The sequence below is a fragment of the Pseudomonas sp. LBUM1661 genome (assembly GCF_059695925.1).
Genome location: NZ_CP166794.1, coordinates 1,315,952 through 1,429,107, shown reverse-complemented (window position 1 = coordinate 1,429,107; position 113,156 = coordinate 1,315,952). Strand labels below are relative to the sequence as shown.

The following is a 113,156-nucleotide window of genomic DNA, read 5'->3' as shown; positions in this document are numbered from 1 at the left end:
CTGCTGATTGGCGCCAGTGAGTTCCCGGCACTGGAAGCCTTCAAACTCGCGCACCCGGACAGCAGCGTTGCTCACGCCACCCCGGGGCCGTTGCCTGCCGAGCTGGCGGCACGACGGTTCGACCTGGCGCTGGTGGTCGATTGCCTGGAACATTTGCCCAAGCGCGATGGCCTGAACCTGTTAGGCGGGATCCGCAACCTCAATGCCAGTCGCATCGCAGTGCTGGCGGACTTGCCGGCCAGCGGCTGGCAGGAGACTGATTTTTTCTCCCTGGCGCTGCAAGCCAGCGAACGCTTCCAGCGTGACGAGCAGGTTCTGACCCTGTTCACCTATGATCTGCTTGACTACAAACAAGTACCCGACTGGCTCAACTCACGCTTCTGGGCCAATCCGGAAAACTTCGGGAAATATTGGTGGTAACGCAATGAGTACTTCTATTTGCCCTTGCGGCAGCGGCACCCTGCTCGATGCCTGCTGCGGTCATTACCATGCCGGGCACCCGGCGCCTTGTGCCGAAGCCTTGATGCGTTCGCGCTACAGCGCTTACGTGCTGGGCCTGATCGACTATCTGGTGGCCACCACCCTGCCCGCGCAACAGGCCGGTCTGGACCGTCAGTCCATCAGCGACTGGAGTGCCAAAAGCACCTGGCTGGGGCTCGAGGTGGAAAGCTCCGAAGTGTTTGGCGGTCAACCGGAGCACGCCTTCGTGACCTTCACCGCGCGCTGGCATGACGGCGCCGGCGAACACAGCCATCGCGAGCGCTCGTCGTTCGTGCAGAACACCGGCCACTGGTACTTCATCGACCCCACCGTGCAACTCAAGGCCGGCCGTAACGATGCATGCCCTTGTGCCAGCGGGCAGAAATTCAAGAAGTGTTGTGCGGGGTATTTCGGCAGTTGAGTTGAGTGACCGGTAGGAACATGACCATGACCATGACCACCCAACGGCGCGTCTTACAGATGCTCACCCTGCTCGTGTTGCTCGGGCTCGGCGGCTGTGCGTCCTGGTTCAGCGACGATGAACCGGAACCGCAGGTACATCTGGTCAAGGTCGAAGTCGTCCAGGCCAAACTCATGCAGCAACGATTCATCCTGCACTTTCGCGTCGACAACCCCAACGACAGTGACCTGACGGTGCGCGGGCTGGAATACCGCATTCATCTGGGGGACCTGTTGCTCACCGAAGGCGAACACGAACATTGGTTCACGGTCAGCCCCAAACGCAGTGCCTATTTCAAGGTGCCGATCCGCACCAACCTGTGGCCCAAGGTCCGGGATGTGGTGAAAATGTTGAAAAAACCCGACCAACCGATTCCCTATCGGCTGGAAGGTGAGCTGGAAACCGGCTTATTCATCGCGCACTACGTGCACCTGGCGCGTAATGGCGTGATAATCCCCGCCGATTTAATTCCGGAGCAAAACCGATGACCCAGCAACCCCATGTCCATGGCCCTGACTGCAACCACGATCATGACCATCACGAGCACCATGATCACGACCATGGCCATGTCCACGGCCCGAACTGCGGCCACGCTCACCAGGAACCGGTGCGCAATGCCCTGAAAGACGTTGGCCGCAACGACCCTTGCCCTTGCGGCAACGGCAAGAAATTCAAGAAGTGCCACGGCGCATGATGTTTCGGGCGAAGAGCTTCTTCGCCTGTTGAATCGCCTTCGCGGGCAAGCCCGCTCCCACAGGGTTTTGCATTGAACACAAACTATGTGAGCACCCGACCAATGTGGGAGCGAGCCTGCTCGCGATGACTGCGGCACATCCACCATCAATGTGTCAGTTCCACCGCTTTCGCGAGCAGGCTCGCTCCCACAGGGATTTCAGCCAGGCTGCAAAATCTGTGTGGTGCTCACGACAGTGGCGTACTCGCCATGCAGATTCCCCAACGACATCGCATGCACCTCTTCGGCGGAATGGGCGTTTCCAAAGTAGTCAGCCTTGTCGAAGGTAAAGCACGCATCCTCCGCCACCCATGCCTCAAACCCCAGATTGCCCGCCGTGCGCGCCGTGGACTCCACCGAATTGTGGGTTGCCACGCCAACGATGATCACCTGATCAATCCCGGCCTCGCGCAATCGCTGCTCCAGCCCCGTCGCACAAAACGCATCCGGCACCTGTTTCTGAATCAGCTGCTCACCGGCCTGCGGCTGGAACCGCTGCTGAAACTCAACCCCCGATTGCTCCGGCCAGAACACTGATTCCGGGGAACGGGACAAGTGCTGCACGTGAATCACCGGCCGCCCGGTTCGGCGCCAATGCGCCAATAACGCCAGCATCCGCTCCTCGGCCTGAGGGTTATTTCGGCGACCGAGCCTGGGCTCCAGGATGCCTTTTTGTTGATCGATGATGATCAGCGCCGCGTTTGTCTTGAGCTCCATGCCGACTTTTCTCCTTCGGGGTCATTGAATTTCACGCACTTCAGCATCACCTCTTCCTACAGGCAAGCTATCGAACGCAAACAGGACAACCTGATGCCGGCGTTTGCTGTGCGCACGTAACGACATCTCTTGATTTGGAGTACTCCATGATCGACCTATATTACTGGACCACCCCCAACGGCCACAAAATCTCGATATTCCTGGAAGAAGCCGGCCTGCCGTACAACGTTTACCCGATCAACATCAGCAAAAACGAACAGTTCCAACCGCACTTTCTGAAAATCTCCCCCAACAACAGGATCCCGGCCATCGTTGATAACGAGCCCGTCGACGGTGGCGAGCCTTTATCAGTGTTCGAATCCGGAGCCATCCTGCTGTACCTGGCGGAGAAAACCGGCAAGTTCCTGCCCAAAGACCTGCGTGGCCGCCAACTGGCGTTGCAATGGTTGTTCTGGCAGATGGGCGGACTGGGACCGATGGCCGGGCAGAATCATCATTTCAGCCAGTTCGCCCCGGAGAAAATCCCCTACGCGATCAAGCGCTACATCGATGAGACCGCGCGCTTGTATGGGGTGCTCGACAAGCAGTTGGCGAACAATGATTTTGTTGCCGGCAGCGAGTACAGCATCGCCGACATGGCGATCTACCCGTGGATCGTTTCCCACAAGTGGCAGAGCCAGAACCTGGAGGACTTCCCTAACGTCTTGCGCTGGTTCAACCACATCCAGAACCGTCCGGCGACGGTGAAGGCGTATGCGTTGGCGGCCAAGGTGAATCCGCCTAAATCCTGATGGAAGATCTTTTGCCTTTGGTAGACAAATCCTGAAATAACCTGATAGCCCGCTTGCGCGGCCACCTCCTGCTCACTAACGTAGCGCCTTTAATGACGCTACCCCCCGCAGGAGCTTTGCCATGGCCTCGCCAGCCCTCACACATTTTCTTCCCCGGTTCGGCGTTGCCGCAGCAGTGGCCGGTGTTTTGAGCCTGACCGGTTGTCAGACCTGGAACACCCAAGACACCCTCCCGCCCACCACCGGCGTGCAGCCGCTCAAAGGTCTGGCACAGAACGTTTCGGTGCGCCGCAATGCCATGGGCATGCCGCTGATCGAAAGCAACAGCTTCCACGATGCACTGTTCGCCCTCGGCTACGTGCATGCCAGCGACCGCATCACGCAAATGGTCACCCTGCGCCTGCTGGCCCAAGGCCGTTTGGCGGAAATGTCCGGCTCGGACCTGCTCGACGCCGACCGCTACATGCGGGCGGTCAACCTGAAGAAAAGTGCCGGTGAGTTGTACAAGGCGTCATCGCCGCGTCTCAAGCGCTTCTTCGAAGTCTATGCGCGCGGGGTCAACGCCTACCTCTTCCGCTTCCGCGACAAGCTTCCGGCCGACCTGATGGCCACCGGGTACAAGCCTGAATACTGGCAGCCGGAAGATTCGGCACTGATTTTCTGCCTGCTGAACTTCAGCCAGTCGGCCAACCTGCCGGAAGAAATTTCCTCGCTGGTGCTGGCCCAGACCGTCAGCAACGACAAGCTGCCCTGGCTGGAACCGTCCGCTCCCGACGAAAAACTGCCGTTGGGTGAAGGCGAAAAACTTCAAGGCATCAAACTCAACGGGCAAATCCCGGGGCTTACCGAAGTCAGCAAAGCCACGCGTCAACTGTCCGATCTGAATCTGCTGGGCGCCACGTCATCGAACAACTGGGCCATCGCCCCGCAACGCAGCCGCAGCGGTAAAAGCTTGCTGGCCAGCGACAGCCACGGGCCGTTGCGCGTGCCATCGCTGTTCAGCTACGTGCAGATTCGCGCGCCGAAATACCAGGCCTCCGGCGTGACCATTGCCGGGTTACCGATGGTTCTGGGCGGTTTCAACGGCAAAGTGGCGTGGAGCATGACCTCGGTCATGGGCGACAACCAGGACGTGTTCCTGGAAAAAATCAAACGCCAGGGCAACGGACTTTCCTACGAGGTCGGCGGCAAATGGCAGTCGGTCATCGTGCGTAACGAAACCTTCTTCGTCAAAGGCCAGCGACCGGTTCGCGAAGCCGTCTACGAAACCCGCCACGGGCCGCTGCTCAACAGCGCCCAGGGCACCGCGCTGGGCAATGGCTTTGGCTTGGCCTTGCAGACGCCGAACTTCACCGACGACAAAACCCTGGACGCGTTTTTCGACCTGTCCCGCGCGCAAACCGTCGAGAAAGCCTCGGACGCCAGCCGTGAAATCCGCGCCATCGCGCTGAACCTGGTGTTTGCCGATGCCAGCAATATCGGCTGGCAAGTGACCGGGCGCTATCCAAACCGTCGCGAAGGCGAAGGCCTGCTGCCATCGCCCGGCTGGGAAGGTCGTTACGATTGGGACGGTTACGCCGACCCGATGCTCCATCCGTATGACCAGGACCCGGCCCAAGGCTGGCTCGGTACCGCCAACCAGCGGGTCATTCCCCATGGCTACGGCATGCAGTTGTCCAATTCCTGGTCGGCACCGGAACGTGGCGAACGCATGGCGGAACTGGCCGGCGCGGGCAAACACGACACGCGCAGCCTGATCGCAATGCAGTACGACCAGACCACCACGTTCGCCGCCAAACTGAAGAAAATGTTCGCCGCACCGGGCATGTCCCAGCCGCTGAAACAGGCTATTGAAGCCTTGCCAGGGGCCGATCGCGACAAGGCTCGCGAAGCTTTCACACGGTTGATGGCCTTCGACGGCAAACTCAGCCCGACCTCCGCCGACGCGGCGATCTACGAGCTGTTCCTGCAACAAAGCACCCAGCAGATCTTCCTCGACGAACTGGGACCGGAAAGCAGCCCGGCGTGGCAAGCCTTTATCGCCAACGGCAAGTTGTCGTACGCGGCCCAGGCCGATCACCTGCTGGGACGCGAGGACAGTCCGTTCTGGGATGATGTGCGCACCGCGCAGAAAGAAGACAAACCGGCGATCCTCGCCCGCAGCCTGGCGGCGGCCATTTCGGCCGGTGACAGCCAGTTGGGCGGCGACCGCAAAGCCTGGCAGTGGGGCAAATTGCACCGCTACGAGTGGAAAAACGCCAGCGGCCAGACCGTGCGCGGGCCACTCGCGGCCGGCGGCGATCACACCACGCTCAACACCGCAGCGTTCGCCTGGGGGCAGGATTTCAACACGACGCTGGCACCGGCCATGCGCTTTATCGTCGACTTCGGCCAGGCCGAACCGCTGATGGGCCAGAACGGCACCGGTCAATCCGGCAACCCGGCCAGCCCGAACTACCTCGACAGCGTCGATCCGTGGCTCAAGGGCCAGTACATGAGCTTGCCGATGCAGCCGCAGAACTTTGACAAGGTGTACGGGAGCAAGCGCCTGACGCTGACACCTGGCAAGTAACCCCTCCCCGGTGGGAGCGAGCCTGCTCGCGATGAGGCCGTGTCATGCACCATTTCCGGTGACTGACACTGCGCTATCGCGAGCAGGCTCGCTCCCACAAGAGGATTTGCAGTGCCGACAAACTTCCATAGAACTTCTCTCCTCGCGCCCACCTCATAGCTAACAAGTCCCCCCATTTTGGTAACAGACATGGACCTTGTTATCGCTCGTCCAGAAGGTTTGTATTGCCCGGTCGGGGATTTCTATATCGACCCGTGGCGCCCCGTCGAGCGGGCGGTCATCACTCACGCCCACGGCGACCATGCCCGCACCGGCAATCAGCACTATCTGGCGGCCGCGCCCGGCGCAGGGATTCTGCGTGCGCGACTCGGCCAGGACATCGACTTGCAAACCCTGGGGTATGGCGAACCACTGCTGCATCAGGGGGTAAAACTGAGTTTTCACCCGGCTGGCCACGTGTTGGGTTCGGCGCAAGTGCGGCTGGAATACGCCGGGGAAGTGTGGGTCGCCTCGGGGGACTACAAGATCGAACCCGACGGCACCTGCGCGCCCTTCGAACCGGTGCGCTGTCACACCTTCATCACCGAATCGACATTTGGCCTGCCGATTTATCGCTGGCAACCTCAGGCGCAGGTCTTTGCCGAGATCAACCAGTGGTGGCAAGCCAATGCCGCCGTCGACACAACCAGCGTGCTGTTTTGTTACTCGTTCGGCAAAGCCCAGCGCATTCTCCACGGGATCGACGCCAGCCTCGGCCCCATTCTGGTGCATGGCGCCGTCGAACCGCTCAACCGGGTGTATCGCGAGGGCGGGGTTTATTTGCCGCCAACGATCCATGCCAGCGAGGTCAAAAAGAGCGACCCGATGATGCGCAAGGCGTTGGTGCTCGCGCCGCCATCCGCGGGTGGCAGCACCTGGATGCGTCGCTTCGGCGATTACAGCGATGGCTTCGCCAGCGGCTGGATGCGCTTGCGCGGCACGCGACGCCGGCGCGGCGTCGACCGCGGTTTCGTGTTGTCCGATCACGCCGACTGGCCGGGTTTGCTCTGGGCCATCGAACAGACCGGGGCCGAACGGGTGATGGTCACTCACGGCTCGGTCGGCGTACTGGTCCGCCATCTGCGTGAGCAAGGGCTCGACGCCCAGAGCTTCAACACCGAGTACGGTGACGATGAGGAAGAACCCCAAAGCGCAGAGCCCGAAAGCGCCGAGGTGCTGACATGAAGGCATTCGCCGAGTTATACGCCGAGCTCGACGCGACGACGTCGAGCAACGCCAAACTGGCGGCGATGCAACACTACTTCGCGCACGCCGCGCCGGAAGATGCAGCGTGGGCGGTGTACTTTCTGTCGGGCGGGCGACCCCGCCAATTGGTGCCTGTGCGCATCCTGCGTGAGCTTGCCGAGACGGTTTCCGGCTTGGCGCCCTGGCTGTTCGAAGAGAGTTATCAGGCGGTGGGCGATCTCGCGGAAACCATCTCGCTGGTGCTGCCCGAAGCGCTGCACAGCTCTACCGACGGACTGGCCGTGTGGATGGAAGAAAAACTGCTGCCGCTGCGCGGTGAAACTCCGCACGTCCTCGCCGAAAAACTGCCCGCCCTGTGGGCACAACTGGACCGCCCGAGCTTGATGGTCTGCATTAAGTTGATCACCGGCAGTTTCCGCGTTGGTGTTTCCAGGTTGCTGGTAACCCGTGCACTGGCGGCCATGGCTCACCTCGACAGCAAGCGCGTGGCCCAACGGCTGGTGGGTTACACCGACCTGTCGAACCGCCCGAGCGCCGCCAGTTACCTGAAGCTGATCGCTGCCGAATCGTCCGACGAGCACGCGCAACGGGGCGGTCAGCCGTATCCGTTTTTCCTCGCTCACGCCTTGTCGCAACCGGTTGACCAGTTCGAAGCCCTGCTCGGCCCGGCCAGTCAGTGGCAAGTGGAATGGAAGTGGGACGGCATCCGCGCGCAGGTGGTCAAGCGCGATGGGCGCCTGTGGATCTGGTCGCGCGGCGAAGAGCTGGTCACCGAGCGCTTTCCCGAACTCGATAGCCTGGTTCACGGCTTGCCCGATGGCACGGTGATCGACGGAGAAATCGTCGTGTGGAAAGCCGCGCAACCGGGTACAGAGGATGCGTTCAACCCGCAATCACCGGCCTCGCCCTCGGTGCAACCGTTCGCGTTGTTGCAACAGCGGATCGGCCGCAAAACCCTGGACAGGAAAATCCTCGAAGCGGTGCCAGTGGTGGTCCTCGCCTATGACTTGCTGGAATGGCAGGGCGAAGACTGGCGCAACCGGCCTCAGGCCCAACGCCGCGCTCAGCTGGAGCAGGTGATTGAAACCTGCGCAAACCCGGTGTTACTGCCCTCGCCGGTGTTGATTGGTGAAGACTGGTTCGACCTCGCCCGCCAGCGCGAAGCGTCCCGCAGCCTAGGGGTCGAAGGCATGATGCTCAAGGCGCGGGAGGCGCTGTATGGCGTCGGTCGGACCAAGGACATGGGCGTGTGGTGGAAGTGGAAAGTCGACCCGTTCAGCGTCGACGCGGTGTTGATCTATGCACAACGTGGCCATGGCCGCCGCGCCAGTCTCTATAGCGATTACACGTTTGCCGTGTGGGATGGCCCGCCGGACGCCAGTGAACGCACGCTGGTGCCGTTTGCCAAGGCGTATTCAGGGCTCACCGACGAAGAAATGCGCCAGGTCGACAGCATCGTGCGCAAGACTACTGTGGAGAAATTCGGGCCGGTGAGCAGTGTCAAACCGAGCCTGGTGTTTGAATTGGGGTTCGAGGGGATCGCCTTGTCCAAGCGTCATAAAAGCGGCATCGCGGTGCGGTTTCCGAGGATGTTGCGCTGGCGGCGGGATAAAACTGTCGAGGAAGCGGATAACCTTGGCACACTGCAGGATTTACTCGGCTAACACCGCCCCCTGTAGGAGCAAGCTTGCTCGCGAAGTAGTGTCAGTCAACTTAAATGTGCCTGATACACCGCCTTCGCGAGCAAGCTCTGCTCCTACAGGAGATTGGTCGACTTGAATCATTTTGGTGCTGCTATTTCCCGGCGCCCGTTTTCGTGCATAAATCTCCCCCGGCCATTTCTTGAATCACCTTTTAAACGCTTGTTCGGCACTCTGGTTCGGAAATTGCTACTTTCATTGAGTCTTACGCTTTCCAGTAACAATAATTCTGCGCCACAAGCGCTCATATTGGTTCTTAGGGATTGAATAATGAAAAAAGCATTGCTGACCCTTTCTGCACTGGCGTTGTGCATGGCAGCCGGTTCCGCGCTGGCCAAGGAATACAAGGAATTGCGTTTCGGCGTTGACCCTTCCTATGCACCGTTCGAGTCGAAAGCGGCTGACGGTAGCCTGGTGGGCTTCGACATCGACCTGGGGAACGCGATCTGCGCCGAGCTGAAGGTCAAGTGCAAATGGGTCGAAAGCGATTTCGACGGCATGATTCCGGGCCTGAAGGCCAATAAATTCGACGGTGTGATCTCTTCGATGACCGTCACCCCAGCCCGCGAAAAAGTCATCGATTTCTCCGACGAACTGTTCTCCGGCCCAACCGCCTACGTGTTCAAGAAAGGTTCCGGTTTGACCGCAGACCCCGCTTCGCTGAAGGGCAAAACTGTCGGTTACGAGCAAGGCACCATTCAGGAAGCCTATGCCAAAGCCGTGCTGGACAAGGCCGGGGTGAAAACCCAGGCGTATCAGAACCAGGATCAGGTGTATTCGGACCTGACTTCCGGTCGCCTCGACGCGGCAATCCAGGACATGCTGCAAGCTGAACTGGGCTTCCTGAAGTCGCCAAAAGGTGAAGGCTACGAAGTCAGCAAGCCGGTCGACAGCGAATTGCTGCCAGCCAAAACAGCGATCGGTATCTCTAAAGGTAACAAAGACCTCAAAGACCTTTTGAATAAAGGTATCAAAGCGTTACACAACGATGGCACCTACGCCACCATCCAGAAGAAACACTTTGGCGATCTGAATCTGTACAGCGGCAAATAATGCCCGGCGCCCATCTTGCGATGGGCGCTTTTTTCATCCGATCAGGTTGCTGATTTATGTTCGAAAACCTATTACAAAATCTGGGGCTCTCAGCCTTCAGCCTCCATGGCTTCGGCCCGTTGCTGATGGAAGGCACCTGGATGACCATCAAATTGTCGGTGTTGTCGCTGTTGTTGGCCGTGTTGCTCGGCCTGCTCGGCGCCAGTGCCAAGCTGTCAAAAGTAAAACTGGTGCGGGTACCGGCGCAGGTCTACACCACGCTGATTCGCGGCGTACCGGACCTGGTGCTGATGCTGCTGATTTTCTACAGCCTGCAAACCTGGTTGACGTCGTTCACCGATTTCATGGAATGGGAATACATCGAGATCAACCCGTTCAGCGCCGGGGTCATCACCCTGGGCTTCATTTATGGCGCGTATTTCACCGAAACTTTCCGTGGCGCGATCCTCGCGGTCCCCCGGGGTCAGGTCGAAGCCGCCACAGCCTATGGCCTCAAGCGCGGCCAGCGGTTCTGGATCGTGGTGTTCCCGCAGATGATGCGCTTTGCCCTGCCAGGCATCGGTAACAACTGGATGGTGATGCTCAAGGCCACCGCCCTGGTATCGATCATCGGCCTCGCCGATCTGGTCAAGGCCGCTCAGGACGCCGGCAAAAGCACTTATCAGCTGTTCTACTTCCTCGTACTGGCGGCCGTGATTTACCTGCTGATCACCAGTGCGTCCAACGTCGTCCTGCGCTGGCTTGAACGCCGTTACGCCGCGGGCTCCCGGGAGGCCGTACGATGATCGAACTCCTGCAGGAATACTGGAAACCCTTCCTTTATAGCGACGGCAACAACATCACCGGCCTGGCCATGACCCTGTGGCTGCTCAGTGCGTCGATCTTCATCGGTTTCCTGGTGTCGATCCCGCTGTCCATCGCTCGGGTTTCGCCGCACTTCTACGTTCGCTGGCCGGTGCAGTTCTACACCTATCTGTTCCGTGGGACGCCGCTGTATATCCAGTTGCTGATCTGCTACACCGGGATTTACAGCCTGGCGGCGGTACGTGCCCAACCAGTGCTGGATGCGTTCTTTCGCGATGCGATGAACTGCACCATCCTGGCCTTCGCCCTGAACACCTGCGCCTACACCACGGAGATTTTCGCCGGGGCGATTCGCAGCATGAACCACGGTGAAGTCGAAGCGGCCAAGGCTTACGGTCTGACAGGCTGGAAGCTGTATGCCTACGTGATCATGCCTTCGGCCCTGCGTCGCTCGTTGCCTTATTACAGCAACGAAGTGATTCTGATGCTGCACTCGACCACCGTGGCGTTCACCGCGACCATTCCGGACATCTTGAAAGTTGCTCGGGACGCCAACTCGGCGACCTTCCTGACCTTCCAGTCGTTCGGCATTGCCGCGCTGATCTACCTGACCGTGACCTTTGCGCTGGTCGGCCTGTTCCGCCTCGCCGAACGCCGATGGCTGGCCTTCCTCGGGCCGACACACTAGGGCCCAAGCTTCCTGGAATAAGACAAATGCGCCACCAGATTCATGACCTGCTGGCCCCGCTGCCGGGGACTGCACGACAGATCCACAGTTTCCATTTCGGCCCCTTGCCGGCCAAAGGCAAGGTCTACATCCAGGCGTCCCTGCACGCCGATGAAATGCCCGGCATGCTGGTCGCCTGGCACCTCAAGCGGCGTTTGGCGGAGCTGGAAGCCGCTGGCCGCCTGCGCAGCGAAATCGTCTTGGTGCCGGTGGCCAATCCGGCCGGCCTGGAACAGGTGCTGATGGACGTGCCGCTGGGCCGCTACGAGCTCGAAAGCGGGCAGAACTTCAATCGCTGGTTCGTCGACCTGAGTGAAGAAGTCGGCAATGCGATCGAAGGCCAGCTCAGCGACGACCCGCAGCGCAACCTCGAACTGATCCGCAGTAACTTGCGCAATGCGCTGGCCAAACAGACCGCCAGCACTCAACTGCAATCCCAGCGCCTGACCCTGCAACGGCTGGCGTGCGATGCGGACATGGTGCTGGACCTGCATTGCGATTTCGAAGCCGTCGCGCACCTTTACACCACGCCGGAGGCCTGGCCGCAGGTCGAGCCGCTGGCCCGTTACATCGGTGCCGAAGCCAGCCTGCTGGCCACCGATTCCGGCGGCCAGTCGTTCGACGAATGCTTCACCCTGCTCTGGTGGCAGTTGAAGGAGCGCTTCGGCGAACACTTCGACATTCCACCGGGCAGTTTCTCGGTCACCGTCGAATTGCGTGGCCAGGGCGACGTCAATCACCCGTTGGCCAGCCTCGACTGCCAGGCGCTGATCGAATACCTGACTCACTTCGGCGCGATTGCCGGCGCACCGGCGCCACTGCCCGAGCTGCCCTACCCGGCCACCCCGCTGGCCGGTGTCGAACCGGTGGCGACTCCCGTCGGTGGCTTGCTGGTATTCACCGCGCTGCCGGGCGAGTACCTGGAAGCCGGGCAATTGATCGCCGAAATCATTGACCCGATCTCTGATCGCGTCACGCCCGTTCATTGCACCGCCGCCGGGTTGATGTACGCCCGCTCGCTGCGTCGCATGGCCACTGCCGGTATGGTGATCGCGCATGTCGCGGGCACCGAGGCCTATCGCAGCGGCTACCTACTTTCGCCTTGAGGATGCATGCCCCATGTACAAACTGACCATCGAAGGCCTGCATAAAAGCTATGGCGATCATCATGTGCTCAAAGGCGTTTCACTCAAGGCCAACACCGGCGACGTCATCAGCCTGATCGGCGCCAGCGGCTCGGGCAAAAGTACTTTTTTGCGTTGCATCAACTTTCTCGAACAACCCAACGAAGGCACCATGAGCCTCGACGGCCAGGACATCCGCATGGCTAAGGATCGCCACGGTATCCACGTGGCCGACCCCGCTGAACTGCAGCGGATTCGCACCCGTCTGGCCATGGTGTTCCAGCACTTCAACCTGTGGAGCCACATGACGGTGCTGGAAAACATCACCATGGCCCCGCGCCGGGTGTTGGGTTGCAGCAAGCAAGAAGCCGAAGACCGCGCCCGACGCTACCTCGACAAAGTGGGTCTGGCCGCACGCGTAGCGGACCAATACCCGGCATTCCTGTCCGGAGGCCAACAGCAACGGGTCGCGATTGCCCGCGCGTTGGCCATGGAACCGGAAGTCATGCTGTTCGACGAACCGACCTCGGCGCTCGACCCGGAACTGGTGGGTGAAGTACTTCGCGTGATCCAGGGCCTGGCCGAAGAAGGCCGGACCATGATCATGGTGACCCACGAAATGAGCTTCGCCCGCAAGGTATCGAGCCAAGTGCTGTTTCTGCACCAGGGGCTGGTCGAGGAAGAAGGCGCGCCGGAAGACGTGCTGGGCAATCCGAAAAGCGAACGATTGAAGCAGTTTCTCAGCGGTAATCTGAAGTAATCGTCGCCTTGCAACGGGAGCCCTTCACCTGGCTCCCGTCAGTCGAAAGTCAAACAGCCGCAGGGTGTTCCAGACTGAAACTGCCATTTTCCACTGCCAGACCATCGGCATCTATCCCGCTGAAGCTGGCGGAAAACTGCGCATCGCCACCCACCGCCAACTCAAGCATGCCGGGATAAAGCTCCGCTTCGGAGTGGCCTGTCACATGGATGATCATGGGGGACTGCTCGCTGAGCCCCAGATTGAAACGGCCACTCTCGATTCCCAGCGGCAGATAGATATAAAACGCCGTCCCCTCACCATTATCCGCCTCGATGCAATGTACGCCCGGCCGCTCGTAATATACGAGCCCTTGCGTCACACGAAACATCAAGGGTTCGCTGGCCGTGATGACATCGGCACTTAATCGGCCCGATCGATTTGTACTCATTTTGAACGTCCTTTTTCACTGTTATTGAGAATTACCCGCCCCAACCCTTCCTGGGTCGCAGGACGCGCGACGTGACGATAAAAACACGGACAACCTACGAATAGGTTTCAACCGCCTACACAGTTATTTCCGGATATTGAAGAGCGATAACGCAGGCGCAGAGGCGCTTGCGAGGACAACGGCACTCTCGATTAAACTTGTCACATTGCGCCGCGGTCACTGAAAGAACACTTCCAGAGCGCACACCGCCGGCATGGGAACCACCACCAACTTCGCCAAACACTGGTTCACCGCTCGCGGCTGGAAGCCATTCGTCTTTCAGAAACAGGTGTGGGCGGCGGTTAAACAAGGTCAGTCCGGGTTGCTGCACGCCAGCACCGGTGCCGGTAAAACCTATGCAGTCTGGTTCGCGGCGCTCAACCGCTTCGCACGCGCCTCCCCTCCTGTTGAAAATCCACGCAAACGCAAACCGGTTGCGCCACCGCTGACGGTGCTGTGGATAACGCCCATGCGCGCATTGGCCGCCGACACGGCGCGCGCGCTCGAAGCGCCGCTGCAGGACTTGCAGATCCCATGGAGCATCGGCCTGCGCACCGGCGACACCCGCAGCAGCGAACGCGCGCGCCAGAGCCGGCGCCTGCCGACCACACTGATCACCACCCCGGAAAGTCTCACGCTGATGCTTGCACGCGCCGATGCGCATACAGCGCTCTCGACCTTGTGCATGGTCGTGGTCGATGAATGGCATGAACTGCTCGGCAACAAACGCGGCGTGCAACTGCAACTGGCCCTCGCCCGTTTGCGCCACTGGCAGCCCGAGCTGATCGTCTGGGGCGTTTCCGCCACGCTGGGTAATCAGGACCACGCCGAGCAGGTATTAATCCCACAGGGCGGCGGCATCAGCGTTCAAGGTCAAAACGGCAAAGAGCTGCGGGTCGACACCTTGTTACCTCCGGCCATCGAACGCTTTCCGTGGGCCGGACACATCGGCCTGAAGATGTTGCCGCAAGTGGTCACCGAGATTGAATCCAGCCCCGGCACCCTGGTGTTCACCAACACCCGCGCGCAATCGGAAATCTGGTATCAGGCCTTACTGGAAGCTCGCCCGGAGTGGGCCGGGTTGATCGCCTTGCATCACAGCTCATTGTCGCGAGACACCCGTGACTGGGTTGAACGCGCACTCAAGGAAGGCCAACTCAAAGCGGTCGTCTGCACGTCCAGCCTGGATCTGGGCGTGGATTTCCTGCCGGTGGAACGCGTGCTGCAAATCGGCTCGGCCAAGGGCGTAGCGCGGCTGATGCAGCGTGCCGGCCGCTCGGGTCACGCGCCGGGGCGGGTGTCGCGAGTCACACTGGTGCCGACGCACAGTCTGGAGTTGATCGAAGCGGTCGCGGCCCGGGATGCCGTGGCACAAAGACGGATCGAGCCCCGCGAATCGCCGCACAAGCCACTGGATGTGCTGGTGCAGCACCTGGTCAGCATGGCGCTGGGCGGCGGGTTTCTGCCCGATGAGTTGTACGAAGAAGTGCGCGGAGCCTGGGCTTATCGTGACCTTAGCCCGGCCGATTGGACGTGGGCGCTGGCTTTCGTACGACACGGCGGTCTTTCTCTGACCGCCTATCCCGATTACCGCCGGGTAGAACCCGATGAACTCGGCGTGTGGCGCGTCCCCGACGCACGATTGGCCCGACGGCATCGCATGAGCATCGGCACCATCGTCAGCGACGCGAGTATTCAGTTGAAATTCTGGAGCAAGGGCGGCGGTGGCAAGCAACTGGGCAGTGTCGAGGAAGGGTTCATCGCGCGACTCAAGCCCGGCGATGGTTTTCTTTTTGCCGGCCGTTTGCTGGAATTGGTCCGGGTCGAAAACATGACTGCTTATGTCAAACGCAGCACGGTGAAGAAAGCCGCGGTGCCGCGCTGGAATGGCGGGCGCATGCCACTGTCCAGCGAGTTGGCCAACGCGGTGGTCGCCCGATTCAGTGCTGCGGCGCAGGGTGAATTCACCGGCCCGGAAATGCAGGCGCTGCGTCCGCTGTTAGCGGTGCAGCAACAGTGGTCAGGCGTGCCAACCGAGCATAGCCTGCTGGCCGAAGCGCTAAAATCCCGCGAGGGTTGGCATCTTTTCCTCTATCCCTTCGCCGGCCGCCAGGTGCATCTGGGCTTGGCGAGCCTGCTGGCGTGGCGGCTCAGTCAACGGCAATCAGTGACGTTCTCCATCGCCGTCAACGATTACGGGCTGGAACTGCTAAGCGCCACCTATGTCGATTGGTCTCACCATTTGAACCCCGAATTGCTGAACTCAGAACATTTGCTGAAGGACGTGCTCGCCAGCCTGAATGCCGGTGAACTGGCGCTGCGTCGCTTCAGGGAAATCGCGCGAATTGCCGGGCTGGTGTTCGCCGGTTATCCAGGTGCACCGAAAAGTACCCGGCAGGTTCAAGCGTCGAGCGGATTGTTTTTCGAAGTGTTCAAACAATACGACGCCGAGAATCTGCTGCTGGCCCAGGCCGGGGAAGAAGTCCTGCGCGAGGAACTGGATATTCATCGCCTCGAACAGACGCTGGACCGGATCAACCGGCTAAAACTGGACCTGCATCACATCAAGCGTCCTACGCCCCTCGGGTTTCCACTGCTGGTGGAACGCATGCGCGAAAGCATGAGCTCGGAGAAACTCGCTGATCGCATCAGGCGTATGGTCAGCGACCTGGAAAAAACCGCCGAAACCGGGAAGCCAACATGAGTACGCCCTATCCTGTGCGGCTGGCGGGTGAAGCGTTGTGGCTATTGCCGGAAAAAGCCATCTATTGGCCGGCCCAGGAAGCGTTGCTGATTGCCGATGTGCATTTCGGCAAAGCCGCCGCCTATCGAAGCCTCGGCCAACCCGTGCCGCAGGGCACCACCGCGCACAATATTGCGGTGCTCGACCGGTTACTCGCCGCCCTGCCCTGCCGTCAGCTGATTTTCCTCGGAGACTTTCTCCACGGTCCCGGCTCCCATGCCATCGCTACGCTGAGCGCCCTGGCTGACTGGCGAGCGCGGCACGGCGATTTGCCGATGACGCTCATTCGTGGCAACCACGACAAGCGCGCCGGTGATCCGCCGGTTTCGCTGAACATTAGAGTGGTACCCGAGCCTTTGCTGCTGGGGCCGTTTGCGCTGCAGCACGAACCTCAACCGCACCCGCAAAGACACGTGCTCGCCGGTCATGTGCATCCGGTTTATCGGCTCAAGGGTCGGGGTCGGCAGAGCCTGCGACTGGCGTGCTACAGGCTCGGCGAAGACGTCAGCCTGCTACCGGCCTTTGGTGCGTTCACCGGTGGGTATCAGGTTGAACGGGACGAGAGCTGTCGGATATTCGTCATCGGCGACAACGAAATATGGCCCGTCAGCTGATCCCCTGTAGGAGCGAAGCTCGCTCGCGAAGGCGGTGTGTCAGGCAACATCATTCTCACCTGACACACCGCCTTCGCGAGCAAGTTCGCTCCTACAAGGTACCCATTTGGCAATCAGGCAACCGGCGCGGGAGGCGGCTCATCCGGCAGGGTGGGCTCACCGGGTTCGGTCGGTTGTTCGTTGGGGGTATCGGGATCAGGTTGACCGGGGATGCCCCCTGCCATGCTGATTGGCGGATGTGCCAACAGGGACCAGGCCAAGACGCCAACCTGATTGGGCTCAAGCCTGGCCAGTTCGGCACTTATTCGCGGATCGATCTTCATAAAGCACTCCTGAGCAATGGCCCTGTCCGCTGTAGGCGAACCGGGCAGTACACCCCAATAGAGTGTCTACCCGCTCAAGAATTCCCGCTAGCTGCCAGATGAATGGATCAAGTGCGTGGCAAGGTGACGCCGAGCTGGCCCTGATACTTGCCGCCACGGTCCTTGTAGGAGACTTCGCACTCTTCGTCGGATTCGAAGAACAGCATCTGTGCGACACCTTCGTTGGCGTAGATCTTGGCCGGCAAGGTAGTGGTATTGGAGAATTCCAGGGTCACGTGGCCTTCCCACTCAGGCTCAAGCGGCGTTACGTTAACGATAATGCCGCAACGGGCGTAGGTGCTTTTACCGAGGCAGATGGTCAGCACATTGCGCGGGATGCGGAAGAACTCCACGGTGCGCGCCAGGGCGAAGGAGTTTGGCGGAATGATGCAGACATCGCTTTTGACGTCGACGAAGCTCTTCTCGTCGAAGTTCTTCGGATCAACGGTCGCCGAATTGATGTTGGTGAACACTTTGAATTCATCGGCGCAACGCACGTCGTAGCCGTAGCTCGACACCCCGTAGGAAATCACTCGCTCGGCGCCTTCACCGCGCACCTGGCGCTCGACGAAAGGTTCGATCATGCCGTGCTCTTGCGCCATGCGGCGAATCCACTTGTCCGATTTGATGCTCATGGCGGGTGTCCTGAATAGCGAGGTGGAAAAATTCTGTCCGGCATCTTACCGGGGCGCGCCGCCCGGTTCAAAGTCCGAGGAGCAATTCTCGGCGATCCCCCGTAATTTCCGGGCCTGCGCCGCAATACGTTGCACCGTCAGTCACGAAAACAGAGAAACCTTCGCAGGAAGCATTGGCACGTTCGGGAAAAAGGGTTAAGGTGGCGCCACTGTGCTGCTTGTGTCACTGAGAATCTCTACACGATATGTTGAATTTCGATCCAACCATCTACAAGAATTTTTCCTGCTCTTTGCACTCAGTCTCGGCCAGGGTTCTTCCTGCGTCGCAGTTATCTTTGTTCAAGGAGTTACACCATGTCTAATCGCCAAACTGGTACCGTTAAGTGGTTCAACGATGAAAAAGGCTTCGGCTTCATCACTCCACAATCCGGTGACGACCTGTTCGTTCACTTCAAAGCTATCCAATCCGACGGCTTCAAAAGCCTGAAAGAAGGCCAACAGGTTTCTTTCATCGCTACCCGCGGTCAGAAAGGCATGCAAGCTGAAGAAGTTCAAGTTATCTAACTTGTACTTGCTTTAGTAAAAAGCCCCGCCCTCAAAAGCGGGGTTTTTTTGTGCCTGTGTGTTTTTGCCAGGCAAAAAAAATCGCAGCCCGCAGGCTGCGATTTTTCTTTATGCCTTACCAGGCCACGCCAAACCCTGCGGTGTATCGGGTCTTGTCCAGATCGGCATCGTCGGTGCCGCTGATGATGTCTCGCTCGGCCTTCAGGTTCAGCGATGCCCACTCGGTGACCTTGTAGCGCAAGCCCGCCTCAGCATCGAGTGCGTAATCCGCCACACCCGACAATGGCTTGCCGACCTCACCATTGGTGAAGAACTCAACCTTCTTGCCGATCAGGTAGCGGTTGTAATCCCACTTCATCGCCACGGAATAGAAGTTTTCCTTGCTGCCGTCGGAGAATTCATAGTCCGTGCGGTTGATCAATGAGCCGAGCGAGAATGCGCCCAACTCGTTGTCCCAGAACTGGTAACCCGGACCGGTACCGACGGTGCGCTGGCGGGAGAGGTCTTCGACCTTGTCACGCTTATAGACCACGCGACCTTGCCAGAACCATTTCTCGGTCAGGAAGCGGTCGAGCGAGTATTCTGCCCGCCAGTTGTCCGTGGTGACCACGTCATCCTGGAATTCGCGGTTGTACTCGCCTTCCGCAATATGTCGCCATCTGCCATGACGCGCAGTGGTCTTGAAATCGATGTCGTAGTCGTCGGTGTCTTTTTCCGCCCGCTGGTAATCCAGCGCCGCGTCGATATTGCCCTTCCACACCAAGTCCTCGACCACCGGCTTGGGCTTGAGGATCTGCTGGATACTCGCCAGCTCGACGGTCTTCGGCGCATCGCCGTTGGCCAGGATCACTTTGCCATCCTCTGCCGCATGCAGCGCCTTGGCTTTTTCGCCGGTGTAGGCATCCTGCTTGACGAGCAACTGCTGATCACTCTCCAGGGTTTTCACCTGTTTCCAGTCGATCGGCACCGCACCGGCGTATTCGGTCTGAATCAACAGCTTGCCGCCGTCGAACAGGGTGATCTTGCCGCTCAACTTGTCACCGTTTTTCAACCAGACGGTATCAGCGAGCAGGGGCGTGGAAGCGCTCAAGACAGCGAGGCACAGCAGGGTTCTGGACACCATAAGCAAATACAGGGCTCAAGATTGCGAAAAAGGTCGGCATTATCCGTAGGAATAAGACCCTAGCAAGGACTGACATGTCTATTTCTATTGAGTTCATTTCTCAATTGGTGATCGAGGAATTACTCTACAGACGGTAAGGCGAATTTCTTCAGGAAGCTCCGGACGTGACCGACTCAAGCACTGACACCGAAAGCCCGGCGCAAATCCGACGCACGGCGCTCTACCTGACACTGGCCCAGGTCCCCGAAGGCAAAGTCGTCAGTTATGGCCAGCTCGCCGAGCTGGCAGGACTGGGTCGCGCCGCGCGTTTCGTCGGACGGACCCTGAGCCAATTGCCGAGCGACAGCACATTACCCTGGCACCGCGTGCTCGGTGCGGGCGGGCGTATCAGCCTGCCCGCGGGCAGCCCTTCGGGCGATGAACAACGGGCGCGTTTGCGCATGGAGGGCATCAGTATCCTGAATAATCGTGTTGATATTCAGCGCCATGGCTGGCGCCCGGTAGAGCACAGCGGTTAGAGTGCGCGCTTTGTTTCCGTAATTCTTGAGGCAGACTCCAGCCCATGCCCCGTAAAACCTGGCGCGCCGCGCTCGCCGCCTATGCCAGCCCCTCAACGCTCGTGCTGTTGCTGCTTGGTTTCGCCGCCGGCCTGCCCTACATGCTGGTGTTTTCGACACTTTCGGTCTGGCTGCGTGAAGCCGGTGTGGCTCGCGAAACCATTGGCTATGCAAGCCTGATCGGTCTGGCCTACGCCTTTAAATGGGTCTGGTCACCGTTACTCGACCAATGGCGCCTGCCATTTCTCGGCAAACTCGGTCGACGACGCTCCTGGCTGGTGCTTTCACAGGCACTGGTCATCCTCGGTCTGGTCGGCATGGGCTTCTGCGACCCTCAAAAGCATTTGTCCTGGCTCATCGCTATTGCCGTGGTCGTTGCCTTCGCCTCTGCGACGCAAGACATCGCAGTCGACGCTTATCGCCTGGAAATCGCCGACGACAGCCGTCAGGCTGCGCTGGCCGCCAGTTATATGTCGGGCTATCGGATCGCCGCACTGCTGGCCACCGCGGGCGCCCTGTTTTTCGCTGAAGGCTTCGGCTCCACCGGCTTCAACTATAAGCATTCGGCGTGGGCCGGCACTTACCTGCTGTTTGGCGCCTTGATGGTCCCGGCACTGCTGACCTCGCTGTTCATGCGCGAACCGGCGGTGCCCCTGCGCACGCAACTTCAGGCCGGTCGCTACAGCTTCGCGCATCAACTGGCCTCGGTGTTCGTACTGATCGTGTTGCTGGTGTCGGTACCGGCAATGTTCACTCAGCTCTACAACACCGACTTCGCCAGCGTACTGTTTGAAGGCGTGAGCCTGCTCGACCTGCTGCTTCAAGACCGCGCGTTCCTTCGGGCGATCCTCTACACCACGCTCACGGCCCTGTGCCTGTCGGCCATTGGCCGCCGTGGCCTGGCGCCCGTGCTGACGCCGGTCAACGACTTCATTCTGCGTTACCGCTGGCAGGCATTGCTGCTGCTTGGCCTGATCGCCACCTATCGGATGTCCGACACGGTGATGGGCGTGATGGCCAACGTGTTTTACATCGACCAGGGCTTCACCAAGGATCAGATTGCCAGCGTCAGCAAGATCTTCGGCCTGATCATGACCCTGGTCGGCGCCGGCATGGGCGGCCTGTTGATCGTGCGCTTCGGTATCCTGCCGATCCTGTTCATCGGCGGCATTACCTCGGCCGGCACCAATTTGCTGTTCCTGATGCTCGCCGGCATGGGCGCCAACCTGAACATGCTGATCCTGACCATTTCCCTGGACAACTTCAGCTCAGGCCTCGCGACCTCGGCGTTCGTCGCTTATTTGTCGAGCCTCACCAACCTCAAGTTCTCGGCCACCCAGTACGCCCTGCTCAGCTCGATCATGCTCTTGCTGCCACGCCTGATTGGCGGCTACTCGGGGGTCATGGTGGAAAAGTTCGGCTATCACAACTTCTTCCTGATCACCGCCCTGCTCGGCGTTCCGACACTGCTGTTGATCGCCCTTCACTGGTATCAGGAGAGCCGCCGCGAAGGCCCGACGCCCACGCCGGAACCGATTCCGACTCAGGTCGCGGAAGAGTCGTAGGCTCTTTACGTAGGAAGCATCCCGGAGGGCGGAACGATTCCCGCCCTTCTGCCATGCAGCCGACCGCACGCCTGTACGCCAGCGGATCTCGCCCGTACAATGCCCCGTCATTTCCGTCATCAGCAACCGACAACGGCCAACCATGCGCACCAGTCAATTTTTGCTCGCCACACAGAAAGAAACGCCTTCCGATGCGGTCGTGATCAGCCATCAGCTGATGCTTCGCGCCGGCATGATCCGCAAACTCGCCTCGGGCCTGTACACCTGGCTGCCGATGGGCTTGCGAGTCATGCGCAAGGTCGAAGCCGTCGTTCGTGAAGAAATGAACGCCGCCGGCTCTCTCGAAGTGTTGATGCCAAGCACCCAACCGGCTGAGCTGTGGCAGGAATCCGGTCGCTGGGAAGAATACGGCCCTGAATTGCTGCGCTTCAAGGATCGCCACGGTCGCGACTTCTGCGCAGGCCCGACCCACGAAGAAGTCATCACCGACCTGATGCGCAACGAGTTGAGCAGCTACAAACAGCTGCCGATCAACCTGTATCAGATCCAGACCAAGTTCCGTGACGAAATCCGTCCACGCTTCGGTTTGATGCGCGGTCGCGAATTCATCATGAAGGACGCCTACTCGTTCCATGCTGACCAGCCGTCGCTGCAGGTCACCTACGACCGCATGCATCAGGCGTACTGCAACGTGTTCACCCGCCTTGGCCTGAAGTTCCGCCCTGTTGAAGCCGACAACGGCTCGATCGGCGGCGCCGGCTCGCACGAGTTCCACGTACTGGCCGAATCCGGCGAAGACGATATCGTCTTCAGCAACGGTTCCGACTACGCCGCGAACATCGAGAAGGCCGAAGCCGTACCGCGCGAAACGTCTCGCCCGGCGCCTGCCGAAGAGCTGCGCCTGGTCGACACGCCGAACGCCAAGACCATTGCGCAACTGGTCGAAGGCTTCAACCTGCCGATCGAAAAAACCATCAAGACCCTGGTGGTTCATGCTGAAGAAGCCGGCAAGCTGATCGCCCTGATCATCCGTGGCGACCACGAGCTGAACGAAATCAAGGCCGGCAACCAGCCAGGCGTTGCCAGCCCGCTGGTGATGGCGTCCGAAAGCGAACTGCGCGACGCCATTGGCGCCGGTGCCGGCTCCCTCGGCCCGCTGAACCTGCCGCTGCCCATCATCATCGACCGTTCCGTCGAGCTGATGAGCGACTTCGGCATTGGTGCCAACATCGACGACAAGCACTACTTCGGCGTGAACTGGGAGCGCGATCTGCCGGTTCCGACCGTTGCCGACCTGCGTAACGTCGTCGCTGGCGACCCAAGCCCTGACGGCAAGGGCACTCTGGAAATCAAGCGCGGCATCGAAGTCGGGCACATCTTCCAGCTGGGCAACAAGTACAGCAAAGCGATGAAGTGCGAAGTACTGGGCGAAAATGGCAAGCCGGTCACCCTGGAAATGGGCTGCTACGGCATTGGCGTTTCCCGCGTAGTGGCTGCGGCCATCGAGCAGAACAACGACGCCAACGGGATTATCTGGAGCGACACCCTGGCGCCTTTCCAGGTTGCCCTGGTGCCACTGCGCTACGAAACCGAACAGGTTCGCGAAGCCACCGACAAGTTGTATGCAGAACTGACTGCAGCCGGCTTCGAAGTGCTGCTGGACGACCGCGACAAGAAAACCAGCCCGGGCATCAAGTTCGCGGACATGGAGCTGATCGGCATTCCTCACCGGATCGTGGTCAGTGACCGCGGCCTCGCCGAAGGCAATCTGGAATACAAGAGCCGCACCGAACCTGAAGCGCAAGCGCTGCCGGTCGCTGACGTGTTGTCTTTCCTCCAGGCCCGAATCCGCCGCTGACACCAGATAGAGAAGTCATGTTCAAGCGAAACACCTTAGGCCTCGGTGGTGCCGCCCTGTGCGGCACCCTGCTGGTCAGCGGCTGTGCCAACCACATGTCGCAACGCAGCGAGCACGAGGAACGTGTCGAGCGTAAATTGCTCGATCACAGCCTGCAGATCGATGTCGGCGAGCCCAAGGTGCTTGAGTTGCCGCAACGGCGGGTAAAAATCCACGAGCAGAAGACCTTCGAAGTCACCGAATTCGAAGTCACGCGCCACTACGATCGCTACACGCCCTATCAACCCTGGCGGGAGGTCTACGAGATCCCGCTGGGCATGGTGGCTATCGTGGCCGGTGTCGGCGCGAACGTGGTCAATGTGTTTGCCCTCGGCAACCTGCCGGACAGCGTGACCAAGGACTGGCTCAGCTATGGTTTCGCCGGGGTCAACCCGTTCATGAACGTACAGTCTCACGGCCGTGCGCAACAGAACCTGGCGGGCATCGACGAGGTCCAGCTCGACAAGCGCACCGAGTACTCGAGCCTGCCCTGGAGCGAGCGTCCGGTGGTGGTCAAGGCCGGCAAGGAAACATTCGATCTGACCACCGACAAAAACGGTGTCCTGCGCATGAACCTGCTGGACAGCCCGTTCGCCGAACATGACATCAATCATCTGAGCCGCTTGTTGATCAGTGTCGCAGATGCCCAGGACGACGTGCACACCGACTCGTCCCTGGCGGTCAGCAGCGGTTTGCGGGGCAAGTTGCTCGAAGCTCACGGACTGATTTACGACGACCTTGAAGACGACGAAGTGAGCCAGTGGGTACACCGGGTCAAACGCCTGTCGGAGCTGGGTCTGGAAGAAGAAGCCAGCGAGCTGGAACAAAGCCTGATCGAACTGACCCGAAACGATCCTGAACTGCAGACCGAATTCCTCAAGTCACTGACCAAGGATGCCGGGCGACTGGTGGCGGATCCGGGACCGAATTAAAAGCCAAAAGCTTCGCGGGCAAGCCTCGCTCCTACAGGTATTGCACAGTCCTTGTAGGAGCGAGGCTTGCCCGCGAAGAGGCCCTCACGCATACCGCAAAAACTACCGCTCAAACAACTCCATCTGCTCAAACCCGCCCCGCAAATCCTCCAGCCTGACCCCAACCCCCAACAACCGCACCGGTTTCCCGCCTCGGTTGAACGCCTGGGTCAGCAGCAATTGATAACTGCCCAAATCCCGCCCTGCCCCGGCCTGTTCCAGCGTGGTCTGGGTGAAGTCATGGAATTTTACTTTGACGAACGGCTTACCCGGCCGATAGCTGCTGTCGATGCGCGCCATGCGGCCCGCCAAGGTTTCCAGCAATTCGGGTAATTTATCCAGGCAACTCACCAGATCCGGCAGATCCACATCGTAGGTGTTTTCGACACTGATCGACTGCCGACGGCTGTCGTTGTGCACCAACCGATCATCGATCCCACGCGCCAGGCTCCAGAGTCGCTCGCCAAAACTGCCAAATTCACGCACCAAGGCCAACTTGTCCCACTCGCGCAGATGCGAGCAATCGACAATGCCGAGCCGGCCCAACTTGTCAGCGGTCACTTTGCCCACACCGTGCAGCTTGCTCACCGGCAAACCGCTGACAAAGTCCTCCACCTGATCCGGCGTGATAACGAACAAACCGTTGGGCTTCTTCCAATCGCTGGCGATCTTCGCGAGAAACTTGTTCGGCGCGACGCCGGCCGAGACCGTGATGTGCAACTGATTGGACACCCGCCGGCGAATATCCTGGGCAATTCGCGTGGCGCTGCCGCCGAAATGCGCACTGTCCGAGACGTCGAGGTAGGCCTCATCCAGGGAAAGCGGCTCGATCAAGTCGGTGTAATCGCGAAAAATCGTGTGAATTTCCTTCGATGCTTCTCTATAGGCATCCATGCGCGGCTTGACGATGGTCAGGTCCGGGCACAGCTTCAAGGCATGCCCGGAAGACATCGCCGAGCGCACGCCGTAGGCCCGCGCTTCGTAATTGCAGGTGGCGATCACGCCGCGCCGATCCGCCGAACCGCCGACCGCCAGGGGTTTACCGGCCAGGCGCGGGTCGTCACGCATCTCGATAGCGGCGTAGAAGCAGTCACAATCGACGTGGATGATTTTTCGCTGCGTCATATAAAAGCGCTGTTCAGGGTGAAGAAACGGCCTGATGGCGAGCCGGATCGGCAGTATCTCACTGACACCTGTATATAGCACCAGTAGTCTGAATGTTCTTTACCGCGCGTAGGAAAAGTCCCGGATGAATTTATTTTCTCAATCGAACAGACCCCATCAATAGAGCTGAAAGCCTTGCCACGCTTGCGTCTCAGGGCGATCAAGCTACCGCTTGAACAGCTAAGCGATTGAACCTGAAGAGTTTTCTCAGGATTTAAGGTTGACACCCCTGCGATCCTCTGTAGAATGCCGACACACAGACGCGGGATGGAGCAGTCTGGTAGCTCGTCGGGCTCATAACCCGAAGGTCGTCGGTTCAAATCCGGCTCCCGCAACCAAACATCAATAAAGGCTACTCGAAAGAGTGGCCTTTTTTGTGCGCGTCTGTTTTGTCAAAACGACGCAGGCACCCTGCCCCACACGGAAATGAGAAATCGTTCTGATTCCGAAACTTAGCGCTCCCCTGCGACTGTTCGCCATTCATTTACGCTTATTTGAATCTATTCAGGATTAACGGTTGACACCCCGGCGTATCTCTATAGAATGCCGCCACACAGACGCGGGATGGAGCAGTCTGGTAGCTCGTCGGGCTCATAACCCGAAGGTCGTCGGTTCAAATCCGGCTCCCGCAACCAAACATCAAAAAAGGCTACTCGAAAGAGTGGCCTTTTTTGTATCTGTTGAAAAAGTCCTTTCGCAACAATGATCTGTCACTGTGTAGCGAGCCGTTCGGGTCTCCAATGCGCTGAGTTCAGACTATGCTCACTCGCAAGCAAAAGCCTCTACGCCTGATGACATGCCGTCGCCGAATGCCGGCGAGAGGCGTTAATATTTGTGATTATTTTTTTCTACAGGGATTGGTAACTTGGCTGGATACCTCCATCCTGTCGCGCACAATCCAAGAGGTGATTGATGCGCGCCAACTCGTCTGATCCACAAGACACCGTCACAGCGACACAACCGATCAAGGCCGAGCGTCTGCGCTTGCTTGATCTGGTCAGCAAATACCGCCAGCCCATCGGCCTGGCAGTCACTTTGTTGCTGTTCGCTATTGCGCTGATTGCCTGTCGCCACCTGCTGAGCGAACTCGATCTGTACGCTCTGCACGACTCGATTCTCGACGTTCCAAAACCGGCATTGCTCGGCGCACTGGGCGCAACCATCGTCGGGTTCATCATTCTGCTGGGTTACGAATGGTCCGCCAGCCGCTATGCCGGCGTCACGCTGGCACCGCGAACCCTGGCGCTGGGCGGCTTCACTGCGTTCGCCATCGGCAATGCCATCGGTCTTTCTATGCTCTCGGGGGGATCGGTTCGCTACCGTCTATATGCACGTCATGGACTGGGAGCCACTGAAGTCGCCCACATGACGCTGTTCGCCAGCCTCTCGCTCGGTTGCGCCCTGCCACCGCTGGCCGCCCTGGCGACCCTCAGCGACCTGCCTGCCGCCTCCGCCGCACTGGGTCTGTCCGAGACGCTGCTCGGCGGGGTTGCAGCAGCGGTATTGTTGCTGTTCTCGGTACTGGCCATCGGCATCTACCGTCGCCGCCTGCCCGAGCAACCTTACCCGGACAACCTGCTGGTCAAGGTCGGGCGCCGCACCTTGCGCCTGCCGGGCCGTCGCCTGACCTTCCTGCAGCTGATCATCACCGCCCTCGACGTGGCCGCCGCCGCGACTGTGCTGTATCTATTGCTGCCCGAAGCACCGCCCTTCGGCGCGTTCCTGCTGGTGTACCTGCTGGCCCTGGCGGCCGGTGTGCTCAGCCACGTCCCCGGCGGTGTCGGGGTGTTTGAAGCGATTCTGCTGGCGGCTTTTTCCGACACACTCGGCGCCGCACCACTGGCCGCCGCCCTGCTGCTCTATCGCCTGATCTACGTGGTGCTGCCGATGCTGGTGGCGTGTTTGCTACTGTTGATCAACGAAGGCCAGCGGGTGTTCCAGACACGTCAGTCGCTGCGCGCCGCATCAGGCTTGGCCGCGCCGATCCTGGCGGTGCTGGTGTTTCTGTCCGGCGTGGTGCTGCTGTTCTCCGGCGTGACGCCGGAAATCGATACGCGCCTGGAACACATCGGCTTCCTGATCCCGCACCGACTGGTCGACGCCTCGCACTTCGGTGCCAGCCTGGTCGGCGTTCTATGCTTGCTGCTCGCGCAAGGCCTGCGTCGCCGACTGTCAGCGGCGTGGATGCTGACCACCATTTTGCTGCTGGTCGGCGCCCTGCTCTCGCTGCTCAAGGGCTTCGACTGGGAAGAAGCCTGCCTGATGACCCTGACGGCGAGCCTGCTGGGCGTGTTCCGACGCTCGTTCTATCGCCCTAGCCGCCTGACTGAATTGCCGTTCTCGCCGTTGTACCTGGTGGCGAGCCTGTGCGTACTCGGTGCCTCGATCTGGCTGCTGCTGTTCGCCTATCAAGACGTCCCGTACAGCCATCAGCTCTGGTGGCAGTTCACCCTCGACGCCGATGCCCCGCGCGGCTTGCGATCGCTGCTTGGCGCCGCGGTGCTGCTGGTGGTGGTGTCCCTGACCTGGCTGCTGCGGACCGCGCGCCCGGTGATCCATCTGCCGACACCCGACGAACTGGACCGCGCGGTAAAGATCCTCATGGCCTCGTCACAACCGGATGGCGGCCTGGCCCTGACCGGTGACAAGGCGTTGCTGTTTCACCCTAACGACGAGGCGTTCCTGATGTACGCCCGCCGTGGCCGCAGCCTGGTGGCCCTGTACGACCCGATCGGCCCGACCCAGCAACGGGCGGAAATGATCTGGCAGTTCCGCGATCTCTGCGACATCCACCACGCCCGCCCGGTGTTCTATCAGGTACGCGCCGAGAACCTGCCGTACTACATGGACATCGGCCTGACCGCGATCAAGCTCGGCGAAGAAGCCCGGGTCGATCTGCGTCGCTTTGATCTCGAAGCCAAGGGCAAAGAGATGAAGGACCTGCGCTACACCTGGAACCGTGGCACCCGCGATGGCTTGTCGCTGGAAATCCACGAACCGGGGCATGCGCCGATGGATGAGCTCAAGGTGATTTCCAATGCCTGGCTGACCGGCAAGAACGTGCGCGAGAAAGGCTTCTCCCTCGGCCGCTTCAGTGACGAGTACCTGAAACATTTCCGCGTGGCGGTGATCCGCTTCGAAGGACGCCCGGTGGCGTTCGCCAACCTGCTCGAGACGTACGGCCATGAACTGGCCAGCCTCGACCTGATGCGCGCGCACCCGGACGCCCCCAAGCTGACCATGGAGTTCATGATGGTCGGCCTGATTCAACATTATAAAAATCATGGATACGCGCGTTTCAGCCTGGGCATGGTGCCGTTGTCGGGGCTACAACCCCGTCGCGGCGCACCGCTGACCCAGCGCCTGGGCTCGATGGTTTTCCGCCGTGGTGAGCAGCTCTACAACTTCCAAGGCTTGCGCCGCTTCAAAGACAAATTCCAGCCTGACTGGGAACCCCGTTATATGGCCGTGCCCGCCGGACTCGATCCGCTGGTAGCCCTGGCCGATACTGCTGCCCTGATTGCGGGCGGCTTGACTGGATTGGTGAAACGCTGATGATTCAACGCTCCTTGCGGTACGTACTGGGCACGCTGGTCGTGCTGGCCCTGATTCTCGGTGGTGGTTACTGGTACCTGAAACGCCCGGCGCCAGAACCGACCCTCGAACGGCTGACCCCGGCCGATGGCGCCGCGATGACCCGTGTCATCCCCGGCAACACACCACGCGCGCAGGTGCTGGTGGCGGTCAATGAAGAGCAGAAGCTCAGCGACAAACAATTGATGACTCTGAGCCGCTCCGGTTCGGCGCAGATCGTCCAGGTGATCCTGCCCAAAGAGTGCCTGCTGCAAAGTCGCGCCCTGCAATCGGCCTTGAGAGAACTCAAGGGCCCGGCGACCCTGGTCAGCGGCATCGGCCCTGGCGCCGTGCTCGCATGGCGCTGGTTGTCCGAGCAGAAGGACGACAAGGCCCAGGCGGTCTCCGTCGACCTGGCCCTGGAAAAACCCGGCTGCACCCACCTGCTGCCGAAAAGCGCCGCTCACGGTCACTGGCTGGTGGCGTGGAACGACAACCCGGACGACACCAGTGCCGGCTTCGTACGCGACCAACCCAACGCCGAAACCAGCATCAGCGACTACGACATCAACCTGCCGCAAGTGCTGAACAACGAACTGCGCAAGCTCCTCGTCGGCGGTGACAAAGCCGCTGGCGGCCTGCAGATTCCGGTGGTCGAAGTGCCGGCTGGCCAGGCCAAGGACACGGTCACCCTGTTCCTGTCCGGTGACGGCGGCTGGCGCGACCTGGACCGCGACGTCGCGGGCGAGATGGCGAAGATCGGCTACCCGGTGGTCGGCATCGACACCCTGCGCTACTACTGGCAGCACAAGAGCCCGGAGCAAAGCGCGCTGGACCTGGCTGAGCTGATGCAACACTACCGCCAGAAGTGGGGCACCAAGCGCTTCATCCTGACCGGCTACTCGTTCGGCGCCGATGTCTTGCCAGCAATCTACAACCGTCTCGAGGCGTCGGAACAGCAGCGCGTCGACGCCATCATCCTGCTGGCCTTCGCCCGCACCGGCAGCTTCGAGATCGAAGTCGAAGGCTGGCTAGGCAACGCCGGCAAAGAAGCCGCCACCGGCCCGGAAATGGCCAAGCTGCCGCCGGAGAAAGTGGTGTGCATCTACGGTGAAGAGGAAGTCGACGAGAGCGGCTGTACCGACAAGACCGCGGTTGGCGAGGCGATAAAATTGCCGGGGGGTCACCACTTCGATGAGAACTACCCTGCCCTGGCCCAGCGGCTGGTGGATGTGATCGAAAAGCGTCAAGCGAAGGAGACGGCGGCTCAGGAATGATCTGATCCCGCCCACTAAAAAGCCCTCGTCACCTTACGGTCGCGGGGGCTTTTTCATTCCAGCGAATACACCCCCCTGTAGGAGCGAGCCCGCTCGCGAAAAACCAGAGCACGCCGCAGGGCACCCGGTTTTACGCGCTACCGTTCACGGCCATCGCGAGCAAGCTTGCTCCTACAGGGATCTTCGCAGGCTCAATCAAGTGCCAGGCAATAAAAAGCCCCCGCTGCAGCAATGCAAGCGGGGGCTTTGTTATTAGAGGCGACGCTCTGCGGCGTCGTATACCTCTTCGTCACGTCGAGCGCCAACGGCGACTATCAATACCTGGATTGCCTTTCCATCCACTCGATAAACAATCCGCGTGTCGCCTGTTCGAATTCGTCGACAACCTGCAAGGCTGGCTCTAAGCGGTTTTCCGCTTTTGTCCGGCTCGCCGTTGATAATCCGCTCTTCGATGACATCAAGAATACGGTTTGCCGCCGCAGCGCCTAGTAGATCCAGATCCTTCTGAACCTCCGGATGATAGATTACCCCCCAAACCATCCACAGCTCCTTTAGTCCTTCTTGGCGTACCGTGCCCGCATATCGTCATGACTGATGGCCTTGGCTTGATCAAAACCGATCAGTCGCTCCCGCGCCACGGCTTCAATCCTGAGATTCTCAAGCTCGTCGAGCATTTCCTGATACGCATCGACATTGATAATGACCGCTGCCGGTTGATTGTCTTTGAAAATAACCAGGCGCTCGGTGGCTCGACTGGAAATCTCCTTGAGCCTCGCACTGAAGCCCCTGACCATTGCAGTAACGGATATCGCTTGGTCAGCACGCTCTAGTAATGCCGTCATACTCACCTCCTCTCACAATCACATGCAAATGAACACACAGTTATGCGCAGAGTATTGCGTCGAATTCAGCTTGCTGCAACCCGATAAATAATTTCGGCGACCGAGTACCCAAAGGCCAGACGAAAATCCCGGATAAAAAAAAGCCCCGATGCCGCAATGGCAACAGGGGCTTTTTGATGTCGCGGGCTTACATTTCTACTTGAGTACCCAACTCAATCACCCGGTTCAGCGGCAGATTGAAGAAGCGCAAATTGCCGTTGGCGTTCTGCAACATGAAGGCGAACAGCGCCTCACGCCAACGGGCCATGCCTTCGAGTTTGGAGGCGATGACCGTCTCGCGGCTGAGGAAGTAGGTGGTGCGCATCGGGCTGAAGTCGAGGTCATCGAGGTGACACAGCTTCAACGCCTGCGGCACGTCCGGCTCGTCGACGAAGCCAAAGTGCAGGATCACCCGGAAGAAGCCCTCACCGTAGGAATCGACCTCGAAACGCCGGGACGCCGGCACCCGCGGGATGTCTTCGTACACCACCGTCAGCAGCACCACTTGCTCGTGCAGCACCTGGTTATGCAGCAGGTTGTGCAACAGCGCATGAGGCACGGCATCCGGCCGCGCTGTGAGGAACACCGCTGTACCCTGGACGCGATGCGGCGGTTGCACGGCAATGCTGCTGATGAAGATCGGCAGCGGCAAGCCGCCCTCGTCGAGACGATCGACCAGCAATTGCTTGCCGCGCTTCCAGGTGGTCATCAGGACAAACAGCACGATGCCGGCGATCACCGGGAACGCCCCGCCCTGAATGATTTTCGGCACGTTGGCAGCGAAGTACAGACCGTCCACCAACAGGAAACCAACCAACAGCGGCACAGCGAGGACCGGTGGCCATTTCCACAGCAGCAATATCACCGCCGACACCAGGATGGTGGTCATCAGCATCGTGCCAGTCACCGCCACGCCATAGGCCGAGGCCAGCGCGCCGGAGGATTCGAAACCCAACACCAGAAGAATCACGCCGACCATCAGCGCCCAGTTCACCGCGCCAATGTAGATCTGGCCTTGTTCGGCGCTGGAGGTGTGCCGAATGTGCATGCGCGGAATGTAACCGAGCTGGATCGCCTGACGGGTCAGGGAGAACGCACCGGAAATCACCGCCTGAGAGGCAATGACCGTGGCCAGGGTCGATAAGCCGACCAATGGAATCAGAGCCCAGCTTGGTGCCAACAGATAGAACGGGTTGCGGGCGGCTTCCGGATCACCGAGCAGCAACGCGCCCTGGCCGAAGTAGTTCAGCACCAGCGCCGGCAGCACCAGAATGAACCACGCACGGGCAATCGGCTTGCGACCGAAGTGGCCCATGTCGGCGTACAGCGCTTCGGCACCGGTCAATGCCAGCACCACCGCACCGAGAATCGCCACGCCCATGCCCGGATGCTGGGTGAAGAAGCGCACGCCCCACACCGGGTTCAACGCTTTCAACACTTCCGGGTGTTGCATGATGCCGTAGACGCCCAGCGCCCCCAGCACCACAAACCAGGTGACCATGATTGGCCCGAACAGGATGCCGATCCGAGCGGTACCGTGACTCTGAATCAGGAACAGCGCCACCAACACGACCAACGACAACGGCACCACCCAATGGTCGATGCCCTCGAATGCCAGGCCCAGGCCTTCAATCGCCGAGAGCACGGAAATCGCTGGCGTGATCATGCTGTCGCCGTAGAACAGCGCCGCACCGATCAGCCCGCAGACCACCAGCAGCGCCCTCAATTTTGGATACCCCGCCGCCGCTCGCCGGGCCAGCGCGGTCAGGGCCATGATCCCGCCTTCGCCCTGGTTGTCGGCGCGCAGCACGAACATCATGTATTTGATCGACACGACCCAGATCAGCGACCAGAAGATCAGCGCCAGAATCCCCAGCACCCCGTCATGGTTGACGGGCACGCCATAACCACCGGAAAACACTTCTTTGAGGGTATACAACGGACTCGTGCCGATATCGCCATAAACCACCCCGACCGCCGCGACCAGCATGCCGATCGGTTTTGCCGCTGAATGCTCGGCGCCCGCCGTCTGACTACTTGCCTGCCCCATCCAAAACTCCTACTACTCAGACCCGGACTTCTTATGAGAAGCACTATGCTTTGCCGTGCAGCATGCGCTGTTTTACTTACGGTTACAGACGTTTTGTTGACTGTAAAAATTCGGTAAAGCGTAACGGCGCGAAGCATAGCGCAGCACTCGTCGTATTTCCCTGCATAAAGCTGGTCAAGCGCCCCTCTCATCGCTAGAATTGCGCACTTTTTGACCAGAGACGCAACATAGCGTCCGTCTGTCGCCTTGCCGATCTCGGCTGGAGGCGTCACAAATACCGAGGTTAGACATGTCCACCACTCCTGCGCCGGCCAATCCAAAGGTTGGCTTCGTATCCCTGGGTTGCCCCAAAGCACTGGTCGACTCCGAGCGCATCCTTACCCAGCTGCGCATGGAAGGCTATGACGTTGTGTCCACTTACGAGGACGCCGATGTCGTGGTGGTCAACACCTGCGGCTTCATCGACTCGGCCAAGGCTGAATCGCTGGAAGTGATCGGCGAAGCCATCAAGGAAAACGGCAAGGTCATCGTCACCGGCTGCATGGGCGTCGAAGAAGGCAACATTCGCAAGGTGCACCCAAGCGTATTGGCCGTGACCGGTCCGCAGCAGTACGAGCAAGTGGTCAACGCTGTGCACGACGCCGTGCCGCCGCGCCAGGATCACAACCCGCTGATCGACCTGGTGCCGCCGCAAGGGATCAAACTGACCCCGCGCCACTACGCCTACCTGAAGATTTCCGAAGGCTGCAACCACAGCTGCAGCTTCTGCATCATCCCGTCGATGCGCGGCAAACTGGTCAGCCGTCCGGTCGGTGACGTGCTTGACGAAGCCCAGCGCCTGGTCAAGGCCGGCGTCAAAGAGCTGTTGGTGATCTCGCAAGACACCAGCGCCTACGGTGTCGACGTGAAATACCGCACCGGTTTCTGGAATGGCGCGCCGGTGAAAACCCGCATGACCGAACTCTGCGAAGCCCTGAGCACCCTCGGCGTCTGGGTTCGCCTGCACTACGTTTACCCGTACCCGCACGTCGACGAGCTGATTCCGCTGATGGCCGCCGGCAAGATCCTGCCGTACCTCGACATCCCGTTCCAGCACGCCAGCCCGAAAGTCCTGAAAGCCATGAAACGCCCGGCGTTCGAAGACAAGACCTTGGCGCGCATCAAGAACTGGCGCGAGATCTGCCCGGACCTGATCATCCGTTCGACCTTCATCGTCGGCTTCCCTGGCGAAACCGAAGAAGACTTCCAGTACCTGTTGAACTGGCTGACCGAAGCCCAGCTCGACCGCGTCGGCTGCTTCCAGTACTCGCCGGTCGAAGGCGCACCGGCCAACTTGCTGGACGCGGCCATTGTGCCGGACGACGTCAAGCAAGACCGTTGGGACCGCTTCATGGCCCACCAACAGGCCATCAGCTCGGCGCGCCTGCAACTGCGCGTCGGCCGTGAAATCGAAGTGCTGGTCGACGAAGTCGACGAGCAAGGCGCGGTGGGCCGCTGCTTCTTCGACGCCCCGGAAATCGACGGCAACGTGTTCATCGACAACGGCAGCAACTTGAAGCCAGGCGATAAAGTCTGGTGCAAAGTGACCGACGCCGACGAATACGACCTGTGGGCTGAACAGATCTAAACGCAAAAAATACGCAAAGCCCCGCTCTCTTGACGAGATGCGGGGCTTTTTTACGTCTATCGTTTTGGGGGAGAAAGGACTCGCACAATTAATAGCAAAAGGGGCATCGAGCCATGCGCCAACATTCGGTCATCCACACGCCGAAACAGAGCGACTACGAAGAACTGACTCAGGTCTGGGAGGCCTCCGTGCGCGCCACCCATGACTTTCTGCCGAACAGCTACATTGAATTGTTGAAGAACCTGGTACTGACCCGCTACCTCGACGCGGTCATGCTGATCTGCACCAAGGACCCGCGCCAGCGCATCACCGGGTTTGCCGGTGTCGCCGCGGGCAAGATCGAAATGCTCTTTATCGACCCGGCCCACCGTGGCCAAGGCCTGGGCAAGCAGTTGCTGCGCTATGCCATGGAACACCTGAATGCCGATCAATTGGACGTCAACGAACAAAACCCGCAGGCGTTGGGATTTTACTTCAAGCAGGGGTTCGAGGTGATCGGCCGCTCGGAGGTCGACGGCATGGGCCAGCCTTATCCGCTGCTGCACATGCGCTTGCGCCAAACCCAACAACGATCACAGCACGGCTGAGTGACCCTGGAACCCTGTGGGAGCTGGCCTGCCAGCGATTGCATCACCTCGCTGTCTCTGTACAGACCGCGGTGTCTGCATCGCTGGCAGGCCAGCTCCCACAGGAAATGCGGCCACACCGAAATGGATCCGGACTTAACCGGCGCCCAGCAGGTACAATGCCCACCCCTTTTTTGTTACGGCCCTGTCATGAATGACCCGATTCGTCTCTCCAAACGCCTCATCGAACTCGTCGGCTGTTCCCGTCGGGAGGCTGAGCTGTTCATCGAGGGCGGCTGGGTCACCGTGGACGGTGAAGTCATCGACGAGCCGCAATTCAAGGTCGACACCCAGAAAGTCGAGCTCGATCCAGAAGCCAAGGCCACTGCGCCGGAACCGGTAACCATCCTGCTGAACGTGCCCGTGGGCATGGATGCGGAAACGGCCATGGCGACCATCAGTGCCGAGACCCTGAGCGAAGAACACCGCTTCAGCAAACGTCCGCTCAAGGGCCACTTCCTGCGCCTGACCGCCAGCACCGACCTGCAGGCCAATGCCAGCGGTCTGCTGGTGTTCACCCAGGACTGGAAGATCCTGCGCAAGCTCACCGCCGACTCCGCCAAGATCGAGCAAGAGTATGTGGTCGAGGTTGAAGGCGACATGGTGGCTCACGGCCTCAACCGCCTGAACCACGGCCTGACCTACAAGGGCAAGGAACTGCCGCCGGTCAAAGCCAGCTGGCAGAACGAAAACCGCCTGCGTTTTGCGATGAAGAACCCACAACCGGGCGTGATCGCCCTGTTCTGCCAGGCCGTCGGCCTGAAGGTCGTCGCCATCCGCCGTATCCGTATTGGCGGTGTATCCATCGGCAAAGTGCCTTTGGGGCAATGGCGCTACCTGTCCGGCAAAGAGAAGTTCTAAGACTTTTCACGCCGCCACACATTTCGGCGTCGCAGTCTTATGCGACGCCCACTGCTGAATATCAGGACTGCACACCATGATTCATAACGACGTACTGCGCAGCGTGCGCTACATGCTCGACATCAGCGACAAGAAAGTCATCGAGATCATCAAGCTCGGCGGCATGGACGTCAGCCTGGAAGACCTGTTGACCTACCTCGACAAGAAAGAGGAAGACGAAGAAGGCTTCGTACGCTGCCCGGACGAAGTCATGGCGCACTTTCTCGATGGCCTGGTGATCTTCAAGCGCGGCAAGGATGAAAGCCGTCCACCGCAGCCGATTGAAGTGCCGGTGACCAACAATGTCATCCTGAAGAAACTGCGCGTGGCCTTCGAACTGAAAGAAGACGACATGCACGCCATTCTCAAGGCCGCCGAGTTCCCGGTGTCCAAACCTGAGCTGAGCGCGCTGTTCCGCAAGTTCGGCCACACCAACTACCGCACCTGCGGCGACCAGTTGCTGCGCAACTTCCTCAAGGGCCTGACCCTGCGCGTTCGCCCGCAATAACACTGCAGCCCCTGTAGGAGCACAGCTTGCTGGCGAAGGCGATCTCCAAAACGCCATCGCCAGCAATCCGGCCCCACACAGCGCAGCCGCAAGCCCATCTGTATAGACGCACATTCCTCGAAAAAATAGTGGCTCCGCTTCCTGCGGCTGACGACTAGGGTGTATTGACCTTCAGTTCTCAGGATTCGCCATGCACCCCTACTTCTCCCTGCAAGGCCGCACCGCTCTGGTGACCGGCGGCACCCGTGGTATCGGCAAAATGATCGCCAAGGCCTATGTCGAGGCCGGCGCGACCGTGTACGTCTGCGCCCGGGACGCCGAGGCCTGCCAGCAAACCGCTGATGAACTGAGTGCGCTGGGCCAGTGCCATGCCGTGGCGGCCAACCTGGCCACTGAAGAAGGCGTGCAGCTTTTGGCCACGCGGCTGGGCGAACAGATCGACCATCTGGATATTCTTGTGAACAACGCGGGTACTACGTGGGGCGCGCCGCTGGAAAGCTACCCGGTCAAGGGCTGGGAAAAGGTCATGCAGCTCAACGTGACCTCGGTGTTCAACTGCATCCAGCAATTCCTGCCGCTGCTGCGCAAGGCGGGCTCCGAAGCCAATCCGGCACGTATCATCAACATCGGTTCGGTGGCGGGGATTTCTTCGTTTGGCGAACAGGCTTATGCCTACGGGCCGAGCAAAGCCGCCCTGCACCAACTGTCGCGGATTCTGGCGCGGGAGCTGGTGAGTCAGCACATCAACGTCAACGTCATCGCGCCGGGTCGTTTCCCGAGCAAGATGACCCAGCACATTGGTAACGACGAGCAGGCGCTGGCGGACGATACGGCATTGATTCCGATGAAGCGCTGGGGGCGCGAGGAAGAGATGGCGGCGTTGGCGATCAGTTTGGCAAGTACCGCCGGGGCTTATATGACCGGGAATATTATTCCGCTGGATGGAGGGTTTAGTCTCTGAAATCGGCGGAGCGGCCTTCGCGAGCAAGCCCGCTCCCACATTCGACCGCATTCTTTAAGGAGAACGCAGTTAAATGTGGGAGCGGGCTTGCTCGCGAAGGCGTCCTGACAGTCACCACCGAAGCAACGGTCGATCGGGTTATCATGCCCGCCCTCACCCTGCTTCGACCTCCAGACCATGACCTACAGCGTTTCCCCCATCGGCTTCGTACGCTCCTGCTTCAAGGAGAAGTTCGCCATCCCGCGCCAACCACAACTGGCCCCGGCCGCGCGCGGCGTCCTGGAGCTGGTGGCGCCGTTCGATCAGGGCGACGCGGTGCAAGGCCTGGAACAGGTCAGCCACGTCTGGCTGCTGTTCCTGTTCCATCAGGCGCTGGAGGAAAAGCCACGGCTCAAAGTCCGCCCGCCGCGCCTCGGCGGCAACAAATCCATGGGCGTGTTCGCCACGCGCGCCACGCATCGGCCCAATGGCATTGGCCAGTCAGTGGTCAAGCTGGACAAGGTCGAAGCCAATCGCTTGTTTATCTCCGGCATCGACCTGCTGGACGGCACACCGATTCTCGACATCAAACCCTACGTGCCGTACGCCGACATCATCGATAGTGCCTCCAATACCATCGCCAGTGCCGCGCCGCAGCTGATTCCCGTGCAGTGGACGGACTCAGCGCTGCAACAGGCTCACGGCCACGCTCAGCGCCTTGAAGAGCCGTTGGTGGCGCTGATCGAGCAATGCCTGGCACAAGACCCACGCCCGGCGTACCAGATGCCTACACCCGAACGCGAATATGGTGCGCAGCTTTGGGATGTCGACGTGCGCTGGCATTACCCGACACCCGAGTCGATCCGCGTCCTCGAAGTCATCCCCGCGAACACCTGAACGCCAGAAACGAAAAAGCCCGCACTGCCTTTACAGGCAACGCGGGCTTTTTATGGTCACCACCAAACCAATGTGGGAGCGAGCCTGCTCGCGATGGCGGCGTAACATTCAACGATGACGTTGACTGACGCTCCGCTATCGCGAGCAGGCTCGCTCCCACAGGTAGAGCAGTGCAGCGGCTTCTTACTTCTCGACGAACGCACGCTCGATCAGGTAATCACCCGGCTCGCGCATCCGCGGCGAGACTTTCAGGCCGAAGCTGTTCAACACTTCGCTGGTCTCGTCGAGCATGCTCGGGCTGCCGCACAGCATGGCGCGGTCGTCCTGCGGGTTGATCGGTGGCAGGCCGATGTCGCTGAACAGCTTGCCGCTGCGCATCAGGTCGGTCAGGCGACCTTCGTTCTCGAACGGCTCCCGGGTCACGGTCGGGTAGTAGATCAACTTGTCACGCAGGGCATCGCCGAAGAACTCGTTCTGCGGCAGGTGCTCGGTGATGAACTCGCGGTAGGCGACTTCGTTGACGTAACGCACGCCGTGGCACAGGATCACTTTTTCGAAACGCTCGTAGGTTTCCGGGTCCTGGATGACGCTCATGAACGGCGCCAGACCGGTACCGGTGCTGAGCAGGTACAAATGTTTGCCAGGCTTCAAGTCATCCAGCACCAGCGTGCCGGTAGGCTTCTTGCTGATGATGATCTCGTCGCCTTCCTTCAGATGCTGCAGCTGGGAAGTCAGCGGGCCATCAGGCACCTTGATGCTGAAGAACTCGAGATGCTCTTCCCAGTTCGGGCTGGCGATCGAGTAGGCACGCATAAGCGGGCGGCCGTTGGGCTGTTGCAGGCCGATCATCACGAACTGACCGTTCTCGAAGCGCAGGCCCGGATCACGGGTGCACTTGAAGCTGAACAGAGTGTCGTTCCAGTGATGAACACTGAGGACACGCTCGTGGTTCATGTTGCTCATGTACGTGGGACTCCTGGAGATTTTGCCTGCGCCGCTGTGCGCAATTGCATCGCATTCTAATAGCAGAGACAATATCTGTTAAATGGATTATTAAGATAAGGGTTATCGGTTATATAGATATGCGATTTACTCTCCGTCAACTTCAAGTATTTGTCGCCGTCGCCCAGCAGGAAAGCGTATCCCGTGCCGCGGGTCTGCTCAACCTTTCGCAATCGGCGGCGAGCACCTCGATCACCGAGCTAGAGCGCCAGTCCAGCTGTCAGCTGTTCGACCGCGCCGGCAAACGGCTAAGCCTTAACGCCCTTGGCAAACAACTGCTACCGCAAGCGGTGGCGCTGCTCGACCAGGCCAAGGAAATCGAAGACCTGCTCAACGGCAAGTCCGGTTTCGGCTCATTGGCGGTCGGCGCGACCCTGACCATCGGCAATTACCTGGCCACTTTGCTGATCGGCAGCTTCATGCAGCGCCATCCGGAAAGCCAGGTGAAGCTGCACGTGCAGAACACTGCCAACATCGTGCAGCAAGTCGCTCACTATGAAATTGATCTGGGTCTGATTGAAGGCGATTGCAGTCACCCGGACATTGAAGTCCAGAGCTGGGTCGAGGATGAGCTGGTGGTGTTCTGTGCCCCGCAGCATCCGCTGGCCAAACGTGGCTCAGCGACCATGGAAGAGCTGACCCACGAGGCCTGGATTCTGCGTGAGCAAGGCTCTGGCACACGCCTGACCTTCGACCAGGCCATGCGTCACCACCGCAGCGCGCTGAACATCCGCCTGGAGCTGGAACACACCGAAGCGATCAAACGCGCTGTGGAGTCAGGCCTGGGCATTGGCTGCATTTCGCGCCTGGCACTGCGCGATGCGTTCCGCCGTGGCAGTCTGGTGCCGGTGGAGACACCGGATCTGGACCTGGCGCGGCAGTTCTATTTCATCTGGCACAAACAGAAATACCAGACCTCGGCGATGCGTGAGTTCCTTGATCTGTGCCGCGCTTTCACCGCCGGGGTTCAGCGCAGCGACGAGATCGTCCTGCCCACCATCGCTTAAAGCAGGATCACCGCCCACACCAGCGCGATCATGGTCAACGCCACGAGTTGCGCGGCGCTGCCCATGTCCTTGGCGTTCTTGGAGAGCGGGTGCAATTCAAGGGAAATGCGGTCGATGGCCGCCTCCACTGCCGAATTGAGCAACTCGACGATCAACGCCAGCAAGCACACGGCAATCAGCAGTGCCTGCTCGACACGACTGACGTTCAGGAAGAACGAAATCGGGATCAGGATGACGTTGAGTAACACCAGTTGCCGAAAAGCGGCTTCGCCCGTGAAGGCTGCGCGCAGGCCGTCCAGTGAATAACCAGAGGCGTTGAGGATGCGTTTTAGGCCGGTCTGGCCTTTGAAAGGAGACATAGAATAGGCAACTGACCAAAAAGGAGTGGGAAAGCTAGATCAAGCAAAGTCAAAAAAGCGTGAATACGCAGCGCTTGTTTAGTTCGAAATTGACTCAAGTTGTTGCAAGAGCAACGCTGCCTGCGTTCGGGTCCGCACATTGAGCTTGCGGAAAATCGCCGTGACGTGGGCCTTGATAGTCGCTTCGGACACGCTCAACTCGTAGGCAATCTGCTTGTTCAACAACCCTTCACAGACCATCGTCAACACGCGGAACTGCTGGGGCGTCAGGCTCGCAAGGCCTTCACTGGCAGCCTTGGCTTCAGCAGACACGCTGACCGCTTCGAACGCCTGGGGTGGCCAGAAGACGTCACCCTCGAGTACCGCGCGTACGGCTTTTTGAATGACGCTCAGGTCGCTGGACTTGGGAATGAAACCGCTGGCGCCGAATTCACGGGACTTGACCATGATCGAGGCCTCTTCCTGGGCCGACACCATCACCACCGGAATCTGCGGGTACTGACCGCGCAACAGCACCAACCCGGAAAAACCGTAGGCCCCCGGCATGTTCAGGTCCAGCAGCACCAGGTCCCAGTCGCCTTTTTCGTCCAGGCGGGTTTCCAGTTCGGCAATGCTTGCCACTTCCACCAGTCGGACATCCGGGCCAAGGCCCAGGGTCAACGCTTGATGCAGGGCGCTACGAAAAAGAGGGTGGTCATCGGCAATCAGGATTTCGTATGTGGCCATTTTTCAAATGATCCTGTTTTTCAAACAACTCTAGGTGCAGCCACGGAGCCACACCAGCAGGGCACGTTCAACGCCAATTACGTGGCTATTCACGAAAAAATACGGCGTATCAAACTTTGGCCGCGCCCTAATCGGCGCCAAGCATGCCCAGCGAAGCCGGGGTGGTCAAGGTGCATGGCCAGTACAGTGCTTTGCAGTATGGGCGACAATCAGCAGATGGCAGGGGCGCCGTTCTGCACAAACGGCATCAGCTCGACGTGTGCCGGGGTAGAAACGTTCATTTCAAGCTGATGCTTGGCGTCGAGGTAATGTTGGCTGAACACGTCGAAATAGGCGTCCAGGGCCGATGCGGCGTCGATGTCTCCCGCCAGATCCAGGCACAAGGCAGCGACTTCGGCCGTGCACAGGTGTTCGCTGCGAGTAGACCGACGCAACCGGTAACGAGAGAGTTTCTCGGGCAGCAGGCTCAGGATCGGCAGCGCATCAAAATAAGGACTTTTGCGGAAAATCTTTCTGGCTTCGGTCCAGGTCGCGTCCAACAGAATGAACAAAGGACGCTTGGCAGTATCGACTTCGACCGTATTAGTCACCCGTTCAGGCTCGACGTACTCGCCTGGAAAGACCAGGTACGGTTGCCATTGAGGGTCGGCGAGCAATGCCAGCAACTGCGGGTCAGTTTCCGTTCGCGACCAGATGAACGCATGGTTGTCACGCACCACATCGGCAATCAACCAACCGGTGTTGCTCGGTTTGAACACTTCTTTGTTGGTCATGATCAGGCACACGCCGGAGCGGGTCTCGACCCGCGGGCGCCAGGCGCACAGGCAGTGGCTCTCGATCACGCGGCATTCACGGCAACGGGGCGCTCTCCAGCCACGGGCCTGAATCGGCTTGATGCCCTCTTCCTCTCGCTGATCGCGTAGGCGGGCGACGGCATTGGCAGCAAAGGGTGGCGTTTCAGGGTTCACGAAAAACACTCGGCAGGCAGAAAGTGCCGGCAGTTTATCAGAGCAGCCGGCGCAAGCCTGTACCGTCCAGGCCTCCTCCCCTATAATTCGCCGCCACTGAACGCACAGTCATGTGGCTGGTCGAACCACCAGTCACTGAACCAGGAGAGTTTCATGCTGCGCCTTATCGTTCCCACCGCTGCCATTTTGCTGGCGTCGTCTTTCAACGCTCAGGCTGCGTCCTTGAGTGAGCAGAATCTCAACAGAGAGCTGCGAAACGTCGCCACACAAAGCAGTGTTGGCACTCCACGGGCGATCAACGAAGACATTCTTGATCAGGGCTACACCGTCGAAGGCAATACGCTGATCAACCACCTGAGCGTACAAAGCAGCCACGCCAACAAGATGCGTGCCGACCCGAAAGCTGTGTATTTCCAGCTGGGCGCCTCTGTCTGCAACAACCCATCGTTCCGCAAACTGATGGCCAAGGGCGCGGTGATGCGTTACGACTTCACTGAGGTGAAGACCAACCGTTCAGTGGGCTCCGCCAGCTATCAGGAATCGGACTGCCCGAAAGCGGCCCCGAGCAAGAAGAAGTAATCACTGGGGATTGGCGCGCCGCTGTTCATCCTCGGCGCGCAGTTCTGCCAATAACGCCTGCAAGTAACGCGAACGCCGCTCGGCACCCTCCAAACGCCGGCAGCACTCCTCTTCGAGACTCAAATGATTGGTCTCGGCTGAAGACTTCAGCAATCGATACAGTTGCGTATCGATCTCTATCTCCAGAATGACTCTGGCCATGGCTCCCGCCTCCTTGCACTTCACTCGTGACGAGCGAGAAATCCTTGAAACCGCTTGTACCGTGCGCCCTGCCTTTGACGCAAAGTTGTCGTGTCACGCCTGTAACTTAGTAAATCAGAGTGGCGGACACTCGGCCAGCCTTCAGACGAGCGGTGAAATCACCTTGCAAATCGTCAATAAGCGGTTGCCAGGAAAGACTTTGCGGCGCAATGATCGAGTCAGCGCAAAACCCTGCGAGGGTCTAGATTCATAGTGTTCCTGTTCACTTTTTGCGGGCAGAAAAGGGGCTGCCTGTTGCACGTCCTGTTGTGCGAACGTTTCTTTCATCCAAGGGAAAAACAGAGCCTGTATGGATGACTCGATTGCAACCCGAGTCAAGTGGATCGCCCAGGCACGGGCCTGGGCAGACAGCGACACACGAGGTGTCGCGGCGCTGACGACTGCGTTGTCGGGGCCAAGGGTTCTGTGCAGAAGGAGAAGTTGAATGCCTTACCAACCGAATGACCTCCTGAGCCGTCATTTTGAAGAAAGCGGCCACGACCTCACCAGCAAGGTCGAAGAGCAACTCAACCTGGTTTCACCCAACAGCCCGAACATTCCGATCTACCGCGACATGATCCTGACCGTGCTGCGCATGGCCCAGGAAGACCACAACCGCTGGAACGCCAAGATCACCCTGCAAGCCCTGCGTGAACTGGAACATGCCTTCCGGGTACTGGAACAGTTCAAGGGACGACGCAAAGTCACCGTTTTCGGCTCCGCCCGAACGCCGATAGAACACCCGTTGTACGGTTTGGCCCGAGAACTCGGTGCCGCGCTGGCGCGCTCGGACCTGATGGTCATCACCGGTGCCGGTGGTGGCATCATGGCCGCAGCCCACGAAGGTGCCGGCCTGGCACACAGCCTGGGATTCAACATCACCCTGCCCTTCGAGCAACATGCCAATCCCACCGTGAATGGCACCACCAACCTGCTGCCCTTCCACTTTTTCTTTACCCGCAAGCTGTTCTTCGTCAAGGAAGCCGATGCCCTGGTCCTGTGCCCCGGCGGTTTCGGCACCCTCGATGAAGCGCTGGAAGTGCTGACGCTGATCCAGACCGGTAAAAGCCCATTGGTGCCGGTGGTGTTGCTGGACGCGCCAGGCGGCAAGTTCTGGCAAGGTGCGCTGGACTTCATTCACCATCAACTGGAGGAAAATCGCTACATCCTGCCGACCGACATGAAGCTCGTAAGCCTGGTCTACAGCGCCGAAGAAGCTGTGGAGGAGATCAACCAGTTCTACCGTAATTTCCATTCCAGCCGCTGGCTCAAGCATCAGTTCGTCATTCGGATGAATCACCAGCTCAGCGACCAGGCACTCGAACACATGCAGGAGGCATTTGCCGACCTGTGCCTGAGCGATCATTTCCATCAACACGTCTACAGCGGCGAGGAGCATGACGAACCGCAGTTCAGCCATCTGGCGCGATTGGCCTTCACCTTTAATGCCCGAGACCATGGACGCCTACGGGAACTGGTGGACTACATCAACCTGCCGGAAAACTGGGCACAGCCCAAACCCCAGGCGCAACAGCGCACGCGGGAACCGTCAAAGGTTACGTGATGCAAAAAAAACGGCCCGCTATCGAAATAGCGAGCCGTTTCATTCAATCGTCCATCCCTCGGCCGCTGAACAAGCGGCTGATCATTTCCATGGAATATCCCCGATAACTCAGGAACCGCCCTTGCTTGGCGCGTTCCCGGGCGTCTATCGGTAAATGCCCGGAGAATTTACGTCGCCAGGTGTCTTCCAGTTGTTCCTGCCAGTTGATCCCGCTCTCGCGTAAAGCGAGTTCGATGTCAGTGCGTTGCAGCCCCCGCTGGCTCAACTCTTCGCGAATACGCAAAGGGCCGTAGCCGGAACGGGCACGGTAGGAAACGAAGCTTTCGAGGTAACGGGACTCGGACAGCAGGCCCTCTTCCGTCAAGCGGTCGAGTGCAGTGTCGATCATTTCAGGGAGAGCGCCGCGCTGACGCAATTTACGCGTCAGCTCGACCCGACCGTGCTCGCGTCGTGCGAGCAGGTCCATTGCGGTTCGCCGCACCGCGACGAGTGTATCGAGTACGGCGGTCATCGGATCAATCAGATATCAGCGTCAGCCAGGTCATCAGCAGTCTCTTTGACTGGCGATGCTTTAACGTCCGGCGCTGGAGTCAGCAGCTTGTCGCGCAGCTGCTTCTCGAGCTTGGCGGCAATTTCCGGATTGTCTGCCAGGAACTTGGCCGAGTTAGCCTTGCCCTGACCGATCTTGGTGCCTTCATAGGCATACCAGGCGCCGGACTTCTCAACGAAACCGTGCAGAACGCCCAGGTCGATCATCTCACCGTTGAGGTAGATGCCCTTGCCGTAAAGAATCTGGAACTCGGCCTGACGGAACGGCGAAGCCACCTTGTTCTTCACAACCTTGACGCGGGTTTCGCTACCAACGACTTCATCACCTTCTTTCACCGCGCCAGTACGACGGATGTCCAGACGAACCGAGGCATAGAACTTCAGCGCGTTACCACCGGTGGTGGTTTCCGGGCTGCCGAACATCACACCGATTTTCATACGGATCTGGTTGATGAAGATAACCAGGCAGTTGGCGTTTTTGATGTTACCGGTGATTTTACGCAGCGCCTGGGACATCAGACGGGCTTGCAGGCCCACGTGCATGTCACCCATTTCGCCTTCGATTTCAGCCTTTGGAACCAGAGCGGCCACCGAGTCGACGATGATCACGTCAACCGCGTTGGAACGCACCAGCATGTCGGTGATTTCCAGGGCCTGCTCGCCGGTGTCCGGCTGGGAAACCAGCAGGTCGTCGACGTTGACGCCCAGTTTGCCAGCGTATTCCGGGTCGAGTGCGTGTTCGGCGTCGACGAATGCGCAGGTCGCGCCGGCTTTTTGAGCCTGGGCGATCACCGACAGTGTCAGCGTGGTTTTACCGGAGGATTCAGGACCGTAGATTTCAACGATACGGCCTTTTGGCAGACCGCCAATGCCGAGCGCGATGTCCAGACCCAGAGAGCCAGTGGAGATAGCCGGGATCGCCTGACGGTCCTGATCGCCCATACGCATTACGGCACCCTTGCCGAATTGACGTTCGATCTGACCCAGGGCCGCAGCCAAGGCTTTCTTCTTGTTGTCGTCCATTAAAGTCCTCACGTAATCAATAAGGCCTGACGGCCAACACCTGTATAAGTAGCCAGTATTATTCCACAGCGTTTCAGGATCGCCTACCCCTGATTTGAGATTTCTCCAGCAGCATGTCGCAGCAGCCCCTCTAGCGCGGCCTTCACCGTTTGTCGGCGGACCTCGTCGCGGTTACCGGAGAAGTACTGAACCTCGCTGAACACTTGTTCGCCAACGCCCCAGGCCAGCCAAACCGAGCCCACCGGCTTGCTTGGCGAACCGCCATCCGGCCCGGCCACGCCGCTGACCGCCACGGCAAACCGTGCCCGGCTTTTTTCCTGGGCACCGCGGACCATGGCCTCGACCACCTCGCGACTGACCGCCCCCACCGTTGAAAACAACTCGGCAGGGACATTCAATTGCTCGGTTTTCTGACGATTGGAATAGGTGACATAACCGGCCTCGAACCACGCCGAACTGCCCGGAATGCGGGTAATCGCCTCGCTGATCCCGCCGCCGGTACAAGATTCTGCAGCGGTGACATGGGCATTGAGAACCTGCAAGCGCCTGCCAAGTTCAGCGGCCAGTTGGGTGATTTCTTTCACGGTCATCTCCTGAGCGAGCGGAATGGGACTACCGTACACGAGCGTATGACGCTTGCAAGGCGCAGGATCGATCAAAATGTTAGCGAGCGGGCGCTCTGCTGCAAGCCGCACAGGCGTGCAGGGTTGCCGAGCTACTGGCCAACACGGCTGGCAACACAACATCGGCAAAGACCCGATGTAAAACCAGGATCAGAGCGATGGCTTGCATAGCACTGCCCGCGCCCGCGCCCAGAGTTGCAGCCGGTTTTGCAGCCCATTCAGACCGCCATTGATCCGGCGGGTAATGCTGTTGAACTGGTCGCGATCGGCCAGTTCGTTCAAGCCGTTGTGTTTCCAGAACCAGGCGGCTGATTCGGCAGCCCACTGGGGTTGCTCTAGCAGTTGGGGTTGATTCAGCAGTCGCTCATCGCCAAACAGCGCCAGACTGCACTGTCGATAGTTGTCACGACCGGTGATCTGGATCAGGCCACGACCCCGGTATTTTTGACCGTCGCCATCGGGCTCTGGCGTATTGCCCAAACGGGTGGCCAGAGTCCCGGTGTCGTATTTGTTCAAGTATGGGTCACTGCCTAATTCACGCACGTATAGCAACTGCCCCGATTCGTGGCCGACTTGCGCGAGAAAAGCGGCGATGCGTTTGGGGGTGTTTATGTTGTGGTGCACCATGGCAGTGTCGAGGAATGAAATAAAAACGCCCGCTTGAGAGCGAGCGTTCGGCATAACGCTTTGTAACTGTTGTTGCGTAAGGGTCATAGGGGCTGGTTTAAGTAAAAGATGCTGCCCATAGGAAACCCGCGTCCTTGCGGGTCGGATGCCGGTCGGCACCGCTGTTCGCCACTCCATTGGACTTTTGGTTTCAGTGATCCTGACGGTTATCTCGTGGCGGCACTTCGCAAACACCGATCCGCTTGGCGGCCCAACGCTCATAAAGGCCAATGGCAACGTCGGCCCCGGCCATCGCCGTGAGACAGCCAAATGCGCCAGCAGCCCAGATCGACATGCCGGCGGCGTACAACAGCATGATGGCCGAGACGCCGCAGACCATGCAGGCCCCCGAGCGCAACGCCAGACGCCGCAGCAGTGACCAGCCTTGCGCGCCATCCTTGTCGGCACGCCACATTTCGCCGGACACCCCACCCACCAGGGCGAGGACGATGACCAGCCAGATCGGCATGTCCAGCAACACCAGTTGCTCGTTTGTCATGTCTCGCCCTCCTGGGTGATTTGCAATCAAGGCGTGTTTATGGAAGTTCAGGCCAGGTGACTGTCAGTGGGTAGCCGGGTTGTTTGTTAACGTTGCTCATATCGATGAAGAATTGTTTGTATGCCAGCAAAGCGGCTTCATCTGCTGGCGTTGCGAGACCCCGTTCAACTTTGTACTGCAACGCGGTGGAAGCCAGTGTGGCGTTGGCCCTGTCGAGCCGTGGCGCTCTTTCGCTTCGCAGTTGGATGGACAACCAGGAGGGCTGCCCCCACGGATCGCTGTCGCTGAAAGTCCAGACGCCGTCGGTATTAACCGCGTTCCAGGAATAGTCGATCTTGGGCAATGCGGTGACATCGACCCAAACTTGATCAGACGGGAACTCATCGGTGATCGGGTTGTTCGTTTCGAAGATGTTGTCGACTTTACCGCTGAAAACACGTGCGTACTTTTTCATAGTCATGTCCTTATTTATGTCGATATCTGCCTGCGTCAGGTAGGCATTCCAAAAAGCCCGGGGGTGCCGGGCTTTTCAGCAATGCGCTCCTTGCATTGTTTTTCCGACCGCGGTCCCTGCCCGCCGGATAACTGCTTTTGGTGCTTTACGCTGCACACCCGGGTCAGTTGCCAACCCTCTGAACCGTTGAGGCCGATTCATCGCTGCCTTTGTCCGTAGAACTGAAGAGCTTCGTTTCGAGCTGCTTTGTCGAGCGGCTTGAGACAAAGAATATGCATGGATGCATATACAGTCAATGCATAAATGCATTTATTTATGCACCTTCAATGCGCTGACGCATTAAAGCTCCGTACACAAAGGTGTTGGCGGTTTTCCGCAGGCGAAAAAAAACCCACCAGCTGGCGGGTTTTATCTGACAGGGATCAGGTTAACGGGCGTACATGCCCCACCAGAAGACGTGACCGAGGATGACGATCTGCTCTTCCTGGATTTCCTGGAAGGTGTAGTCCTCGTCCGGATGTTCATCGCGATTGAAGCTGCGCAGGCGAATCCCGGTGGGCAAACGATACAGCTGCTTCACCCGCAACTGGCCGTTGTGGTTGATGGCATAAAGGTCACCGTCAACGATATCGCCGATCCCGCACTTGCCGGCGTTCACCCCCACGGTGGCGCCGTCGCGCAGCACCGGCAACATGCTGTTGCCGCGCACCGTCACGCATTTGGCCTGGTCGAACTGCACGCCGTTGTGGCGCAAGCTGCGTTTGCCGAAGCGCAGGCTAGAGCGCTCGCTCTCTTCGATGACGAACCTTCCTGATCCCGCAGCCAATTCAACCTCGCGCAGAAAGGGGACCGAGACCTCGTCGTCATCGACAGGCGTATCGTCATCCCACAGGCTTATATCCTTGAGCTCCGAATGCACGGCGTCGCGCCCGATATTGGCGGCGGACGCGACATCCGCGCGGCCTCGCAACTGATCGGTGCTCACGGCGAAGTACTCGGCGATCTTCGAGATGTGCTTGTCCGAGGGATCAACGATCTTGCCGCTGAGAATGCGCGAGAGTGTGGATTGAGGCACGCCGGTGCGACGGTGAAGCTCCGTGGGGGAGATCCCGTGCTGATCGAGCAGCGCTCTTAAGACAGTAGAAACATTGCGTTTTTGCATAACGCGCATAGTGCTTGATCTTTTTATCCATGACAAATGCTGTTTTGCATATCCAGTGCATAAACAGCAGAAATGTATCGCGCGGCTTTCATGCCTGCGTCGGGTGGACCGGCCATGTTAACCTTGCGCCCATCGCGGAAAAGCCGGGCCAACGTCCCTCCTTTGCCCTACACCTTTCAACGAATTTGCCTGATATCCGATGAATAAAGCACTCTCCGATCTGTCCTCTCACACGCCGATGATGCAGCAGTACTGGCGCCTGAAGAACCAGCACCCTGACCAGCTGATGTTCTATCGCATGGGCGACTTCTACGAGATCTTCTATGAAGACGCGAAGAAGGCCGCCAAGTTGCTGGACATCACCCTGACCGCCCGTGGGCAGTCGGCCGGCCAGGCGATTCCGATGTGTGGGATTCCTTACCACGCTGCGGAAGGTTACCTGGCGAAACTGGTGAAGCTCGGCGAGTCGGTGGTGATTTGTGAGCAGGTCGGAGATCCGGCGACCAGTAAAGGGCCGGTAGATCGTCAGGTGGTGCGGATCATCACGCCGGGTACGGTCAGCGATGAAGCCTTGCTGGATGAGCGTCGGGATAACCTCATCGCTGCGGTGCTGGGTGACGAGCGCCTGTTCGGCCTGGCCGTGTTGGACATCACCAGCGGCAACTTCACCGTGCTGGAAATCAAGGGTTGGGAAAACCTGCTGGCGGAACTGGAGCGGGTCAATCCGGTGGAGCTGATGATCCCGGACGACTGGCCGAAGGATTTGCCGGCGGAGAAGCGCCGTGGGGTTCGTCGCCGTGCGCCGTGGGATTTCGAACGCGACTCGGCACTGAAAAGTCTCTGCCAGCAATTCTCGACCCAGGACCTGAAAGGTTTCGGCTGCGAGAACCTGACCCTGGCCATCGGCGCCGCGGGCTGCCTGCTGAGCTACGCCAAGGAAACTCAACGCACCGCCCTGCCGCACTTGCGCAGCCTGCGGCATGAACGCCTGGACGACACCGTGGTGCTGGACGGCGCGAGCCGTCGCAACCTGGAACTGGACACCAACCTGGCCGGCGGTCGCGACAACACCCTGCAATCGGTGGTCGACCGTTGCCAGACCGCCATGGGCAGCCGTTTGCTGACCCGCTGGCTGAACCGCCCGCTGCGCGATCTGACGGTGCTGCTGGCGCGCCAGACCTCGATCACCTGCCTGCTCGACGGTTACCGTTTCGAAAAGCTGCAACCGCAGCTCAAGGAAATCGGTGACATCGAGCGGATTCTGGCGCGGATCGGCCTGCGCAATGCCCGTCCTCGTGACCTCGCCCGCCTGCGCGACGCCCTCGGCGCGCTGCCAGAACTGCAAGTCGCGATGACCGAGCTGGAAGCACCGCACATCATTCAATTGGCAAAGACCACCAGCACCTACCCGGAACTCGCGGCGTTGCTGGAAAAAGCCATTATCGACAACCCGCCCGCAGTCATCCGTGACGGCGGCGTGTTGAAAACCGGTTACGACAGCGAACTCGACGACCTGCAATCGCTCAGCGAAAACGCCGGTCAATTCCTGATCGACCTCGAAGCGCGCGAGAAGGCCCGCACCGGTCTGTCGCACCTGAAGGTCGGCTACAACCGCATTCATGGTTACTTCATCGAGTTGCCGAGCAAGCAGGCCGAATCGGCACCCGCCGATTACATCCGCCGTCAGACCCTTAAAGGTGCCGAGCGCTTCATCACACCGGAACTCAAAGCGTTCGAAGACAAGGCGCTGTCGGCGAAAAGCCGCGCTTTGGCCCGCGAGAAAATGCTGTACGAAGCGCTGCTCGAAGACCTGATCGCGCAGTTGCCACCGCTGCAGGACACTGCCGCCGCACTGGCCGAACTGGACGTGCTGAGCAACCTCGCCGAGCGCGCGCTGAACCTCGACCTGAACTGCCCGCGCTTCGTCGACCAGCCGTGCATGCGCATCACCCAGGGTCGTCACCCGGTGGTCGAGCAAGTACTGACCACGCCGTTCGTGGCCAACGACCTGAGCCTCGACGACAATACGCGCATGCTGGTGATCACCGGTCCGAACATGGGCGGTAAATCCACCTACATGCGTCAGACCGCGTTGATCGTGTTGCTGGCGCACATTGGTAGCTTCGTGCCGGCGGCCAGTTGCGAACTGTCGCTGGTGGACCGGATCTTTACCCGCATCGGTTCAAGCGATGACCTGGCGGGCGGGCGCTCGACCTTCATGGTTGAAATGAGCGAGACCGCCAATATTCTGCACAACGCCACCGAGCGCAGCCTGGTGCTGATGGACGAAGTCGGGCGCGGCACCAGCACCTTCGACGGTCTGTCCCTGGCATGGGCGGCGGCCGAACGCCTCGCGGCTCTGCGCGCCTACACGCTGTTCGCCACCCACTACTTTGAGCTGACGGTACTGCCGGAAGCCCAGCCACTGGTGGCCAACGTCCACCTCAATGCCACCGAGCACAATGAACGCATCGTGTTCCTGCACCACGTGCTGCCGGGGCCTGCCAGCCAGAGCTACGGCTTGGCGGTGGCGCAACTGGCCGGCGTGCCAACTGAAGTGATCGTGCGCGCCCGCGAGCACCTGGGCCGGCTGGAAGCCACCGCCCTGCCACATGAAGTGCCGAAGCCGACCAAGGGCAAACCGGCCGCGCCGCAGCAGAGCGACATGTTCGCCAGCCTGCCGCATCCCGTGCTGGATGAACTGGCCAAGCTCGACCTGGACGACTTGACGCCACGCAGGGCTTTGGAAATGCTCTATACATTAAAGACACGGATCTAACGCACTTGCCTGCAAGCTGTTAGAATCTCGCGCGGTTTGGGATGCTGCAGGCTAATAGCCTGGCCTGCAGACTATCGCTCCCGAACCTGGCGACCCCGTCCTGAAGGGGCTCCGCTGCCGCCGCCTGAGGAGAAAAGTAGAAATGACCTTCGTCGTCACCGACAACTGCATCAAGTGCAAGTACACCGACTGCGTAGAAGTCTGTCCGGTGGACTGCTTTTACGAAGGCCCGAACTTCCTGGTGATTCACCCGGATGAGTGCATCGACTGCGCACTGTGCGAACCAGAATGCCCTGCCGTGGCCATCTTCTCTGAAGATGAAGTCCCGGAAGAGATGCAGGAATTCATTCAGCTGAACGTTGAGCTGGCGGAAATCTGGCCGAACATCACCGAGAAGAAAGAATCGATGCCCGATGCCGAAGAGTGGGATGGCGTCAAAGGCAAGATCAAAGACCTCGAACGCTGATTACCCGCGCGCTCCAGGAAAAAGGCCCCACAAGGGCCTTTTTTGTTTTCAAAGATCTTTTGACTTTCCAGCAGGCAAAAAAAGGGGCGGTTTGACCCGCCCACATTTTTCCCTATTCCCTGTGTTCCTTTTCATCGTCCTGATGAATCGCTTCCTGCGATATCCTTTCCCCTCATCCTTGAAGGGCGTGTCTGTCCGTCGACACAACCCAGATACTAGAGCGTTCCCGGCCGAGAGCAATCGCACCTCAGGGCAAAAACAGACTGTCATAAGCTGTTAATCTAAAAAAATAATCATGCTAATCAAAGAGATAAGTTGTCCGCCTACAGACCATGGACGACTGCCACCCTGTAAAAATAACGAACACTTACGAAAGAGTAAGCAAAGACTTACAGCGCGAGACTACAAACCCGAGGGGATTCCCATCCCAACCTCCAGACAACAAAAAGCCCCGATCAGTCGAGGCTTTTGTTGCTGACTGGGCGAATGGCTTATTGAAACAGCGACTCGCTCGACAGACCGTTCTTCTCGAGAATCTCGCGAAGACGCTTCAGGCCCTCCACCTGAATCTGTCTGACCCGTTCCCGGGTCAGGCCAATTTCCAGGCCTACATCTTCAAGCGTGCTGCTCTCGTGACCGCGCAGGCCGAAGCGGCGTACAACCACCTCGCGTTGCTTGTCGGTCAGCTCCGAGAGCCATTGATCGATGCTCTGGGACAGGTCGTCATCCTGCAGCAGTTCGCACGGATCGGTGGGACGGTCGTCGGTAAGGGTGTCCAGCAGGGTTTTATCCGAATCCGGACCCAGCGAGACGTCGACCGAAGAAACCCGTTCGTTCAGGCCAAGCATGCGCTTGACCTCACCCACTGGCTTTTCCAGCAGGTTGGCGATTTCTTCGGGTGAAGGTTCATGGTCGAGTTTTTGCGTCAGCTCCCGTGCAGCCCGCAGGTACACGTTGAGCTCTTTGACCACATGGATCGGCAACCGGATAGTCCGGGTCTGATTCATGATTGCGCGCTCGATGGTCTGACGAATCCACCAGGTTGCGTAGGTCGAAAAGCGGAAGCCACGTTCGGGGTCGAACTTCTCTACCGCCCGGATCAGCCCGAGGTTGCCCTCTTCGATCAGGTCCAGCAGCGACAGCCCACGATTGACGTAACGCCGGGCGATTTTCACTACCAGCCGCAGGTTGCTTTCAATCATGCGCTTGCGCCCGGCCGGATCTCCACTTTGCGACAGGCGCGCAAAATGAACTTCTTCTTCGGGGGACAGCAGAGGGGAAAAGCCGATTTCATTGAGGTACAGCTGCGTGGCGTCGAGCGCCCGCGTGTAGTCAATGTACTTGTGTTGTTTCAACGAAGCGGAGTGTTTGGATTTGGCACGAACGGAAGGTGGAGCAGCCCCTTCATCATTCGACATCGAATCCGTGCCGATGCCGGTCTCCATCAGGAGAACCTCATCGTCGATGTCAAACTCCGGCACTTCTTTACTGAGAGCCATTGTTATAGTCCTTTGGTGAGTTCGACCTCAGGCTCAAGCGACGCCTTTATCCTTGGCAACGCTGGAGCCTGTTCCCTCTACGTGACGGAACAGGCTGGTAAGCGATCAACGACGTGGCAGGAATTGCAGCGGATCTACAGGTTTACCTTGGCGGCGAATCTCAAAATGCAGTTTCACCCGATCTGTCCCCGTTGACCCCATTTCGGCAATTGTCTGTCCGACCTTGACTTGCTGCCCCTCCCGAACCAACAGCCTGCGGTTATGTCCGTAGGCACTGACGTAGGTATCGCTGTGTTTGATGATGACTAATTCGCCGTAGCCCCTTAAGCCACTCCCGGCGTATACCACCGTCCCATCAGACGCTGCTAAAACAGGCTGTCCCAAATCTCCGGCGATATCAATTCCTTTATTCAAACTGCCGTTTGAAGAGAATTTACCAATGAGAATGCCATTAGAAGGCCACCCCCAGCCGGTCGGGGCCGGGCCTGCCGGAGGCATCGGAGCGGGTGCTGGCTTGTTGGCGACGGACGGTGCAACCGCAGTTGTACTCGTCGTAGCGCCATTTGGTTGGCGTCGAATTACCGTGGTTTTCAGCGACGATGAAGGTGTTGAATCCGGCGCACTGGCCACCGTCGTTGGCGTTGAACCGGTGCGACCATCAAAGCGAATCGTCTGACCCGGATGGATCGTGTAAGGCGTAGGAATATTGTTCCGTGCGGCGAGGGCTTTGTAGTCCCAGCCGTAGCGAAAGGCGATCGAGAACAAGGTGTCTTTCGGCCGAACGACGTACTGACCCGTGGTCACTGCCGGACGCTGGGCGACGGCATTGTTGCGATCGACAACGCGCACGTCGCTCGATTTGTTACTAGAACAACCGACCAGCAAGGTGCTCAAGACAAGGCCAGTCACCAGGCGCTGAAAGCTCGTTATACCTATTCGCTGCGCAATGACTGTGAGACTCACCCGCCGCTCCCTTTGTGGTGGCTGAAAATGTGGATTGCCGAGTTCCGGCAAGAAATAACGCCAGTATAACGGGCCGTACAGGCTTTACCTTTAATGCCGCGAAATGGCTTCGCGCACACGTTTGCTGCCTGACGATAAATCCCGTTTAACTGATCGATGCCGCTGTAAGACAGGGGCAATCGACGAGAATTCAGCGCGTTGAAACAAATGCTCAGGCCAGTGGCCCATTGAGCAATGGCACGAAGCGCACACTCCCCAGAACACGCCTGGAAAAGCCCTGCTCCTCGCGAATGATCAGCATCAATTGTTGCACCTCGCCGGACCCGACCGGGATCACCAGCCTGCCTCCCGGCGCCAATTGATCGAGCAACGCTTGCGGAACGTCGGTGGCCACCGCGGTCACGATAATGCCGTTGTACGGCGCCAGTGCCGGCCAGCCTTCCCAACCATCGCCCCAGCGGAACACCACGTTGCGCAGGTTCAACTCCACCAGGCGTTCCTTGGCCCGGTCTTGCAAAACCTTGATGCGTTCCACGGAAAAGACGCGTTCAACCAGTTGCGACAGCACGGCGGTCTGGTAGCCAGAGCCGGTGCCGATCTCCATGACCTTGTCCAGAGGACCGGCCTCCAGCAGCAACTCGCTCATGCGAGCGACCATATAAGGCTGGGAGATGGTCTGGTTGTTACCGATCGGCAGCGCCGTATCTTCGTAGGCGCGGTGAGCCAGCGCCTCGTCGACGAACAGGTGACGCGGTGTCCGGCGGATGACCTCCAGCACCTTCGCGTTGGAAATCCCCTCTTCATACAGGCGCTGAATGAGGCGCTCGCGAGTTCGTTGAGAGGTCATCCCGATGCCGCGACGCAGCATATCGTCTTGTTCACGAGCCATTAGCGCAGCCCCTCCAGCCAGCCATCGAGACTTCTGAAGGCATCATTGAAGGTGCGATCCAGTTGTAGTGGAGTGATTGAAACATAGCCCTGCATCACCGCATGGAAATCGGTACCCGGGCCACCGTCTTCGGCGTCCCCCGCAGCCGCAATCCAGTAACCGGATTTGCCGCGCGGATCGACGATTTTCATCGGTGCTGCGGCGCGGGCGCGATGCCCGAGGCGGGTCAGCTGGATGCCGCGGATATGGTCCAGCGGCAAATTGGGAATGTTCACGTTCAATACCGTGCGCGGTGGTAGCTCAAGGTCAGCATGGGCCTCGACCAGTTTGCGCGCAAAGTAAGCGGCCGTGGGAAGGTTCTCTACTTGTCGTGAGACCAACGAAAAGGCAAACGAAGGGCGCGCCAGGAAACGCCCTTCAAGGGCCGCTGCCACGGTGCCGGAATACAGCACGTCGTCCCCCAGGTTGGCGCCCAGGTTAATCCCGGAAACCACCATGTCCGGTTCGCGTTCCAGCAAACCGTTGAGGCCCAGGTGCACGCAATCGGTCGGCGTGCCATTGAGGCTGATAAAGCCGTTGGCCAACGTTTGCGGGTGCAACGGACGGTCGAGCGTCAGCGAGCTGCTGGCGCCGCTTTTGTCCTGGTCCGGGGCGATAACCACGCACTCGGTGTAATCCGCCAGCGCAGCATAAAGCGCGGCGAGACCGGGTGCGGTTACCCCATCGTCGTTAGAAATCAGAATACGCATGGGCTGTCCGTCTGCCCCACCGGCACCAGATCGACAAGTTCGCGCACTAATACAGTGGCGAAGCATCCGGCCGGAAGGACGAATTCCAGTTGCAGAATGTCAGGCTCGGGATAATGCCACGTCAACCCACCAATGGGCAGCCGCAGGATGCGACGTTCGTGGCTCATACCGGCGTTAACCAACCAATCGCGAAGGTCTGCTTCGCGAGCGGCGATTGCCTGCTCCAGTTCATGGACAGCGCCCGTGGCCGGCGAGTCACCTCCGCCCCACTGCGGGCCGGTCGGGTGCAGGTCGAGAATCGCCAGGCGCGGGTCGCTGCACTCGGCTTCACCTGCCGGGAAAAAACTGCGGCTGTCGGTGAAGGCCAGCAAATCACCGACCTGGGCGCGCTGCCAGGTGCCATCCGCCACACGCGCCGCCAACACCTGGTTAAACAGGAAACTGCGGGCGGTGGACAGCAGCCGGGAACGCACGTTGCGCTGCTCCGGCAGGGCCTTGCGCGCCGCCCAGGCACGGGCATCGACCACGTTGCCGCCGTCAAACCCGAAGCGCTGGGCGCCAAAATAATTGGGGATGCCTTGCTTGGCGATCAGTTGTAGACGCGCTTCGATCGCCGCTTTGTCGCCCGCGAACTGGGTCAGGCGCAACGTGAAACCGTTGGCCGAATGGGCACCGCGTTGCAGCTTGCGTTTGTGCCGGCCGGTCTTGAGGACTTTAAGCGTTTCGTTTTCTGCCGCCGACAGATCAGGGTCAGCCTTGCCCGGCAGTTGTACGCTGAACCACTGGCGCGTCAGTGCCTGACGATCCTTGAGGCCCGCGTAACTCACCGTGCGCAATGGAACGCCCGCCGCCTTGGCGATTCGCCGTGCCGCTTCCTCGGTATTCAGACCGCGTTTTTCCACCCAGATCCACAAGTGTTCGCCATCGCCGCTGAGGGGAATATTGAGGACTTCATCGACCTGAAAATCTTCCGCCACCGCTTTGAGTACCGCAGTGCCGAGGGCTTCACCATAGGCCCGCGGGCCGAGCAATTGCAGTTCGTTCATGCGCGCAGCAACAAGGCAACGGAATGCACGGCAATGCCTTCTTCGCGACCGACAAAGCCGAGCTTTTCGGTGGTGGTAGCTTTCACGTTCACTTGATCCAACTCAACTTGAAGATCCGCGGCAATCAGCGCGCGCATCGATTCGATATGCGGGGCCATTTTCGGCGCCTGGGCGACGATGGTGTTATCGACGTTGCCGACCTTCCAGCCTTTGGCGTGGATCAGTGCAACGACGTGACGCAACAGCACACGGCTGTCGGCGCCCTTGAAAGTGGGGTCGGTGTCCGGGAAGTGCTTGCCGATATCACCCAACGCGGCAGCGCCGAGCAAGGCATCGCTCAAGGCGTGCAGCAGGACGTCACCGTCGGAGTGAGCGAGCAGCCCGAAGCCGTGTGCAATCCGCACGCCGCCCAGAGTAATGAAATCGCCTTCAGCGAAACGGTGCACATCATAGCCGTGGCCAATACGCATAAAAAAACGCCCCGATTTTTGTCAGGGCGTGATTCTACCTGCATTAGAGGCCTAGGGCGCGTCCGTGATGTTGCAAGTGGTCGCTGATGAAGCTGGCGATGAAGAAATAGCTGTGGTCGTAGCCGGGTTGCAGACGCAACGTCAGCGGATGACCTGCCAGTTTGGCCGCCTGTTGTAACGCTTCAGGCTTGAGCTGTGTGGCGAGGAAATCGTCACGATCGCCTTGATCGACCAGTAGCGGCAGCTTCTCGTCTGCTTCGGCAATCAACGCACAGGCATCCCATTCGCGCCATTTCGAACGGTCTTCACCCAAGTAGCGCGAGAAGGCCTTTTGACCCCATGGGCAATCCATCGGATTGTTGATCGGCGAGAACGCCGACACCGACAGATAACGTCCCGGATTGCGCAGCGCGCAGACCAATGCACCGTGGCCGCCCATCGAGTGGCCGCTGATGCCACGTTTGTCCGAGGCCGGGAAATGCGCTTCAACCAATGCCGGCAATTCCTGCACGACATAGTCATGCATCCGATAGTGTCGGGACCACGGTTCCTGCGTGGCATTCAGGTAAAACCCGGCACCGAGACCGAAGTCCCAGGCACCCTCCGGATCACCCGGGACATCAGGACCACGCGGGCTGGTGTCCGGTGCGACGATGATCAACCCCAGCTCGGCGGCCATGCGCATGGCGCCGGCCTTTTGCATGAAGTTTTCGTCAGTGCAGGTCAGGCCGGACAGCCAGTACAGCACCGGCAGTTTGCCGCCCTGCTCCGCTTGCGGCGGCAGGTACACGGCAAACACCATGTCGCAGCCGAGCACATCGGAGCGATGGCGATAGCGTTTGTGCCAGCCGCCAAAGCTTTTCTGGCAGGAGATGTTTTCCAAAGTCATGGGAATGCTCCCAGCTGCAAGCCCCAAGCTTCAAGCTGCAAGAGGAGGCAGAGGCGCACGCTCTTGCAGCTTGAAGCTTCGAGCATGGCGCTGCTCTTAAAAATGAATGACGGAACGGATGCTTTTTCCTTCATGCATCAGGTCGAATGCCTTGTTGATATCTTCCAGGCCCATGGTGTGGGTGATGAACGTATCCAGCGGGATTTCGCCGGTCTGGGCCATTTCGACGTAGCTCGGCAACTCGGTACGGCCGCGCACACCGCCGAACGCCGAACCGCGCCAGACGCGCCCCGTCACCAACTGGAACGGACGGGTGGAAATTTCCTGGCCCGCGCCGGCAACGCCGATGATTACCGACTCGCCCCAACCCTTGTGGCAGCATTCCAGTGCAGCGCGCATCAATTGCACGTTGCCGATGCACTCGAAGGAAAAGTCGACGCCGCCATCGGTCATGTCGACGATGACTTCCTGGATCGGACGATCGAAGTCTTTAGGGTTCACGCAGTCGGTTGCACCCAGTTGCTTGGCGATCTCGAATTTGGCCGGGTTGATGTCGATGGCGATGATGCGACCTGCCTTGGCTTTCACCGCGCCGATGATCGCTGACAGACCGATACCGCCGAGGCCGAAAATGGCCACGGTATCACCGGGTTTCACCTTGGCTGTGTTGATGACCGCGCCGATGCCGGTGGTGACACCGCAGCCCAACAGGCAGACTTTTTCCAGCGGTGCTTCTTTCGGGATCTTGGCGACGGAGATTTCCGGCAACACGGTGTACTCGGAAAACGTCGAGGTCCCCATGTAGTGGAAAATGGGTTGGCCCTTGTAGGAAAAGCGCGAAGTGCCGTCCGGCATCAGGCCTTTACCCTGAGTCGCACGAATGGCCTGACACAGGTTGGTTTTGCCCGACAGGCAGAACTTGCACTTGCCGCATTCCGGGGTGTACAGCGGGATCACATGGTCACCGACTGCAACGGACGTCACGCCCTCGCCGATGGCTTCAACCACCGCGCCACCTTCGTGACCGAGGATCGACGGGAAGATGCCTTCCGGGTCAGCACCGGACAGGGTGTAGGCATCGGTATGGCAAACACCGGAAGCCACTACTCGCAACAACACTTCACCGGCCTTGGGCATGGCCACATCGACTTCAACGATTTCGAGGGGCTTCTTGGCCTCGAAGGCAACGGCGGCGCGCGACTTGATCATGCTGATTCTCCAGTGAATAAAAACGAGACAAGGAGTGTAATACACAGCTGTACGATGAATAATCGGAACAAATGCAAAATATTATTGCTGCACAGGGATAATCTTCATGTCCGATAACCGCTGGGAAGGCATCGACGAGTTCGTCGCCGTGGCCGAGTGCAGCCAATTCACCGCGGCCGCCGAGCGACTTGGGGTTTCGTCCTCCCATGTCAGTCGACAAATCGTACGCCTGGAAGAACGCCTGCAAACCCGGCTGCTCTATCGCAGTACCCGTCGGGTCACGCTGACCGAGGCCGGACAAACGTTTCTGCAGCATTGCCAACGGTTGCAGGACGGGCGCGAAGAGGCGCTGCGAGCGGTCAGCGACCTGACCAGCGAGCCGAAAGGCATGCTGCGCATGACCTGCGCCGTGGCCTATGGCGAGCGCTTTATCGTGCCGCTGGTGACGCGCTTCATGGGACTCTATCCGCAACTGCGAATCGACATTGAGCTGAGCAACCGCCCACTCGACCTGGTACATGAGGGCCTGGACCTGGCGATCCGCCTGGGCCGTCTGCAAGACTCGCGCTTGGTGGCAACACGCCTGGCGCCACGGCGCATGTACCTGTGCGCATCGCCGTCCTACGTGGAACGCTACGGTCGCCCACACAGCTTGTCGGAACTGAGCCGTCACAATTGCCTCATTGGCAGCTCGGACATGTGGCAACTGGAACAGAACGGGCGAGAGTTTTCCCAACGGGTACAGGGAAACTGGCGCTGCAACAGTGGGCAAGCGGTGCTGGATGCGGCGCTGCAAGGGGTTGGGCTATGTCAGTTGCCGGACTATTACGTGTTGGAGCACTTGAACAGCGGTGCGTTGATTTCGCTGTTGGAAGCGCATCAACCGCCGAACACTGCTGTTTGGGCGCTGTATCCACAGCAGCGGCATTTGTCGCCGAAGGTGAGAAAACTGGTGGATTACTTGAAAGAAGGGTTGGCTGAGAGGCCGGAATATCGCTGCTAAAAGATTGAGTGGTTGTCAGCAAATTGTTGGCTGACCGGGCTACTGCCATCGCGAGCAGGCTCGCTCCCACAGTGGATCTTCAGTGAATACAAAGTCTGTGTTCGGTGCCGATCAAGGGTGGGAGCGAGCCTGCTCGCGATGGCGATTCAACAGACGCCAACGCAGTCAGCGGCGATTAGCCCAACGCTGCCGCAGCCATTCGAGGTCTTCGGGACGAGTGACTTTGACGTTGTCGGATCGCCCTTCAATCAGGCGCGGCGACTGACCAGACCACTCCATCGCCGAGGCTTCATCCGTGATGACAACGTCAGCCACCAGGCTGTCCGCCAATGCCCGATGCAACGCGCCGAGGCGAAACATCTGCGGCGTATAAGCCTGCCAGATCACACTGCGGTCCACGGTTTCGACGACACGACCCTGCTTGTCGACCCGCTTGAGGGTATCGCGTGCGGGAACCGCCAGCAGACCGCCAACCGGGTCATCCGCCAATTCACTGAGCAACTTGTCCAGATCATCACGGCTCAGGTTCGGCCGCGCGGCATCGTGGACCAACACCCAATCCTCATCGTCGGCGCCTTGCGCATGCAAATGCAGCAACGCATTGAGCACCGACCCGGAACGTTCGTCGGCGCCATCAACGCGCTGAATACGCGAATCGCCAGCACACGCCAGGTTCGGCCAATAAGGATCATCGACAGCCAGACTGACCACCAACCCCTTCAGAGCAGGATGATCAAGGAAACAGCCGAGGCTGTGTTCGAGAATAGTGCGCCCGCCCAGTTGCAAGTATTGCTTGGGACGGTCCGCGGCCATACGGGCACCGACGCCCGCGGCAGGAATCACGGCCCAGAAGGCCGGTAACGACTGGATCATTGAGCCAACTGGTAAAGGGTTTCACCGTCCTTGACCATGCCCAACTCATGACGAGCCCGCTCTTCAACGGTCTCCATGCCTTTTTTCAACTCACTGACTTCGGCGTCCATGACCCGATTGCGCTCCAGCAACCCTTCGTTCTCGGCGTGTTGATCCGCAATCTGCTGAGTCAGCTCGGCCACTTGCGCCAGACTGCCATTACCCACCCACAGGCGGTACTGCAGGCCAGCCAGCAGCAGGAGCAAAACGAGGAACAACCAATTGGGACTGCGCATCGAATATCGGGTATCCAGTGAAAAAAACAGCCAAGCCAAAACGTGAAGCTTCTGATAGCACGAAGCCTGGAAGAACCAGGCTTGTGCACTTAAGGCATCAGATTAGTGGCAAAACCGTCGCTGTTGCGATTTTTCCGACACAATCCTTTGTCTTTTTTTCGCTGTACTCAATCAGCCGCGGAATTCGCTGCGACCGTTGTACTTGGCTTTGCCATTCAACTGCTCTTCGATACGCAGCAGTTGGTTGTACTTGGAAACGCGATCGGAACGGCACAGGGAGCCGGTCTTGATCTGGCCAGCCGAGGTGCCCACGGCCAGGTCGGCAATGGTCGAATCTTCGGTTTCGCCGGAGCGGTGCGAGATCACGGCGGTGTAACCAGCGGCCTTGGCCATCTGGATGGCTTCCAGGGTTTCGGTCAGGGTGCCGATCTGGTTGAACTTGATCAGGATCGAGTTGGCGATCTTTTTATCGATGCCTTCTTTCAGGATCTTGGTGTTGGTCACGAACAGGTCGTCGCCGACCAGTTGGACTTTCTCGCCGATCTTGTCGGTGAGAATTTTCCAGCCAGCCCAGTCGGACTCGTCCAGGCCGTCTTCGATCGAGATGATCGGGTAACGTTCGGTCAGACCTTTCAGGTAGTCGGCGAAACCTTCAGCGGTGAACACCTGGCCTTCGCCGGACAGGTTGTACTTGCCGTCTTCGTAGAACTCGCTGGCCGCGCAGTCCAGCGCCAGGGTCACGTCGGTGCCCAGGGTGTAACCGGCGTTGGCCACGGCTTCGGAGATCACTTTCAACGCGTCTTCGTTGGAAGCCAGGTTCGGTGCGAAACCACCTTCGTCACCCACGGCAGTGCTCAGGCCACGGGCCTTCAGCACAGCTTTGAGGTGATGGAAAATCTCGGTGCCCATGCGCAGGCCTTCCGAGAAAGACTTGGCGCCAACCGGCTGCACCATGAATTCCTGGATGTCGACGTTGTTATCGGCGTGCTCGCCACCGTTGATGATGTTCATCATCGGAACCGGCATCGAGTAAACACCCGGAGTGCCGTTCAGGTTGGCGATGTGAGCGTACAGCGGCAGGTCCTGGTCCTGTGCTGCTGCCTTGGCCGCGGCCAGGGAAACGGCGAGGATCGCGTTGGCGCCCAGGGAACCTTTGTTTTCAGTACCGTCGAGCTTGATCATCGCGTGATCCAGCGCTTTCTGGTCGCTTGGGTCTGTGCCTTTCAACAGGTCGCGGATCGGGCCGTTGATGTTGGCGACGGCTTTCAGAACGCCCTTGCCCAGGTAACGGCTCTTGTCGCCATCACGCAGCTCGAGCGCTTCACGCGAGCCAGTGGAAGCACCGGACGGCGCGCAAGCACTGCCGATGATGCCGTTATCGAGAAGCACGTCCGCTTCCACGGTGGGGTTGCCACGGGAGTCGAGAACTTCACGACCTTTGATGTCGACGATTTTTGCCATTGTTGTAAACACTCCAAAGTTGACGAAAACGACGCAGCTGAAGGAAATCTTGTATCGCCGGCAAGTGATGTGCAGCAGGCAGACTTGCGGACGATAAGGCTCAGGCCCGAGGGCCTGAGCATTAATTCGTGCGGTACTTTACCGGAGAAATGAGGATTACGCGGTTTCTACCGTCGGAAAACTCTTCACCAGTTCGTCCAAAGCTTTGAGCTGGGCCAGGAATGGCTCCAGTTTGTCCAGACGCAAGGCGCATGGGCCGTCACATTTGGCGTTGTCCGGGTCCGGGTGGGCTTCGAGGAACAGACCGGCCAGGGACTGGCTCATGCCGGCCTTGGCCAGGTCGGTCACCTGGGCGCGACGACCACCGGCGGAATCGGAGCGACCGCCGGGCATTTGCAGCGCGTGGGTCACGTCGAAGAACACCGGGTATTCGAACTGCTTCATGATGCCGAAGCCGAGCATGTCGACGACCAGGTTGTTGTAGCCGAAGCTCGAACCACGCTCGCAGAGGATCAACTGATCGTTACCCGCTTCCACGCATTTGCTCAGGATGTGTTTCATCTCATGCGGTGCGAGGAACTGGGCTTTCTTGATGTTGATCACCGCGCCAGTCTTGGCCATTGCGACCACAAGATCGGTCTGGCGCGACAGGAAGGCCGGCAACTGGATGATGTCGCAGACTTCAGCAACGACCGCGGCCTGATCAGGCTCGTGAACGTCGGTGATGATCGGCACGCCAAAGGCTTGCTTGATGTCCTGGAAAATCCGCATGCCCTCTTCCAGGCCGGGGCCACGGTAAGAGGTCACGGAGGAACGGTTGGCCTTGTCGAAGCTGGCCTTGAACACGTAAGGGATACCGAGTTTCTCGGTCACCTTGACGTATTCTTCACAGACCTGCATCGCCATGTCGCGGCTTTCCAGTACGTTCATGCCACCGAAAAGCACCATTGGCTTGTCGTTGGCAATCTCGATGTCGCCTACACGGATGATCTTCTGCGCCATTGGAATTACGCCTTCTTCTGGTGTTGAACCAAAGCTGCTTTGACGAAACCGCTGAACAACGGGTGACCGTCGCGGGGTGTCGACGTGAACTCAGGGTGGAACTGGCAAGCAACGAACCATGGATGATCCGGGGCTTCAACCACTTCGACCAGCGCACCATCACCGGAGCGACCGGAGATTTTCAGGCCGGCTTCCATGATTTGCGGCAGCAGGTTGTTGTTCACTTCGTAGCGATGACGGTGACGCTCGACGATCACGTCCTTGGCGTAGCAATCGTGCACCAGGGAGCCTGGCTCAAGCAGGCAATCCTGGGCGCCGAGGCGCATGGTGCCGCCCAGATCGGACGATTCGGTACGGGTTTCGACGGCGCCGGTGGCATCTTCCCACTCGGTGATCAGACCCACGACCGGGTGACCGCTGGCACGATCGAACTCGGTGGAGTTGGCGTCTTTCCAGCCCAGCACGTTACGAGCGAACTCGATCACGGCCACTTGCATGCCCAGGCAGATGCCGAGGTACGGAACCTTGTTTTCACGAGCGAATTGAACGGCGGTTATCTTGCCTTCCACGCCGCGCAGACCGAAGCCGCCCGGTACGAGGATCGCGTCGACACCTTCCAGCAGCGCGGTGCCCTGGTTTTCGATGTCTTCGGAGTCGATGTAGCGCAGGTTGACCTTGGTGCGGTTGCTGATGCCGGCGTGACTCATCGCTTCGATCAGCGACTTGTAGGCGTCCAGCAGCTCCATGTACTTGCCGACCATGGCGATGGTGACTTCGTGCTCAGGGTTGAGCTTGGCGTCGACCACGGCTTCCCACTCGGACAGATCGGCACCGCCGCATTGCAGGCCGAAACGCTCAACAACGAAATCATCCAGGCCCTGGGAGTGCAGGATGCCCGGGATCTTGTAGATGGTGTCGGCGTCTTCCAGCGCGATCACCGCACGTTCTTCAACGTTGGTGAACTGGGCGATCTTGCGACGCGAAGAAATGTCGATCGGGTGATCGGAGCGGCAGACCAGCACGTCGGGTTGCAGGCCGATGGAGCGCAGTTCCTTGACCGAGTGCTGGGTAGGCTTGGTTTTGGTTTCGCCGGCGGTGGCGATGTACGGCACCAGTGTCAGGTGCATCAGCATCGCGCGCTTGGCGCCGACTTCGAAACGCAATTGACGGATCGCTTCGAGGAACGGTTGCGATTCGATGTCACCCACGGTGCCACCGATCTCGACCATGGCCACGTCGGCATCGCCGGCGCCCTTGATGATGCGGCGCTTGATTTCGTCGGTGATGTGCGGGATCACCTGAATGGTGGCGCCCAGGTAATCACCACGGCGCTCTTTGCGCAGGACGTGTTCGTAGACACGGCCGGTGGTGAAGTTGTTGTTCTGGGTCATGGTCGTGCGGATGAACCGCTCGTAGTGGCCCAGGTCCAGGTCGGTCTCGGCGCCGTCGTGGGTGACGAACACTTCACCGTGCTGGAACGGGCTCATGGTGCCCGGGTCGACGTTGATGTACGGGTCCAGCTTCAGCATGGTGACCTTAAGTCCCCGCGCCTCCAGGATCGCCGCCAATGAAGCCGATGCAATGCCTTTCCCCAATGAAGAAACAACACCGCCCGTGACGAATATGTAGCGCGTCATGAAAAACCCTAGAAGTCTGCGTTAAAGCGGTCCGAGCCGCCGGGGAAAGCGAAGGAAGGCCGAAGCCCCCGATCACCTGCATTAATCACAGTGCACCTTTCAAAAAAACCGCCGCGTTGGGACAGACCGGAAGATGAAACACCGGTACGTTGCTCGCTACACATTTTTTGGAATCGCCCAGCAAAGACTGCTTGGTAATCGGCAACTCCTGCAATTCAGGCGAATCCACAGAAGTTGTATCAAGAAGGGAGCGTAGTCTACCGGAAAGCCCCTTTCAGCTCAAACCTTGATCTTCGTTCGATGGCTGCCAATGCAAATGCCAGCCATCCTGCACACTGCCGTTCAAGCCCCGCAGGTTGGCCACCGCCAGCAATTGCTCGCCCCGGTAGAGCAGCGGCAATCTGCCACGGGCGAAACCCGGCACGCCTCGTTCATTGAGCAAACGCTTGAGATCTCGATGGCCGCGATCAGGCAACGCCATGATTTCGCCGCCCTCACGATAGCGGATCCGCAGCGGCCCGCCGGGGATTTGGCCGGTGAGTGTGAGCACGCCATTATCCGGCAACGTCAACGATAACGAGGGGTCAGCCCAGGTTCCGGCGGCCGGTGGCGTGCTCAACCAGCCGCCCGACAACCACCAGACACGCCCCCCCGCCCGATGCAGTTCGCCGTCCGCCAGCCGCCAGATCGGACGGGCATCGCCGGTGGCATCGCGCAAATCTTCCCAACCCGACCAATGGTCACTGTCTGGAAGTCGTGTCAGGGGTTCGAGCCAGTGACTCAATGCGTTGCGCTGGCGGGCGGCGGACAGTGTGACTAAACACGTGAGTTCCAGCGACGGCAATCCCAACCAATCGAACTCACCGACCGTGCGGGCGCGGGCCAGATCGATGTGCGCCAACTCATCGAGCAAGCCCTGCGCCTCGCTCAGATGCGCGGCGCTGCGCGCAATGGTCGCCACGGCTTGCGGCCAGCGCTCGGTCAATGCCGGGAACACTTGATGCCTCAGGTAATTGCGCGAGAACTGCCGATCCTGGTTTGACGGGTCTTCGATCCAGCTCAGCTGATGCTCGGCGGCATAGGCTTCAAGCTCCGCCCGCGTGACATCCAGCAATGGCCGAAGCAAGTGCCCTTTGCCCAATGGACGTTGCCGTGGCATTCCAGCCAACCCCCTCACCCCTGCCCCACGCATCAGCCGAAACAGCAAGGTTTCGGCCTGGTCGTCGCGGTGCTGGGCTGTCATCAGCACTTCATTGGCTTGCGCTGCCTCAATGAACGCACCATATCGCGCATCCCGGGCTGCACGTTCAAGACTGGCGCCGGGCTGAACCTGAACGTGAACCACCTGCAGCGGCACTCCCAACGCCTCACACACCGACTGACAATGATCCGGCCACGCATCGGCCGCAGCTTGAAGGCCGTGATGGACGTGGATAGCGCTTAGCGCCGGCAGGGATCGGGTTTTTGCGAGGTGTGCAAGAAGGTGCAGCAGGACGGTGGAGTCGAGACCACCAGAGAAGGCGATGCGCCAGGTCTTGGCATTGCGCCAAGGGCTCAGGTTCAGCAGGAGTCTGGCAGGCAGATCAATCTTCGAAGGATTCATGGCATCAGTCGCATCACATAGACCCAATGTGGGAGCGAGCCTGCTCGCGAAGGCTGCTTAACATTCAACACATCTGTTGACTGTTATACCGCCTTCGCGAGCAGGCTCGCTCCCACATTGGTTTTGCGTCATTTGCCGAAGCAGCGTCAGATCAGAGACCGTAGCTCATCAGGCGCTCGTAACGACGGGCCAGCAGCGCTTCGTTATCGAATTTCTTCAGCATCGCCAGTTGCGAGCTCAGCTCGGCACGGATCGATGCAGCCGCAGCAGCTGGATTGCGGTGTGCGCCGCCCAACGGCTCACTGATCACCTTGTCGACGATGCCCAGGCCTTTGAGGCGCTCGGCAGTGATGCCCATGGCTTCAGCGGCGTCCGGGGCTTTCTCGGCGGTTTTCCACAGAATCGAAGCGCAACCTTCTGGCGAAATGACCGCATAGGTCGAGTACTGCAGCATGTTCAACTGATCGCAAACGCCGATCGCCAGCGCACCGCCGGAACCACCTTCACCGATCACGGTGGCGATGATGGGGGTTTTCAGGCGGGCCATGACGCGCAGGTTCCAGGCAATCGCTTCGCTCTGGTTGCGCTCTTCGGCGTCGATGCCCGGGTAAGCGCCCGGGGTGTCGATGAAGGTCAGGATCGGCATCTTGAAGCGTTCGGCCATTTCCATCAGGCGGCACGCCTTGCGGTAGCCTTCCGGACGCGGCATGCCGAAGTTGCGGCGAACCTTCTCGCGCACTTCACGACCTTTCTGGTGACCGATGATCATCACCGGCTGGTCGTCCAGGCGCGCGATGCCGCCGACGATGGCAGCGTCGTCGGAAAAGTGACGGTCGCCGTGCAGTTCGTCGAACTCAGTGAAGATGTGTTCGATGTAGTCCAGGGTGTATGGACGTTTCGGGTGACGCGCCAGACGCGCGATCTGCCAGCTGGTCAGCTTGCCGAAGATGTCTTCGGTCAGCGTGCTGCTTTTGTCCTGAAGGCGGGAGATCTCATCGCCGATATTCAGCGAATTGTCATTACCGACCAAGCGCAACTCTTCGATCTTGGCTTGCAGGTCGGCGATCGGCTGTTCGAAATCTAGAAAATTCGGGTTCATAGGCGTCCGTCTTGGGTCGACATCCAAGGGAGCTTGGGCCGGCCGGTTGTCTATTCGCGCCCTACCTTAAGGGAGAGGCGCGTTCAGGTCGAGATTAAAAATTCAGGTCGAGATCAGGCGCTTCTACAGCACCTGACCGTCAACGGTATTGGAGGAAGACGTTGTCTCGCCCGAACTGGTCACGCAAGGCTTGAATCAACGCATCCGCCGGGTCGATCCGCCAGGTCTCGCCGAACTGCAGCAAGGCCTTGGCATCGGGGCTGGTGTACTCCATGGTGATCGGGCACGCACCACGGTGACGCTTGAACAACTCCCCCAGCCAGCGTAGCTGATCGCCCTTCAAATCCTTGGTCTGCAGTTTCAAGCGCAGGCTCTCGGCCAGGTTGGTGCGCGCATCTTCCATGCTCATCACCCGCTTGACCCGCAGCCGCAGGCCGCCGGAGAAGTCGTCGTTGCTGACTTCGCCTTCGACCACCACCATCGCGTCGGTCTGCAACAGCGACTGCGCGGAATGGAATGCCTCGGCGAACAGCGACGCTTCGATCCGGCCCGAGCGGTCGTCGAGGGTGATGAAACCCATCTTGTCGCCCTTTTTGTTCTTCATCACGCGCAGCGCGATGATCATGCCCGCGACCGTCTGGGTATCGCGAGCCGGCTTCAGGTCGATGATGCGCTGACGGGCGAAGCGGCGGATCTCGCCTTCGTACTCGTCGATCGGGTGACCGGTCAGGTACAGGCCCAGGGTGTCTTTTTCCCCTTTCAGGCGTTCCTTGAGGGTCAGTTCCTTGGCCTTGCGGTGGTTGGCGTAGACGTCGGCGTCGGCCTCGACGAACAGACCGCCAAACAGGTCGGCGTGGCCGCTGTCGTGGGTCCGTGCGGTTTGTTCGGCGGCCTTGATCGCCCCTTCCATTGCCGCCAGCAAGACGGCGCGGTTCTGGTCGATGTTCGCTTGATAAGCTTTCGGCTCATCATGGAAATACGGCCCCAGACGATCCAGCGCACCGCTGCGGATCAAACCGTCCAGGGTGCGTTTGTTGATACGTTTGAGGTCGACCCGGGCGCAGAAGTCGAACAGATCCTTGAACGGGCCGTCCTGACGCGCCTCGGTAATCGCTTCGACCGGCCCTTCTCCCACACCCTTGATCGCGCCGAGGCCATAGATGATCCGGCCTTCGTCATTCACCGTGAACTTGAACTCCGAAGTATTCACATCCGGCGCGTCGAGACGCAGCTTCATGGTGCGAATTTCTTCGATCAAGGTCACGACCTTGTCGGTGTTGTGCATGTCCGCCGACAGTACCGCGGCCATGAATGGCGCCGGGTAGTGGGTTTTCAGCCACGCCGTCTGGTACGACACCAGACCGTAAGCGGCCGAGTGAGACTTGTTGAAACCGTAACCGGCGAATTTTTCTACCAGGTCGAAGATGTTACCGGCCAGGTCGGCGTCGATATTGTTGGTGGCGCAACCTTCAATGAAACCGCCGCGCTGCTTGGCCATTTCTTCGGGTTTTTTCTTACCCATGGCCCGACGCAGCATGTCCGCGCCGCCGAGGGTGTAACCGGCCATGACCTGGGCAATCTGCATCACCTGTTCCTGGTACAGGATGATGCCGTAAGTCGGTGCCAATACCGGCTTGAGGCCTTCGTACTGGTAGTCCGAGTGCGGGTACGCGAGTTCGGCGCGACCGTGCTTACGGTTGATGAAGTCGTCCACCATGCCCGATTGCAGTGGGCCCGGACGGAACAGGGCCACCAGTGCGATCAAGTCTTCCAGGCAGTCGGGCTTGAGCTTTTTGATCAGCTCCTTCATGCCTCGCGACTCAAGCTGGAACACCGCCGTGGTTTCGGCTTTTTGCAGCAACTGGTAAGTCGGCTTGTCATCCAGCGGGATGAACGCGATGTCCAGCGGCGGCTGATCGACCTTGGCGCGGTCGCGGTTGATGGTTTTCAGCGCCCAGTCGATAACGGTCAGGGTCCGCAGACCGAGGAAGTCGAACTTCACCAGACCGGCCGCTTCAACGTCGTCCTTGTCGAACTGGGTTACCAGGCCATCGCCGGCTTCGTCGCAATAGATCGGCGAGAAGTCAGTCAGTTTGGTCGGAGCGATAACCACACCACCGGCGTGCTTGCCGACGTTACGCACAACGCCTTCGAGCTTGCGCGCCATCTCCCAGATTTCTGCCGCTTCTTCATCGACCTTGATGAAGTCACGGAGGATTTCTTCCTGCTCGTAAGCTTTTTCCAGGGTCATGCCGACTTCGAACGGGATCATCTTCGACAGACGATCCGCCAGTCCGTAGGACTTGCCCTGCACCCGCGCCACGTCGCGGACCACCGCTTTTGCCGCCATCGAACCGAAGGTGATGATCTGGCTAACCGCGTTGCGGCCGTATTTTTCGGCCACATATTCGATAACGCGGTCACGACCGTCCATGCAGAAGTCGACGTCGAAGTCGGGCATGGATACCCGTTCCGGGTTAAGGAAACGTTCGAACAGCAGGTCATATTCCAGCGGATCGAGGTCGGTAATCTTCTGCACATAGGCCACCAGCGACCCGGCACCCGACCCCCGGCCCGGACCTACCGGTACGCCGTTGCTCTTGGCCCACTGGATAAAGTCCATAACGATCAGGAAGTAACCGGGGAAGCCCATCTGGATGATGATATCCAGTTCGAAATTCAACCGGTCGACGTAGACCTGGCGCTTGGCTTCGTAGTCTTCGGTGGTGTCCTTGGGCAGCAGAACGCTGAGGCGATCCTCCAGACCATCGAAGGACACCTTGCGGAAATACTCGTCGATGGTCATGCCATCGGGGATCGGGAAGTTGGGCAGGAAGTGCTTGCCCAGCTTCACTTCGATGTTGCAGCGCTTGGCGATCTCGACCGTGTTCGCCAGTGCCTCGGGAATATCGCTGAACAGCTCAGCCATTTCCTCGGCGCTTTTGAGGTATTGCTGATCGCTGTAATTCTTCGAACGCCGCGGATCGTCGAGGGCGCGGCCCTCACCGATGCAGACGCGGGTTTCGTGAGCGGCGAAGTCTTCCTGCTTGATGAAGCGCACGTCGTTGGTGGCCACCAGCGGCGCACCGATTTTCTCGGCCAGGGCCACGGCGCCGTGCAGTTGTTCTTCATCGTTGGGGCGATTGGTGCGCTGGATTTCCAGATAGAAGCGATCCGGGAACACCGTCATCCATTCGCGAGCCAGGTTTTCCGCTTCAGCCGGATTGCCACTGAGCATGGCCAGGCCGATCTCGCCTTCTTTCGCCGCCGACAGCATGATCAAGCCTTCGCTGGCCTCGGCCACCCACTCGCGCTCGATGATGACCGAGCCATTGCGCTGGCCGTCGATGAAGCCCCGGGAGATCAGTTCGGTCAGGTTGCGATAACCGACGGCGTTCATCGCCAGCAGACTGATCCGGCTCAGGGCGTTGTCCGGGTCCTTGTTCGACAGCCACAGGTCGGCGCCGCAGATCGGCTTGATTCCGGCCCCCATGGCGGCTTTATAGAATTTGACCAGGGAACACATGTTGTTCTGGTCAGTGACCGCTACGGCAGGCATATTCATGCCGACCAGGGTCTTGACCAGCGGTTTGATCCGCACCAGACCGTCGACCAGGGAGTATTCAGTGTGCAGGCGTAGATGAACGAATGAAGCCGGCATAGTGATCCTGTCTAGAAACTAGAAACGTGAAGACAACAAGGCCCGGATTGTACCGGGCCTTGGCAAAAACATCAGCCTTGCGACTAACTCTCGATCAGGTTCTCCCGCGCCTCGTACGCCAGGCGTACCGGGGCGAACGAGCGGCGGTGAATCGGCGTTGGCCCCAGGCGGGCCAGCGCTTCCAGATGAACGGGCGTCGGGTAGCCTTTGTGGCCGCCGATGCCGTAACCCGGATAAATCAGTTCGAACGCAGCCATCTCGCGGTCGCGGCTGACCTTGGCCAGAATCGAGGCCGCGGCGATGGCCGGCACTTTGCCGTCGCCCTGCACCACGGCTTCAGCGCGCATCGACAGTTTCGGGCAGCGGTTGCCGTCGATCATCGCCAGTTTCGGCTGAATGTGCAGGCCTTCGATGGCGCGCTGCATGGCCAGCATGGTGGCGTGAAGGATGTTCAGCTCGTCGATTTCTTCGACTTCGGCGCGGGCGATGCACCAGCTCAGGGCTTTTTCGCAGATTTCGTCGTAGAGCTTTTCGCGACGGGCTTCGGTGAGCTTCTTCGAGTCGTTCAAACCGAGGATCGGACGGCTCGGATCGAGAATCACAGCCGCCGTCACGACCGCACCACAGAGCGGGCCGCGTCCGACTTCGTCAACACCGGCAACCAATTCTTCGACTTCAGCGACCAAGGTGAAATCCAGCCCCATCTGCATGCTTGTTTTACTCATTGTACTTGGCCAATCAGATTCAGCACTGCGTCCGCAGCCTGGTTGGAGGCATCCAGACGCAAGGTCCGGTGAATTTCGTCGAAACCGCGGGTCTGCTCCTGGCCATCCTCGATCAGCGGCGACAAGGTCTGGGCCAGGGCCTCGACCGTCGCATCGTCCTGCAACAATTCCGGCACCAGCAAGCGCTGGGCCAGCAGGTTCGGCAAGGAGACGTACGGGCTTTTCACCATGCGCTTGAGAATCCAGAACGTCAGCGGCGCCAGGCGATAAGCGACCACCATCGGCCGCTTGTACAACAGCGCCTCAAGGGTCGCCGTTCCGGAGGCAATCAGCACCGCGTCGCAGGCCGCCAGGGCCAGATGAGAGTTGCCATCAAGCAAGGTCAGCGGCAGATCGCGACCGGCCAGCATCTCCTCAAGCTGCCTACGGCGCTCGGGGCTGGCGCAAGGCAGGACGAACCGCACGCCGGGGCGCAAGGCCCGCAGGCGCTGGGCGGTATCGAGGAACAACGCACCGAGACGGCCGACTTCGCCGCCACGGCTGCCCGGCATCAGTGCCACCAGCGGCCCATCAGGCAAACCGAGTTCGGTCCGAGCGGCGGCGCGATCAGCTTCAAGTGGAATCGCATCGGCCAGGGAGTGCCCGACAAACCGCACCGGCACGCCCTTCTCTTCATAGAACTTTGCTTCGAACGGAAACAGCGTCAACATCAGGTCGCAGCCTTCGCGAATCTTCAGCACGCGCTTCTGCCGCCAGGCCCAGACCGACGGGCTGACGTAGTGCACGGTCTTGATCCCGGCCTGACGCAGCTTGAGCTCGATATTGAGGTTGAAGTCCGGGGCATCGATGCCGATGAACACGTCCGGCTTCGCCGCGATGAGGTCCGCGATCAGTTGCTTGCGCCGCTTCAACAATTCGCGCAAGCGGCCCAGCACTTCCACCAGGCCCATGACCGAAAGGCGCTCCATAGGGAACATGGAGGTCAGCCCCTGGGCCTGCATAAGCGGACCGCCGACACCGATGAATTCGACTTCAGGATGGCGAGCCTTCAGCGCGCGCATGAGACCCGCGCCCAGAATGTCACCGGAAGCCTCACCTGCCACCAGCGCAATACGCATATTAGCCATGATTAACGAGTGATGCCGCGGGTCGAAGACTGGATGGAATCACGGAACACCGCGACTTCCGGAAACTGCGCCGAGGGTTCGGCCAGTTCGGCGAGCGCCTGCTCAACCGTCAGGCCCTGGCGATAAACCACCTTGTAGGCACGACGCAGGGCGTGGATCGCGTCTTCACTGAAACCACGACGGCGCATGCCTTCGAAGTTCATGCTGCGGGCTTCGGCCGGGTTGCCAAATACCGTGACGTACGCTGGAACGTCCTTGCCAATGGCGGTCCCCATGCCGGAAAAGCTGTGGGCGCCAATATGGCAATACTGGTGGACCAGGGTGAAACCCGACAGGATCGCCCAGTCCTCAACGTGCACATGGCCGGCCAACGCGGTGTTGTTGACCAGGATGCAATGGTTGCCGATGACGCTGTCGTGACCGATATGGGCATAGGCCATGATCAGGTTGTGATCGCCCAAGGTCGTTTCCGAACGGTCCTGAACGGTCCCACGGTGAATCGTCACGCCTTCACGGATGACGTTGTGGTCACCAATGACCAGACGAGTTTCTTCGCCCTTGTATTTCAGATCGGGCGTGTCCTCGCCTACCGAAGAAAACTGGTAGATGCGGTTGTGCTTACCGATTCGGGTCGGGCCTTTGAGAATCACATGCGGCCCGATCACTGTTCCCTCGCCGATTTCCACACCTGCGCCGACGATCGACCAAGGGCCGACCTCGACGTCGTCGGCCAGAATGGCCGTCGGATCGATGATTGCGCGAGGGTCAATCAAACTCATAGTTTGCGTTCCGCGCAGATGATCTCAGCGGAGCAGACGGGTTTGCCATCGACCGAGGCCTGGCACTCGAACTTCCAGATCTGGCGCTTGCAGCTGATGAAGCGGGCTTCGAGGATCAACTGATCACCCGGGGTGACCGGCTGGCGAAAGCGCAGCTTGTCGGAACCGACGAAGTAGTAAAGCGTCCCGTCGGCTGGCTTCACGTCGAGCATTTTGAAGCCAAGGATACCGGCAGCCTGAGCCATCGCTTCGATGATCAACACGCCCGGCATGATTGGATGCGCAGGGAAGTGACCATTGAAGAACGGTTCGTTGATGCTGACATTCTTGTAGGCGCGAATGCGCTTGCCTTCCACATCCAGTTCCACGACTCGGTCCACCAGCAGGAACGGGTAACGGTGGGGCAGGTATTCGCGAATCTCGTTGATGTCCATCATTTCGGGGGGAAGCCTATGTAAAGATTGGGAGGCGCGACTGACGCGCACCCCTCTAGCAAATCAAGGAGGCAGTCTAACGGCTGTGCACACTTGATATGGAAATGGTATCAGCCATCTGATGAAGCATTACCGTCAGGGGTCACTTCCCCTACACGCTTTTCCAGCTGTCGCAGACGCCGCGCGATGTCATCGAGCTGACGGATGCGTGCCGCGCTTTTGCGCCACTCGGCAGCCGGTTGCATGGCTGTACCGGAAGAATAGGAACCCGGCTCGGTAATCGAGTGGGTCACCATGGTCATCCCGGTGATGAAAACCTTGTCGCAAATTTCGATGTGCCCCACCAGCCCTACGCCACCGGCGAGCATGCAATGCTTGCCGATTTTGGTGCTGCCGGAAATCCCCACGCACGCTGCCATAGCGGTGTGATCACCGACCTGGACGTTGTGGGCAATCTGAATCTGATTGTCGAGCTTAACGCCATTCCCCAGGATCGTGTCGGCCAGCGCTCCGCGGTCGATGGCGGTGTTTACGCCAATTTCCACGTCGTCACCCACCAGGACACCACCGATCTGGGCGATTTTTTGCCAGACACCCTTCTCGTTGGCGAAACCGAAACCTTCGCCACCGAGTACGGCACCCGACTGAATCACCACCCGCTTGCCGATGCGCACGTCGTGGTACAGCGTGACGCGAGGGGCCAGCCAGCCACCCTCGCCAATCTCGCAGCGGGCACCGATGAAGCAATGCGCGCCAACGGTCACACCCGCCGCAATGCGCGCAGCGCTTTCGATGACCGCAAAGGCACCAATGCTTGCCGCCGGATCCACCACTGCGTCTTCTGCCACCACCGCTGTCGGATGAATACCGGCAGCCGCCTTGGGCTTGGGATCGAACAGATGAGAAACCCGCGCATAAGCCAGATACGGATCAGGCACCACCAGCGCATTACCGGCAAAACCTTCGGCGTCAGCGGCCTTCAGCAACAGGGCTGCGGCATGGCTGTCGGCCAGGTATTTACGGTATTGAGGGTTTGCCAGAAAGCTCAACTGAGCTGGGCCAGCCTCTTGCAAAGTGGCTAGCCCAGTAATTTCTTTCTCCGGGTCGCCACGCAGGGTGGCGCCGAGGAACTCGGCCAATTGGCCGAGCTTTATAGTCGCTGTCATATTACTTCAGCTGATTCATGCGCTCGATAACCTGGCGAGTGATGTCGTATTGAGGCTTGACATCAATCACTGCGCCACGCTCGAAGACCAGGTCAAAAGCACCTTTCTTGATGACTTCTTCCACAGCGCTGTCCAGTTTCGGCTTGAGCTGCTTCAGCATTTCACGGTCAGCAACGGCTTTGGCTTCGTTCAATTCCTTGGACTGGAACTGGAAGTCACGGGCCTTTTGCTTGAATTCGAGTTCGAGGCGTTCACGCTCGCCTTGCTGCATCTTGTCGCCACCGGCCATCAGACGGTCCTGGATGCCCTTGGCACTGCTTTCCAGGGTCTTGAGCTTGCTCAGCTGAGGACCGAACTTCTTCTCGGCATCCACGGCGTATTTCTTGGCAGCGTCGGACTCCAGCAGGGCCATCTGATAGTTCAGGACGGCGATTTTCATGTCGGCAAAAGCCGGACCTGCTACCAGTACGGTCGCCAGGAGAACCAATTGAGTCAACTTACGCACGATGCACTCCTACAAATTCATTGTCGTTATCTAGGGTCAGACGCTTAGAACGTCTGGCCGAGGGAGAATTGGAACACTTGAGTCTCAGCGTCATCCGGTTTCTTGACCGGCATGGCCAAGGCGAAACTCAGAGGACCCAGTGCGGTGACCCAGGTCACACCCACACCGACGGAACTTGCCATGTTGCTCAGGCTAATGTCGTTGCACTTTGTATCGGCAGTCGAACCGACATTGGCGTTGGTCGTTTTTTCGCACTTGGAGTCGAATACGTTACCCACATCCCAGAATACCGACGTACGCAGGGAACGCTGATCCTTGACGAATGGCAGCGGGAACAGGACTTCAACACCACCCTGGATCAGGACGTTACCACCGAACGGCAGCGGATCCTGGTCCGGGTCGGCCAGCGTACCGGAGTTACCCGTCACATCCGCACCGCGGCTTGGCGTACTGCGAGGACCGAGAGTACTGTCCTTGAAGCCACGAACCGAGTTGAAACCACCAGCATAGTAGTTTTCATAGAACGGCAAGCCATCGGTCGAACCGTAACCGTCGCCATAACCCAATTCGGTGTGCAGGCGCATGGTGTAGTTCTCGCTCAGCGGCTGGAACAACTGGCCACGGTAGTCGAGCTTGAAGAACGACAGGTCGCTGCCAGGTGTGGTGGTTTCCAGCACCAGGCTCTGGGAATGACCACGGGTCGCCAGTACGCCCTTGTTCAGGGTGGACTCGGACCAACCGGCGGACGCCTTGAAGTTCAGGTACTTGTCGCCTTCCTTGTTAACGAAGTCGAAGATTTCGTCAACGGTGTATACGCCCGTCTTGATCGTGTCTTGTTGTGCCGTCAGGCCGAAGGTCAGACGCGAAGTCTCGCTGATCGGGTATCCGACGCTCACGCCTGCACCCAGGCTGTCTACGGCATAGCTGGCTACGTCGACGTCGAGGTCTTTGTAGTCAGTGGTGCGGTAGAACGCGTTGTAACCCAGGCTCACGCCATCAGCGGTCCAGTACGGGTCGACATAACCGAAGTTATAGCGGCTCTGGTATTCGCTGCGGGTCAAGCCGATGCTGACCTTGTTACCCGTACCCAGGAAGTTGTTCTGGGTGATCGAACCACCGAGGATCAGACCGGCGCTCTGGGCGAAACCGACGCTGGCGGTAATCGAACCGGAAGCTTGTTCTTCAACGGCGTAGTTCACGTCAACCTGGTCGTCGACGCCCGGCACGGCCGGCGTTTCGACGTTGACTTCCTTGAAGAAGCCCAGGCGTTCAAGACGCGTCTTGGATTGGTCGATCAGGTAGGTCGAAGCCCAGCCGCCTTCCATCTGGCGCATTTCACGGCGCAGCACTTCGTCTTCGGACTTGGTGTTGCCACGGAAGTTGATGCGGTTGACGTAGGCACGCTTGCCCGGATCGACGGCGAACGTGATGTCTACCGTGTGGTCTTCATCGTGGGGCTGAGGCACGCCGTTGACGTTGGCGAAGGTGTAGCCCTCGTTACCCAGGCGGCGGGTGATCAGTTCGGACGTGGTGGTCATCAGCTTGCGCGAGAACACCTGGCCTTTCTGGACCAGCAGCAGGGACTTGACCTGGTCTTCAGGGACTTTCAGGTCGCCACTCAGCTTGACGTCACGAACGGTGTACTTCTCGCCTTCGTTGACGTTGACGGTGATGTAGACGTGCTTCTTGTCCGGGGTGATGGACACCTGGGTCGAAGCGATATCCATGTTGATATAGCCACGGTCCAGGTAGTAGGAACGCAGACGCTCCAGGTCACCGGAGAGTTTTTCACGGGCGTACTTGTCGTCGTTCTTGAAGAACGACAGCCAGTTGGTGGTCTTCAGTTCGAACAGGTCGATCAGGTCTTCGTCAGGGAAGACGGTGTTACCCACCACGTTGATGTGCTGGATAGCAGCGACGGTGCCTTCGTTGATGTTGACCTTCAGCCCGACGCGGTTACGCGGCTGCGGCACCACTTCGGTGTCGACCGTGGCCGAGTAGCGACCCTGAGCGACGTACTGGCGCTGCAGCTCGTTACGCACACCTTCGAGGGTGGCACGCTGGAAGATCTCGCCTTCGGCCAGACCGGATTGTTTGAGACCCTTCATCAAGTCTTCAGTGGAGATCGCCTTGTTACCCTCGATCTCGATACTGGCGACCGACGGCCGCTCGACTACCGTGATGACCAGGACGTTGCCATCGCGACCCAGCTGGATATCTTGAAAGAAACCGGTTTTGAACAACGCACGAGTGGATTCCACCAGGCGTCGATCATCCGCCTGTTCACCGACGTTCAACGGCAAAGCACCAAAGACGCTACCCGCGGAGACCCGCTGGAGGCCATTGACGCGAATATCAGAGATAGTGAAGGACTCGGCGTGAACTTCGGCGATCATCAATACGGTGAGAACCGCAGTTAGCAGCAGACGTTTCATGAAGTCCTTTCTTATTCCAACTGGCAATAAACAAACTGCCGCAAAATGCGGCAGATTCGCAATTCAGCGAAGTGTTACAGACGGCCCAAATCATTGACCAGAGCAAGCAACATCACCCCGACCACCAAACTGATACCGATCTGTATCCCCCAACCCTGCACCCGATCCGACAAGGGACGACCACGCGCCCACTCGATCAGATAAAACAACAAATGCCCCCCATCCAGTACAGGAATGGGCAACAAATTCAGAACCCCCAAGCTAATACTCAGATAAGCAAGGAAATTCAGGAAATCAGCGACACCCGACTGGGCAGAAGCGCCCGCCACTTTAGCAATGGTTATCGGTCCACTCAAGTTTTTTACCGAGAGCTCACCGAACAACATTTTCTTGAGTGAATCGAGGGTCAGTACGCTCATGGTCCAGGTGCGTCGAGCACCCTCCCCAATCGCTGCCACAGGACCGTAACTGACCTCGCGAATCATCTCCGGCGGCCAATCGACTGGTTTCACCCCAGCCCCCAAGTAACCCGTGGGCGCTTTCTTGTCGCCGCGAGCAGCCAGCGTCACAGGGACGTCGATTTGAGCACTATCACGCTCGATGCGCAGCATGATTTTGGTATCCGGGTGCATACGGACCGAGTCGACAACCTGCTGCCAGTCATCGACGGACTTACCATCGAGCGCCAACAACCGGTCACCGGTTTTCAGGCCAGCAGCCTGGGCCGGGCCTTTCGGGTCAAGTTCGGCCAGGACCGGTGGCAGCGCCGGACGCCAAGGGCGGATACCCAACGAGCGAATCGGATCCGGTTCATCAGCGCCCTTGAGCCATTTATCCAGCGCCAGCTCGCGGGGCGAATCAGCGGTGGAGCCCTGTTCGCGGACCAGCAACTGCAGTGAACCGCTCTCGCCGAGACGACGGACCAGTTGCAGATTCACCGCCGACCAACCGGAAGTCGGTTCGCCATCGATGGCAATGATTTCCTGGCCTGCGCTCAAACCCGCCTTGGCGGCAATGCTGCCGGACTCGACGGCGCCGATGACCGGGCGTATCTGCTCGCTGCCGAGCATGGCAAGGACCCAGAAAAAAATCATCGCCAGCAAGAAGTTGGCAATCGGGCCAGCGGCAACGATAGCAATGCGCTGACGGACAGTTTTGCGATTGAACGATTGATCGAGCTGGTCGGCCGGCACTTCGCCTTCGCGCTCGTCGAGCATTTTCACGTAGCCGCCCAACGGGATGGCGGCGACGACGAACTCAGTGCCTTGCTTGTCGTGCCAGCGCAGCAACGGCATACCGAAGCCCACGGAGAAACGCAGCACTTTGACCCCACAGCGACGTGCGACCCAGAAATGGCCGAATTCGTGGAAGGTAACCAGCACACCCAAAGCCACCAGGGTGCCGACAATCATATAGAGCGCGCTCATCTACTTTCTCCGCAATCCTATCCAGTGCTGCATGGGCCAACGTATTGCAGCACTTACCGCCCGTGACGACTCAACCATTGCCCGGCCAGTTCTCGCGCTTTCGCGTCGGCCGTAAACACGGCCTCGAGATCATCCACCGCGACCACGGGTTCGAGATTCAACACTTCTTCGATGATACTCGCGATTTCGGGGTAGCGAACCCGCCCGTCGAGAAACGCGGCAACAGCCACTTCATTTGCCGCATTAAGCATGGCCGGCGCGCTATTGCCAGCCTCGGCGGCCTGACGCGCAAGGCGCAGGCAAGGGAATCGCTCTTCATCGGGCGCCTGGAAATCCAGGCGCGCGATGGCAAACAGGTCCAGTGGCGGCACACCCGAATCGATACGCTCTGGCCAGGCCAGGGCATTGGCAATCGGCGTGCGCATGTCCGGGTTACCCAACTGGGCGAGCACCGAACCGTCGATATAGTCGACCAGCGAATGAATCACGCTTTGCGGATGAATGACCACTTCAACCTGCGACGGCTTGGCATCGAACAGCCAGCAGGCTTCGATCAACTCCAGCCCTTTGTTCATCATGCTGGCCGAGTCGACCGAAATCTTGCGCCCCATCGACCAGTTGGGATGGGCACACGCCTGGTCCGGGGTAACATGCGCCAGCTCAGCCATCGGCGTCTGTCGGAACGGACCGCCAGAGGCTGTGAGTAATATCCGACGCACACCCACCGCGCCCAACCCACGGGCGAAATCCTGTGGCATGCACTGGAAAATCGCATTGTGCTCGCTGTCGATCGGCAGCAACACCGACCCGCTTTTTCGCACGGCCTGCATGAACAAGGCACCGGACATCACCAGTGCTTCTTTATTGGCCAGGAGGATTTTCTTGCCGGTTTCGACCGCCGCCAGGGTCGGGCGCAGGCCCGCCGCGCCGACGATGGCCGCCATGACCGCGTCAACCTCAGGATCGGACGCCACCTGACACAGGCCTTCCTCGCCTACCAGCACACGCGTCGACAGGCCCGCCGCACGCAAATCGTCTTGCAAGCCACGGGCCGCGCCAGCCTCAGGCACGACGGCAAACTGCGGCGTATGACGCACGCACAGCGCCAGCAATTCACTCAGACGCGTGAAACCGCTCAAGGCATAAACCTGATAGCGGTCGGGATGGCGAGCGATGACATCCAGGGTGCTCAGACCGATCGAGCCGGTCGCCCCCAGAACGGTAATCTGCTGTGGGCGGCTCACGGTGCAGCCATCCACAACAGCACGGCAAACACGGGAATCGCGGCGGTCAGGCTGTCGATACGGTCCAGTACGCCACCGTGACCCGGCAGCAGATTACTGCTGTCCTTGATCCCGGACTGACGCTTGAACATGCTTTCGGTGAGATCACCGACAACCGAAATGAATACGATGATCGCTGCGCCTATCAGCCCCATCACCAGCAGACCGAAACTCCAGTCGCGTACCAGACCGACGATCGCCGTGATCACCAGGCTCAGGAGCAACCCGCCGTAAACGCCTTCCCAGCTCTTCCCCGGGCTGACGTGCGGCGCCAGCTTGCGCTTGCCGAACGCTCGACCAGAAAAGTACGCACCGATGTCGGCGCCCCAGACCAGCACCATCACCGCCATGATCAACCAGTTGCCCAAAGGGTATTGCTTGATCTCGATCAGACCTTGCCAGGCCGGCAACAGAATCAACAGCCCAATCACTAACTTACAGGCCGCACTGGCCCATCGTTCGCTGGAGCGCGGATAGGTCAGCACCAGATACGTCGCAACGCCCCACCAGAGCACCGAAGCCCCTAGGACCCAAGGCGCAAGCCCCGGCAGGATATGCATGACGAACAGCATCAACGCGACCGCCGCCGCATAGGCGACGCGGATCGGCTGCTCGGTGAAGCCCGCCAGGCGAGCCCATTCCCAGGCACCGAGGGTCACGACCAGCCCGATGAACAGCGCAAAACCAGAGCCTTCGAGCAGGAAAAACCCGCACAAGGCGATCGGCAGCAGGATCAGCGCGGTGATGATTCGTTGTTTAAGCATTAAACCCGGGCTCCAGACTCGACCTGCTCGCTCGTTTTACCGAAGCGGCGCTGACGAGAAGCGAAATCGGCCAGCGCGTTACGCATGGCATCGTGTTTGAAGTCCGGCCAGAACAGGTCGGAGAAGTACAACTCGGCGTACGCCAGTTGCCACAGCAGGAAGTTACTGATGCGATGTTCGCCACCGGTACGGATGCACAGGTCCGGCAACGGCAGATCGCCGGTGGCCAGACACGTTTGCAACAGTTCCGGGGTGATGTCCTCCGGACGCAGGTGCCCGGCCTGAACTTCCCGGGCCAGACGCTGCGCGGCCTGCGCAATGTCCCACTGACCGCCGTAGTTGGCGGCGATCTGCAGGACGAAGCGATTGGCGCCCACGGTCATGGCTTCGGCTTCGCGCATGGCAGCTTGAAGCTCTGGATGAAAGCGTGAACGGTCACCGATGATACGCAAACTGATGTTGTTGTCGTTGAGGCGCTTGGCCTCACGACGCAATGCCTTGAAGAACAGATCCATCAAGGCACTGACTTCATCGGCCGGGCGCTGCCAGTTCTCACTCGAGAACGCGAACAGGGTCAATACTTCGACCTTGGCCTCGGCACACACCTCGATCACCGCGCGAACGGCATCCACACCCGCTTTATGCCCGGCGACACCCGGCATAAAGCGTTTTTTCGCCCAGCGATTATTCCCATCCATGATGATCGCGACATGGCGCGGCACCGCGGACGGTGCAGTCTGCTTAGTCTTATCCATTAAAACGCGACCCTTATACGGCCATCAGGTCTTTTTCTTTCTGTGCCAAATTCGCGTCGATTTCAGCCACGTACTTTTTGGTCAGATCGTCAATTTCGCCAGTAGCGCGACGCTCTTCGTCTTCGCTGATCTCTTTTTCCTTGACCAGATCCTTGAGCTGGCTGTTCGCATCACGACGGATGTTGCGCACGGCAACACGGGCATCTTCAGCGACATCGCGAGCCTGCTTGGTGAAGCCCTTGCGGGTTTCTTCGGTCAGGGCCGGCATGGAGATCAGCAGCAACTCGCCCAGGTTGGTCGGGTTGAGGTTCAGACCCGCGCTACCGATGGCCTTGTCGACAGCACCGAGCATGTTGCGCTCGAAGGCCACGACTTGCAGAGTACGGGCGTCTTTGACGGTGATGTTCGCCACTTGCTTGATCGGAGTGTCGGAACCGTAGTACGGCACCATCACGCCTTCGAGAATGCTGGGGTGCGCCTGGCCGGTACGAATACGGCCGAAGTTGTGCGCCAGCGATTCCACGGATTTCTTCATGCGCTCTTGAGCGTCTTTCTTGATTTCGTTGATCATTGTTGGCCTTCCTCGATCAGGGTCCCTTCAGCGCCGCCATGTACGATATTCAGCAGGGCGCCGGGCTTGTTCATGTTAAAGACGCGCAGCGGCATCTTGTGGTCGCGGCACAGGCAAATGGCCGTCAGATCCATTACGCCCAGCTTGCGATCCAGCACTTCATCGTAAGTCAGATGATCGAACTTCTCGGCATGCGGGTCTTTGAATGGGTCAGCGGTGTAGACGCCATCGACCTTGGTCGCCTTGAGCACGACATCGGCATCGATTTCGATTGCACGCAGGCAGGCTGCCGAATCCGTGGTGAAGAACGGATTGCCGGTACCGGCCGCGAAAATCACGACTTCCTTGGCGTTCAGGTGACGCATGGCTTTGCGACGGTCGTAGTGATCGGTCACGCCCACCATGGAAATGGCCGACATCACGATGGCCGAGATATTGGCACGTTCCAGCGCATCGCGCATGGCCAAGGCGTTCATCACAGTAGCCAGCATGCCCATGTGGTCGCCGGTAACCCGATCCATGCCGGCGGCGCTCAGCGCTGCACCACGGAACAGGTTGCCGCCGCCGATCACCAGACCGACCTGGACGCCGATACCGACCAGTTGGCCGACTTCCAGCGCCATGCGATCCAGAACTTTCGGATCGATCCCGAACTCTTCCGAGCCCATCAGGGCCTCGCCGCTAAGCTTGAGTAGAATGCGTTTATAGCGAGCCTGATAACCACTGCCCTGCTGAGCCATTGCGAATCTCTCCTGCGGCGTATTTAAAAATTCTTTGCGAGCTGTTTACAGCTGGCGTTCACTCTAGCTTGGCGCTGCTTCAGCGCCATCGGAACATGGCTTTGTAAGCCAGTTCCAAACGGAAACCAATAAAAAATTGGTACCCCATCTGAAAAGAGGCTGCGCGCGTAAGCGGGCAGCCTCTTCAGGGCGACAGTTAAAAACCGTCTTATTGCTTGGCGGCAGCCAGCTGGGCAGCAACTTCTTCAGCGAAGTTGTCGACCGGCTTCTCGATGCCTTCGCCTACTTTGAAGTAGGTGAACGAAACGATTTCAGCACCGGCTTTCTTGGCCAGTTCGCCGACCTTGATTTCAGGGTTCTTGACGAACGCCTGCTCAACCAGGCTGGCTTCGGCCAGGAACTTGCTGATACGGCCTTTGACCATGTTTTCAACGATGTTTTCCGGCTTGCCGGCGATCTTGTCAGCGTTGAGAGTCAGGAATACGCCCTTCTCACGCTCAACCGCTTCAGCGGAAACTTCCGATGGCAGCAGGAATTCAGGGTTGGTCGCCGCTACGTGCATGGCGATGTCCTTGGCCAGCTCTACAGTGCCGCCTTTCAGGACAACTGCAACACCGATCTTGTTGCCGTGCAGGTAACCACCAACAACGTCACCTTCAACGCGTGCCAGACGACGGATGTTGACGTTTTCGCCAACCTTGCCGACCAGTACCAGGCGATCAGCTTCTTGAGCTTCGATCAGCGGAGCCACTTCAGTCAGCTTGTCAGCGAACGCTTTTTCAACGCTTGCAGCAACAAATGCCTTGAAGTCGTCCTGCAGAGCCAGGAAGTCGGTCTGCGAGTTCACTTCCAGCAGAACGGCGGACTTGCCGTCTTCTTTCAGAGCGATAGCGCCTTCAGCGGCAACGTTGCCCGCTTTCTTGGCAGCCTTGATGGCGCCCGAAGCACGCATGTCATCAATGGCTTTTTCGATGTCGCCGCCAGCCTTGGTCAAGGCTTTCTTGCAGTCCATCATGCCTTCGCCGGTACGCTCGCGCAGTTCTTTGACCAACGCTGCAGTAATCTCTGCCATTTCAAAAATCCTCTTGGATAGGTTATCAACCATTCCACCCGATCGAACGGGCGTTCAATTCTTCCCGAACCACCCTTGTTAGCCGCTGCACGTTACAAAGGCTGTAGCTGCGCTGCCAACTAATGGTTTTCGAGGTGGCAAAAAGGGGGCCAAGCCCCCTTTTTGCTTACTGAGTCAACGCCAAGGCGTCAATTACTCAGCTGCTGCTACCGGAGCTTCTTCAACGAACTGCTCGGTGCCGCCAGCAACGTGGTTGCGACCGCGGATGACTGCGTCAGCCATCGAACCCATGTACAGCTGGATAGCGCGGATTGCGTCATCGTTGCCTGGGATGATGTAGTCAACGCCTTCCGGGCTGCTGTTGGTATCGACTACGCCGATAACCGGGATGCCCAGCTTGTTGGCTTCGGTGATCGCGATGCGCTCGTGATCAACGTCGATAACGAACAGAGCGTCTGGCAGACCGCCCATGTCCTTGATACCACCCAGGGAACGATCGAGCTTCTCAAGATCGCGAGTGCGCATCAGCGCTTCTTTCTTGGTCAGCTTGGCGAAAGTACCGTCTTCGGCTTGCACTTCAAGGTCACGCAGACGCTTGATGGAAGCACGGATGGTTTTGAAGTTGGTCAGCATGCCGCCCAACCAGCGGTGATCGACGTACGGCGAACCGCAACGTGCTGCTTCTTCAGCAACGATCTTGCCAGCGGAACGCTTGGTGCCGACGAACAGAATCTTGTTTTTGCCCTGGGCCAGGCGCTCTACGAAAGTCAGAGCTTCGTTGAACATTGGCAGGGTTTTTTCAAGGTTGATGATGTGGATCTTGTTACGCGCGCCGAAAATGTATTTACCCATTTTCGGGTTCCAGTAACGGGTTTGGTGACCGAAGTGCACACCGGCCTTCAGCATATCGCGCATGTTGACTTGGGACATGATAGTTCCTTAATAAGTCGGGTTTGGCCTCCACGTATCCCAATGACCAACCAGCAGCATCAGCTGAAGGCACCCAGGTCATCGTGTCGACACGTGTGTGGATTTAGGCTTTTCAGGGGATCCCCGGAAAGCGGCGCATTTTATATCACAGGGCAGGAAAAAACGGAACCCGGATTCTGAAATCCTGGTGAGCGCTTTTGCCCTGCCCCTTGGAATCGGCCCAGAATGCACCATTCTATAGAGAGAAGCGACGCACAGGGACTCAGATTTGCCCTGATCGTCTGGTAGAATCGCGTTTTTAAGGGCTGCGAAGATTCGAGCGCGCAACGCCCATTTCGTTTTAGAAAGCGCCATCGAGCGCAGAGAGAGCCTGTATGACCGTCACCCTCAAAACCCCAGAGGACATCGCAAAAATGCGGATCGCCGGCAAACTGGCCGCCGATGTGCTGGAAATGATCGCCGAACATGTCAAGCCGGGCATCACCACCGAAGAGCTGGACCGCATCTGCCACGACTATATCGTCAACGAGCAGAAAGCCATTCCCGCCCCGCTCAACTACAAGGGTTTCCCTAAGTCCATCTGCACCTCGATCAACCACGTGGTCTGCCACGGCATCCCGAACGAGAAAGCGCTGAAGGATGGCGACACGCTGAACATTGACGTCACCGTGATCAAGGACGGCTACCACGGCGACACCAGCCGCATGTTCCATGTCGGCACCGTGCCGGTCTGGGCCGAGCGCCTGTCGCAAGTGACCCAGGAATGCATGTACAAGGCCATCGAGATCGTCAAACCCGGCTGCCGCCTGGGCGATATCGGCGAAGTGATCCAGAAGCACGCGGAAAAGAACGGTTTCTCGGTGGTTCGCGAGTTCTGCGGCCACGGCATCGGCAAGGTGTTCCACGAAGAGCCGCAGATCCTGCACTACGGCCGCGCCGGCACCGGCATGGAACTGAAAGCCGGCATGACCTTCACCATCGAGCCGATGATCAACCAGGGCAAGGCCGACACCAAGGTATTGGGCGACGGCTGGACCGCGATCACCAAGGACCGCAAGCTCTCTGCCCAGTGGGAACACACCCTGCTGGTGACCGACACCGGTTACGAGATCTTCACCCTGCGCGCCGATGACACCATCCCGCGCGTTTCGGCCTGATCCGAGCCGCACCGCTCCCCAGCCTTTAAAGACAGGAAAGCCAATCGATGCCGCAGGTGGATCCCGAACTCTTCGACCGAGGCCAGTTCCAGGCTGAACTGGCCCTGAAGGCAAGCCCGATCGCGGCCTTCAAGAAGGCGATTCGCCAGGCCCGCGAGGTGCTCGACGGGCGCTTTCGCAGTGGCCGCGAGATTCGCCGGCTGATCGAGGATCGGGCCTGGTTCGTCGACAACATCCTGCAAAAGGCCTGGGAGCAGTTCGACTGGAGTGAAGACGCCGACATCGCGCTGGTCGCGGTCGGCGGCTACGGTCGCGGCGAGTTGCACCCTTTTTCCGATATCGACCTGCTGATCCTGCTGGACAGCGCCGATCACGAAATTTTCCGTGATTCCATCGAGCGTTTTCTGACGCTGTTGTGGGACATCGGCCTGGAAGTCGGTCAGAGCGTTCGTTCGGTGGACGAATGCGCCGTCGAGGCCCGCGCCGACCTGACGGTTGTCACCAACCTGATGGAAAGCCGCACCATCTGCGGCCCCGAGCGCCTGCGCCAGCGCATGCTGGACGTCACCAGCACCGCGCACATGTGGCCGAGCAAGGATTTCTTCCTGGCCAAGCGCGCCGAGCAGAAGGCCCGTCACCATAAGTACAACGACACTGAATACAACCTGGAACCCAACGTCAAAGGCTCGCCCGGCGGCCTGCGGGATATCCAGACGATTCTCTGGGTGGCCCGTCGCGAGTACGGCACCCTGAACCTGCGAGCCCTGGCTGGCGAAGGCTTTTTGGTAGAGAGCGAAAACGCCTTGCTGGCCTCATCACAGGAATTTTTGTGGAAGGTGCGATACGCCCTGCACATGCTCGCCGGCCGCTCCGAAGACCGCCTGCTGTTCGATCACCAGCGCACCATCGCCGGGTTGCTGGGCTTCAAGGGTGACGATGCCAAGCAGGCCATCGAAAACTTCATGCAGCAGTATTACCGGGTGGTCATGAGCATTGCCCAGCTCAGCGACCTGATCATCCAGCACTTCGAGGAACTGATCCTCGCGCCGGCAGACGAAGTACCGCCGCAGCCGATCAACTCGCGGTTCCAGTTGCACGACGGCTACATCGAGGCGCGCAACGACAACGTATTCCGCCGTACGCCGTTCGCCATGCTCGAGATCTTTGTATTGATGGCCCAGCAGCCGGAAATCAAAGGCGTGCGCGCCGACACCATTCGTCTGCTGCGCGAACACCGGCATCTGATCGACGACGACTTCCGCAACGATATTCGCAACACCAGCCTGTTCATCGAACTGTTCAAGTGCAAGATCGGCATCCATCGCAATCTGCGCCGGATGAATCGCTACGGCATTCTCGGGCGCTATCTGCCCGAGTTCGGCTTCATTGTCGGGCAGATGCAACACGACTTGTTTCACATCTATACGGTCGACGCTCACACCCTGAACCTGATCAAACACCTGCGTAAGTTGCAGTACACGCAAGTGTCGGAAAAATTCCCGCTGGCCAGCAAGCTCATGGCTAAATTGCCCAAGCCCGAGCTGATCTACCTGGCAGGCCTGTACCACGACATCGGCAAGGGCCGGCATGGCGATCACTCGGAAATCGGCGCGGTGGATGCCGAAGCCTTTTGCCAGCGCCACCAGTTGCCGGTGTGGGACAGCCGCCTGATCGTCTGGCTGGTGCAGAACCATTTGCTGATGTCGACCACCGCCCAGCGCAAGGACTTGTCCGACCCGCAGGTGATCCACGATTTCGCGCAGATCGTCGGCGATGAAACCCACCTCGATTATCTGTACGTGCTGACTGTCGCCGACATCAACGCCACCAACCCGACGCTGTGGAATTCCTGGCGTGCCAGCCTGTTGCGCCAGCTCTATACCGAGACCAAGCGTGCTTTGCGGCGCGGTCTGGAAAACCCGGTGGACCGCGAAGAGCAGATCCGCCAGACCCAGAGTGCCGCGCTGGACATCCTCGTACGCGGCGGCACCGATCCGGACGACGTCGAACAGTTGTGGGCGCAATTGGGCGATGACTATTTCCTGCGCCACACCGCTGGCGATGTGGCCTGGCACAGCGACGCGATTCTCCAGCAGCCGGCCGACGGCGGGCCGCTGGTGCTGATCAAGGAAACCACCCAGCGCGAATTCGAGGGCGGCACGCAGATCTTCATCTATGCGCCGGACCAGCACGACTTCTTTGCCGTGACCGTGGCCGCGATGGACCAGCTCAACCTGAACATTCACGACGCCCGGGTCATCACTTCCAGCAGCCAGTTCACCCTCGACACCTACATCGTGCTCGACACGGACGGCGACTCGATTGGCGACAACCCGGCGCGGGTCAAACAGATCCGCGAAGGCCTGACCGAAGCGCTGCGCAACCCGGACGATTACCCGACGATCATTCAGCGGCGGGTGCCGCGCCAGCTCAAGCATTTCGCGTTTGCACCACAGGTGACGATCCACAACGACGCCCAGCGCCCGGTGACGGTGCTGGAACTCAGCGCCCCCGACCGCCCTGGCCTGCTGGCACGCATCGGCACGATCTTCCTCGAGTTCGATCTGTCGCTGCAGAACGCCAAGATTGCGACCCTCGGCGAGCGCGTGGAAGACGTGTTCTTCATCACCGACGCGAACAACCAGCCGTTGTCCGACCCGCTGCTGTGCAGCCGCTTGCAGGATGCGATCGTGGAACAACTGAGCGTCAGCCATGAACCCGGGATCGCGCTGTCGCGACTGAGTATATGAATCCACAAACTACCTGCCCACTGTAGGAGCTGGCTTGCCAGCGAAGTCGTTCGTTCAGGCGCTGAATGTGTCGTCCGACCCACCGCTTCCGCTGGCAAGCAGCGCCTACAGAGCTGCCCACACCGAACGAGATCCATCGATGAACAACGCTCTTGACCAGTTGCAGCCCTACCCGTTCGAGAAGCTCCGCGCCCTGCTCGGCAGCGTCACGCCAAACCCGGAAAAACGCGCCATCGCGCTGTCCATCGGCGAGCCCAAGCACCGTTCGCCAAGCTTCGTCGCCGAAGCCCTGGCCAGCAATCTGGATCAGATGGCCGTGTACCCGACCACCCTCGGCATCCCGGCCCTGCGTGAAGCCATTGCTGCGTGGTGCGAACGGCGTTTCAACGTTCCGAACGGCTGGCTTGACCCGGCGCGCAACGTGCTGCCGGTCAACGGCACCCGCGAAGCGCTGTTTGCCTTCACCCAGACCGTGGTCAACCGTGGCGATGATGCACTGGTGGTCAGCCCGAACCCGTTCTATCAAATCTACGAAGGCGCGGCGTTCCTTGCCGGGGCCAAGCCGCACTACCTGCCGTGCCTGGACGAAAACGGCTTCAACCCGGATTTCGACGCCGTCTCGCCAGACATCTGGAAACGCTGCCAGATTCTGTTCCTGTGCTCCCCAGGCAACCCGACCGGCGCGCTGATCCCGGTCGATACCCTGAAAAAGCTGATCGCCCTGGCCGACGAATACGATTTCGTGATCGCCGCCGACGAGTGCTACAGCGAACTGTACTTCGACGAACAGACCCCACCGGCCGGCCTGCTCAGTGCTTGCGTGGAACTGGGTCGCAAGGACTTCAAGCGTTGTGTGGTATTCCATAGCCTGTCCAAGCGCTCCAACTTGCCGGGCTTGCGCTCGGGGTTTGTGGCCGGCGATGCGGACATTCTCAAAGGCTTCCTGCTCTATCGCACCTACCACGGCTGCGCGATGCCGGTTCAGACGCAACTGGCCAGCGTTGCCGCCTGGAATGACGAAGTGCATGTACGCGCCAACCGTGCGCTGTACCGCGAGAAGTATGACGCGGTGCTGGAGATTCTCGGCCCGGTCATGGATGTACAGCGTCCCGACGGCGGTTTCTACTTGTGGCCAAATGTTGAAGGTGACGACGAGGCGTTCTGCCGTGATCTGTTTGTTGAAGAACATGTGACGGTGGTGCCGGGATCTTATCTGTCCCGTGAAGTCGACGGCTTCAACCCGGGGGCCGGACGGGTGCGCATGGCACTAGTGGCTCCGCTGGCGGAATGCGTGGAAGCCGCCAAGCGGATTCACGATTTCATCGTCACTCGCAGTAAGTAATTGTTATCGCACCTGCACCGTGCAACGCGGTGCAGGGTACTTAACACCCGACTTAAAACCTCCATCACACATAACTATCGCAACAACTTGAACAACCACACAACTGGACAAACTCACGACATCTAAATACTTTAAAAGTCCATTTAATCATTGGACACTTATAAAACGTGAATACACTTACATACTGCAAAAGCATTGCACCCACAGATCTTCTCGATTCATATAACGCCGCAATCAGTGAGCGACCAAGTAATGGCACACAGCACAGTGGGCACAGAAACAAGCGCGGCGTCGGCGAGCACACCAAATTCTGGAACCCTGGAAGAACCCTTAAAATTCTCGTCTTCAAATACGACGAGCACTCATTCGAGGCTGTAAAAAATGGCGCGTTAAAATGGTTACCTTACATCAATCTAAAATTCGAGTTCCTGGAAATAGATGAAGAGGACCTCTATAACTCTGAGGAATTCCTGGGCGATATCCGGATTAATTTCCAGCCATTATTCAACAATAGCGGAAGCTCAAAAATCGGCACAGACGCACTCACAGGCAGCCCTCACGACGCCTCAATGTATCTGGGAGTCGACTTCTCCTCGCCGCATTACGAATGGACAGTCACCCATGAGTTTGGGCACGCGCTAGGCCTGTACCACGAACACCAACATCCCGATGCCAACATCCCTTGGGACCTGGAAAAGACATATGACCATTATGCAAGAGCGGTAGGTTTTTCCAGACAGGATGTCGACACCAACGTCTTACCGTTGGAGCGTGTTCCGGATCGAACCTACACGCCTTATGACAGACAGTCGGTCATGCACTATGACGTGCTTAATGCTCTCACCATCGGCGACTGGCAACAAACCGCAAGCAGGCGGATAAGCGAAGGTGATATCGCGCTCATTAAAAAGGCTTACCCATAAGATTCCAACTCATTAACTCAACAAACAGGGATGTCTTACTCATGAACAACGTATCGCCTTGCCTCATTAAAAAGCCAGCAGACATTAATGCGTCCTATAACGCTGCCCTGTCTGAAAACGCTGCAAATGCCACGACGTCATCCGCTAACCGCAAAAAGAGAGGCGTCGTTAAGCACACCAAATTCTGGGCGCCAGGTCGCACACTGAAAATTGCTTTTCTGGGCGGTAACCAGGACTTCAAGGACGCGGTAAAAGCAGCCGCTCAAACCTGGCTCCCGCATATCAACCTGAAGTTCAACTTCGTCGAAGGCACAGAGGGCGATATCCGGATCATGCCCGCCGATTCATTCTGGTCCTACATTGGTACCGACGCCCTTCTGGAAGATGAGACAGAGACCATGGGGCTGCAATCAGACATCCTCTGGCCACGCTTCGCCGCCAGTGTCATCCACGAGTTCGGCCACGTGCTGGGTGCGGAACATGAACACCAGCACCCGCAAGCGAACATCCCCTGGAACACGGCGCAAACCTACCGCCACTATTTGATGTATGGCATGACTCAAGAAGTCGTCGACCAACAGATACTTAATAAACTAGATGCCAGTGAGGTCAACTACTCAACCTACGACCCTCTGTCGATCATGCACTACGAAATCCTTCAGGTGCTCACCGAAGGCGACTTCAAGATCGATTTCAATTCGGTCATCAGCGAAACCGATAAAACCTTCATGGCCAGCATTTATCCGTACCCCGACACCGCGAGTGCGTAAGCCTTCTATTTGCAATCAGGCAAAGGTGTTCGCTTACTTGACCGGCCCCAAGTTAGCCTCGCTCAAATCCAGTTCACCCAGCACTTCTCGCAACACGTCATCGCCAATCTGGTGATGACGGCTGAGGCTGTACAACTCCAGGCGCTGCGCCCGCAGCGCCTTCAAGCGCAGGCGCCGCTCCAGCAAGTCCATCTGAAAGGCCAATGCCTGGGCCTCCGCCGAATCGTTGAACACCTCCAGTTGATGACGATACTCGGACATGATCCGCGCCTTGAGCTCTGTCGCCAGCGCAGCCTGGGCGGCGTCCTGAGGGTTGACCTCCTCGGTTTCAAGCGCATGAATGGCCGCCTCGGCCGTCTTGCGCCAGGCCTCGCGCACTTCATTGCGTCGCTTGTCATCGGGGCTTTTCTCGATGCCACGCAGCAACATCGGCAACGCAATGCACGCCGCAATCAGCGACAGCAGGATGACTCCGGCGGCGATGAAGATCAGCAAGTCCCGCTCGGGAAATGCATCGCCGCCCATCAACAGCGGCACCGACAGTACACCCGCCAGCGTCACCGCGCCGCGCACCCCGCCGACAGTCAGCAGCCAGCAGGAGCGCGCGGTGGGCACTTGGGTCACCGCCCCCTTGCCGCGCCAGCGTCGCAACAGAATTGAAAGACGCCAGATGCTCTGCACCCAGACAAACCGCAGCACCAGCAGCACCAGGAAAATCGCGATTACATCCAGGCAGCGATAGAGCAGCGTCGGCCACAAGGAGGTTTCGTGGCTGGCCACGGCTTTGATGATGTCCGGCAATTGCAGGCCCAGCAGCAGGAAGATCAAGCCGTTGAACGCGAACTCGAGCAACGACCAGACACTGCGATTGAGCAAGCGGGTGTTGGTCTGACGCGGCAGCAGGTCGAGCCAGCTCTGCATCATGCCCGCCGCCACCGCCGACAGAATGCCCGACGCGCCCACGCGCTCGGCCAGCACATAGGCGGCGAACGGCAGCAACAACATGAAAACGACGTGAGTGGCCGGGTCATCCCAGCCACGCGCAATCATCCACGACCGCAGACGGCCGACCAGCCAGCTCAACGCCACACCGACGGCCAGGCCGCCGACCGCCACCAACACGAACGTCACACTGGCGTTGGCCAGCGAGAACGCGCCGGTGACCGCCGCGACCAAGGCAAACTTGAACGTCACCAGGCCTGAGGCATCGTTCATCAAGGCCTCACCCTGGAGCATGTGCATCAAGGGCGTCGGCAAGCGGTTCTGGGAAATCGCCGAGACCGCTACCGCATCCGTTGGCGACAACACCGCCGCCAGGGCAAAGGCGACCGGCAGCGGAATACTCGGTATCAGCCAATGAATGAAGTATCCAGCGCCGACCACGGTGAACAGCACAAGCCCCACCGCCAACGTCAGGATCGGCCCGCGCAGACGCCACAACTCACGCTTGGGCATGCGCCAGCCATCGGAAAACAGCAGCGGCGGCAGGAACAGAAAAAGAAACAGTTCCGGGTCCAGCGCCACATGCAACCCAAGCGTCGGCCAGGCCAGCAATGCGCCGGCGCCGATTTGCACCAGTGGCAACGGCAAGGGAATCACCCGTCCGAGCAGGCGTGAAACGCCAACCAGCATCAACAGGATCAGGACGGTGTAGGCGGTTTGCATAGAGCGGGGTTCCCGGACAATCGACAGCATTGAAGTGACATGTTAGCCGCTTAGACTGCCCCTGACCGTTGCACCAATGTCGCAGCTATCCGTGTGGGAGCCAGCCTGCTGGCGATGGCGGCTGCACATTCGACACTGATGCGGCTGATCCGACGCGATCGCCAGCGGGCTGGCTCCCACAGGTTTTGCGGCGGGAAATCGACCTCGACCGACGCGAAACCGTCCGGTCATGGCATAATCCTTCACCTTTTTTTTCCAGCACCTGTAAAGGGGGCAATTCCTTGACCGTTTCAAGTAAAACGTTGCACCTTTTCGGCATCAAAGCCTGCGACACCATGAAAAAGGCGCGCACCTGGCTCGATGAACACGCTGTCAGCTATGACTTTCATGATTACAAGGCGGTCGGAATCGACCGTGAACACCTGACCCAATGGTGCGACGAGCACGGCTGGCAAGTGGTGTTGAACCGTGCAGGCACGACCTTTCGCAAGCTCGACGACGAACGCAAAGCCGATCTCGACCAGCCGAAAGCCATCGAACTGATGCTCGCGCAACCCTCGATGATCAAGCGCCCGGTGCTTGATCTCGGTGACCGAACCCTGATTGGCTTCAAGCCAGATATCTACGCGGCAGCGCTCAAGTAAGGCAGCCCGTTCCATTTTGTTAGAGGTATCAACATGTCCACTACCCTGTTCAGCCTGGCCTTTGGTGTCGGCACTCAAAACCGTCAAGGCGCATGGCTGGAAGTGTTTTACGCGCAGCCACTGCTCAATCCATCGGCCGAATTGGTCGCTGCCATCGCGCCGGTCCTGGGCTACACCGAAGGCAATCAGGCCATCGCGTTCAGCACCGCCCAGGCGTCGCAACTGGCTGAAGCGCTGAAAAGCGTCGACGCTGCCCAGGCCGCATTGCTGACCCGTCTGGCCGAGAGCCACAAGCCGCTGGTCGCGACCATTCTGGCCGAAGACGCTCAACTGACCTCCACGCCTGAGGCTTACCTCAAGCTGCACCTGCTGTCTCACCGCCTGGTCAAGCCGCACGGCCTGAACCTGGCCGGCGTGTTCCCGCTGCTGCCGAACGTGGCCTGGACCAGCCAGGGCGCGATCGACCTGAGCGAACTGGCCGAGCATCAGCTGGAAGCCCGTCTGCGTGGCGAGCTGCTGGAAGTGTTCTCGGTGGACAAGTTCCCGAAAATGACCGACTACGTGGTGCCGGCCGGCGTGCGTATCGCTGACGCCGCGCGTATCCGCCTGGGCGCCTACGTGGGCGAAGGCACCACCGTGATGCACGAAGGTTTCGTCAACTTCAACGCCGGCACCGAAGGCCCGGGCATGATCGAAGGCCGCGTGTCGGCTGGCGTGTTCGTCGGCAAGGGTTCTGACCTGGGCGGCGGTTGCTCGACCATGGGCACCCTGTCGGGTGGCGGCAACATCGTAATCAAGGTCGGCGAAGGCTGCCTGATCGGCGCGAACGCCGGTATCGGTATCCCGTTGGGCGACCGCAACACCGTTGAATCGGGCCTGTACGTGACCGCTGGCACCAAAGTGGCGCTGCTGGACGAGCACAACAAGCTGGTCAAAGTCGTCAAGGCGCGTGAACTGGCCGGTCAGCCTGACCTGCTGTTCCGCCGCAATTCGGAAACCGGTGCCGTGGAATGCAAAACCCACAAATCGGCGATCGAGCTGAACGAAGCGCTGCACGCTCACAACTAAGCAGAGCGTCACACGACCACCTGCACCCTGCACTTGTAGGAGCGAGGCTTGCCCGCGAAGCTTTTGTCGTCAGTGACGACGCCTTCGCGGGCAAGCCTCGCTCCTACAGGGTCAGGGAGGTCAGGCGTACACTCGCTCATGTTCATTAGGGCCGAATGACATGATGATTGCCTCTCCCTGGCGCGCCGATTTTCCGGCCATCGCCGCACTGCAACGGCAAGACCAGACCTATCTGGACAACGCCGCCACCACGCAAAAACCTCAAGCCCTGCTGGATGCCCTGACGCATTACTACGCCAACGGCGCGGCCAATGTGCATCGGGCGCAACACTTGCCCGGCGCCCATGCCACCCAGGCGTTCGAGAACAGCCGCAGCAAAGTCGCGCACTGGCTCAATGCCGGCGATGGCGGGCAAATCATCTTTACCCACGGCGCCACCAGCGCGCTGAACCTCCTGGCCTATGGCCTTGAACACCTGTTCAATCCGGGCGATGAAATTGTCATCAGCGCCCTGGAGCATCACGCCAATCTGCTGCCGTGGCAGCAACTGGCCCAGCGTCGCGACCTGAAACTGGTGATCCTGCCGCTGGATGTGGACGGCTTGATTGATCTGGACGTCGCCGCGTCGTTGATCGGCCCGCGAACTCGTCTATTGGCGGTCAGCCAGTTATCTAATGTACTTGGTGCCTGGCAGCCATTGCCGCAGCTGTTGACGCTGGCCAAGGCGCATAACGCCTTGACCGTGGTCGATGGCGCCCAAGGCGTGGTCCATGGCCGGCATGACGTGCAGGCGCTCGGCTGCGACTTCTATGTGTTTTCCAGCCACAAGCTCTACGGCCCGGACGGCCTCGGCGTGCTGTTCGGACGCAATGACGCGCTGAAACAACTGCGCCACTGGCAGTTCGGCGGCGAAATGGTGCTCGACGCCGATTACCAAGCCGCACGTTTTCGCCCGGCACCGCTGGGTTTCGAGGCGGGTACGCCGCCAATCGCCGGGGTGATTGGTCTGGGGGCGACCCTGGATTACCTCGCCGGGCTCGATCAGGACGCGGTGTCTGCCCACGAAGCGGCGTTGCATGACTATCTGCTCAAGGGCCTTGAGGCGCGCAACGGCATTCGGTTGCTGGGCAAACCGCAACTGGCGCTGGCCAGTTTTGTCGTCGAGGGTGTGCATAACTCTGATCTGGCGCACTTGCTGACCGAACAGGGGATCGCGGTGCGGGCCGGTCATCACTGCGCCATGCCGCTGCTGAAAAGCTTCGAACTGGCCGGGGCGATTCGGGTTTCGTTGGCGCTGTACAACGATTCCGAGGATCTGGAACGCTTTTTTGAAGCGCTGGATCAGGCGCTGGAGTTGTTGCGATGAGTTTGCCTGCGCAAGCCGTCACGGCACTCGAGACCTTTCAGAATGCCGCGGGCTGGGAACAACGGGCGCGCCTTTTGATGCAATGGGGCGATCGCCTGCCGGCCTTGAGCGATGTGGATAAGGTTGAAGCCAACCGCGTGCACGGCTGTGAAAGCCAGGTCTGGCTGGTCGGTGCCTTGCAGGATGGCCACTGGCAGTTCGCCGCGAGCAGCGATGCACGGTTGATTCGCGGGTTGGTCGCAGTGCTACTGGCGCGGGTCAACGGGTTGTCGGCGGCGGAGTTGCAGCAGGTGGATTTGCCGGAGTGGTTCAATCAGCTCGGGCTGAGCCGGCAATTGTCGCCGTCGCGCAGTAATGGCCTCAATGCAGTGTTACAGCGGATGAAAGAGTTGGCTCATTGAAAGGCTGCTTCGCAGCCATCGCGGGCAAGCCCGCTCCCACAGGTTTTGCGCAATCCCTGTGGGAGCGGGCTTGCCCGCGATGAGGCCCTTAGCGACAACTCTTAAGTTTGAGGCTTGATGCGATCCGCTGGCCGTCGCACACCCGCCACTATCTTATCCACAGCCTTGGTCGCCGCGACCATGCCGAACGTCGCCGTCACCATCATGACCGCGCCAAAGCCTCCGGCGCAGTCGAGCTTCACGCCATCACCGACAAAACTCTTCTGCAAGCAAATGCTGCCGTCCGGTTTCGGGTAGCGCAGCTGCTCGGTGGAGAACACGCACGGCACGCTGTAATGGCGGGTCACGGTGCGGGAAAAATTGTAGTCGCGGCGCAACGTCGAGCGCACTTTCGAGGCCAGCGGATCATTGAAGGTACGGTTCAAGTCGCAGACCTGGATCAACGTCGGGTCGATCTGCCCGCCCGCGCCGCCGGTGGTGATGATCTGGATCTTGCGGCGTTTGCACCATGCAATCAGCGCCGCTTTCGCATTCACGCTGTCGATGCAGTCGATCACGCAGTCGATGTTTGGCGTGATGTATTCGGCCATGGTTTCGCGAGTGACGAAATCCGCCACCGCGTGCACCGTGCAGTCCGGGTTGATACCGCGTAAACGCTCGGCCATCACCTCGACCTTGGGTTTGCCGACGGTGCTGTCCAGCGCGTGCAACTGACGATTGGCGTTGCTAACGCAGACGTCATCCAGGTCGAAAAGCGAAATCTCGCCCACGCCACACCGGGCGATGGCTTCTGCCGCCCAGGAACCGACGCCACCGACGCCGACGATCGCCACATGGGCTGCGCGCAGGCGCTCAAGTCCGTCGATGCCATACAAACGGGCGATGCCTGCAAACCGCGGATCTTCTGTACTCATGACCATTACCCCAAAAACCGGCGCGCATTATAGGGCTAGTACTGCAACAAGATCTAAGTTACCGCGACAAGTGAAAGAACTTATGCGAAACGGGATTGCCAAACGTAGGGCATTTCCCTGCCAGCTATACGCTCAAGGAATGCCCGGTGTAGGATGCGCGCCCCTTGGCACACGCCGACCGGTCCTTCGTTCCACAGCCTTTGGAACCTGAAATAACTATGTCATCGCGTAAATTTGGACTCAACCTGGTCGTGGTGCTTGCCATCGCAGCCTTGTTTACCGGCTTCTGGGCGCTGATCAATCGCCCGGTCACCGCTCCCAACTGGCCTGAGCAGATCTCCGGCTTTTCGTACTCGCCGTTCCAACAGGGTCAGTACCCACAAAAAGAGCAGTACCCGACCGACGATGAAATGCGTCGCGACCTGGAGATCATGAGCAAGCTGACGGACAACATCCGTACTTACTCGGTCGACGGCTCCCTGCAAGACATCCCCAAACTGGCGGAAGAATTCGGTCTGCGGGTCACCCTCGGTATCTGGATCAGCCCGGACGAGGAACGCAATGAGCGTGAGATCCTGCGCGCCATCGAACTCGCCAACACCTCCCGCAGCGTGGTTCGCGTGGTTGTAGGCAACGAGGCGATCTTCCGTAAGGAAATTACCGCTGCAGAACTCAGCATTATTCTGGATCGCGTTCGCGCGGCGGTGAAAGTGCCGGTGACCACGTCCGAGCAATGGCACGTATGGGAAGAAAACCCGAGCCTGGCCAAGCACGTCGACCTCATCGCTGCCCACGTCCTGCCGTACTGGGAACATGTGCCGATGGAGCAATCCGGGCAGTTCGTACTGGACCGTGCCCGCGATCTGAAAAAAATGTTCCCGAAAAAACCGCTGTTGCTGTCGGAAGTCGGCTGGCCGAGCAACGGCCGCATGCGTGGCGGTGCCGATGCATCGCCGGCAGACCAGGCGATTTACCTGCGCACACTGGTCAACAAGCTCAACCGCCAGGGTTTCAACTACTTCGTGATCGAAGCGTTTGACCAACCGTGGAAGGCCAGCGACGAAGGTTCGGTGGGCGCTTACTGGGGTGTTTTCAACGCCGCGCGCCAGCAGAAATTCAACTTCGAAGGCCCGGTCGTTGCGATCCCGCAATGGCGCGTGCTGGCGGTCGGCTCGGTCGTTCTGGCGCTGCTGTCCCTGACCCTGCTGATGATCGACGGCTCGGCCCTGCGCCAACGCGGCCGTACCTTCCTGACCTTTATCGCCTTCCTTTGCGGATCGGTGCTGGTGTGGATCGGTTACGACTACAGCCTGCAATACAGCACCTGGTTCAGCCTGACGGTCGGGGGCCTACTCGCACTCGGCGCACTCGGGGTCTTTATCGTGCTACTGACCGAGGCGCATGAACTGGCCGAGGCGGTCTGGACCCACAAGCGCCGGCGTGAATTCCTGCCGGTGGTCGGCGAATCGGACTACAGACCGAAGGTATCGATCCACGTCCCTTGCTACAACGAGCCGCCGGAGATGGTCAAACAGACCCTCAACGCCCTGGCCAACCTCGACTATCCGGACTTCGAAGTCCTGATCATCGACAACAACACCAAGGACCCGGCGGTCTGGGAACCGGTGCGCGATTACTGCGAAACCCTCGGCCCGCGCTTCAAGTTCTTCCACGTCGCGCCGTTGGCCGGTTTCAAGGGTGGTGCACTGAATTATCTGATTCCGCACACCGCCAAGGATGCCGAAGTCATTGCGGTGATCGATTCGGACTACTGCGTCGACCCGAACTGGCTCAAGCACATGGTGCCGCACTTCGCCGATCCGAAAATCGCCGTGGTGCAGTCGCCACAGGATTACCGCGACCAGAACGAAAGCACCTTCAAAAAGCTGTGCTACGCGGAATACAAAGGCTTCTTCCACATCGGCATGGTCACCCGCAACGACCGTGACGCGATCATCCAGCACGGCACCATGACGATGACCCGACGCTCTGTGCTCGAGGAACTGGGCTGGGCCGACTGGTGCATCTGTGAAGACGCCGAGTTGGGTCTGCGCGTGTTCGAGAAAGGCCTGTCGGCGGCGTATTACCACACCAGCTATGGCAAAGGCCTGATGCCCGATACGTTTATCGACTTCAAGAAACAGCGATTCCGCTGGGCCTATGGCGCGATTCAGATCATCAAGCGTCACACCACCAGCTTGCTTCGCGGCAAGGGCACCGAGCTGACCCGTGGCCAGCGTTACCACTTCCTCGCGGGCTGGTTGCCGTGGGTCGCGGACGGCATGAACATCTTCTTCACCGTGGGCGCCTTGTTGTGGTCGGCGGCGATGATCATCGTGCCGCAGCGGGTCGATCCGCCGTTGCTGATTTTCGCGATCCCGCCACTGGCGCTGTTCGTGTTCAAGGTCGGCAAGATCATCTTCCTCTACCGTCGTGCAGTGGGGGTCAACCTCAAGGATGCGTTCTGCGCGGCACTGGCCGGCCTGGCGTTGTCGCACACCATCGCCAAAGCGGTGCTGTACGGCTTCTTCACCAGCAGCATTCCGTTTTTCCGCACACCGAAGAACGCCGATAACCACGGTTTCTGGGTGGCGATCTCGGAGGCGCGCGAAGAGGTGTTCATCATGCTGCTGTTGTGGGGCGCGGCACTGGGGATTTACTTGGTGAACGGCATGCCGAGCAACGACATGCGCTTCTGGGTGACCATGTTGCTGGTGCAGTCGCTGCCGTACCTGGCGGCGCTGATCATGGCGTTCCTGTCTTCGCTGCCGAAACCGGTGGTCGCGACAGAGACGGCACCGGCAGTCTAAATCTCTACAGATGCACTAAACGGCGGCCAATGGTCGCCGTTTTGCTTTAAGATAACCGCCATTTTGCAGGGCTTGGCGTGATATCCATCCCTGTGGGAGCCAGCCTGCTGGCGATGGCAATGTAACAATCAACGTTTATGTTGACTGACACACCGCCATCGCCAGCAGGCTGGCTCCCACATTTAGTCCGCGCCCATATTCAAGATTTCCGGAGTTTTCCATGACGGCCCACGCCGACCTTTCGCCGACCCTTCAACTCGCCATCGACCTGATCCGCCGTCCGTCCGTGACGCCGGTCGACGCCGATTGCCAGAAGCAGATGATGCAGCGCCTGGGCGATGCCGGTTTCACACTGGAACCGATGCGCATCGAAGATGTGGATAACTTCTGGGCCACCCACGGCAAACACGACGGTCCGGTGCTGTGCTTCGCCGGTCACACCGACGTGGTGCCAACCGGTCCGGTGGCGGCGTGGCAGATTGACCCGTTCAACGCCTTGATCGACGAACACGGCATGCTCTGCGGTCGTGGCGCCGCCGACATGAAAGGCAGTCTCGCGTCGATGACCGTGGCCGCCGAACGTTTCGTCGCTGACTACCCGGATCACAAAGGCAAGGTCGCCTTCCTGATCACCAGCGACGAAGAAGGCCCGGCGCACCACGGCACCAAGGCGGTGGTCGAACGCCTCGCTGCGCGCAAGGAACGTCTGGACTGGTGCATCGTCGGCGAACCGTCGAGCACTACCCTGGTCGGTGATGTGGTCAAGAACGGCCGTCGCGGCTCCCTCGGCGCCAAGCTGACCGTGCGCGGCGTGCAGGGCCACGTGGCGTATCCGCACCTGGCGAAGAACCCGATCCACCTCGCTGCCCCGGCCCTGGCCGAACTGGCCGCCGAGCATTGGGACCACGGCAACGATTTCTTCCCGCCGACCAGCTTCCAGATCTCCAATGTGAATTCCGGCACCGGTGCGACCAACGTAATTCCGGGTGACCTGGTGGCGGTGTTCAACTTCCGCTTCTCCACCGAATCCACCGTTGAAGTCCTGCAAAAGCGCGTCGCCGACATCCTCGACAAGCACGGTCTGGACTGGCACATCGACTGGGCGCTGTCCGGCCTGCCATTCCTGACCGAGCCGGGCGCGCTGCTCGATGCCGTGGCATCGAGCATCAAGGACATCACCGGTCGCGAAACCAAGGCGTCCACCAGCGGCGGCACCTCCGATGGGCGCTTCATCGCGACCATGGGCACTCAGGTGGTTGAACTCGGCCCGGTCAACGCGACGATCCATCAGGTCAACGAGCGTGTGCTGGCTGCAGATCTCGACGTGCTGACCGAAATCTACTACCAGACCCTGATCAAGTTGCTCGCCTGATGCTTGCTTGCCCTATCTGTAGCGAACCGCTGAACGCGGTCGACAACGGCGTGGCCTGCCCCGCCGGGCATCGCTTCGACCGCGCGCGCCAGGGTTACCTGAACCTGTTGCCGGTGCAGCACAAGAACAGCCGCGACCCTGGGGATAACCTGGCGATGGTCGAAGCCCGACGCGACTTCTTGAACGCCGGCCATTACGCGCCGGTGGCCAAGCGCCTGGCTGAACTGGCGGCGCAGTACGCGCCGCAGCGTTGGCTGGACATTGGCTGTGGCGAGGGTTACTACACCGCGCAAATCGCCGAAGCGTTACCTCATGCCGATGGTTACGCCCTCGACATCTCCCGGGAAGCGGTCAAACGCGCCTGCAAACGCAACCCGCAACTGACCTGGTTGATCGCCAGCATGGCGCGGGTGCCGTTGGCCTCTGGCAGCTGCCAGTTCCTCGCCAGCGTCTTCAGCCCGTTGGACTGGGAGGAGGCCAAACGCCTGCTCAGCCCTGGTGGCGGTTTGATGAAAGTCGGGCCGACCAGCGGCCATCTGATGGAATTGCGTGAGCGTTTGTACGACGAAGTCCGTGAATACACAGACGACAAGCACTTGGCGTTGGTGCCGGAAGGCATGGCGCTGGAGCACAGTGAAACGCTGGAATTCAAACTGACGCTGGACAAGGGTCAGGACCGTGCGAACCTGCTGGCCATGACGCCTCACGGTTGGCGCGCCAGCGCTGAACGTCGGGCGGCGGTCATCGAGCAGGTCGAGCCGCTCGAGGTCACCGTGTCGATGCGCTACGATTATTTCGTTCTTCAATAACTTTTAATTTTTTGGCCTTGAGCAATGGCTTGAGGCCGGCTAAATCCGCGAATGGATTTTTCAGACCCGCAGTGAGGACATCCATGCGCCAACCCGATATCGAAATTTACCTGAAAGACGCCGACGTCGATTACAAAGCCGTCGCCGCCTGGCTGGGCGCCGCGTTGGGCCCGTGCACCGACTGGGTTCAGAAAGGCCAGACCTATAAGTGCAAGGCCGGTAACGTACCCGTCACCTGGCTGCCGAAAGCCGTAGGAAAATGGAACAGCCTGTACCTGGAAAGTGACCAGACCCCGTGGGAAGACGACATTGCCTGCGCCCGCGCCGCCTTCGCCGCACTGAACGTCGAAGTTCGCTGTGCGCCGGGTAGCTGGGTCGAGGAAGAAGGTGAAGAGACGGCCGATCGCTGGATGCGCATCAGCGCCGATGGCGAAGAAGAAATCACCTGGAAAACCGCTTAAAACCTGAACGCTGTACCTGTTGAATGCCCAAATGGCAGGGCCACAGGGACATCCATTGTGGGAGTGAGCCTGCTCGCGATAGCGTCCTTTCAGTCAACATTGATGTTGAATGTCAGTCAGCTATCGCGAGCAGGCTCGCTCCCACAGTTGTTTTGGGTGATCTGAAGATCGGGTTTACAAGCCTACAACGTCCTCAGCCTGCAAGCCCTTCTCGCCGGTCACCACGGCATACTCAACCTGCTGGCCCTCAGCCAGCGAGCGGTGCCCTTCGCCGCGGATCGCGCGGTAGTGCACGAACACGTCCACCCCGTCCTCGCGCTGAATGAAGCCGTAGCCCTTGGCGTCGTTGAACCACTTCACATTGCCGGTTTCGCGCGTAGCCATGAATCAGTACCCCCTTGTTTTTATTTTGAACGGCCGAGTATATGACAGCCGTCAAAACTCACAACTCACTTTACTTAGGCGCTTTTTTGCCGATTTTCGGCGAATACGGCACACTAGGGGGCTTTCTCAACCAGTTTCCGCATCGCGCCGGGTCTGCTGTTGTGCAGGGCAAGGCGCGAGAAGCGTGGTTTGGTCATTCCAAATAAGCTTCGAGCAACGCAGCCCTGCACAACAGCAGGCCCGGCCCTTCGGGTTGTGCCTTAAAGCGGGCCAGGCTGCGTTGCAGGCCTTGGAAAGGGAACAACCATTCCCAGCGGCCTGCGCCTTGCCTGGCCCGCTTTAAGGCGACAACGAGGCGCGGAAACTGGTTGAGAAAGCCCCCTACGACCGCCCGAGCAAACGCTCGGTTATATCCACTCAAGCAGAAGCCGTATGACCCGTTCCCCGCTCCGCCGTCTGGTGTTTGGCACCCTGCGCCGACTGTTGTACCTCTGGGTTCGCTCGGAGACGATCAATCAGTCGTCGTTCACCCTCAACCTCGACCGCAGTCGTCCGGTGTTCTACGTCCTGCAAAACCCTTCGCTGACCGACCTCGCCGTGGTCGATACCGAATGCAGCAAGGCTGGCCTGCCCCGCCCGGTGTTGCCAGTGTCGGTCGGAAACCTGGTAGAACCCGCCGCGTTCTTTTACCTGACGCCGGAGCCCGACTGGCTCGGCCGCCAGGACAAGCGTGGTGCGCCGCCGACCTTGACCCGACTGGTCAGCGCCTTGAGCCAGAACGCCGTTGAAAATGCGCAGATCATTCCGGTCAGCGTGTTCTGGGGCCAGTCGCCGGACAGCGAATCGAGCCCGTGGAAATTGCTCTTCGCCGACAGCTGGGCGGTCACCGGACGCCTGCGCCGTTTGCTCAGCATCATCGTGCTGGGGCGCAAGACCCGCGTGCAGTTCTCCGCGCCGATCCACTTGCGCGAACTGATCGACCACAACAAGGGCCACGAGCGCACCGTGCGCATGGCCCAGCGGATTCTGCGGGTGCACTTCCGCAACTTGAAAGCCGCTGTGATCGGCCCGGACATTTCCCACCGCCGCAACCTGGTCAAAGGCCTGCTCAACCAGCCACTGGTCAAGCAAGCCATCCTCGACGAGGCCGAGCGCGAAAACATCTCCCCGGAGAAAGCCAAGGCCCAGGCCCTGCGCTACGGCAACGAAATCGCCTCGGACTACACCTACACCGCGATCCGCTTCCTGGAAGTGGTGCTGAGCTGGTTCTGGAACAAGATCTACGACGGCATCAAGGTCAATCACATCGAAGGCGTGCAGAACGTTGCCCAGGGTCACGAAGTGATCTATGTGCCGTGCCATCGCAGCCACATCGACTACCTGCTGCTCTCGTACCTGCTGTTCCGCAACGGCCTGACCCCGCCGCACATCGCCGCCGGGATCAACCTCAACATGCCGGTGATCGGCAGCCTGCTGCGCCGTGGCGGCGCGTTCTTCATGCGCCGCACGTTCAAGGGCAACCCGCTCTACACCTCGGTGTTCAACGAATACCTGCACACCTTGTTCACCAAGGGTTTCCCGGTGGAGTACTTCGTCGAGGGTGGCCGCTCGCGCACCGGGCGCATGCTGCAACCGAAAACCGGGATGCTCGCGATTACCCTGCGCAGTTTCCTGCGTTCCTCGCGGATGCCGATCGTCTTCATCCCCGTGTACATCGGCTACGAACGCGTGCTGGAAGGCCGGACCTACCTCGGCGAACTGCGCGGCGCGACCAAGAAGAAAGAGTCGATCTTCGACATTTTCAAAGTCATCGGCGCGCTCAAGCAGCGCTTCGGCCAGGTCGCGGTGAACTTCGGCGAGCCGATCAAACTGGCGGAATTCCTCGACAGCGAACAGCCAGACTGGCGTCAACAGGAACTCGGTCCGCAGTTCAAACCGGCCTGGCTCAACGAAACCACCCACCGCCTCGGCGAGAAAGTCGCACAGCATTTGAACGAAGCGGCGGCGATCAACCCGGTCAACCTCGTGGCCCTGGCGCTGCTTTCTACCAGTCGTCTCGCGCTGGATGATCGCGCCATGGCGCGGGTGCTCGATCTGTACCTGGCGCTGCTGCGCAAGGTCCCGTACTCGCCGCACACCACGCTACCGGAAGGTGATGGCCGGGCGTTGATCGAACATGTGAAGGACATGGACCTGTTGTCCGAGCAGAGCGATGCGCTGGGCAAGATTCTGTATCTGGACGAGCAGAACGCCGTCTTGATGACCTACTACCGCAACAACGTGCTGCACATCTTCGCGCTGCCGGCGTTGCTGGCGAGCTTCTTCCAGAGCGCGTCGCGCATGAGCCGTGAACAGATCCTGCGCTACACCCGCGCGCTGTACCCGTACCTGCAAGCGGAGTTGTTCATTCGCTGGTCGCTGGACGACCTGGATGCGGTGATCGATCAATGGCTGGAAGCGTTCGTCGAGCAAGGCCTGCTGCGTTTCGAGAACGACGTGTACCTGCGCCCGGCACCGAGTTCGCGGCACTTTGTGCTGCTGACGCTGCTGTCGAAAAGCATCGCCCAGACCCTGCAGCGTTTCTACATGACCGTATCCCTGCTGCTCAACAGCGGCCAGAACAGCCTCAGCGCCGAAGAGCTGGAAGACCTGTGCACGGTCATGGCTCAACGCCTGTCGATCCTGCATGGCCTGAACGCCCCGGAGTTTTTCGACAAGAGCCTGTTCCGCCACTTCATCCAGACGATGCTCGACCTCGACGTGCTCAAGCGTGATGAAGCCGGCAAGCTGAGCTACCACGAACTGCTGGGCGAACTCGCCGAAGGCGTGGCGAAACGGGTATTGCCAGCGGAGATTCGCTTGTCGATCCGTCAGGTGGCGTTGCATCGCAGTGAAGATGCGGCGGAGTGGGTCACGCCGGTCTGAGACATCGAGACAAGGGTCTTACAGAAGCAAGGAAGCTTCTTATCCATCTGGTTATAAATTCGCTACTCAACGCAGGACTTTCCCTACATGGGGTTCGGCACCCAAGCGATATGCTTGCCCACCTCATCCGGCGTCAACAAGGATTTAATTCATGAAAAAACTCTCGCTTCTGGGGCTTATTGCGTTGCTCGGAGCCTGCCAGTCCATACCACCCGCCGCCAAAACCAGCCTCGATGGCGAAGTCTTCTACCTGCAGCGAATTGCCCTGCCGCCAACCGCCATCCTGAGCGTCAGCCTGCAGGACGTGTCCCTGGCTGATGCGCCAGCCGTAGTCCTCGATGAGCAGAAAGGTCAGGTCAAAGGCCAGGTGCCGCTGCCGTTTCACCTGAGTTACGATCCGGCACAGGTCAAACCTGGTCATCGCTATTCGATCAGCGCGCGCATCGAAGTCGACGGTAAACTGATGTTCATCACCACCGGGCATCACGCCGTGCAACTTGATGGCAAGGATCCACAGCCACTGAAAATCCGCGTCGACGCCGTCCGCTAATTTCCTCATTCAAACAAGGAAACTTCCATGCTCCGCCCTACCCTTCGCTTTGCCGGCCTGTGCGCAGGCTTGATGATCTCCGCCAGTGCCCTGGCGTTGTCGCTCAGCGACCTGTCGCAAAAAGACGCCACCGGTGGCCTCAAGGATGCACTGACCCAAGGCGCGCAACTGGCCGTCAAACAACTCGGTACGCCAGGCGGATTCAGCAACAACCCGGACGTGAAAATAGAACTGCCAGGCAAACTGGGCAAAGTCGCCAGCAAAATGAAACAGTTCGGCATGGGCGATCAGGTTGATCAGCTGGAAACCAGCATGAACAAAGCGGCCGAAACCGCCGTGACCCAGGCTCAGCCGATCCTGGTGGAGGCGGTGAAGAAGATGAGCGTGGAAGACGCCAAGGGGATTCTCAGCGGCGGCAAAGACTCCGCCACCCAGTACCTGAGCAAAACCAGTCGCGAACAGATCCGCGTCAAGTTCCTGCCGATCGTCAAGCAAGCCACCGACCAGGTCGGCCTGGCCAAGCAGTACAACTCGTTCGCCGGCCAAGCCGCGACCATGGGCGTGATCGACACGAAAAATGCCAACATCGAGAGCTACGTCACCGAGCAAGCGTTGAACGGTTTGTTCGAGATGATTGGTAAACAGGAAGAAACCATTCGCCAGGACCCGGCAGCGGCGGCGACCAGTCTGGCCAAGAAAGTATTCGGCACCCTCTAAGGCCTGGCGCAAAACCCTGTGGGAGCGGGCTTGCTCGCGAAAGCGGTATGTCAGCCACATTGATGTTGGATGTGAAGCCGCCTTCGCGGGCAAGCCTCGCTCCTACAGAAAATCAGAAGCAGAGCGGCGTACGCTGTTGATTTTCACCCCCCATCAGGCCGAGCGCAGGTTCTGCGCAGTGGGCAACCCGGCAGGGATGGCCGATGCGGAGCAGGACCGGAGCGAGGGCATGCCGAGTACCGATCTCAAGAGGGGCAAGAGCCCTTGGTTACTTGGGGCTCTTCCAAGTGACCCGCCGTAAGGGCGGAACCAAAAGCCGCTATCAAAGCAAAAAAGGATATGCCCCCGATCAACCAACAACCTGGTCGGCCCGAAGGCCGCCAGGGTCAAGCGACCTCGTTCTTGACCCTGAACCAAGCCGCATACAAGGCCGGCAAAAACAGCAGCGTCAACGCCGTAGCCACAATCAGCCCACCCATGATCGCCACCGCCATCGGCCCGAAAAACACACTGCGCGACAACGGAATCATCGCCAACACCGCCGCCAACGCCGTCAACACAATCGGCCGGAACCGCCGCACCGTCGCCTCGATAATCGCCTGCCAAGGCTTAAGCCCAGCCGCAATATCCTGCTCGATCTGATCCACCAGAATCACCGAGTTACGCATAATCATCCCCGACAATGCGATCGTCCCCAGCATGGCCACAAACCCGAACGGCTGACGGAACACCATCAAAAACAACGTCACCCCGATCAAGCCCAACGGCGCCGTCAGAAACACCATCACCGTGCGCGAGAAACTGCGCAACTGCAGCATCAGCAACGTCAACACCACCACGATAAACAACGGCACACCGGCCTTCACCGAATTCTGCCCGCGAGCCGAGTCCTCAACGGTACCGCCGACATCCAGCAAATACCCATCCGGCAGCTCGGCGCGAATCGGATCGAGGGTCGGCATAATCTGCTGCACCAGCGTCGCCGGCTGTTCCTTGCCGTAGATGTCGGCGCGAACCGTCACGTTCGGCAGACGGTTGCGGTGCCAGATAATGCCCTCTTCAAAGCCATATTCCAGGGTCGCGATCTGCGACAGCGCCACACTGCGACCGTTGTCAGTCGGCACCGCCAGACTCGGCAGCAACGACAACTCCGTGCGCTCATGCAACGTGCCGCGCAACAGAATCTCGATCAACTCATTGTCTTCGCGGTACTGGCTGACACTGGAACCGGTCAGCGAGCTTTGCAGGAACTTCGACAGGTTCGCCGTGCTCACGCCAAGTGCCCGGGCACGGTCCTGATCGACGTTCAAGT

106 protein-coding genes and 2 tRNA genes (2 of these 108 running past the window's edge) are annotated in these 113,156 nt (G+C 59.4%); 52 read left to right on the top strand and 56 right to left on the bottom strand.

Translation table 11 applies throughout. The features are described 5' to 3' along the window. The 4 genes in view from ACA057_RS06410 to ACA057_RS06395 are tightly spaced (at most 32 nt apart) and all read left to right on the top strand, a layout consistent with a single transcriptional unit that may run on beyond the window. Positions 1–420: the 3' portion of a DUF6231 family protein gene (locus ACA057_RS06410; RefSeq protein ID WP_401357278.1), read on the top strand. 78 nt of this gene lie to the left of the window's left edge; the window shows 420 of its 498 coding nt (coding positions 79–498); its start codon lies beyond the left edge, outside the window; it ends in the stop codon at positions 418–420. Between the two features lie 4 nt (positions 421–424). Beyond that, entirely contained in the window at positions 425–901 is a 477-nt protein-coding gene (locus tag ACA057_RS06405; RefSeq protein ID WP_497346807.1) for a YchJ family protein, read from the top strand. A gap of 32 nt (positions 902–933) precedes the next feature. Beyond that, positions 934–1,428 carry an LEA/WHy family protein gene (locus ACA057_RS06400; protein WP_497349828.1) on the top strand — a complete coding sequence of 165 codons (495 nt, stop codon included), beginning with the start codon at positions 934–936 and terminating at the stop codon, positions 1,426–1,428. Continuing rightward, positions 1,425–1,634, top strand: a complete 210-nt coding sequence (locus tag ACA057_RS06395) for an SEC-C metal-binding domain-containing protein (protein ID WP_064676164.1) — start codon at positions 1,425–1,427, stop codon at positions 1,632–1,634. Before ACA057_RS06400 ends, ACA057_RS06395 begins: the two co-directional genes overlap by 4 nt. A 198-nt stretch (positions 1,635–1,832) precedes the next feature. On the opposite strand, the gene ACA057_RS06390 is transcribed toward ACA057_RS06395, so the two are convergent. Beyond that, the gene (locus tag ACA057_RS06390) at positions 1,833–2,390 is read right to left on the bottom strand and encodes a cysteine hydrolase family protein (RefSeq protein ID WP_497346804.1); all 558 of its coding nucleotides are present in this window, start codon (positions 2,388–2,390) and stop codon (positions 1,833–1,835) included. A 146-nt stretch (positions 2,391–2,536) separates the two neighbouring features. Here ACA057_RS06390 and ACA057_RS06385 point away from each other — a divergent pair, with 146 nt between their 5' ends. The 9 genes from ACA057_RS06385 (at position 2,537) to ACA057_RS06345 (ending at position 13,166) form a co-directional block, all read left to right on the top strand. Beyond that, on the top strand, positions 2,537–3,181 hold the full coding sequence (locus ACA057_RS06385) for a glutathione binding-like protein (RefSeq protein WP_497346802.1): 645 nt from the start codon (positions 2,537–2,539) through the stop codon (positions 3,179–3,181). Positions 3,182–3,302: 121 nt separating this feature from the next. After that, positions 3,303–5,753: a penicillin acylase family protein gene (locus ACA057_RS06380; protein ID WP_497346800.1), complete on the top strand. Its 2,451-nt coding sequence runs from the start codon at positions 3,303–3,305 to the stop codon at positions 5,751–5,753. Positions 5,754–5,942: 189 nt separating this feature from the next. Further along, positions 5,943–6,977, top strand: a complete 1,035-nt coding sequence (locus ACA057_RS06375) for a ligase-associated DNA damage response exonuclease (protein WP_497346798.1) — start codon at positions 5,943–5,945, stop codon at positions 6,975–6,977. Beyond that, positions 6,974–8,662, top strand: coding sequence for an ATP-dependent DNA ligase (locus ACA057_RS06370; RefSeq protein ID WP_497346796.1), 1,689 nt, complete (start codon positions 6,974–6,976; stop codon positions 8,660–8,662). Before ACA057_RS06375 ends, ACA057_RS06370 begins: the two co-directional genes overlap by 4 nt. 306 nt (positions 8,663–8,968) lie before the next feature. Beyond that, on the top strand, positions 8,969–9,751 hold the full coding sequence (locus ACA057_RS06365; RefSeq protein ID WP_497346794.1) for a transporter substrate-binding domain-containing protein: 783 nt from the start codon (positions 8,969–8,971) through the stop codon (positions 9,749–9,751). A gap of 56 nt (positions 9,752–9,807) precedes the next feature. After that, complete coding sequence (locus ACA057_RS06360) at positions 9,808–10,536, top strand: ABC transporter permease (RefSeq protein ID WP_497346792.1); 729 nt, start codon at positions 9,808–9,810, stop codon at positions 10,534–10,536. After that, entirely contained in the window at positions 10,533–11,243 is a 711-nt protein-coding gene (locus ACA057_RS06355; RefSeq protein ID WP_133837312.1) for an ABC transporter permease, read from the top strand. The genes ACA057_RS06360 and ACA057_RS06355 overlap by 4 nt, the downstream gene beginning before the upstream one ends. A 26-nt stretch (positions 11,244–11,269) precedes the next feature. Next, a complete protein-coding gene (locus ACA057_RS06350) occupies positions 11,270–12,388 on the top strand; it encodes a succinylglutamate desuccinylase/aspartoacylase family protein (RefSeq protein ID WP_497346789.1) in 1,119 nt (372 codons plus the stop codon). A gap of 13 nt (positions 12,389–12,401) precedes the next feature. After that, on the top strand, positions 12,402–13,166 hold the full coding sequence (locus ACA057_RS06345; protein WP_401357310.1) for an ABC transporter ATP-binding protein: 765 nt from the start codon (positions 12,402–12,404) through the stop codon (positions 13,164–13,166). A gap of 49 nt (positions 13,167–13,215) precedes the next feature. Here ACA057_RS06345 and ACA057_RS06340 read toward each other — a convergent pair whose 3' ends face one another. Further along, on the bottom strand, positions 13,216–13,596 hold the full coding sequence (locus tag ACA057_RS06340) for a hypothetical protein (protein WP_497346787.1): 381 nt from the start codon (positions 13,594–13,596) through the stop codon (positions 13,216–13,218). Between the two features lie 253 nt (positions 13,597–13,849). On the opposite strand from ACA057_RS06340, the gene ACA057_RS06335 reads away from it, so the two are divergent. Beyond that, the gene (locus ACA057_RS06335) at positions 13,850–16,339 is read left to right on the top strand and encodes a ligase-associated DNA damage response DEXH box helicase (protein ID WP_497346785.1); all 2,490 of its coding nucleotides are present in this window, start codon (positions 13,850–13,852) and stop codon (positions 16,337–16,339) included. Beyond that, positions 16,336–16,992, top strand: coding sequence for a ligase-associated DNA damage response endonuclease PdeM (gene pdeM / locus ACA057_RS06330; RefSeq protein ID WP_497346783.1), 657 nt, complete (start codon positions 16,336–16,338; stop codon positions 16,990–16,992). The genes ACA057_RS06335 and pdeM overlap by 4 nt, the downstream gene beginning before the upstream one ends. 113 nt (positions 16,993–17,105) lie before the next feature. Here the strand turns inward: pdeM and ACA057_RS06325 are convergent, their stop codons facing one another. Together ACA057_RS06325 and dcd are read right to left on the bottom strand one after the other, a co-directional pair. Continuing rightward, on the bottom strand, positions 17,106–17,315 hold the full coding sequence (locus tag ACA057_RS06325) for a hypothetical protein (RefSeq protein ID WP_017336784.1): 210 nt from the start codon (positions 17,313–17,315) through the stop codon (positions 17,106–17,108). 107 nt (positions 17,316–17,422) lie between these two features. Continuing rightward, positions 17,423–17,989 (bottom strand): dCTP deaminase, encoded by a 567-nt coding sequence (gene dcd, locus ACA057_RS06320; RefSeq protein WP_007947207.1) that lies wholly within the window; start codon positions 17,987–17,989, stop codon positions 17,423–17,425. Positions 17,990–18,343: 354 nt separating this feature from the next. On the opposite strand from dcd, the gene ACA057_RS06315 reads away from it, so the two are divergent. After that, entirely contained in the window at positions 18,344–18,553 is a 210-nt protein-coding gene (locus tag ACA057_RS06315; protein ID WP_002554837.1) for a cold-shock protein, read from the top strand. Between the two features lie 115 nt (positions 18,554–18,668). On the opposite strand, the gene ACA057_RS06310 is transcribed toward ACA057_RS06315, so the two are convergent. Next, complete coding sequence (locus tag ACA057_RS06310) at positions 18,669–19,676, bottom strand: DUF481 domain-containing protein (protein WP_497346781.1); 1,008 nt, start codon at positions 19,674–19,676, stop codon at positions 18,669–18,671. A 164-nt stretch (positions 19,677–19,840) separates the two neighbouring features. Here ACA057_RS06310 and ACA057_RS06305 point away from each other — a divergent pair, with 164 nt between their 5' ends. The 4 genes from ACA057_RS06305 (at position 19,841) to ACA057_RS06290 (ending at position 24,627) form a co-directional block, all read left to right on the top strand. After that, positions 19,841–20,194 carry an MGMT family protein gene (locus ACA057_RS06305; RefSeq protein WP_497346779.1) on the top strand — a complete coding sequence of 118 codons (354 nt, stop codon included), beginning with the start codon at positions 19,841–19,843 and terminating at the stop codon, positions 20,192–20,194. A 44-nt stretch (positions 20,195–20,238) separates the two neighbouring features. Further along, positions 20,239–21,798, top strand: coding sequence for an AmpG family muropeptide MFS transporter (locus ACA057_RS06300; protein WP_497346777.1), 1,560 nt, complete (start codon positions 20,239–20,241; stop codon positions 21,796–21,798). Between the two features lie 142 nt (positions 21,799–21,940). Beyond that, on the top strand, positions 21,941–23,656 hold the full coding sequence (locus ACA057_RS06295) for a proline--tRNA ligase (RefSeq protein WP_401357329.1): 1,716 nt from the start codon (positions 21,941–21,943) through the stop codon (positions 23,654–23,656). A gap of 17 nt (positions 23,657–23,673) precedes the next feature. Beyond that, positions 23,674–24,627: a hypothetical protein gene (locus tag ACA057_RS06290; RefSeq protein WP_401357331.1), complete on the top strand. Its 954-nt coding sequence runs from the start codon at positions 23,674–23,676 to the stop codon at positions 24,625–24,627. A gap of 102 nt (positions 24,628–24,729) precedes the next feature. Here ACA057_RS06290 and dinB read toward each other — a convergent pair whose 3' ends face one another. After that, entirely contained in the window at positions 24,730–25,791 is a 1,062-nt protein-coding gene (gene dinB, locus ACA057_RS06285) for a DNA polymerase IV (protein WP_150784020.1), read from the bottom strand. A gap of 300 nt (positions 25,792–26,091) precedes the next feature. Here dinB and ACA057_RS06280 point away from each other — a divergent pair. The 4 genes from ACA057_RS06280 (at position 26,092) to ACA057_RS06265 (ending at position 30,680) form a co-directional block, all read left to right on the top strand. Further along, positions 26,092–26,168, top strand: a tRNA-Met gene (locus tag ACA057_RS06280). 220 nt (positions 26,169–26,388) lie between these two features. Next, a tRNA-Met gene (locus ACA057_RS06275) sits at positions 26,389–26,465 on the top strand. A 277-nt stretch (positions 26,466–26,742) separates the two neighbouring features. Next, the gene (gene mprF / locus ACA057_RS06270) at positions 26,743–29,385 is read left to right on the top strand and encodes a bifunctional lysylphosphatidylglycerol flippase/synthetase MprF (RefSeq protein ID WP_497346774.1); all 2,643 of its coding nucleotides are present in this window, start codon (positions 26,743–26,745) and stop codon (positions 29,383–29,385) included. Further along, positions 29,385–30,680 carry a virulence factor family protein gene (locus ACA057_RS06265; RefSeq protein ID WP_497346772.1) on the top strand — a complete coding sequence of 432 codons (1,296 nt, stop codon included), beginning with the start codon at positions 29,385–29,387 and terminating at the stop codon, positions 30,678–30,680. Before mprF ends, ACA057_RS06265 begins: the two co-directional genes overlap by 1 nt. A 252-nt stretch (positions 30,681–30,932) precedes the next feature. Here the strand turns inward: ACA057_RS06265 and ACA057_RS06260 are convergent, their stop codons facing one another. The 3 genes from ACA057_RS06260 to ACA057_RS06250 form a co-directional block, all read right to left on the bottom strand. Continuing rightward, positions 30,933–31,220, bottom strand: a complete 288-nt coding sequence (locus ACA057_RS06260; protein ID WP_008010128.1) for a type II toxin-antitoxin system RelE family toxin — start codon at positions 31,218–31,220, stop codon at positions 30,933–30,935. An 11-nt stretch (positions 31,221–31,231) separates the two neighbouring features. Next, positions 31,232–31,522, bottom strand: coding sequence for a type II toxin-antitoxin system Phd/YefM family antitoxin (locus ACA057_RS06255; protein ID WP_497346770.1), 291 nt, complete (start codon positions 31,520–31,522; stop codon positions 31,232–31,234). Positions 31,523–31,709: 187 nt separating this feature from the next. Next, the gene (locus tag ACA057_RS06250; RefSeq protein ID WP_497346768.1) at positions 31,710–33,611 is read right to left on the bottom strand and encodes a potassium transporter Kup; all 1,902 of its coding nucleotides are present in this window, start codon (positions 33,609–33,611) and stop codon (positions 31,710–31,712) included. A 289-nt stretch (positions 33,612–33,900) separates the two neighbouring features. Here ACA057_RS06250 and rimO point away from each other — a divergent pair, with 289 nt between their 5' ends. From rimO to tsaA, 6 genes are all read left to right on the top strand, one after another. Continuing rightward, a complete protein-coding gene (gene rimO / locus ACA057_RS06245) occupies positions 33,901–35,238 on the top strand; it encodes a 30S ribosomal protein S12 methylthiotransferase RimO (RefSeq protein WP_223433013.1) in 1,338 nt (445 codons plus the stop codon). Positions 35,239–35,351: 113 nt separating this feature from the next. Next, positions 35,352–35,825, top strand: coding sequence for a GNAT family N-acetyltransferase (locus tag ACA057_RS06240; RefSeq protein WP_497346766.1), 474 nt, complete (start codon positions 35,352–35,354; stop codon positions 35,823–35,825). Between the two features lie 189 nt (positions 35,826–36,014). Further along, a complete protein-coding gene (locus ACA057_RS06235; protein ID WP_497346764.1) occupies positions 36,015–36,725 on the top strand; it encodes an rRNA pseudouridine synthase in 711 nt (236 codons plus the stop codon). A 76-nt stretch (positions 36,726–36,801) separates the two neighbouring features. After that, on the top strand, positions 36,802–37,272 hold the full coding sequence (locus ACA057_RS06230) for a YehS family protein (RefSeq protein ID WP_059407867.1): 471 nt from the start codon (positions 36,802–36,804) through the stop codon (positions 37,270–37,272). Positions 37,273–37,462: 190 nt separating this feature from the next. Beyond that, positions 37,463–38,233, top strand: coding sequence for an SDR family oxidoreductase (locus ACA057_RS06225; protein ID WP_497346761.1), 771 nt, complete (start codon positions 37,463–37,465; stop codon positions 38,231–38,233). A gap of 177 nt (positions 38,234–38,410) precedes the next feature. Continuing rightward, complete coding sequence (gene tsaA, locus ACA057_RS06220) at positions 38,411–39,109, top strand: tRNA (N6-threonylcarbamoyladenosine(37)-N6)-methyltransferase TrmO (RefSeq protein ID WP_497346759.1); 699 nt, start codon at positions 38,411–38,413, stop codon at positions 39,107–39,109. A gap of 183 nt (positions 39,110–39,292) precedes the next feature. Here the strand turns inward: tsaA and fpr are convergent, their stop codons facing one another. Next, positions 39,293–40,072 carry a ferredoxin-NADP reductase gene (gene fpr / locus ACA057_RS06215; protein ID WP_008054100.1) on the bottom strand — a complete coding sequence of 260 codons (780 nt, stop codon included), beginning with the start codon at positions 40,070–40,072 and terminating at the stop codon, positions 39,293–39,295. Positions 40,073–40,191: 119 nt separating this feature from the next. Here fpr and ACA057_RS06210 point away from each other — a divergent pair, with 119 nt between their 5' ends. Then, positions 40,192–41,118, top strand: coding sequence for a LysR family transcriptional regulator (locus ACA057_RS06210; RefSeq protein ID WP_401357356.1), 927 nt, complete (start codon positions 40,192–40,194; stop codon positions 41,116–41,118). Here the strand turns inward: ACA057_RS06210 and ACA057_RS06205 are convergent. The 3 genes from ACA057_RS06205 to ACA057_RS06195 form a co-directional block, all read right to left on the bottom strand. After that, a complete protein-coding gene (locus ACA057_RS06205; RefSeq protein ID WP_008030027.1) occupies positions 41,115–41,477 on the bottom strand; it encodes a diacylglycerol kinase in 363 nt (120 codons plus the stop codon). The genes ACA057_RS06210 and ACA057_RS06205 overlap by 4 nt on opposite strands. Before the next feature lie 78 nt (positions 41,478–41,555). Continuing rightward, positions 41,556–42,203: a response regulator transcription factor ErdR gene (erdR, locus tag ACA057_RS06200; protein ID WP_497346756.1), complete on the bottom strand. Its 648-nt coding sequence runs from the start codon at positions 42,201–42,203 to the stop codon at positions 41,556–41,558. A 209-nt stretch (positions 42,204–42,412) separates the two neighbouring features. Continuing rightward, complete coding sequence (locus tag ACA057_RS06195; RefSeq protein WP_497346754.1) at positions 42,413–43,171, bottom strand: tRNA-uridine aminocarboxypropyltransferase; 759 nt, start codon at positions 43,169–43,171, stop codon at positions 42,413–42,415. Between the two features lie 153 nt (positions 43,172–43,324). Between ACA057_RS06195 and ACA057_RS06190 the strand changes: the two genes are divergently transcribed. Then, positions 43,325–43,750: a PA3611 family quorum-sensing-regulated virulence factor gene (locus ACA057_RS06190; protein WP_497346752.1), complete on the top strand. Its 426-nt coding sequence runs from the start codon at positions 43,325–43,327 to the stop codon at positions 43,748–43,750. Here ACA057_RS06190 and ACA057_RS06185 read toward each other — a convergent pair whose 3' ends face one another. Then, the gene (locus ACA057_RS06185) at positions 43,751–43,951 is read right to left on the bottom strand and encodes a hypothetical protein (protein WP_401357364.1); all 201 of its coding nucleotides are present in this window, start codon (positions 43,949–43,951) and stop codon (positions 43,751–43,753) included. A 484-nt stretch (positions 43,952–44,435) separates the two neighbouring features. Between ACA057_RS06185 and ACA057_RS06180 the strand changes: the two genes are divergently transcribed. After that, on the top strand, positions 44,436–45,554 hold the full coding sequence (locus tag ACA057_RS06180) for an LOG family protein (protein WP_497346749.1): 1,119 nt from the start codon (positions 44,436–44,438) through the stop codon (positions 45,552–45,554). Between the two features lie 43 nt (positions 45,555–45,597). On the opposite strand, the gene recX is transcribed toward ACA057_RS06180, so the two are convergent. The 7 genes from recX to ACA057_RS06145 all read right to left on the bottom strand — a co-directional run bounded on the left by recX (position 45,598) and on the right by ACA057_RS06145 (position 50,530). Next, a complete protein-coding gene (gene recX, locus ACA057_RS06175) occupies positions 45,598–46,065 on the bottom strand; it encodes a recombination regulator RecX (protein ID WP_008010154.1) in 468 nt (155 codons plus the stop codon). An 8-nt stretch (positions 46,066–46,073) separates the two neighbouring features. Further along, complete coding sequence (recA, locus tag ACA057_RS06170) at positions 46,074–47,126, bottom strand: recombinase RecA (RefSeq protein WP_007907270.1); 1,053 nt, start codon at positions 47,124–47,126, stop codon at positions 46,074–46,076. Between the two features lie 83 nt (positions 47,127–47,209). Continuing rightward, the gene (locus ACA057_RS06165) at positions 47,210–47,710 is read right to left on the bottom strand and encodes a CinA family protein (protein WP_497346747.1); all 501 of its coding nucleotides are present in this window, start codon (positions 47,708–47,710) and stop codon (positions 47,210–47,212) included. A gap of 189 nt (positions 47,711–47,899) precedes the next feature. Beyond that, complete coding sequence (locus tag ACA057_RS06160) at positions 47,900–48,463, bottom strand: glycoside hydrolase family 19 protein (protein ID WP_497346745.1); 564 nt, start codon at positions 48,461–48,463, stop codon at positions 47,900–47,902. Positions 48,464–48,566: 103 nt separating this feature from the next. After that, complete coding sequence (locus ACA057_RS06155) at positions 48,567–48,914, bottom strand: phage holin family protein (RefSeq protein ID WP_497346743.1); 348 nt, start codon at positions 48,912–48,914, stop codon at positions 48,567–48,569. 37 nt (positions 48,915–48,951) lie between these two features. Continuing rightward, positions 48,952–49,368 (bottom strand): tail fiber assembly protein, encoded by a 417-nt coding sequence (locus tag ACA057_RS06150; RefSeq protein WP_497346741.1) that lies wholly within the window; start codon positions 49,366–49,368, stop codon positions 48,952–48,954. A gap of 427 nt (positions 49,369–49,795) precedes the next feature. Continuing rightward, on the bottom strand, positions 49,796–50,530 hold the full coding sequence (locus ACA057_RS06145) for a LexA family transcriptional regulator (RefSeq protein ID WP_497349826.1): 735 nt from the start codon (positions 50,528–50,530) through the stop codon (positions 49,796–49,798). A 199-nt stretch (positions 50,531–50,729) separates the two neighbouring features. Here ACA057_RS06145 and mutS point away from each other — a divergent pair, with 199 nt between their 5' ends. Next, on the top strand, positions 50,730–53,309 hold the full coding sequence (gene mutS, locus ACA057_RS06140) for a DNA mismatch repair protein MutS (protein WP_497346739.1): 2,580 nt from the start codon (positions 50,730–50,732) through the stop codon (positions 53,307–53,309). 142 nt (positions 53,310–53,451) lie between these two features. Then, on the top strand, positions 53,452–53,775 hold the full coding sequence (gene fdxA, locus ACA057_RS06135; protein ID WP_054047139.1) for a ferredoxin FdxA: 324 nt from the start codon (positions 53,452–53,454) through the stop codon (positions 53,773–53,775). 491 nt (positions 53,776–54,266) lie between these two features. On the opposite strand, the gene rpoS is transcribed toward fdxA, so the two are convergent. The 8 genes from rpoS to ACA057_RS06095 all read right to left on the bottom strand — a co-directional run bounded on the left by rpoS (position 54,267) and on the right by ACA057_RS06095 (position 61,489). After that, a complete protein-coding gene (gene rpoS / locus ACA057_RS06130) occupies positions 54,267–55,274 on the bottom strand; it encodes an RNA polymerase sigma factor RpoS (RefSeq protein ID WP_059407844.1) in 1,008 nt (335 codons plus the stop codon). Positions 55,275–55,379: 105 nt separating this feature from the next. After that, positions 55,380–56,237 (bottom strand): peptidoglycan DD-metalloendopeptidase family protein, encoded by an 858-nt coding sequence (locus ACA057_RS06125; RefSeq protein ID WP_497346736.1) that lies wholly within the window; start codon positions 56,235–56,237, stop codon positions 55,380–55,382. A 211-nt stretch (positions 56,238–56,448) separates the two neighbouring features. Further along, positions 56,449–57,084, bottom strand: a complete 636-nt coding sequence (locus tag ACA057_RS06120; protein ID WP_177333699.1) for a protein-L-isoaspartate(D-aspartate) O-methyltransferase — start codon at positions 57,082–57,084, stop codon at positions 56,449–56,451. Positions 57,085–57,125: 41 nt separating this feature from the next. Beyond that, positions 57,126–57,875, bottom strand: a complete 750-nt coding sequence (gene surE / locus ACA057_RS06115; protein WP_497346734.1) for a 5'/3'-nucleotidase SurE — start codon at positions 57,873–57,875, stop codon at positions 57,126–57,128. Then, entirely contained in the window at positions 57,863–58,921 is a 1,059-nt protein-coding gene (gene truD, locus ACA057_RS06110; protein ID WP_497346732.1) for a tRNA pseudouridine(13) synthase TruD, read from the bottom strand. Before truD ends, surE begins: the two co-directional genes overlap by 13 nt. Then, on the bottom strand, positions 58,918–59,391 hold the full coding sequence (gene ispF, locus ACA057_RS06105) for a 2-C-methyl-D-erythritol 2,4-cyclodiphosphate synthase (RefSeq protein ID WP_010462780.1): 474 nt from the start codon (positions 59,389–59,391) through the stop codon (positions 58,918–58,920). The genes truD and ispF overlap by 4 nt, the downstream gene beginning before the upstream one ends. Positions 59,392–59,434: 43 nt before the next feature. Then, positions 59,435–60,280, bottom strand: coding sequence for an S-formylglutathione hydrolase (gene fghA, locus ACA057_RS06100; RefSeq protein WP_497346730.1), 846 nt, complete (start codon positions 60,278–60,280; stop codon positions 59,435–59,437). A 96-nt stretch (positions 60,281–60,376) separates the two neighbouring features. Next, entirely contained in the window at positions 60,377–61,489 is a 1,113-nt protein-coding gene (locus ACA057_RS06095) for an S-(hydroxymethyl)glutathione dehydrogenase/class III alcohol dehydrogenase (protein WP_497346728.1), read from the bottom strand. Between the two features lie 106 nt (positions 61,490–61,595). Between ACA057_RS06095 and ACA057_RS06090 the strand changes: the two genes are divergently transcribed. Beyond that, positions 61,596–62,492 carry a LysR substrate-binding domain-containing protein gene (locus tag ACA057_RS06090; RefSeq protein WP_497346726.1) on the top strand — a complete coding sequence of 299 codons (897 nt, stop codon included), beginning with the start codon at positions 61,596–61,598 and terminating at the stop codon, positions 62,490–62,492. A gap of 165 nt (positions 62,493–62,657) precedes the next feature. On the opposite strand, the gene ispD is transcribed toward ACA057_RS06090, so the two are convergent. The 23 genes from ispD to rpsB form a co-directional block, all read right to left on the bottom strand. Next, positions 62,658–63,365, bottom strand: a complete 708-nt coding sequence (gene ispD / locus ACA057_RS06085; protein ID WP_497346724.1) for a 2-C-methyl-D-erythritol 4-phosphate cytidylyltransferase — start codon at positions 63,363–63,365, stop codon at positions 62,658–62,660. Further along, positions 63,362–63,640 (bottom strand): cell division protein FtsB, encoded by a 279-nt coding sequence (ftsB, locus tag ACA057_RS06080; RefSeq protein ID WP_008028992.1) that lies wholly within the window; start codon positions 63,638–63,640, stop codon positions 63,362–63,364. The genes ispD and ftsB overlap by 4 nt, the downstream gene beginning before the upstream one ends. Before the next feature lie 171 nt (positions 63,641–63,811). Continuing rightward, the gene (gene eno / locus ACA057_RS06075; protein WP_059407824.1) at positions 63,812–65,101 is read right to left on the bottom strand and encodes a phosphopyruvate hydratase; all 1,290 of its coding nucleotides are present in this window, start codon (positions 65,099–65,101) and stop codon (positions 63,812–63,814) included. 156 nt (positions 65,102–65,257) lie between these two features. Next, positions 65,258–66,103: a 3-deoxy-8-phosphooctulonate synthase gene (kdsA, locus tag ACA057_RS06070; RefSeq protein WP_007949350.1), complete on the bottom strand. Its 846-nt coding sequence runs from the start codon at positions 66,101–66,103 to the stop codon at positions 65,258–65,260. Between the two features lie 5 nt (positions 66,104–66,108). Next, positions 66,109–67,740 (bottom strand): CTP synthase, encoded by a 1,632-nt coding sequence (gene pyrG, locus ACA057_RS06065; RefSeq protein ID WP_497346722.1) that lies wholly within the window; start codon positions 67,738–67,740, stop codon positions 66,109–66,111. Positions 67,741–68,014: 274 nt separating this feature from the next. Next, positions 68,015–69,343 (bottom strand): tRNA lysidine(34) synthetase TilS, encoded by a 1,329-nt coding sequence (gene tilS / locus ACA057_RS06060; protein ID WP_497346720.1) that lies wholly within the window; start codon positions 69,341–69,343, stop codon positions 68,015–68,017. A gap of 151 nt (positions 69,344–69,494) precedes the next feature. Next, complete coding sequence (locus ACA057_RS06055) at positions 69,495–70,442, bottom strand: acetyl-CoA carboxylase carboxyltransferase subunit alpha (RefSeq protein WP_008154040.1); 948 nt, start codon at positions 70,440–70,442, stop codon at positions 69,495–69,497. A gap of 139 nt (positions 70,443–70,581) precedes the next feature. Continuing rightward, positions 70,582–74,103: a DNA polymerase III subunit alpha gene (dnaE, locus tag ACA057_RS06050; RefSeq protein WP_497346718.1), complete on the bottom strand. Its 3,522-nt coding sequence runs from the start codon at positions 74,101–74,103 to the stop codon at positions 70,582–70,584. 83 nt (positions 74,104–74,186) lie between these two features. Next, on the bottom strand, positions 74,187–74,813 hold the full coding sequence (gene rnhB, locus ACA057_RS06045; RefSeq protein ID WP_008154045.1) for a ribonuclease HII: 627 nt from the start codon (positions 74,811–74,813) through the stop codon (positions 74,187–74,189). A gap of 11 nt (positions 74,814–74,824) precedes the next feature. After that, a complete protein-coding gene (lpxB, locus tag ACA057_RS06040; protein ID WP_497346716.1) occupies positions 74,825–75,955 on the bottom strand; it encodes a lipid-A-disaccharide synthase in 1,131 nt (376 codons plus the stop codon). Between the two features lie 2 nt (positions 75,956–75,957). Next, positions 75,958–76,734, bottom strand: a complete 777-nt coding sequence (lpxA, locus tag ACA057_RS06035) for an acyl-ACP--UDP-N-acetylglucosamine O-acyltransferase (RefSeq protein WP_401357413.1) — start codon at positions 76,732–76,734, stop codon at positions 75,958–75,960. Further along, positions 76,731–77,171 (bottom strand): 3-hydroxyacyl-ACP dehydratase FabZ, encoded by a 441-nt coding sequence (gene fabZ / locus ACA057_RS06030; protein WP_017336708.1) that lies wholly within the window; start codon positions 77,169–77,171, stop codon positions 76,731–76,733. The genes lpxA and fabZ overlap by 4 nt, the downstream gene beginning before the upstream one ends. A 107-nt stretch (positions 77,172–77,278) precedes the next feature. Further along, positions 77,279–78,334, bottom strand: coding sequence for a UDP-3-O-(3-hydroxymyristoyl)glucosamine N-acyltransferase (gene lpxD, locus ACA057_RS06025; RefSeq protein ID WP_497346714.1), 1,056 nt, complete (start codon positions 78,332–78,334; stop codon positions 77,279–77,281). A 1-nt stretch (position 78,335) separates the two neighbouring features. Continuing rightward, a complete protein-coding gene (locus tag ACA057_RS06020) occupies positions 78,336–78,839 on the bottom strand; it encodes an OmpH/Skp family outer membrane protein (protein ID WP_010462812.1) in 504 nt (167 codons plus the stop codon). A gap of 44 nt (positions 78,840–78,883) precedes the next feature. After that, positions 78,884–81,274 carry an outer membrane protein assembly factor BamA gene (gene bamA / locus ACA057_RS06015; protein ID WP_497346712.1) on the bottom strand — a complete coding sequence of 797 codons (2,391 nt, stop codon included), beginning with the start codon at positions 81,272–81,274 and terminating at the stop codon, positions 78,884–78,886. Between the two features lie 74 nt (positions 81,275–81,348). Then, positions 81,349–82,701: a sigma E protease regulator RseP gene (rseP, locus tag ACA057_RS06010; protein WP_497346710.1), complete on the bottom strand. Its 1,353-nt coding sequence runs from the start codon at positions 82,699–82,701 to the stop codon at positions 81,349–81,351. Positions 82,702–82,754: 53 nt separating this feature from the next. Beyond that, positions 82,755–83,945, bottom strand: coding sequence for a 1-deoxy-D-xylulose-5-phosphate reductoisomerase (gene ispC / locus ACA057_RS06005; protein WP_401357423.1), 1,191 nt, complete (start codon positions 83,943–83,945; stop codon positions 82,755–82,757). Beyond that, a complete protein-coding gene (locus tag ACA057_RS06000; RefSeq protein WP_497346707.1) occupies positions 83,942–84,748 on the bottom strand; it encodes a phosphatidate cytidylyltransferase in 807 nt (268 codons plus the stop codon). The genes ispC and ACA057_RS06000 overlap by 4 nt, the downstream gene beginning before the upstream one ends. After that, positions 84,748–85,503: a polyprenyl diphosphate synthase gene (uppS, locus tag ACA057_RS05995; RefSeq protein ID WP_401357428.1), complete on the bottom strand. Its 756-nt coding sequence runs from the start codon at positions 85,501–85,503 to the stop codon at positions 84,748–84,750. The genes ACA057_RS06000 and uppS overlap by 1 nt, the downstream gene beginning before the upstream one ends. Before the next feature lie 13 nt (positions 85,504–85,516). Beyond that, positions 85,517–86,074 (bottom strand): ribosome recycling factor, encoded by a 558-nt coding sequence (gene frr, locus ACA057_RS05990; protein ID WP_007907979.1) that lies wholly within the window; start codon positions 86,072–86,074, stop codon positions 85,517–85,519. Then, positions 86,071–86,814 carry a UMP kinase gene (gene pyrH / locus ACA057_RS05985; RefSeq protein WP_003172271.1) on the bottom strand — a complete coding sequence of 248 codons (744 nt, stop codon included), beginning with the start codon at positions 86,812–86,814 and terminating at the stop codon, positions 86,071–86,073. Before pyrH ends, frr begins: the two co-directional genes overlap by 4 nt. 208 nt (positions 86,815–87,022) lie before the next feature. Next, on the bottom strand, positions 87,023–87,886 hold the full coding sequence (gene tsf, locus ACA057_RS05980; RefSeq protein WP_059407802.1) for a translation elongation factor Ts: 864 nt from the start codon (positions 87,884–87,886) through the stop codon (positions 87,023–87,025). Between the two features lie 192 nt (positions 87,887–88,078). After that, complete coding sequence (rpsB, locus tag ACA057_RS05975) at positions 88,079–88,816, bottom strand: 30S ribosomal protein S2 (RefSeq protein WP_003219330.1); 738 nt, start codon at positions 88,814–88,816, stop codon at positions 88,079–88,081. A gap of 374 nt (positions 88,817–89,190) precedes the next feature. On the opposite strand from rpsB, the gene map reads away from it, so the two are divergent. The 5 genes from map (at position 89,191) to ACA057_RS05950 (ending at position 95,758) form a co-directional block, all read left to right on the top strand. Then, positions 89,191–89,973 (top strand): type I methionyl aminopeptidase, encoded by a 783-nt coding sequence (gene map / locus ACA057_RS05970; protein WP_059407800.1) that lies wholly within the window; start codon positions 89,191–89,193, stop codon positions 89,971–89,973. A gap of 47 nt (positions 89,974–90,020) precedes the next feature. Then, positions 90,021–92,723, top strand: coding sequence for a [protein-PII] uridylyltransferase (locus ACA057_RS05965; RefSeq protein WP_497346704.1), 2,703 nt, complete (start codon positions 90,021–90,023; stop codon positions 92,721–92,723). A gap of 139 nt (positions 92,724–92,862) precedes the next feature. Further along, the gene (dapC, locus tag ACA057_RS05960; RefSeq protein ID WP_497346702.1) at positions 92,863–94,065 is read left to right on the top strand and encodes a succinyldiaminopimelate transaminase; all 1,203 of its coding nucleotides are present in this window, start codon (positions 92,863–92,865) and stop codon (positions 94,063–94,065) included. A gap of 167 nt (positions 94,066–94,232) precedes the next feature. Next, a complete protein-coding gene (locus tag ACA057_RS05955) occupies positions 94,233–94,988 on the top strand; it encodes a M12 family metallopeptidase (protein ID WP_497346700.1) in 756 nt (251 codons plus the stop codon). Positions 94,989–95,029: 41 nt separating this feature from the next. Beyond that, positions 95,030–95,758 (top strand): M12 family metallopeptidase, encoded by a 729-nt coding sequence (locus ACA057_RS05950; RefSeq protein ID WP_497346698.1) that lies wholly within the window; start codon positions 95,030–95,032, stop codon positions 95,756–95,758. Between the two features lie 33 nt (positions 95,759–95,791). On the opposite strand, the gene ACA057_RS05945 is transcribed toward ACA057_RS05950, so the two are convergent. Then, on the bottom strand, positions 95,792–97,423 hold the full coding sequence (locus tag ACA057_RS05945) for a Na+/H+ antiporter (protein ID WP_497346696.1): 1,632 nt from the start codon (positions 97,421–97,423) through the stop codon (positions 95,792–95,794). 281 nt (positions 97,424–97,704) lie between these two features. Between ACA057_RS05945 and ACA057_RS05940 the strand changes: the two genes are divergently transcribed. From ACA057_RS05940 to ACA057_RS05925, 4 genes are all read left to right on the top strand, one after another. Continuing rightward, positions 97,705–98,067, top strand: coding sequence for an ArsC family reductase (locus tag ACA057_RS05940; RefSeq protein WP_059407789.1), 363 nt, complete (start codon positions 97,705–97,707; stop codon positions 98,065–98,067). A 33-nt stretch (positions 98,068–98,100) separates the two neighbouring features. Next, positions 98,101–99,135, top strand: coding sequence for a 2,3,4,5-tetrahydropyridine-2,6-dicarboxylate N-succinyltransferase (dapD, locus tag ACA057_RS05935; protein ID WP_059407787.1), 1,035 nt, complete (start codon positions 98,101–98,103; stop codon positions 99,133–99,135). Positions 99,136–99,295: 160 nt separating this feature from the next. Continuing rightward, entirely contained in the window at positions 99,296–100,501 is a 1,206-nt protein-coding gene (locus tag ACA057_RS05930) for an aminotransferase class V-fold PLP-dependent enzyme (RefSeq protein WP_497346693.1), read from the top strand. Beyond that, the gene (locus tag ACA057_RS05925; protein WP_497346691.1) at positions 100,498–100,902 is read left to right on the top strand and encodes a SufE family protein; all 405 of its coding nucleotides are present in this window, start codon (positions 100,498–100,500) and stop codon (positions 100,900–100,902) included. The genes ACA057_RS05930 and ACA057_RS05925 overlap by 4 nt, the downstream gene beginning before the upstream one ends. Positions 100,903–101,003: 101 nt before the next feature. On the opposite strand, the gene tcdA is transcribed toward ACA057_RS05925, so the two are convergent. After that, positions 101,004–101,816 carry a tRNA cyclic N6-threonylcarbamoyladenosine(37) synthase TcdA gene (gene tcdA, locus ACA057_RS05920; RefSeq protein ID WP_497346689.1) on the bottom strand — a complete coding sequence of 271 codons (813 nt, stop codon included), beginning with the start codon at positions 101,814–101,816 and terminating at the stop codon, positions 101,004–101,006. A gap of 218 nt (positions 101,817–102,034) precedes the next feature. On the opposite strand from tcdA, the gene ACA057_RS05915 reads away from it, so the two are divergent. The 4 genes from ACA057_RS05915 (at position 102,035) to ACA057_RS05900 (ending at position 107,268) form a co-directional block, all read left to right on the top strand. Continuing rightward, positions 102,035–104,626, top strand: coding sequence for a glycosyltransferase (locus tag ACA057_RS05915; RefSeq protein ID WP_109628196.1), 2,592 nt, complete (start codon positions 102,035–102,037; stop codon positions 104,624–104,626). A gap of 220 nt (positions 104,627–104,846) precedes the next feature. Continuing rightward, complete coding sequence (gene dapE, locus ACA057_RS05910) at positions 104,847–105,998, top strand: succinyl-diaminopimelate desuccinylase (RefSeq protein ID WP_497346687.1); 1,152 nt, start codon at positions 104,847–104,849, stop codon at positions 105,996–105,998. After that, positions 105,998–106,807: a putative RNA methyltransferase gene (locus ACA057_RS05905; RefSeq protein WP_497346686.1), complete on the top strand. Its 810-nt coding sequence runs from the start codon at positions 105,998–106,000 to the stop codon at positions 106,805–106,807. Before dapE ends, ACA057_RS05905 begins: the two co-directional genes overlap by 1 nt. A gap of 83 nt (positions 106,808–106,890) precedes the next feature. Then, the gene (locus ACA057_RS05900) at positions 106,891–107,268 is read left to right on the top strand and encodes a hypothetical protein (protein WP_059407773.1); all 378 of its coding nucleotides are present in this window, start codon (positions 106,891–106,893) and stop codon (positions 107,266–107,268) included. Positions 107,269–107,442: 174 nt separating this feature from the next. Here the strand turns inward: ACA057_RS05900 and ACA057_RS05895 are convergent, their stop codons facing one another. Next, on the bottom strand, positions 107,443–107,652 hold the full coding sequence (locus tag ACA057_RS05895) for a cold-shock protein (RefSeq protein ID WP_010462862.1): 210 nt from the start codon (positions 107,650–107,652) through the stop codon (positions 107,443–107,445). A 432-nt stretch (positions 107,653–108,084) separates the two neighbouring features. On the opposite strand from ACA057_RS05895, the gene plsB reads away from it, so the two are divergent. The 3 genes from plsB (at position 108,085) to ACA057_RS05880 (ending at position 111,844) form a co-directional block, all read left to right on the top strand. Continuing rightward, complete coding sequence (gene plsB, locus ACA057_RS05890) at positions 108,085–110,577, top strand: glycerol-3-phosphate 1-O-acyltransferase PlsB (protein ID WP_497346683.1); 2,493 nt, start codon at positions 108,085–108,087, stop codon at positions 110,575–110,577. A gap of 151 nt (positions 110,578–110,728) precedes the next feature. Beyond that, the gene (locus ACA057_RS05885; protein ID WP_497346681.1) at positions 110,729–111,127 is read left to right on the top strand and encodes a YbaY family lipoprotein; all 399 of its coding nucleotides are present in this window, start codon (positions 110,729–110,731) and stop codon (positions 111,125–111,127) included. Between the two features lie 27 nt (positions 111,128–111,154). Next, entirely contained in the window at positions 111,155–111,844 is a 690-nt protein-coding gene (locus tag ACA057_RS05880) for a DUF4197 domain-containing protein (RefSeq protein ID WP_497346679.1), read from the top strand. A 386-nt stretch (positions 111,845–112,230) separates the two neighbouring features. Here ACA057_RS05880 and ACA057_RS05875 read toward each other — a convergent pair whose 3' ends face one another. After that, on the bottom strand, positions 112,231–113,156 hold the 3' portion of the coding sequence (locus ACA057_RS05875) for an efflux RND transporter permease subunit (protein ID WP_497346677.1). Its footprint extends 2,140 nt past the window's final position; the window shows 926 of its 3,066 coding nt (coding positions 2,141–3,066); the start codon falls outside the window, past its right edge; its stop codon occupies positions 112,231–112,233.

What these genes read in the sequence shown, in the direction of transcription:
- ACA057_RS06405 (WP_497346807.1), top strand. Translation starts at nt 425, where the DNA reads ATGAGTACTTCTATTTGCCCTTGCGGCAGCGGCACCCTGCTCGATGCC.
- ACA057_RS06400 (WP_497349828.1), top strand. Translation starts at nt 934, where the DNA reads ATGACCACCCAACGGCGCGTCTTACAGATGCTCACCCTGCTCGTGTTG.
- ACA057_RS06395 (WP_064676164.1), top strand. Translation starts at nt 1,425, where the DNA reads ATGACCCAGCAACCCCATGTCCATGGCCCTGACTGCAACCACGATCAT.
- ACA057_RS06390 (WP_497346804.1), bottom strand. Translation starts at nt 2,390, where the DNA reads ATGGAGCTCAAGACAAACGCGGCGCTGATCATCATCGATCAACAAAAA.
- ACA057_RS06385 (WP_497346802.1), top strand. Translation starts at nt 2,537, where the DNA reads ATGATCGACCTATATTACTGGACCACCCCCAACGGCCACAAAATCTCG.
- ACA057_RS06380 (WP_497346800.1), top strand. Translation starts at nt 3,303, where the DNA reads ATGGCCTCGCCAGCCCTCACACATTTTCTTCCCCGGTTCGGCGTTGCC.
- ACA057_RS06375 (WP_497346798.1), top strand. Translation starts at nt 5,943, where the DNA reads ATGGACCTTGTTATCGCTCGTCCAGAAGGTTTGTATTGCCCGGTCGGG.
- ACA057_RS06370 (WP_497346796.1), top strand. Translation starts at nt 6,974, where the DNA reads ATGAAGGCATTCGCCGAGTTATACGCCGAGCTCGACGCGACGACGTCG.
- ACA057_RS06365 (WP_497346794.1), top strand. Translation starts at nt 8,969, where the DNA reads ATGAAAAAAGCATTGCTGACCCTTTCTGCACTGGCGTTGTGCATGGCA.
- ACA057_RS06360 (WP_497346792.1), top strand. Translation starts at nt 9,808, where the DNA reads ATGTTCGAAAACCTATTACAAAATCTGGGGCTCTCAGCCTTCAGCCTC.
- ACA057_RS06355 (WP_133837312.1), top strand. Translation starts at nt 10,533, where the DNA reads ATGATCGAACTCCTGCAGGAATACTGGAAACCCTTCCTTTATAGCGAC.
- ACA057_RS06350 (WP_497346789.1), top strand. Translation starts at nt 11,270, where the DNA reads ATGCGCCACCAGATTCATGACCTGCTGGCCCCGCTGCCGGGGACTGCA.
- ACA057_RS06345 (WP_401357310.1), top strand. Translation starts at nt 12,402, where the DNA reads ATGTACAAACTGACCATCGAAGGCCTGCATAAAAGCTATGGCGATCAT.
- ACA057_RS06340 (WP_497346787.1), bottom strand. Translation starts at nt 13,596, where the DNA reads ATGAGTACAAATCGATCGGGCCGATTAAGTGCCGATGTCATCACGGCC.
- ACA057_RS06335 (WP_497346785.1), top strand. Translation starts at nt 13,850, where the DNA reads ATGGGAACCACCACCAACTTCGCCAAACACTGGTTCACCGCTCGCGGC.
- pdeM (WP_497346783.1), top strand. Translation starts at nt 16,336, where the DNA reads ATGAGTACGCCCTATCCTGTGCGGCTGGCGGGTGAAGCGTTGTGGCTA.
- ACA057_RS06325 (WP_017336784.1), bottom strand. Translation starts at nt 17,315, where the DNA reads ATGAAGATCGATCCGCGAATAAGTGCCGAACTGGCCAGGCTTGAGCCC.
- dcd (WP_007947207.1), bottom strand. Translation starts at nt 17,989, where the DNA reads ATGAGCATCAAATCGGACAAGTGGATTCGCCGCATGGCGCAAGAGCAC.
- ACA057_RS06315 (WP_002554837.1), top strand. Translation starts at nt 18,344, where the DNA reads ATGTCTAATCGCCAAACTGGTACCGTTAAGTGGTTCAACGATGAAAAA.
- ACA057_RS06310 (WP_497346781.1), bottom strand. Translation starts at nt 19,676, where the DNA reads ATGGTGTCCAGAACCCTGCTGTGCCTCGCTGTCTTGAGCGCTTCCACG.
- ACA057_RS06300 (WP_497346777.1), top strand. Translation starts at nt 20,239, where the DNA reads ATGCCCCGTAAAACCTGGCGCGCCGCGCTCGCCGCCTATGCCAGCCCC.
- ACA057_RS06295 (WP_401357329.1), top strand. Translation starts at nt 21,941, where the DNA reads ATGCGCACCAGTCAATTTTTGCTCGCCACACAGAAAGAAACGCCTTCC.
- ACA057_RS06290 (WP_401357331.1), top strand. Translation starts at nt 23,674, where the DNA reads ATGTTCAAGCGAAACACCTTAGGCCTCGGTGGTGCCGCCCTGTGCGGC.
- dinB (WP_150784020.1), bottom strand. Translation starts at nt 25,791, where the DNA reads ATGACGCAGCGAAAAATCATCCACGTCGATTGTGACTGCTTCTACGCC.
- mprF (WP_497346774.1), top strand. Translation starts at nt 26,743, where the DNA reads ATGCGCGCCAACTCGTCTGATCCACAAGACACCGTCACAGCGACACAA.
- ACA057_RS06265 (WP_497346772.1), top strand. Translation starts at nt 29,385, where the DNA reads ATGATTCAACGCTCCTTGCGGTACGTACTGGGCACGCTGGTCGTGCTG.
- ACA057_RS06260 (WP_008010128.1), bottom strand. Translation starts at nt 31,220, where the DNA reads ATGGTTTGGGGGGTAATCTATCATCCGGAGGTTCAGAAGGATCTGGAT.
- ACA057_RS06255 (WP_497346770.1), bottom strand. Translation starts at nt 31,522, where the DNA reads ATGACGGCATTACTAGAGCGTGCTGACCAAGCGATATCCGTTACTGCA.
- ACA057_RS06250 (WP_497346768.1), bottom strand. Translation starts at nt 33,611, where the DNA reads ATGGGGCAGGCAAGTAGTCAGACGGCGGGCGCCGAGCATTCAGCGGCA.
- rimO (WP_223433013.1), top strand. Translation starts at nt 33,901, where the DNA reads ATGTCCACCACTCCTGCGCCGGCCAATCCAAAGGTTGGCTTCGTATCC.
- ACA057_RS06240 (WP_497346766.1), top strand. Translation starts at nt 35,352, where the DNA reads ATGCGCCAACATTCGGTCATCCACACGCCGAAACAGAGCGACTACGAA.
- ACA057_RS06235 (WP_497346764.1), top strand. Translation starts at nt 36,015, where the DNA reads ATGAATGACCCGATTCGTCTCTCCAAACGCCTCATCGAACTCGTCGGC.
- ACA057_RS06230 (WP_059407867.1), top strand. Translation starts at nt 36,802, where the DNA reads ATGATTCATAACGACGTACTGCGCAGCGTGCGCTACATGCTCGACATC.
- ACA057_RS06225 (WP_497346761.1), top strand. Translation starts at nt 37,463, where the DNA reads ATGCACCCCTACTTCTCCCTGCAAGGCCGCACCGCTCTGGTGACCGGC.
- tsaA (WP_497346759.1), top strand. Translation starts at nt 38,411, where the DNA reads ATGACCTACAGCGTTTCCCCCATCGGCTTCGTACGCTCCTGCTTCAAG.
- fpr (WP_008054100.1), bottom strand. Translation starts at nt 40,072, where the DNA reads ATGAGCAACATGAACCACGAGCGTGTCCTCAGTGTTCATCACTGGAAC.
- ACA057_RS06210 (WP_401357356.1), top strand. Translation starts at nt 40,192, where the DNA reads ATGCGATTTACTCTCCGTCAACTTCAAGTATTTGTCGCCGTCGCCCAG.
- ACA057_RS06205 (WP_008030027.1), bottom strand. Translation starts at nt 41,477, where the DNA reads ATGTCTCCTTTCAAAGGCCAGACCGGCCTAAAACGCATCCTCAACGCC.
- erdR (WP_497346756.1), bottom strand. Translation starts at nt 42,203, where the DNA reads ATGGCCACATACGAAATCCTGATTGCCGATGACCACCCTCTTTTTCGT.
- ACA057_RS06190 (WP_497346752.1), top strand. Translation starts at nt 43,325, where the DNA reads ATGCTGCGCCTTATCGTTCCCACCGCTGCCATTTTGCTGGCGTCGTCT.
- ACA057_RS06185 (WP_401357364.1), bottom strand. Translation starts at nt 43,951, where the DNA reads ATGGCCAGAGTCATTCTGGAGATAGAGATCGATACGCAACTGTATCGA.
- ACA057_RS06180 (WP_497346749.1), top strand. Translation starts at nt 44,436, where the DNA reads ATGCCTTACCAACCGAATGACCTCCTGAGCCGTCATTTTGAAGAAAGC.
- recX (WP_008010154.1), bottom strand. Translation starts at nt 46,065, where the DNA reads ATGACCGCCGTACTCGATACACTCGTCGCGGTGCGGCGAACCGCAATG.
- recA (WP_007907270.1), bottom strand. Translation starts at nt 47,126, where the DNA reads ATGGACGACAACAAGAAGAAAGCCTTGGCTGCGGCCCTGGGTCAGATC.
- ACA057_RS06160 (WP_497346745.1), bottom strand. Translation starts at nt 48,463, where the DNA reads ATGACCCTTACGCAACAACAGTTACAAAGCGTTATGCCGAACGCTCGC.
- ACA057_RS06155 (WP_497346743.1), bottom strand. Translation starts at nt 48,914, where the DNA reads ATGACAAACGAGCAACTGGTGTTGCTGGACATGCCGATCTGGCTGGTC.
- ACA057_RS06150 (WP_497346741.1), bottom strand. Translation starts at nt 49,368, where the DNA reads ATGAAAAAGTACGCACGTGTTTTCAGCGGTAAAGTCGACAACATCTTC.
- ACA057_RS06145 (WP_497349826.1), bottom strand. Translation starts at nt 50,530, where the DNA reads ATGCAAAAACGCAATGTTTCTACTGTCTTAAGAGCGCTGCTCGATCAG.
- mutS (WP_497346739.1), top strand. Translation starts at nt 50,730, where the DNA reads ATGAATAAAGCACTCTCCGATCTGTCCTCTCACACGCCGATGATGCAG.
- fdxA (WP_054047139.1), top strand. Translation starts at nt 53,452, where the DNA reads ATGACCTTCGTCGTCACCGACAACTGCATCAAGTGCAAGTACACCGAC.
- rpoS (WP_059407844.1), bottom strand. Translation starts at nt 55,274, where the DNA reads ATGGCTCTCAGTAAAGAAGTGCCGGAGTTTGACATCGACGATGAGGTT.
- ACA057_RS06120 (WP_177333699.1), bottom strand. Translation starts at nt 57,084, where the DNA reads ATGACCTCTCAACGAACTCGCGAGCGCCTCATTCAGCGCCTGTATGAA.
- surE (WP_497346734.1), bottom strand. Translation starts at nt 57,875, where the DNA reads ATGCGTATTCTGATTTCTAACGACGATGGGGTAACCGCACCCGGTCTC.
- truD (WP_497346732.1), bottom strand. Translation starts at nt 58,921, where the DNA reads ATGAACGAACTGCAATTGCTCGGCCCGCGGGCCTATGGTGAAGCCCTC.
- ispF (WP_010462780.1), bottom strand. Translation starts at nt 59,391, where the DNA reads ATGCGTATTGGCCACGGCTATGATGTGCACCGTTTCGCTGAAGGCGAT.
- fghA (WP_497346730.1), bottom strand. Translation starts at nt 60,280, where the DNA reads ATGACTTTGGAAAACATCTCCTGCCAGAAAAGCTTTGGCGGCTGGCAC.
- ACA057_RS06095 (WP_497346728.1), bottom strand. Translation starts at nt 61,489, where the DNA reads ATGATCAAGTCGCGCGCCGCCGTTGCCTTCGAGGCCAAGAAGCCCCTC.
- ACA057_RS06090 (WP_497346726.1), top strand. Translation starts at nt 61,596, where the DNA reads ATGTCCGATAACCGCTGGGAAGGCATCGACGAGTTCGTCGCCGTGGCC.
- ispD (WP_497346724.1), bottom strand. Translation starts at nt 63,365, where the DNA reads ATGATCCAGTCGTTACCGGCCTTCTGGGCCGTGATTCCTGCCGCGGGC.
- ftsB (WP_008028992.1), bottom strand. Translation starts at nt 63,640, where the DNA reads ATGCGCAGTCCCAATTGGTTGTTCCTCGTTTTGCTCCTGCTGCTGGCT.
- eno (WP_059407824.1), bottom strand. Translation starts at nt 65,101, where the DNA reads ATGGCAAAAATCGTCGACATCAAAGGTCGTGAAGTTCTCGACTCCCGT.
- kdsA (WP_007949350.1), bottom strand. Translation starts at nt 66,103, where the DNA reads ATGGCGCAGAAGATCATCCGTGTAGGCGACATCGAGATTGCCAACGAC.
- pyrG (WP_497346722.1), bottom strand. Translation starts at nt 67,740, where the DNA reads ATGACGCGCTACATATTCGTCACGGGCGGTGTTGTTTCTTCATTGGGG.
- tilS (WP_497346720.1), bottom strand. Translation starts at nt 69,343, where the DNA reads ATGAATCCTTCGAAGATTGATCTGCCTGCCAGACTCCTGCTGAACCTG.
- ACA057_RS06055 (WP_008154040.1), bottom strand. Translation starts at nt 70,442, where the DNA reads ATGAACCCGAATTTTCTAGATTTCGAACAGCCGATCGCCGACCTGCAA.
- dnaE (WP_497346718.1), bottom strand. Translation starts at nt 74,103, where the DNA reads ATGCCGGCTTCATTCGTTCATCTACGCCTGCACACTGAATACTCCCTG.
- rnhB (WP_008154045.1), bottom strand. Translation starts at nt 74,813, where the DNA reads ATGCAGATGGGGCTGGATTTCACCTTGGTCGCTGAAGTCGAAGAATTG.
- lpxB (WP_497346716.1), bottom strand. Translation starts at nt 75,955, where the DNA reads ATGGCTAATATGCGTATTGCGCTGGTGGCAGGTGAGGCTTCCGGTGAC.
- lpxA (WP_401357413.1), bottom strand. Translation starts at nt 76,734, where the DNA reads ATGAGTTTGATTGACCCTCGCGCAATCATCGATCCGACGGCCATTCTG.
- fabZ (WP_017336708.1), bottom strand. Translation starts at nt 77,171, where the DNA reads ATGATGGACATCAACGAGATTCGCGAATACCTGCCCCACCGTTACCCG.
- lpxD (WP_497346714.1), bottom strand. Translation starts at nt 78,334, where the DNA reads ATGACAGCGACTATAAAGCTCGGCCAATTGGCCGAGTTCCTCGGCGCC.
- bamA (WP_497346712.1), bottom strand. Translation starts at nt 81,274, where the DNA reads ATGAAACGTCTGCTGCTAACTGCGGTTCTCACCGTATTGATGATCGCC.
- rseP (WP_497346710.1), bottom strand. Translation starts at nt 82,701, where the DNA reads ATGAGCGCGCTCTATATGATTGTCGGCACCCTGGTGGCTTTGGGTGTG.
- ACA057_RS06000 (WP_497346707.1), bottom strand. Translation starts at nt 84,748, where the DNA reads ATGCTTAAACAACGAATCATCACCGCGCTGATCCTGCTGCCGATCGCC.
- uppS (WP_401357428.1), bottom strand. Translation starts at nt 85,503, where the DNA reads ATGGATAAGACTAAGCAGACTGCACCGTCCGCGGTGCCGCGCCATGTC.
- frr (WP_007907979.1), bottom strand. Translation starts at nt 86,074, where the DNA reads ATGATCAACGAAATCAAGAAAGACGCTCAAGAGCGCATGAAGAAATCC.
- pyrH (WP_003172271.1), bottom strand. Translation starts at nt 86,814, where the DNA reads ATGGCTCAGCAGGGCAGTGGTTATCAGGCTCGCTATAAACGCATTCTA.
- tsf (WP_059407802.1), bottom strand. Translation starts at nt 87,886, where the DNA reads ATGGCAGAGATTACTGCAGCGTTGGTCAAAGAACTGCGCGAGCGTACC.
- rpsB (WP_003219330.1), bottom strand. Translation starts at nt 88,816, where the DNA reads ATGTCCCAAGTCAACATGCGCGATATGCTGAAGGCCGGTGTGCACTTC.
- map (WP_059407800.1), top strand. Translation starts at nt 89,191, where the DNA reads ATGACCGTCACCCTCAAAACCCCAGAGGACATCGCAAAAATGCGGATC.
- ACA057_RS05965 (WP_497346704.1), top strand. Translation starts at nt 90,021, where the DNA reads ATGCCGCAGGTGGATCCCGAACTCTTCGACCGAGGCCAGTTCCAGGCT.
- dapC (WP_497346702.1), top strand. Translation starts at nt 92,863, where the DNA reads ATGAACAACGCTCTTGACCAGTTGCAGCCCTACCCGTTCGAGAAGCTC.
- ACA057_RS05950 (WP_497346698.1), top strand. Translation starts at nt 95,030, where the DNA reads ATGAACAACGTATCGCCTTGCCTCATTAAAAAGCCAGCAGACATTAAT.
- ACA057_RS05945 (WP_497346696.1), bottom strand. Translation starts at nt 97,423, where the DNA reads ATGCAAACCGCCTACACCGTCCTGATCCTGTTGATGCTGGTTGGCGTT.
- dapD (WP_059407787.1), top strand. Translation starts at nt 98,101, where the DNA reads ATGTCCACTACCCTGTTCAGCCTGGCCTTTGGTGTCGGCACTCAAAAC.
- ACA057_RS05930 (WP_497346693.1), top strand. Translation starts at nt 99,296, where the DNA reads ATGATGATTGCCTCTCCCTGGCGCGCCGATTTTCCGGCCATCGCCGCA.
- ACA057_RS05925 (WP_497346691.1), top strand. Translation starts at nt 100,498, where the DNA reads ATGAGTTTGCCTGCGCAAGCCGTCACGGCACTCGAGACCTTTCAGAAT.
- tcdA (WP_497346689.1), bottom strand. Translation starts at nt 101,816, where the DNA reads ATGAGTACAGAAGATCCGCGGTTTGCAGGCATCGCCCGTTTGTATGGC.
- ACA057_RS05915 (WP_109628196.1), top strand. Translation starts at nt 102,035, where the DNA reads ATGTCATCGCGTAAATTTGGACTCAACCTGGTCGTGGTGCTTGCCATC.
- dapE (WP_497346687.1), top strand. Translation starts at nt 104,847, where the DNA reads ATGACGGCCCACGCCGACCTTTCGCCGACCCTTCAACTCGCCATCGAC.
- ACA057_RS05905 (WP_497346686.1), top strand. Translation starts at nt 105,998, where the DNA reads ATGCTTGCTTGCCCTATCTGTAGCGAACCGCTGAACGCGGTCGACAAC.
- ACA057_RS05900 (WP_059407773.1), top strand. Translation starts at nt 106,891, where the DNA reads ATGCGCCAACCCGATATCGAAATTTACCTGAAAGACGCCGACGTCGAT.
- ACA057_RS05895 (WP_010462862.1), bottom strand. Translation starts at nt 107,652, where the DNA reads ATGGCTACGCGCGAAACCGGCAATGTGAAGTGGTTCAACGACGCCAAG.
- plsB (WP_497346683.1), top strand. Translation starts at nt 108,085, where the DNA reads ATGACCCGTTCCCCGCTCCGCCGTCTGGTGTTTGGCACCCTGCGCCGA.
- ACA057_RS05885 (WP_497346681.1), top strand. Translation starts at nt 110,729, where the DNA reads ATGAAAAAACTCTCGCTTCTGGGGCTTATTGCGTTGCTCGGAGCCTGC.
- ACA057_RS05880 (WP_497346679.1), top strand. Translation starts at nt 111,155, where the DNA reads ATGCTCCGCCCTACCCTTCGCTTTGCCGGCCTGTGCGCAGGCTTGATG.